This window comes from Pleionea sp. WD8-19 (assembly GCF_055326765.1).
Map to the genome: position 1 here is coordinate 288,358 of NZ_JBUZOU010000002.1, position 102,037 is coordinate 390,394.

83 protein-coding genes, 1 pseudogene and 1 riboswitch are annotated in these 102,037 nt (G+C 43.3%); of the genes and pseudogenes, 33 read left to right on the top strand and 51 right to left on the bottom strand.

The window, feature by feature from the left end; genetic code table 11:
- Positions 1–85: 85 nt before the first annotated feature.
- From pgi to gyrA, 12 genes are all read right to left on the bottom strand, one after another.
- Positions 86–1,612 (bottom strand): glucose-6-phosphate isomerase, encoded by a 1,527-nt coding sequence (gene pgi, locus ACTUJY_RS03840; protein ID WP_463614734.1) that lies wholly within the window; start codon positions 1,610–1,612, stop codon positions 86–88.
- 59 nt (positions 1,613–1,671) lie between these two features.
- Positions 1,672–2,790, bottom strand: a complete 1,119-nt coding sequence (gene wecB, locus ACTUJY_RS03845) for a non-hydrolyzing UDP-N-acetylglucosamine 2-epimerase (protein ID WP_463614735.1) — start codon at positions 2,788–2,790, stop codon at positions 1,672–1,674.
- 113 nt (positions 2,791–2,903) lie between these two features.
- Positions 2,904–4,376: a mannose-1-phosphate guanylyltransferase/mannose-6-phosphate isomerase gene (locus ACTUJY_RS03850; protein ID WP_463614736.1), complete on the bottom strand. Its 1,473-nt coding sequence runs from the start codon at positions 4,374–4,376 to the stop codon at positions 2,904–2,906.
- A gap of 147 nt (positions 4,377–4,523) precedes the next feature.
- Positions 4,524–4,829 (bottom strand): ComEA family DNA-binding protein, encoded by a 306-nt coding sequence (locus tag ACTUJY_RS03855; RefSeq protein WP_463614737.1) that lies wholly within the window; start codon positions 4,827–4,829, stop codon positions 4,524–4,526.
- A gap of 90 nt (positions 4,830–4,919) precedes the next feature.
- Positions 4,920–5,639, bottom strand: a complete 720-nt coding sequence (pyrF, locus tag ACTUJY_RS03860) for an orotidine-5'-phosphate decarboxylase (protein ID WP_463614738.1) — start codon at positions 5,637–5,639, stop codon at positions 4,920–4,922.
- A gap of 12 nt (positions 5,640–5,651) precedes the next feature.
- Positions 5,652–6,830, bottom strand: coding sequence for a lipopolysaccharide assembly protein LapB (lapB, locus tag ACTUJY_RS03865; RefSeq protein WP_463614739.1), 1,179 nt, complete (start codon positions 6,828–6,830; stop codon positions 5,652–5,654).
- Entirely contained in the window at positions 6,830–7,123 is a 294-nt protein-coding gene (locus tag ACTUJY_RS03870) for a LapA family protein (protein ID WP_463614740.1), read from the bottom strand. Before ACTUJY_RS03870 ends, lapB begins: the two co-directional genes overlap by 1 nt.
- Before the next feature lie 90 nt (positions 7,124–7,213).
- Positions 7,214–7,510: an integration host factor subunit beta gene (gene ihfB, locus ACTUJY_RS03875; RefSeq protein ID WP_463614741.1), complete on the bottom strand. Its 297-nt coding sequence runs from the start codon at positions 7,508–7,510 to the stop codon at positions 7,214–7,216.
- A 130-nt stretch (positions 7,511–7,640) separates the two neighbouring features.
- Complete coding sequence (gene rpsA / locus ACTUJY_RS03880) at positions 7,641–9,323, bottom strand: 30S ribosomal protein S1 (protein WP_463614742.1); 1,683 nt, start codon at positions 9,321–9,323, stop codon at positions 7,641–7,643.
- A 171-nt stretch (positions 9,324–9,494) separates the two neighbouring features.
- Positions 9,495–10,190 carry a (d)CMP kinase gene (gene cmk, locus ACTUJY_RS03885; RefSeq protein WP_463614743.1) on the bottom strand — a complete coding sequence of 232 codons (696 nt, stop codon included), beginning with the start codon at positions 10,188–10,190 and terminating at the stop codon, positions 9,495–9,497.
- A 206-nt stretch (positions 10,191–10,396) separates the two neighbouring features.
- Entirely contained in the window at positions 10,397–11,482 is a 1,086-nt protein-coding gene (gene serC / locus ACTUJY_RS03890) for a 3-phosphoserine/phosphohydroxythreonine transaminase (RefSeq protein ID WP_463614744.1), read from the bottom strand.
- Between the two features lie 175 nt (positions 11,483–11,657).
- Positions 11,658–14,303 (bottom strand): DNA gyrase subunit A, encoded by a 2,646-nt coding sequence (gene gyrA, locus ACTUJY_RS03895; protein ID WP_463614745.1) that lies wholly within the window; start codon positions 14,301–14,303, stop codon positions 11,658–11,660.
- Positions 14,304–14,653: 350 nt separating this feature from the next.
- On the opposite strand from gyrA, the gene ACTUJY_RS03900 reads away from it, so the two are divergent.
- The 3 genes from ACTUJY_RS03900 (at position 14,654) to gph (ending at position 17,439) form a co-directional block, all read left to right on the top strand.
- Positions 14,654–15,985, top strand: a complete 1,332-nt coding sequence (locus ACTUJY_RS03900; protein WP_463614746.1) for a TRZ/ATZ family hydrolase — start codon at positions 14,654–14,656, stop codon at positions 15,983–15,985.
- Positions 15,986–16,052: 67 nt separating this feature from the next.
- The gene (gene ubiG, locus ACTUJY_RS03905; protein WP_463614747.1) at positions 16,053–16,757 is read left to right on the top strand and encodes a bifunctional 2-polyprenyl-6-hydroxyphenol methylase/3-demethylubiquinol 3-O-methyltransferase UbiG; all 705 of its coding nucleotides are present in this window, start codon (positions 16,053–16,055) and stop codon (positions 16,755–16,757) included.
- Positions 16,723–17,439: a phosphoglycolate phosphatase gene (gph, locus tag ACTUJY_RS03910; protein WP_463614748.1), complete on the top strand. Its 717-nt coding sequence runs from the start codon at positions 16,723–16,725 to the stop codon at positions 17,437–17,439. Before ubiG ends, gph begins: the two co-directional genes overlap by 35 nt.
- Before the next feature lie 115 nt (positions 17,440–17,554).
- Here the strand turns inward: gph and ACTUJY_RS03915 are convergent, their stop codons facing one another.
- The 3 genes from ACTUJY_RS03915 to pdsR form a co-directional block, all read right to left on the bottom strand.
- Positions 17,555–18,748, bottom strand: coding sequence for an amino acid aminotransferase (locus ACTUJY_RS03915; protein ID WP_463614749.1), 1,194 nt, complete (start codon positions 18,746–18,748; stop codon positions 17,555–17,557).
- A 135-nt stretch (positions 18,749–18,883) separates the two neighbouring features.
- Positions 18,884–20,857 carry an ATP-binding protein gene (locus ACTUJY_RS03920; protein WP_463614750.1) on the bottom strand — a complete coding sequence of 658 codons (1,974 nt, stop codon included), beginning with the start codon at positions 20,855–20,857 and terminating at the stop codon, positions 18,884–18,886.
- A gap of 50 nt (positions 20,858–20,907) precedes the next feature.
- On the bottom strand, positions 20,908–21,594 hold the full coding sequence (pdsR, locus tag ACTUJY_RS03925) for a proteobacterial dedicated sortase system response regulator (protein WP_463614751.1): 687 nt from the start codon (positions 21,592–21,594) through the stop codon (positions 20,908–20,910).
- 269 nt (positions 21,595–21,863) lie between these two features.
- Here pdsR and ACTUJY_RS03930 point away from each other — a divergent pair, with 269 nt between their 5' ends.
- From ACTUJY_RS03930 to ACTUJY_RS03955, 6 genes are all read left to right on the top strand, one after another.
- Positions 21,864–22,568, top strand: a complete 705-nt coding sequence (locus ACTUJY_RS03930; RefSeq protein ID WP_463614752.1) for an OmpA family protein — start codon at positions 21,864–21,866, stop codon at positions 22,566–22,568.
- 248 nt (positions 22,569–22,816) lie between these two features.
- Positions 22,817–23,476 (top strand): hypothetical protein, encoded by a 660-nt coding sequence (locus ACTUJY_RS03935; protein WP_463614753.1) that lies wholly within the window; start codon positions 22,817–22,819, stop codon positions 23,474–23,476.
- Positions 23,477–23,543: 67 nt separating this feature from the next.
- The gene (locus ACTUJY_RS03940; protein WP_463614754.1) at positions 23,544–24,278 is read left to right on the top strand and encodes a YciK family oxidoreductase; all 735 of its coding nucleotides are present in this window, start codon (positions 23,544–23,546) and stop codon (positions 24,276–24,278) included.
- 225 nt (positions 24,279–24,503) lie between these two features.
- Positions 24,504–25,412, top strand: a complete 909-nt coding sequence (locus ACTUJY_RS03945) for a GGDEF domain-containing protein (protein WP_463614755.1) — start codon at positions 24,504–24,506, stop codon at positions 25,410–25,412.
- Between the two features lie 251 nt (positions 25,413–25,663).
- A complete protein-coding gene (locus ACTUJY_RS03950) occupies positions 25,664–27,538 on the top strand; it encodes a hypothetical protein (RefSeq protein WP_463614756.1) in 1,875 nt (624 codons plus the stop codon).
- Positions 27,539–27,734: 196 nt separating this feature from the next.
- On the top strand, positions 27,735–30,272 hold the full coding sequence (locus tag ACTUJY_RS03955) for an efflux RND transporter permease subunit (RefSeq protein WP_463614757.1): 2,538 nt from the start codon (positions 27,735–27,737) through the stop codon (positions 30,270–30,272).
- A 188-nt stretch (positions 30,273–30,460) separates the two neighbouring features.
- Here the strand turns inward: ACTUJY_RS03955 and ACTUJY_RS03960 are convergent, their stop codons facing one another.
- Positions 30,461–31,012 carry a hypothetical protein gene (locus ACTUJY_RS03960; RefSeq protein WP_463614758.1) on the bottom strand — a complete coding sequence of 184 codons (552 nt, stop codon included), beginning with the start codon at positions 31,010–31,012 and terminating at the stop codon, positions 30,461–30,463.
- Positions 31,013–31,136: 124 nt separating this feature from the next.
- Positions 31,137–32,540 (bottom strand): hypothetical protein, encoded by a 1,404-nt coding sequence (locus tag ACTUJY_RS03965; RefSeq protein WP_463614759.1) that lies wholly within the window; start codon positions 32,538–32,540, stop codon positions 31,137–31,139.
- Between the two features lie 220 nt (positions 32,541–32,760).
- Positions 32,761–32,901: riboswitch (TPP riboswitch) on the top strand.
- A 50-nt stretch (positions 32,902–32,951) separates the two neighbouring features.
- Between ACTUJY_RS03965 and thiC the strand changes: the two genes are divergently transcribed.
- Genes thiC through moeB form a run of 6 tightly spaced genes read left to right on the top strand, consistent with a single transcriptional unit; the run spans position 32,952 to position 39,608 of the window.
- Complete coding sequence (gene thiC / locus ACTUJY_RS03970; RefSeq protein WP_463614760.1) at positions 32,952–34,820, top strand: phosphomethylpyrimidine synthase ThiC; 1,869 nt, start codon at positions 32,952–32,954, stop codon at positions 34,818–34,820.
- An 11-nt stretch (positions 34,821–34,831) separates the two neighbouring features.
- Positions 34,832–35,941 (top strand): glycine oxidase ThiO, encoded by a 1,110-nt coding sequence (gene thiO, locus ACTUJY_RS03975; protein ID WP_463614761.1) that lies wholly within the window; start codon positions 34,832–34,834, stop codon positions 35,939–35,941.
- 2 nt (positions 35,942–35,943) lie between these two features.
- Positions 35,944–36,144 carry a sulfur carrier protein ThiS gene (gene thiS / locus ACTUJY_RS03980; RefSeq protein ID WP_463614762.1) on the top strand — a complete coding sequence of 67 codons (201 nt, stop codon included), beginning with the start codon at positions 35,944–35,946 and terminating at the stop codon, positions 36,142–36,144.
- Positions 36,145–36,196: 52 nt separating this feature from the next.
- The gene (locus tag ACTUJY_RS03985; RefSeq protein WP_463614763.1) at positions 36,197–36,976 is read left to right on the top strand and encodes a thiazole synthase; all 780 of its coding nucleotides are present in this window, start codon (positions 36,197–36,199) and stop codon (positions 36,974–36,976) included.
- A 6-nt stretch (positions 36,977–36,982) separates the two neighbouring features.
- The gene (gene thiE / locus ACTUJY_RS03990) at positions 36,983–38,458 is read left to right on the top strand and encodes a thiamine phosphate synthase (protein ID WP_463614764.1); all 1,476 of its coding nucleotides are present in this window, start codon (positions 36,983–36,985) and stop codon (positions 38,456–38,458) included.
- Positions 38,459–38,486: 28 nt separating this feature from the next.
- Positions 38,487–39,608, top strand: a complete 1,122-nt coding sequence (gene moeB, locus ACTUJY_RS03995) for a molybdopterin-synthase adenylyltransferase MoeB (protein WP_463614765.1) — start codon at positions 38,487–38,489, stop codon at positions 39,606–39,608.
- A gap of 50 nt (positions 39,609–39,658) precedes the next feature.
- Here the strand turns inward: moeB and ACTUJY_RS04000 are convergent, their stop codons facing one another.
- On the bottom strand, positions 39,659–41,422 hold the full coding sequence (locus ACTUJY_RS04000; protein WP_463614766.1) for a monovalent cation:proton antiporter-2 (CPA2) family protein: 1,764 nt from the start codon (positions 41,420–41,422) through the stop codon (positions 39,659–39,661).
- 294 nt (positions 41,423–41,716) lie between these two features.
- Here ACTUJY_RS04000 and ACTUJY_RS04005 point away from each other — a divergent pair, with 294 nt between their 5' ends.
- Positions 41,717–42,424: a DUF2306 domain-containing protein gene (locus ACTUJY_RS04005; RefSeq protein ID WP_463614767.1), complete on the top strand. Its 708-nt coding sequence runs from the start codon at positions 41,717–41,719 to the stop codon at positions 42,422–42,424.
- A 291-nt stretch (positions 42,425–42,715) separates the two neighbouring features.
- On the opposite strand, the gene ACTUJY_RS04010 is transcribed toward ACTUJY_RS04005, so the two are convergent.
- From ACTUJY_RS04010 to ACTUJY_RS04030, 5 genes are all read right to left on the bottom strand, one after another.
- A complete protein-coding gene (locus ACTUJY_RS04010; protein WP_463614768.1) occupies positions 42,716–44,749 on the bottom strand; it encodes a TonB-dependent receptor plug domain-containing protein in 2,034 nt (677 codons plus the stop codon).
- Between the two features lie 239 nt (positions 44,750–44,988).
- Positions 44,989–46,080 (bottom strand): efflux RND transporter periplasmic adaptor subunit, encoded by a 1,092-nt coding sequence (locus ACTUJY_RS04015; protein ID WP_463614769.1) that lies wholly within the window; start codon positions 46,078–46,080, stop codon positions 44,989–44,991.
- A gap of 17 nt (positions 46,081–46,097) precedes the next feature.
- Entirely contained in the window at positions 46,098–49,202 is a 3,105-nt protein-coding gene (locus ACTUJY_RS04020) for an efflux RND transporter permease subunit (protein ID WP_463614770.1), read from the bottom strand.
- A 338-nt stretch (positions 49,203–49,540) separates the two neighbouring features.
- Positions 49,541–50,338 carry a LytR/AlgR family response regulator transcription factor gene (locus ACTUJY_RS04025; RefSeq protein ID WP_463614771.1) on the bottom strand — a complete coding sequence of 266 codons (798 nt, stop codon included), beginning with the start codon at positions 50,336–50,338 and terminating at the stop codon, positions 49,541–49,543.
- Positions 50,339–50,354: 16 nt separating this feature from the next.
- On the bottom strand, positions 50,355–51,422 hold the full coding sequence (locus ACTUJY_RS04030; RefSeq protein WP_463614772.1) for a sensor histidine kinase: 1,068 nt from the start codon (positions 51,420–51,422) through the stop codon (positions 50,355–50,357).
- A 206-nt stretch (positions 51,423–51,628) separates the two neighbouring features.
- Here ACTUJY_RS04030 and msrA point away from each other — a divergent pair, with 206 nt between their 5' ends.
- Both msrA and ACTUJY_RS04040 read left to right on the top strand, forming a co-directional pair.
- Positions 51,629–52,993: a peptide-methionine (S)-S-oxide reductase MsrA gene (gene msrA / locus ACTUJY_RS04035; RefSeq protein WP_463614773.1), complete on the top strand. Its 1,365-nt coding sequence runs from the start codon at positions 51,629–51,631 to the stop codon at positions 52,991–52,993.
- 134 nt (positions 52,994–53,127) lie between these two features.
- Positions 53,128–54,177 carry a helix-turn-helix transcriptional regulator gene (locus ACTUJY_RS04040; protein WP_463614774.1) on the top strand — a complete coding sequence of 350 codons (1,050 nt, stop codon included), beginning with the start codon at positions 53,128–53,130 and terminating at the stop codon, positions 54,175–54,177.
- A gap of 64 nt (positions 54,178–54,241) precedes the next feature.
- Here ACTUJY_RS04040 and ACTUJY_RS04045 read toward each other — a convergent pair whose 3' ends face one another.
- A complete protein-coding gene (locus ACTUJY_RS04045; RefSeq protein WP_463614775.1) occupies positions 54,242–55,033 on the bottom strand; it encodes a VOC family protein in 792 nt (263 codons plus the stop codon).
- 158 nt (positions 55,034–55,191) lie between these two features.
- On the opposite strand from ACTUJY_RS04045, the gene ACTUJY_RS04050 reads away from it, so the two are divergent.
- The 3 genes from ACTUJY_RS04050 to ACTUJY_RS04060 all read left to right on the top strand — a co-directional run bounded on the left by ACTUJY_RS04050 (position 55,192) and on the right by ACTUJY_RS04060 (position 58,174).
- Positions 55,192–55,962: a 3-deoxy-D-manno-octulosonic acid kinase gene (locus ACTUJY_RS04050; RefSeq protein WP_463614776.1), complete on the top strand. Its 771-nt coding sequence runs from the start codon at positions 55,192–55,194 to the stop codon at positions 55,960–55,962.
- Between the two features lie 5 nt (positions 55,963–55,967).
- Positions 55,968–56,879, top strand: a complete 912-nt coding sequence (locus ACTUJY_RS04055; RefSeq protein ID WP_463614777.1) for a type II secretion system F family protein — start codon at positions 55,968–55,970, stop codon at positions 56,877–56,879.
- 455 nt (positions 56,880–57,334) lie between these two features.
- Positions 57,335–58,174 (top strand): phage integrase N-terminal SAM-like domain-containing protein, encoded by an 840-nt coding sequence (locus ACTUJY_RS04060; RefSeq protein WP_463614778.1) that lies wholly within the window; start codon positions 57,335–57,337, stop codon positions 58,172–58,174.
- Positions 58,175–58,307: 133 nt separating this feature from the next.
- Here ACTUJY_RS04060 and rluB read toward each other — a convergent pair whose 3' ends face one another.
- The 6 genes from rluB to ACTUJY_RS04090 form a co-directional block, all read right to left on the bottom strand.
- Positions 58,308–59,147, bottom strand: a complete 840-nt coding sequence (gene rluB / locus ACTUJY_RS04065) for a 23S rRNA pseudouridine(2605) synthase RluB (protein WP_463614779.1) — start codon at positions 59,145–59,147, stop codon at positions 58,308–58,310.
- 21 nt (positions 59,148–59,168) lie between these two features.
- The gene (gene scpB, locus ACTUJY_RS04070; RefSeq protein WP_463614780.1) at positions 59,169–60,218 is read right to left on the bottom strand and encodes an SMC-Scp complex subunit ScpB; all 1,050 of its coding nucleotides are present in this window, start codon (positions 60,216–60,218) and stop codon (positions 59,169–59,171) included.
- On the bottom strand, positions 60,215–61,009 hold the full coding sequence (locus ACTUJY_RS04075; RefSeq protein ID WP_463614816.1) for a segregation and condensation protein A: 795 nt from the start codon (positions 61,007–61,009) through the stop codon (positions 60,215–60,217). The genes scpB and ACTUJY_RS04075 overlap by 4 nt, the downstream gene beginning before the upstream one ends.
- Positions 61,010–61,257: 248 nt before the next feature.
- Positions 61,258–62,475, bottom strand: coding sequence for a tryptophan--tRNA ligase (locus tag ACTUJY_RS04080; RefSeq protein WP_463614781.1), 1,218 nt, complete (start codon positions 62,473–62,475; stop codon positions 61,258–61,260).
- Positions 62,476–62,617: 142 nt separating this feature from the next.
- Positions 62,618–63,244, bottom strand: coding sequence for an L-threonylcarbamoyladenylate synthase (locus ACTUJY_RS04085; protein WP_463614782.1), 627 nt, complete (start codon positions 63,242–63,244; stop codon positions 62,618–62,620).
- Positions 63,245–63,309: 65 nt separating this feature from the next.
- Positions 63,310–64,167, bottom strand: a complete 858-nt coding sequence (locus ACTUJY_RS04090) for a PHP domain-containing protein (protein WP_463614783.1) — start codon at positions 64,165–64,167, stop codon at positions 63,310–63,312.
- 87 nt (positions 64,168–64,254) lie between these two features.
- Here ACTUJY_RS04090 and ACTUJY_RS04095 point away from each other — a divergent pair, with 87 nt between their 5' ends.
- Genes ACTUJY_RS04095 through ACTUJY_RS04105 form a run of 3 tightly spaced genes read left to right on the top strand, consistent with a single transcriptional unit; the run spans position 64,255 to position 65,415 of the window.
- Positions 64,255–64,839 (top strand): inner membrane-spanning protein YciB, encoded by a 585-nt coding sequence (locus tag ACTUJY_RS04095; protein WP_463614784.1) that lies wholly within the window; start codon positions 64,255–64,257, stop codon positions 64,837–64,839.
- A gap of 16 nt (positions 64,840–64,855) precedes the next feature.
- Positions 64,856–65,155, top strand: coding sequence for a YciI family protein (locus ACTUJY_RS04100; protein ID WP_463614785.1), 300 nt, complete (start codon positions 64,856–64,858; stop codon positions 65,153–65,155).
- The gene (locus ACTUJY_RS04105) at positions 65,155–65,415 is read left to right on the top strand and encodes a BolA family protein (RefSeq protein ID WP_463614786.1); all 261 of its coding nucleotides are present in this window, start codon (positions 65,155–65,157) and stop codon (positions 65,413–65,415) included. Before ACTUJY_RS04100 ends, ACTUJY_RS04105 begins: the two co-directional genes overlap by 1 nt.
- A gap of 93 nt (positions 65,416–65,508) precedes the next feature.
- Here ACTUJY_RS04105 and ACTUJY_RS04110 read toward each other — a convergent pair whose 3' ends face one another.
- The 3 genes from ACTUJY_RS04110 to ACTUJY_RS04120 form a co-directional block, all read right to left on the bottom strand.
- A complete protein-coding gene (locus tag ACTUJY_RS04110) occupies positions 65,509–66,639 on the bottom strand; it encodes a peptidase C39 family protein (RefSeq protein WP_463614787.1) in 1,131 nt (376 codons plus the stop codon).
- 151 nt (positions 66,640–66,790) lie between these two features.
- Positions 66,791–67,903 (bottom strand): DUF2817 domain-containing protein, encoded by a 1,113-nt coding sequence (locus tag ACTUJY_RS04115; RefSeq protein ID WP_463614788.1) that lies wholly within the window; start codon positions 67,901–67,903, stop codon positions 66,791–66,793.
- Positions 67,904–67,907: 4 nt separating this feature from the next.
- Positions 67,908–69,353, bottom strand: a complete 1,446-nt coding sequence (locus ACTUJY_RS04120; RefSeq protein WP_463614789.1) for a RimK family protein — start codon at positions 69,351–69,353, stop codon at positions 67,908–67,910.
- 762 nt (positions 69,354–70,115) lie between these two features.
- Between ACTUJY_RS04120 and ACTUJY_RS04125 the strand changes: the two genes are divergently transcribed.
- From ACTUJY_RS04125 to ACTUJY_RS04150, 6 genes are all read left to right on the top strand, one after another.
- Positions 70,116–70,301 (top strand): hypothetical protein, encoded by a 186-nt coding sequence (locus tag ACTUJY_RS04125; protein ID WP_463614790.1) that lies wholly within the window; start codon positions 70,116–70,118, stop codon positions 70,299–70,301.
- 46 nt (positions 70,302–70,347) lie between these two features.
- The gene (locus ACTUJY_RS04130; RefSeq protein ID WP_463614791.1) at positions 70,348–73,539 is read left to right on the top strand and encodes a G8 domain-containing protein; all 3,192 of its coding nucleotides are present in this window, start codon (positions 70,348–70,350) and stop codon (positions 73,537–73,539) included.
- 341 nt (positions 73,540–73,880) lie between these two features.
- Entirely contained in the window at positions 73,881–75,977 is a 2,097-nt protein-coding gene (locus tag ACTUJY_RS04135; RefSeq protein WP_463614792.1) for a hypothetical protein, read from the top strand.
- A gap of 268 nt (positions 75,978–76,245) precedes the next feature.
- Entirely contained in the window at positions 76,246–77,391 is a 1,146-nt protein-coding gene (locus tag ACTUJY_RS04140; RefSeq protein WP_463614793.1) for a LamG-like jellyroll fold domain-containing protein, read from the top strand.
- A 320-nt stretch (positions 77,392–77,711) separates the two neighbouring features.
- Positions 77,712–78,950 (top strand): ABC transporter substrate-binding protein, encoded by a 1,239-nt coding sequence (locus ACTUJY_RS04145; protein ID WP_463614794.1) that lies wholly within the window; start codon positions 77,712–77,714, stop codon positions 78,948–78,950.
- A gap of 179 nt (positions 78,951–79,129) precedes the next feature.
- Positions 79,130–80,503, top strand: coding sequence for a serine hydrolase domain-containing protein (locus tag ACTUJY_RS04150; RefSeq protein WP_463614795.1), 1,374 nt, complete (start codon positions 79,130–79,132; stop codon positions 80,501–80,503).
- Positions 80,504–80,605: 102 nt separating this feature from the next.
- Here the strand turns inward: ACTUJY_RS04150 and ACTUJY_RS04155 are convergent, their stop codons facing one another.
- The 15 genes and pseudogenes from ACTUJY_RS04155 to ACTUJY_RS04225 form a co-directional block, all read right to left on the bottom strand.
- The gene (locus ACTUJY_RS04155) at positions 80,606–81,832 is read right to left on the bottom strand and encodes a hypothetical protein (protein ID WP_463614796.1); all 1,227 of its coding nucleotides are present in this window, start codon (positions 81,830–81,832) and stop codon (positions 80,606–80,608) included.
- A 68-nt stretch (positions 81,833–81,900) separates the two neighbouring features.
- Complete coding sequence (locus ACTUJY_RS04160) at positions 81,901–82,761, bottom strand: FAD:protein FMN transferase (protein ID WP_463614797.1); 861 nt, start codon at positions 82,759–82,761, stop codon at positions 81,901–81,903.
- Positions 82,761–83,936, bottom strand: coding sequence for a DUF3570 domain-containing protein (locus ACTUJY_RS04165; protein ID WP_463614798.1), 1,176 nt, complete (start codon positions 83,934–83,936; stop codon positions 82,761–82,763). Before ACTUJY_RS04165 ends, ACTUJY_RS04160 begins: the two co-directional genes overlap by 1 nt.
- 13 nt (positions 83,937–83,949) lie before the next feature.
- Positions 83,950–84,249: a DUF4266 domain-containing protein gene (locus ACTUJY_RS04170; RefSeq protein WP_463614799.1), complete on the bottom strand. Its 300-nt coding sequence runs from the start codon at positions 84,247–84,249 to the stop codon at positions 83,950–83,952.
- Between the two features lie 8 nt (positions 84,250–84,257).
- On the bottom strand, positions 84,258–84,704 hold the full coding sequence (locus ACTUJY_RS04175) for a hypothetical protein (RefSeq protein WP_463614800.1): 447 nt from the start codon (positions 84,702–84,704) through the stop codon (positions 84,258–84,260).
- A gap of 96 nt (positions 84,705–84,800) precedes the next feature.
- Positions 84,801–85,508 (bottom strand): leucine-rich repeat domain-containing protein, encoded by a 708-nt coding sequence (locus ACTUJY_RS04180; RefSeq protein WP_463614801.1) that lies wholly within the window; start codon positions 85,506–85,508, stop codon positions 84,801–84,803.
- On the bottom strand, positions 85,453–86,142 hold the full coding sequence (locus ACTUJY_RS04185; RefSeq protein WP_463614802.1) for an anti-sigma factor: 690 nt from the start codon (positions 86,140–86,142) through the stop codon (positions 85,453–85,455). The genes ACTUJY_RS04180 and ACTUJY_RS04185 overlap by 56 nt, the downstream gene beginning before the upstream one ends.
- Positions 86,142–86,699, bottom strand: coding sequence for an RNA polymerase sigma factor (locus ACTUJY_RS04190; protein ID WP_463614803.1), 558 nt, complete (start codon positions 86,697–86,699; stop codon positions 86,142–86,144). The genes ACTUJY_RS04185 and ACTUJY_RS04190 overlap by 1 nt, the downstream gene beginning before the upstream one ends.
- 96 nt (positions 86,700–86,795) lie before the next feature.
- Positions 86,796–87,212 carry a hypothetical protein gene (locus tag ACTUJY_RS04195; RefSeq protein WP_463614804.1) on the bottom strand — a complete coding sequence of 139 codons (417 nt, stop codon included), beginning with the start codon at positions 87,210–87,212 and terminating at the stop codon, positions 86,796–86,798.
- 31 nt (positions 87,213–87,243) lie between these two features.
- Entirely contained in the window at positions 87,244–88,998 is a 1,755-nt protein-coding gene (gene tfpB / locus ACTUJY_RS04200; protein WP_463614805.1) for a type IV pilus assembly ATPase TfpB, read from the bottom strand.
- Positions 88,999–89,247: 249 nt separating this feature from the next.
- Positions 89,248–90,045: a TatD family hydrolase gene (locus tag ACTUJY_RS04205; protein ID WP_463614806.1), complete on the bottom strand. Its 798-nt coding sequence runs from the start codon at positions 90,043–90,045 to the stop codon at positions 89,248–89,250.
- Complete coding sequence (prfC, locus tag ACTUJY_RS04210; protein WP_463614807.1) at positions 90,035–91,615, bottom strand: peptide chain release factor 3; 1,581 nt, start codon at positions 91,613–91,615, stop codon at positions 90,035–90,037. Before prfC ends, ACTUJY_RS04205 begins: the two co-directional genes overlap by 11 nt.
- A gap of 178 nt (positions 91,616–91,793) precedes the next feature.
- Positions 91,794–92,264, bottom strand: a complete 471-nt coding sequence (rimI, locus tag ACTUJY_RS04215) for a ribosomal protein S18-alanine N-acetyltransferase (RefSeq protein WP_463614808.1) — start codon at positions 92,262–92,264, stop codon at positions 91,794–91,796.
- Positions 92,257–93,099, bottom strand: coding sequence for a uracil-DNA glycosylase family protein (locus tag ACTUJY_RS04220; RefSeq protein WP_463614809.1), 843 nt, complete (start codon positions 93,097–93,099; stop codon positions 92,257–92,259). The genes rimI and ACTUJY_RS04220 overlap by 8 nt, the downstream gene beginning before the upstream one ends.
- Before the next feature lie 100 nt (positions 93,100–93,199).
- Positions 93,200–94,354 (bottom strand): annotated as a pseudogene (locus ACTUJY_RS04225) (2-isopropylmalate synthase); the annotation flags it as partial.
- A 332-nt stretch (positions 94,355–94,686) separates the two neighbouring features.
- Between ACTUJY_RS04225 and ACTUJY_RS04230 the strand changes: the two are divergent.
- Positions 94,687–94,875: a hypothetical protein gene (locus ACTUJY_RS04230; protein ID WP_463614810.1), complete on the top strand. Its 189-nt coding sequence runs from the start codon at positions 94,687–94,689 to the stop codon at positions 94,873–94,875.
- A 61-nt stretch (positions 94,876–94,936) separates the two neighbouring features.
- On the opposite strand, the gene ACTUJY_RS04235 is transcribed toward ACTUJY_RS04230, so the two are convergent.
- Positions 94,937–95,590, bottom strand: coding sequence for an OmpA family protein (locus ACTUJY_RS04235; RefSeq protein ID WP_463614811.1), 654 nt, complete (start codon positions 95,588–95,590; stop codon positions 94,937–94,939).
- Positions 95,591–95,994: 404 nt separating this feature from the next.
- Here ACTUJY_RS04235 and ACTUJY_RS04240 point away from each other — a divergent pair, with 404 nt between their 5' ends.
- Complete coding sequence (locus ACTUJY_RS04240; protein ID WP_463614812.1) at positions 95,995–98,511, top strand: two-component system response regulator; 2,517 nt, start codon at positions 95,995–95,997, stop codon at positions 98,509–98,511.
- Positions 98,512–98,579: 68 nt separating this feature from the next.
- Here ACTUJY_RS04240 and ACTUJY_RS04245 read toward each other — a convergent pair whose 3' ends face one another.
- The gene (locus ACTUJY_RS04245) at positions 98,580–101,039 is read right to left on the bottom strand and encodes an acyl-CoA dehydrogenase (RefSeq protein ID WP_463614813.1); all 2,460 of its coding nucleotides are present in this window, start codon (positions 101,037–101,039) and stop codon (positions 98,580–98,582) included.
- 40 nt (positions 101,040–101,079) lie between these two features.
- A complete protein-coding gene (locus ACTUJY_RS04250; RefSeq protein WP_463614814.1) occupies positions 101,080–101,706 on the bottom strand; it encodes a TetR/AcrR family transcriptional regulator in 627 nt (208 codons plus the stop codon).
- Positions 101,707–101,919: 213 nt separating this feature from the next.
- Here ACTUJY_RS04250 and tnpA point away from each other — a divergent pair.
- Positions 101,920–102,037: IS66 family insertion sequence element accessory protein TnpA (gene tnpA, locus ACTUJY_RS04255; RefSeq protein WP_463614817.1), on the top strand; the 118-nt coding region annotated here is incomplete at its 3' end.

Genomic DNA, 102,037 nt, shown 5'->3' on the forward strand with positions numbered 1-102,037 from the left:
GAGGTTCGAGGTTCGAGGTTCGAGGTTCGAGGTTCGAGGTTCGAGGTTCGATAAAATTTCACCTCGTTCCCCGTACCGCGTCACTTTATTTCCCAAATCGCCGAATCAATTCTCGCGTCGACTCATCCACAAGCGGATCGGAAGCTGCCGACTTATCCAATTGAACAGCAATTTTTTTACCCAACTCAACACCAAACTGATCGAAGGCATTAATCTCCCAAATAACGCTTTGCACAAATACTTTGTGTTCATATAAAGCGATGAGCGATCCCAAAACTCGAGGAGACATCTCATCGAGTATCAAAGTTGTGGACGGTCGATCACCTGGACAGACTTTTGCTTCGTTCACTTCATTTTCCGTTCCCAGCATTAACGCTCGCGATTGCGCCAAAAAACTACGGAACGCAACATCTTCTTCAAATGGAGTGTCTTGCTCGGGTACGGCAATAAACTCCAAATAAGTGTTGTGCTGACTTTGATGAACCAATTGCATAAACGCATGTTGCGCATTGAGGCCGAGTTGGCCAAAGATATACGGACAGGTTGAGTGAGACAAAGGACGGCCCTTTTTATCAACTCGTTTTCCATTACTTTCCATTTCCAATTGTTGTTGATAGTCTGGAAAAAGCTTCAGCCCATGTCGATAGGGTAAAGTTATAAATACCGAATGATTAAGAAAGTTAATGTTCCAAATTTGGATTAACGCTAACAGCACCGGTAGGTTTTGTTGGAAAGGTGTCGATTGAAAATGTTGATCCATTGCTTCGGCACCGGCTAGAAGCTCTTCAAAACATTCATTACCTAAAGCGATTCGCGCGACCAAACCAATCGACGACCATACCGAGTATCGACCACCGACCCAATCCCAAATTAAAAACTGATGTTCCGGTGGGATACCAAAGTCGTTCATTGCGGCTTGATTGACCGCGACACCTGCAAAATGCGTTGCCCAACGCGCTTCACCCAGTTTTTGCTTTAATACGTTGATCACAATTGACGCATTGGTTTGCGTTTCCCAGGTGGTAAACGATTTGGAACAAAGAATAAATAAGGTGCGCTCAACATCGATGGAACCAAGTAGTTGCTCAATACGGTTGTGATCCACATCGCTTAAAAAGTGAATCGTCAGTTGCTCAGGTATTTTTTCCTGAAACGCATCGACCAATAATTGCGGCCCTAAATCCGAGCCACCAATTCCAATATTAACGATGGTATTAATCGCTTTTCCGGTTGCTCCGATCAGCTCTTCCTGGCGAACTTTTCGTGCAAAGTCGCTCGCTTTTTTCTTTTGTTCGACAACTTCGTGCCATTGTGGAAGCTTCGAATCACTCGCTCGAAGCAAAGTATGCAACACACATCGCTGTTCAGTGTTATTGATCGGCTGTCCAGAAAACATCGCTTCAATCGCAATGCCTAGCTGTTTTTGTTCAGCCAATTTAAACAGTTGATCAAGAGACTGCTTATCCACTTTATTTTTGGAAAAGTCGATATTGATACCTAACGCCGAATAGAAAAAGGCATCAAATCGTTGCTCGGAAAACAAGTCGATGATTCTTTTTTCATCCAATGCTTTGGCTTTTTGAGTGAGTTCTCGCCACGTATTTTCGCTCATTGTAAACTCTCTAAAATCAATTAAATTTCATTTTATTTGTACTTTGTGGCGTTTTATTTTTATTGCTTTAAAACTCTAATTATTTTTTCCACGGCTTTTCCATCGCCGTATGGATTATGGGCTTTCGACATGGTTTCAAAAGCCGCACTATCGTCGAGCAAAATGTTGGCTTCTCGCACGATATTTTCCGCATCGGCGCCCACCAGTTTCACGGTTCCTGCATCGACAGCTTCTGGACGCTCGGTTGTATTGCGCATGACCAACACCGGTTTACCTAATGATGGCGCCTCTTCTTGAATACCACCACTGTCGGTAATTATGAAATGACTTTGAGTCATAAGGTAGACGAAGGGTAAATAATCTTGTGGCTCGATAAGAAAAATATTGGGATTTTCGCCCAGAATATCATTCACCGGTTTTTGCACATTAGGGTTCAGGTGAACAGGATAAACGACCTGAACATCCTCTCGATGCGCCAGTTGATTAAGTCCTTTGCAAATCTGTAAAATGCCTTCGCCAAAGTTTTCTCGTCGATGCCCAGTTACCAGAACCATCTTTTTATTGGGGTCAAGAAATGAAAACTGTTGATGAAATTGCTTGCCCAACGATTGATCGTTGGATAACTTGGCAGACACCCAAAGCAACGCATCGATCACCGTATTCCCCGTCACCCAGATGTTTGCTGGATTTTTATTTTCACTTAACAGATTTTGCTTCGAAGACTCGGTGGGTGCAAAGTGATACTGCGTCAATACACCGGTTAATTGTCGATTCGCTTCTTCAGGCCAAGGTGAATAGAGGTTACCGGTTCGCAAACCCGCTTCAACATGCCCAACTTTTACCTGGTGATAAAATGCAGCCAGCGAAGCCGCAAATGTGGTGGTCGTATCGCCATGCACTAAAACGACATCCGGTTGCCATTGTTCAATCACTTCGCCGACACCATGAATGACGCGGCTGGTAATATCGGTGAGTGTTTGGCCGGCTTTCATTAAGTTGAGATCAAAGTCGGGAGTGAGCTCGAACAAGCTCAGCACCTGATCCAGCATTTCACGATGTTGGGCCGTAACACAAATTTTCGCTTCCAATTGACGGTCTGCAATTAAAGCTTTTGCTAAGGGTGCCATTTTAATTGCTTCAGGACGCGTGCCGAAAACGACGAGTACTTTTTTAATCATTTAATACCATTTAATTAGGTTCGAGGTTCGAGGTTCGAGGTTCGAGGTTCGAGGTTCGAGGTTCGAGGTTCGACAATACGATACCTCGCTCCTCGTTCCAGCAATATTGTCAGTTAGCCTATTACCTTCTCGTTTTCCCGACCATAAACATCATCGAAGCGAACAATGTCATCTTCACCCAGATAACTGCCTGATTGCACTTCAATCAACTCCAACGGGAACTTTCCCGGATTAACCAAGCGATGCGTTGAGCCAATAGGAATATAAGTGGATTGATTTTCCGACAGTAAAAACGTTTTATCGTCACAAGTGACTTCTGCCGTACCGTGTACCACGATCCAATGTTCGGCACGATGATGATGCATTTGCAAGGAGAGCGATGCGCCAGGGTTAACCACAATGCGTTTTACCTGGTAACGATCACCATAATCGACCGTTTCATAGTTACCCCAAGGGCGATACACTCGACGATGAACTAGGTGCTCGCCACGACCATTCATTTTTAGTTTTGTCACAATGTTTTTAACATCTTGAGCTTTCGATTTATCAGCAACTAAAATCGCATCTGGCGTTTCGACAATGACCAGATCGTCGACACCAACAGTTGCAACCAAACGCTCTTGAGCCATGACAAATGTGTTGGATGTTTGATCGTGGATGACATCACCTACTGAAACATTGCCTTGCTCATCCGCCGTTAAGTAATCCGCAACACTGGGCCACGCGCCAAGGTCAGTCCAATTACAAGATAATGGCATCATATCAACAACAATTCCCAGCTTTCGTAATCGCTGAACATTTTCAATCACTGCATAATCGATGGAGTCGCTGGGTGACGCTTCAAAGGAACTTTGTTCGACGCGCAGAAAGTCCAAATCTTTGGTGGCATTTTTAACCGCGAGCTGGCACGCCGAGGCCATTGCTGGGTTTAATGAGTCGAGGGCTTTTATCCAGGTTTTGGCAGAGGTCACAAACATACCGCTGTTCCAGTAATAATTCCCTGCGGCCAGGTAGGTTTCTGCGACAGACAACTCGGGCTTTTCTTTAAACGAGGTGACTTGGTTAATGTTATGATCTTTCGATTCACCCACTTCTATGTAACCAAAACCCGTATGCGCATATTCCGGTTTAATACCAAATACACCGATCGACTGTGTTCCGGCCAACGATTCACATAATTGGCATGCGGCCTTAGCGAACTCAACGGGTTGCTCAATGGCATGATCAGCAGCCAAAACCAACATCAATCCATCTTCACTGTTTTGTGCAATGAATTCCGCAGCCAAAGTGAGCGCCGGTGCGGTATTGCGTGCACTGGGCTCTAAAATAATGGTCGTGAGTGATTGTGTGACTTCTTGTGCTTGCTGAGCAATTAAAAATCGGTGTTGTTCGTTACACACCACGATAGGGGCTTGAACTTCCAGCTTTTTGGTTATACTCGGCAACATTGCGCAGCGTTGCAGAGTTTGTTGAAACAAACTGGTTTCACCGGTTAATTGAACCAGTTGTTTTGGATAAAGTTCGCGCGAAACCGGCCACAAACGAGTACCAGATCCACCTGACAATATAACCGGGAATAATTTCATTGTGACTTCCTTGAATTGTTCTGTTGTTATGAAGTTTAGAACGTGTAGTAAGAATTATTCTACACCAAGTTTCCATCTTATAAAAACGACGAAAGGGCGAGATTCGCCCTTTCCGGTTGATTCACTTTCAATGTGATTAAACTTCAATCATATCTGAATCACTTTTCGATTTTTCTCAAGCGTTGCTTCTCCGATGCCCTTAACATCCAAAAGTTGGTCAACTTTTTTAAAGCCACCAAGCTTTGTACGTAAAGCAACAATGGCTTTTGCCTTTTTAATGCCAACGCCCTTCAAAGCTTTGGCAATGTCTTCGGCAGTAGCCTTATTGATATTAATGTGGGTAATAGCAACTTCAGAAGTGGCTTTCTTTTTCGGCAAGTCCTTTGCCATACCATCGGTAACCATTCCGAAAGAAAGTAAAGAAGCCAATACCAGCATTACAAAGTGTTTCATAACAAATCTCCATGATTCCATGTTGTGAGTTAGTGTTTCAATTCCTGTTTGTTACATTCCTGTAACAAACGCAGCCATTGTAGGTAGCCTCTACGGGGCTGACAATAGCGAATATATAGAATCAGAGATATCGCACAAACTTTTCAGTGGATTTCCTGAGCGCGTGATCGGTCGCCCAATAACCAGATAGTCGGAGCCGTTTTTGATGGCCTGTTCGGGTGTCACAACTCGAGTTTGATCGTCCTGCGCCGCATTTGCGGGTCTGATCCCCGGAGTGACTAACTGAAAAGATGGGCCAAATTCGGCTTTCAGTTCACCCGCTTCTTGCGCAGAACAAACAACACCGTCCAGACCACAGTTTTGCGTCAAACCCGCCAGTTGTTTTACCTGATTCGATAACGAACCGGCCACACCGACCTGATGAAGTTCGCTCTCTGACATACTGGTCAACACGGTTACCGCAATCAATAAGGGGGCTTCGTTACCTAATTCGTCAAGCGCTTCTCGAGCTTTTGTCATCATCGCGGCACCGCCGCTCGCATGGACATTCACCATCCAGACACCTAACTCGGCAGCAGCTCGACACGCTTTCGCCACCGTATTGGGGATATCGTGAAATTTAAGATCGAGAAAAACATCGAAGTCTCGTTGCACCAGTTGTTTGACAAACTCAGGCCCAAAGTGAGTAAACATTTCTTTACCGACTTTCAGACGACACCGAGCAGGGTCCAATTGTTCAACCAATTGCAACGCTGAGTTTTTGTCATCAAAATCCAGTGCAACAATAATTCTACTGCTTGTTTTCGACACGTTGACTAACCTCTATTCGCCTTCCAACCCTAAAATGGGTTTGACCGATCCCCAATGTTTGCAGCTGGGGCATTGCCAAAACAACGTTTTACTTCCAAAGCCGCAATGATCACATCGATACACAGGTTTCGACTCAAAAGAACGCGATACAATTTGATAAAGAATTTCTAGGCTCGGCCGAGCACTGGTTTGAGCATGTTTAATATGCAACTCAATCAACCTTAATAGCCCTTTCAGCGATGGCTTTTCATGCAAATGACGAGCAATAAACTCGGCCGCTTCGCGATCGCCTTGATCACGTTGAATTACATCAGCATACGCCAATGCAACCGAAATGCCACCACCTTGAGTTAAACTCAGTTCCAGAAAATTACGATAGCCTTTTTCATCCTTCAGCTGCTTAAAGCAATCCGCTAAAGGCTCAAGCACTTCCGAAACAAATGCCGAGTTTTGCCGAGCTAATTCACGATAAAACTTTAACGCTAACTTCGGCTGGTTTTGTCGAAGCGCTAACTCGCTGCGTAAAATATTCGCCCTGACACATTGAGGATCGATTTGAACGGCACGTTTAAGTGAAACATGCGCAGCCTTGAACTGCATTTTATCGGCCTGTTGTTCCGCCAGCTCGCAATAAAAGTTGGCAATTTCTGCGGCATGATTTTCGTTGTCAGTGGTTTGCAATTGCTCAGCGACTTTAACGGCTTGTTCCCAGTCTTTGGTTTGCTGATAAATTAACATCAATTGCCGTAAGCTGGTGGCCTTATGCTGAGACTCCAGCAATAACTCTTTAAAAATACTTTCAGCACGGTCAAACAAGCCCGCTGCCATGTAGTCGAGCCCAAGCTCTAACAAGGATAACTTTCGTGCTTCTGGCGGTAGAGATGGTCGAGCAATCAGGTTTTGGTGCAGCCGAATAGCGCGATCCACTTCCCCCCTTTTTCGGTAGAGGTTAGCAAGTGCAAGTTGAATCTCGATGGTTTCGGAGTCGACCTCAAACATTTTGACAAACGCGTCAATCGCCTTGTCTTCTTCCTGATTTAATAAATACTTCAGACCATCAAAATATCGACTGGAGAGGCTGCCATGCTTTTGATTATCTCGGCGAAGCTGAGTTCGGCGCCCTAGCCGATAACCTGAATACGCAGCGACAGGTAACAGCCCCACCAGGAGATAAAACAAAAATTCCGTCATTAATAGTCATCCCGAATGGGCATTGTGCGTAAATTTTCCAGCTCTTTGGTTTTCTGCATTAAGCGCTTTTCGGTACTGCGCAGTTGCCACCGTTGCTTAAACAAAGTACTGCTTAAGCTCACTACGCCAAAAAGGTAACCAAACACCAAAAATCCCACCATAACGAAGACCAAAGGAACATCAGCTTGGCCTATAAAGAAACTTAAAACCACTTTCTGGTCATTTTGCGCGAAAAAAAGAACCGACAGTGTGCATATCAGCAAGAACAATAAAAACCGGATTAAAAATCGCACACTTAACTCCAACTAATTTTTGACGCTCAATTTTCAGGCATAAAAAAAGGCAGGTCAATGACATGCCTCGATTCTTAATAAAATCTTTGTCTAATCTTGTTCTTCAATACTGGCATTCACACGATCACGCAATTCTTTGCCGGGCTTAAAATGAGGGACATATTTGCCCGCTAAAGTGACCGCATCACCTGTTTTGGGATTGCGACCGGTTCTGGGTGCTCTGAAATGCAGTGAAAAGCTACCGAAGCCACGGATTTCAATTCGCTCTCCACGGGCCAAAGCCTGAGCCATATGCTCTAACAGGCTTTTAACCACCAGCTCAACATCTTTAGCAGACAACTGCGTCTGATGCGATGCCAAACGTTCAATCAATTCTGACTTGGTCATAGGAAACCCGTTTTCCTTGTTATTCAAAAGGTTATGTCCCTTTAAAATAGTACAAAACGGGGGCAGAGATCAAAAAAAAATGCACTTAATCAAAGGATTAAGTGCATTTAATCTCTTTATGAGTTTCTTGTTAGGCGTCTTCTTTATTCATCTGCTCTTTCAACAGATCACCTAAAGTTGCTGGAGCTGCATCATCCGCTTGCTCTTTACTAAACTCTTTGATGGCTTTTTGCTCTTCCGCGTGATCTTTTGCCTTGATAGACAGGTTAATCACTCGGTTTTTACGATCGACACCAATGAATTTCGCTTCAACTTCATCACCAACATTGAGGTGTTTAGACGCATCTTCAACACGCTCAGCACTGATCTCAGAAGCACGTAAGTAGCCTTCTACGTTATCTGACAGCTCAATTTTCGCGCCTTTGGAATCAACTTCAGTCACTTTACCAGTCACAATAGCGCCTTTGGAATGAGACGACATGTAGCTTGAGAAAGGATCTTCGTCGACTTGCTTGATACCCAAAGAAATACGCTCTCGCTCAGCGTCAACCGCCAAAACAACCGCTTCTACTTCGTCACCTTTCTTGTAGTCACGAACGGCTTCTTCGCCAGGAAGGCTCCAGGAAATGTCGGACAGGTGAACCAAACCATCGATGCCACCATCCAGACCAATGAAGATACCGAAATCGGTAATCGACTTGATCTTACCTGATACGCGGTCGCCTTTGTCTTGCTTAGACGCAAACTCGTTCCAAGGATTAACTTTACACTGTTTAACACCCAGAGAAATACGACGGCGCTCTTCATCAATATCAAGAACCATCACTTCCACTTCGTCACCCAAGCTAACCACTTTGCTAGGATGAATGTTTTTGTTGGTCCAATCCATTTCAGATACGTGAACGAGACCTTCAACACCTTCTTCGATCTCTACAAAGCAGCCGTAATCCGTCAAGTTAGTAACACGACCGAAAATACGCGCACCTTCAGGGTAACGACGAGCGATATCCACCCAAGGATCTTCACCCAATTGTTTCAGTCCAAGAGAAACTCGTTGCTTTTCTTTGTCGAACTTTAAGACTTTAACTTTGATTTCGTCCCCAACTTGAACGATTTCAGAAGGATGTTTAACACGTTTCCAACTCATGTCGGTAATGTGCAATAGACCATCTACACCACCCAAATCGACGAAAGCACCGTAATCGGTCAAGTTTTTGATGATACCGGTCGCCTCTGCACCTTCCTGTAATTTGCTCAGCAGTTCTTCACGCTCTGCACTGCTTTCGTCTTCGATAACGCTACGACGAGAAACCACAACATTGTTGCGCTTTTGGTCTAATTTAATAACTTTAAATTCAAGCTCTTTATTTTCAAGATGCGTTGTGTCACGTAAAGGACGAACATCAACTAGAGAACCAGGTAAGAAGGCGCGAATTTTATTGATTTCAACGGTGAAACCACCTTTCACTTTACCAGTGATAACACCAATAACTTTATCACCCGCTTCATGCGCTTTCTCTAACTCTTTCCAAGTTTCGAAACGCTTCGCACGCTCGCGAGATAAACGAGTTTCACCGAATCCATCTTCGATGGCATCCAAAGCAACTTCTACTTCATCACCAACTTGAACTTCCAACTCACCACTGGAGTTGATAAATTGCTCACGTGGAATAACACCTTCGGATTTAAGACCCGCATTAACAGTGACCATTTCACTATCAATCGCTACAACAGTACCTTTGATGATGGCACCGGGGCGCATTTCTACTTCTTGAAGACTTTGTTCAAACAGTTCTGCGAAATTTTCGCTCATTACCTGATTCCTAGATAGTTTAGCCAAAAAGTTTGGCCATATGTCGTCCAGTTAATCGAATCCTGAAAAACCGGGGCAATTAAAAAACTCACTATCGTCCTTGCAGTAAGCACCAAAAAATTTGTTTCAAACCCGTATTGATATCGTGCAACGAGTTGGTTATATTCAAATTCACGTTGATGATGTGGCTTTTAGCTTTTTCATCGAAAATTCAAATACTTGCGAAAACACCTCATCGATAGTCAAACTTGAGCTATCGATAACAAAAGCACCCGCCGCTGGTACCAATGGTGCCACGGTGCGAGTCCGATCACGCTCATCGCGCGCTTTGATGCTCTCTAAAAGGGCGCTAAGACTAGCACTAATCCCCTTTTCTTTCAACTGTTTAAGGCGCCGTTCAGCGCGGGTTTCAGCACTTGCCGTTAAGAATATTTTAGCTGTTGCGTCAGGAAAAACCACTGTCCCCATATCGCGTCCGTCAGCGATCAATCCAGGTGGCTGCTGGAAGTCTCGTTGCCGTTGAAGTAAAGCTTCGCGCACTTGGGGTATGGAAGCAACCCGACTTGCTGCCTGGCCTGCCTCATCGGTACGAATTAAGTCGCCGACCGACTCTTTATCCAGGTATGCCTCAACTTCGCCCGTTTTACCATTCGCCTTAAAAGTGAGCGGTAACTGACGCGCCAACGATGCCAGTTGCTCCACTTGCTCCGGTGTAATTCTGTTCCGACTCGCCGCCAATCCCAGTACTCGATATATTGCACCACTGTCGAGAATAGGCCAATTCAACGCTTGAGACATTTTAAATGCGATAGTGCCTTTGCCAGCACCGGAGGGTCCATCAATGGTAACAACAGGAGAATTCAACATGAGTAGGCCGTCTGTTTAAAGGTGGCGCTATTTTAGACAAGTGTATAAAACATTCAAGTTTTAGTTGCGAGTTGCGAGTTGCGAGTTGCGAGTTGCGAAAGATTTTGAGTTTCCACTTAATCCGGTCAAGTCGGGCCGGGGCTCAAATCCTCCCCTACAACGTTTTTTTAACTCGAAGCTCGTAACTCGTTACTCGAATCTGTGCGCTAGACGCACTTTTCAAATTCCCGCATAAACTCAATCAACGCATGTACTCCCGACATTGGCATGGCATTGTATAAACTGGCACGCATACCTCCTACGCTACGATGTCCCTTAAGCGCAACCAAGCCGCACTCCTCAGCTTTCGCCAAAAACGTTTCATTTAAAGACTCATCCGCCAGAATGAAGGGAATATTCATGCGCGAACGGGCCGAAGGATGAATAGGGTTGGAATAAAAATCACTCTGATCAATAAAATGATAAAGCAAGGAAGAACGCTCATTCGCTCGCTTTTCCATTTCATTGACGCCACCTTGACGCAATAGCCAGTCAAAAACCAGCCCAGCCAAATACCAACTGTAGGTAGGTGGTGTATTGTACATACTGTTGTTTTCCGCCAGCACTGAGTATTGCATTAAGCTAGGTAACCGAGCGTTGCTGTGTTTAAGTAAGTCTTCTTGCACAATGACCAGAGTTAAGCCCGCCGGACCGATATTTTTTTGAGCGCCGGCATAAATCAGCGCGTAATCTTCAACATTGATCGGCCTTGATAATATATTGGACGACATATCAGCAACCAACTTACCAGGTGCACAAGTGGGTGCTGCAGCAAACTCGACACCACCAATGGTTTCATTGGGAGCAAAGTGCAGATAATCGAACGATTCCGGAAACACCCAACTCGACTCTGGTTTAATTGATGTCAATCCATCATCTTTCATTAACGCATCAATAACAGTAACGTCACCAAATTTTTGCGCTTCTTGCAGTGCCTTTTTGCTCCAAATTCCGCTATCGACATAAACAGCCCGAGTTTTAAGCAAGTTCATCGCCAGCATGGAAAACTGTAAACTTGCGCCGCCGGCGGAAAAAATGACTCGATAATTTGAAGGGATCTTCAATAGTTGTCGAAGGTCCTGCTCCGCTTTTTCAGCAATCGACGTAAACGCTTTACCGCGATGACTGAAATCAAGTACGGATAACCCGGTTCCACGCCAGTCCATAAATTCAGCCTGCGCGGTTTCCATCACCTCACGAGGTAATAAAGCAGGGCCGGCACTGAAGTTAAAGGGAGGCCAATGTTTTTGCATCGTTTGCAATTCCTCTTCACCAGGATCAAAAAGAGCCGTCAGTACGGCCCCTTTTTTACTTTCAATACTCGCTTAATCGATTCCGCCAAACGACTCCCAACTTTGGATAAGCTTTCTATGTGCGGTATAACTTATCTCAAGTTCAGGCAAAGTGGCTGAACTATAGTCAAAATAATTATTCAACGTCACCATCATCTGAAGAGTCATCCTCTTGATGAGGATTATCGGAATCGTTTTCGCTATCAGAGCTGACCGCAACGTCTTCACCTTCACTGCCAACTTCAATGTCATCTTCAAGCTCTTCAATTCGTTCAAGGCCAACCAAAGAGTCGCCTTCATCCAGACGAATCAAACGCACACCTTGAGTGTTTCGCCCCATCACCCGCATTTCATCAACTCGAGTTCTAACCAGTGTTCCGTTACTGGTGATCAGCATAATCTCGTTGCCATCACAACAATGCACGGCACTGATCACTTTCCCGTTTCGATCCGAGGCGATGATGGATATCACCCCCTGACCTCCGCGACCACGTACCGGATGATCTTCCATTGACGTTCGTTTGCCGTAGCCGTTTTCGGTTGCCGTTAAGACTTCACCTTCATCGGCAGCCAAAACCAAAGAAACGACTCTTTGTCCGTCTTGCAAGCGCATACCCCGTACACCGCGAGCGGTTCGCCCCATAGCTCGTACATCTTGCTCACTAAAACGAATAACCTTACCAGCGTCGCTAAACAGCATTAATTGATCATCGCCTGTGGTGATCACAGTACCAATCAGCGCATCATCGTCGTTCAAGTCGACGGCAATGATCCCACCTTTACGCGGGCGGGAGAATTGTTCCAATGATGTTTTCTTGACCGTTCCCGAAGCCATCGCCATAAACACGAATTTATTCTCGTCGTAATCTTCAACAGGCAAAATACTGGAAATGCGTTCGTCGGCTTCCAATGGCAATATATTGACGATGGGCTTTCCACGAGAGCCGCGCCCCGCTTGCGGTAACTCAAACGTACGCAGCCAATAAACTTTACCCTTGCTGGAGAAACACAGAATAGTGTCGTGAGTATTACACACCACCAATTTTTCAATGAAATCTTCATCTTTCATTTTAGTCGCGGATTTTCCACGACCACCGCGACGCTGCGCTTCGTAGTCAGCCAGCGGTTGATACTTCACATAACCGTGATGCGAAAGAGTAACCACAACGTCTTCTTCGGTAATTAAATCTTCCAATAATAAGTCGGCACTGCTGTTGGTAATCTCGGTACGGCGATCATCCCCAAATTCATCGCGCACCTGTTCCAGCTCTTCACGGATAACTTCCATCAACCGTTCATTGCTTGAAAGAATGGCCAACAGTTCAGCAATGGTCGCCAACAATTCTTGATAGTCGGCAATCAGTTTTTCGTGCTCAAGGCCGGTCAGTTTGTGCAGTCTCAAATCAAGGATGGCTTGCGCCTGCTCTGGCGATAAATGATATTTACCGTCAATAAAACCGTAAGCATCATCCAGCCCTTCCGGACGACAAGCATCGGTGCCAGCACGAGCCAGCATTTCGCTCACCTGACCAGGAGCCCAGCCACGAGCCATTAATTGTTGCTTTGCTTCAGCAGGATTGGATGACTTTTTGATCAGCTCTATCACTTCATCAATATTGGCTAATGCGATCGCCAACCCTTCCAGAACATGCGCTTTTTCTCGAGCTTTACGCAACTCATAAATCGTTCGGCGGGTAACAACTTCACGACGATGATTCACAAACGCATCGAGCATTTCTTTCAAGTTAAAAATTCGCGGCTGGTTATTGTCCAGCGCAACCATATTTATCCCGAAAACTGTCTGCATTTGTGTTTGAGCGTATAGATTATTGAGCACCACTTCCGGCACTTCACCTTTACGTAGCTCGACAACCATGCGCATACCGTCTTTATCCGATTCGTCGCGTAAGCCGGTTATGCCTTCAATTTTTTTGTCTTTGACCAACTCGGCGATTTTTTCGATCAACCGCGCTTTATTTACCTGATAAGGCAGCTCAGTAACAATGATGCTATCTTTATTCGATTTTTCGTCGGTTTCGATATGATGACGAGCACGGATATAAATACGTCCACGACCGGTACGGTAAGCTTCGAGAATGCCGGCACGGCCATTGATGATTCCGGCGGTCGGGAAATCCGGCCCAGGAATATGTTCCATCAGCTCGCTCAATTCGATGTCTGGATTATCGATCATTGCCAAACAGCCATTGATCACTTCCGTCAGGTTATGAGGTGCGATGTTCGTCGCCATGCCTACGGCAATACCGGAAGAACCATTGACTAACAAATTAGGGATGCGCGTCGGTAAAACGGTGGGTTCACTTTCGCTGCCGTCGTAGTTTTCTTCGAAGTCGACGGTTTCTTTATCAAGATCAGCCAGCAGTCGATGAGCCATTTTGGCCATACGCACTTCGGTATATCGCATTGCAGCCGGTGAATCACCGTCTACCGAACCAAAGTTGCCTTGACCATCCACCAACATGTAACGCAACGAAAAAGGTTGCGCCATTCGAACGATGGTATCGTAAACCGCAGTATCACCATGCGGATGGTATTTACCGATAACGTCCCCAACAACACGCGCTGACTTTTTATAGGGCTTGTTAAAGTCATTACCTAATTCATTCATCGCATAGAGCACACGACGATGCACCGGCTTTAAACCATCCCGAACATCGGGTAACGCTCGACCGACGATAACGCTCATGGCGTAATCCAAATAGGAATTCTTTAACTCGTCTTCGATGTTAATCGGCAGGACTTCTTTAGCAAACTCACCCATAAAAACAAAAAAACCTTCAGTTTTCGAGTATTACCTAATCACCTTTAATTGCTCCGCAGAGCTCGATATAAGCGGCGTTTGGTACTCGTTATTGTTGATATTTTGATCCTCGCACAAGCCGGCGATTGTACCATAGGCCGCCGCTCACGGCGAACAACTAAATGATAAAAATCGAGGTAAATCAGCGAGTCAAAAAAAATGGAATAAATTGACTAAAAATGCATCAAAAATCGAACAGAAAGTACTCAGAGTGTCAATAAAAATCAATGGCTTAGGCAGGTTAAACAATTACTTTAACGGACGACAAATGCTATACTCCCGCAATTCTCAAAATTTTCTAAGGTGATGGTGTGACACGAAACGTAGATAGTTTAATTTTTGCCCGCTGGTTAGCCCCGATAGATTCCGAACATTCCATTCTCGAAGATCACGGTGTTGCGATTAAAAACGAAAAAATAGTCGCCATCGACAGCAACAAAAATCTCAAACAAAACTATCAAGCCTCTCAAACCTTTGACTTACACAATCACTTATTAATCCCTGGATTTATCAACGCACATACTCACGCCGCGATGAACCTATTGAAAGGTTACGCCGACGACTTACCTTTAATGACCTGGCTACAAGATCACATTTGGCCCGCCGAAGGAAAGATGATGAGTGATGAGTTTGTTTACCATGGCACCAAACTCGCCATCGCAGAAATGTTAAAAAGCGGTACCACTACGTTTAACGATATGTATTTTATGCCCGATATGGCCGCTAAAGTCGCGCTTGAAACCGGTATGCGAGCCAATATCAGTTTTACAATACTCGACTTTCCTACCGCCTGGGCCAAAGACGCTGACGAATACATCAACAAGGGTCTGGCCGTTTACAACCAGTTTAAAGCTGAACGTGACCTGACATTCAGCCTGGCACCACACGCACCTTATACCGTATCCGATGAGCCATTGCGCAACATTGCAAACCTCTCCGACGAATTAGGATTAACCATTCATATGCACGTGCACGAAACAGCATTTGAAGTAGAGCAGTCCGTGAAAGATAAAGGAGTGCGGCCATTGGCGCGTTTACAAAAATTGGGATTGCTTTCTCCTAAATTTCAAGCGGTACATATGACACAAATCAATGACGAAGATTTACAGCTTGTCAAAGATAATGGCGTTCACATCATGCACTGCCCAGAATCGAATATGAAGCTCGCCAGCGGCATATGCCCTATCCCCAAGTTACAACAAGCCGGGGTGAACTTTGCGCTTGGCACCGATGGCAGTGCCAGTAATAATGATCTCGATATGATTGGTGAAATGCGTTCGGCTGCTTTGCTAGCGAAAGTTGGTTCCGGCGATGCCAGCGCCCTCAGTGCCAAAGAAACACTTTACGCAGCAACGCTAGGTGGCGCAAAAGCGCTGGGGTTAGATAACCGATGCGGTTCCATTGAGTTAGAAAAGCTGGCCGATTTATGCGCTATCTGTTTTGACGATATTGCTACCCAACCTGTGTTTGATCCAGTATCGCAGCTGGTGTATTCCGCAACTCGCAATCAGGTCAGCCATGTGTGGAGTAACGGCACATTACAGGTTAAAAATGGTCAGCTGACTCGCTTGGATGAAAATGAGTGTTATGAAATTGCTCACTTCTGGAAACAGAAACTAAAAGCCGTTTCGAGTGACGAGTAACGAGTTTCGAGTTCAATACCATTGAGTTACCGCATACTTAGCTCTTATAACATAGAACGTTGAAAAAATGACACAAAACGTAGACTTCGGTGAAATCCGTAAATTTGAAGCGCTTGCCGAACGCTGGTGGGATAAAAACAGCGAGTTTAAACCACTGCATGACATTAATCCGTTACGCGTTGACTTTATTGATCAACACGCTAATGGGCTACGCGGTAAACGTATTCTCGATGTTGGCTGCGGGGGTGGTATTCTTGCTGATGCGTTAAGTGCCAAAGGTGCTGAAGTGACCGGTATTGATATGGGCGAAGCGCCGCTTTCGGTTGCTCGACTGCATCAACTGGAATCGGGCCAACAAGTAGAGTACAAGCTAATCACTGCAGAAGAATTGGCTGAACAAGAGCCGAATGGCTTCGATATTGTGACGTGCCTCGAAATGTTAGAGCACGTACCGGATCCCGGCTCAGTGATCAAAGCTTGCCACACTATGGTGAAACCAAACGGTGATGTGTTTTTCTCGACCATTAACCGCAATCCAAAAAGCTTTTTGATGGCTATTGTAGGCGCCGAATACATTTTAAAAATGCTTCCCAAAGGCACACACGAATACGCCAAATTTATTCGACCATCAGAACTTGATCGTTGGTCTCGAGACGCCCACCTTGAATTACAAACCATGACCGGCATGCATTACAACCCACTCACTAAACGCTACTGGTTGTCGGACAGTAATGTCGATGTCAATTATCTGTGTCATTACCGAAAACGCTAACCCAGAAAAAAACATTATGAAAGCTGTTCTGTTTGATCTTGATGGCACCTTTGCCGATACCGCGCCGGATCTTGCTTTTGCATTAAACGAAGTTCTGGTTTCGCAAGGTAAATCGCCTCTTCCCTATGAGGAAATTCGCCCCATGGTTTCCAAAGGCGCACCGGGGCTGATCAAACTCGGCTTTCAATTAACGGTAAAAGATCGCGACTACGCACCTTTGCGCGAACGATTACTTACCATCTACCAGCGCCGCATTTGTCATGACACCTGTCTGTTTCCGGGTATTGAAAGCTTTATTGATCAACTCGAGCAGCAATCCATTCCCTGGGGTATTGTGACTAATAAACCGAAGTTTCTTACCACACCGTTAATGCAGAAGTTAAATATGCACAGTCGCAGTGCGATTACTTTTAGTGGTGATAGCTTTGATGAAAAAAAGCCACACCCTCTGCCTCTTTTAGAAGCATGTAAAGTGATGGAAGTTGATCCTACGCAGTGCGTTTATATTGGTGATGATGAACGAGATATGGTTGCAGCTCGTGCCGCAGGTATGAAGGCGGTTGCTGCGCTTTGGGGGTATATTCCTGGAATAGAGAATCCCCGGTTGTGGGATGCGGATTTGTGGTTGGAGTCTGCGGAGCAGTTGTTTGAGCTTTTTAAAAGTCAGGAATTCAATTTTTAAATCGATTGGTTTCGCACCGCTTACGCTGTGTGCGAAATAAATTTCAAAAACTTTAAATCAAAAACAAAAAAGCGCGAAAGAATTTCGCGCCTTTTCAAAATAAAAGAAAAAAGTATTAACCACAAACCTTCTTCAAAGCATCCGCCACATAATCCAAACAATGCGTATTCAACCCCGCAATATTCACCCGACTCGAATCCGCCATATAAATACTAAACTCCTTCCGCATCTGAAGAACCTGTTCTTTGGAAATTCCTAAGTAAGAAAACATGCCCTTCTGTTGAGTAATAAAACTAAAGTCTTGTGAAATATTTCGTTGTTGAATTTTCTCTAACAACCCTGAACGTAACGATTTAACTCGCTCAGCCATCGCATTTAATTCCGACTCCCATTCTTTTCGCAAATCCGCTTGATGAAGCACTAAATCCACCAAATAACCACCGTAGGCCGGTGACATCGAATAGTTGGCACGGGCAACGTCCTGAATTTGCGTCTGGATTGCAGTAGCATGATCTTTCGATGCCGTTTGAATCATCAAGCAACCCGTACGTTCGCGATATAATCCGAAGTTCTTGGAACAAGACGTTGCGATCACCATTTCTTCCACGTTTTCCGAAAGATGACGCAAACCACGCGCATCTTCATTCAACCCATCGCCTAAACCTTGATAAGCCAAATCGACGTAGGGAATAAACCCTTGCTTTTGCGCACGGTCTGCAATGGCCTGCCAATGTTCAAACGATAAATCAGCTCCGGTTGGGTTATGACAACAACCGTGCAATAACACCACATCGTTTTTACCGAGGTTGGCCAATTGAGCATCCATCGCTTCGAAGTTCACTGCACCCGTTGCAGAATCAAAATAAGGATAAACATCTATCGCCAATCCGGCAGAGCGAATTAATGGCATATGATTGGCCCAAGTTGGATCGCTCATCCAAACTTTCAAATCATCACCTAATCGCTTTAATAACTCAGAGCCAACACGTAAAGCACCACAACCACCCGGCGTCTGGATCGCAGCAATACGTTCATTGGCAACCGCCAACGAATTTTCACCCAGAACCAGTTCTTGAATCCCTGACACAAACCCCGGTACGCCCACCGGCCCAATATACGTTTTGGAGTCTTCTTGTTGTAAATGTTGTTCAGCTGCTTTTTTAACCGCGAACATGAGTGGCGTGTGCCCGCTTTCATCGCGATATACCCCAACCCCCAAGTCAACTTTATTGGGATTGGTATCATCACGAAACAATCCTATCAATCCCAGTAGTGAATCAGCGGGTAATGCGTGTAAACGATCAAACATGACAAGACTCCATTTTAGGTTCGTACAAAAAAGATGACATTGTACTCCGCTGCCAACACAGCGGCTAGTTTCAAATATCGGTGTTGATATATCGTTTCGTCCTGACGCTCTCTTAAAGAACAAATATCGTTCTGACTAACTCGAAAAGCGACGAGGTAACTCGATACCAATCATCACGCCTGAAGGTTGCTCAATGTTTCGAGCGAAACAACGCCCATGATGATATTCAGCAATTAATCGTACTAAGTATAGCCCTAATCCCAAATTGGCTTGTTGTTCCGTACGATATTGTTCGCTTCGTTGAGAAGTCATGGAGTGAAAAAGCAAATCAGGATCATCACAAGAAAGTGCCGGCCCTTCATTAACAACGGCAACAGTCAAATACTCGGTACTAAACTGAAGCAGTATTTCAATATTCGTACTTGGCACAGCAAAATCTTTTGCATTAGAAAGCACTTTATCTAAAAACTGAGCGATCACTTCTTCATTACTCATTAAGCTCCAAGGTTTACCTTCGCAGCGTAAGCTCAAGGTGTGCTCAGGATACAAAGAGATGCAAGCGTCGATATATTGCGTCACAAAGTCAACAACATCAACCGAGCGCTTTTCGAGTGTCAGAATGCTTTGTTCAAGGCGCGCGGCTTCACGCATTCGAGTGATCATATTACTGAGTCGAAGCAATCCTTTTTGCGCATTTTCAATTGCAGGTTTTATCTCTGGATCCGTCGACAACGCAATATTATCAATGGATGAACGCACCATAGCAATGGGCGTGCGTAGTTCATGGGTCAGTCGAGATGCCAATTTTTCCATGTACTCGTTGTACTCTTTTAGCCGTTCACTCATTAACGCAAAATTGCGAGACAGTTGGCCTATCTCATCGCCCGTTTTTTCCGCAGGAATGGTTTGTACAACTCGACCATAGGCATCGACCGCCTCAGAGGTACTTTGGTTTAGCCGCATAATACGACCAGTAATTCGCGTCGCCACCACAATTAAGGTCAGAATTACCAGCATTAAAATAACCAAAGTGGTATTAACAAACACATTCATCGCCTGACGCTGAATCATTTGAATGGCAGCAACCGTTTCTTCGACCACTACAACCCCAGTCACTTGCCGCTCTTTAAAAATAGGCACCGCAACTAACGCAATGGCGGTTTCTGTTCCAGCGATAGACTCCAGTGTCACGCCGATATTTCCCTCTAAAGCCTGCTTTACGGCGGGAAGATCCAACTCGATTGCTCGAGCACGTGGATCATCAAATCCGCTCATCGGCGGTGCCAATAAAAAATGGATCACCGGATTGACGGCGTCCAAGGTTAAATCGGGAAAAAGATCTCCCGTTCGCGCTTTAACTTGTCCTTGGGGATCCAATACCCACACGCGTTTACCATCAGCAACGGAAAGTCGGTTCAGTTTTTGTTCTAGCTCAGGTACTGGCCATTGCAATCGATTGAGTTGTTGATCGAAACTGGACAGTTGAGTAAATTGATGACTCGTCGCCTGATAATTTTTTACGGTCACTCCCATTGCTTGCCAGTTGTGTCGCAATGGAAGCTGAACTTCCAAAACGTAACCGCTATCACTTTCTTGCCAATGCGCTTGCGACACCCAAAAGTCAGAAAGTTCATTTTTGAGTACAAAGGGGCGAACCACTCCCACAGCTGCCGGTGCAAATAATAAATGCACAAACCTACCGTCTTCATCCTGCAACCGAACGTCTATTTGATCACTGACAGCAAAACGGTCATTCACTTCGCGATAACTGATTGCATCATCGATAACCGTAACGAGAATGAACAACTGATTGTCACTTCGCGCTAGATTAACGCGAAACTCGATATTATCGTTGTGAAAACGATTGCTAAATCCTGCAACAGAGATCCAATCATCTACAAAACCATCAATGACAGGCATACGTTTTAATGTTGGAATATAAAGTCGATTCAATGCAGTATCGGATCGTTCGGAAAATGTTATGTCGGTGTTTTCTTGCAATGTAAAAACAATGGATTGAGCAAACTGAGATAAATTTTGCAGCAGGTTTTCGACCAGCATATCTTCGACTTGCTTTAAAAAGCCGACACCCAAAAATGGGATCGACATTAATACTGCTGAAAAAATTAACAGTTTCTTTTTGAGCGTCCAAAAAACCTTCACTGCCAGCGATAACCCATGCCATAAACCGTATCGATACAATCAAAGGCATCATCAATTGCGATAAACTTTTTACGAATGCGCTTTATATGCGAAGTAATAGTGGAATCGTCGACCACAACATTAGCGATTTCCATTAATTGATCACGCGACTTTACATGCCCAGGATTTTTCGCCAGTGCATGCACCATCCAGAACTCGGTCAGCGTTAAATCGACTGGTTGCGTCTGCCAAAACACTTTGATTCTATCAAGATCGAGTAGCAAATCGCCGACCTCCAGTTGTTCACTTTTATCACTAGCCTGCTCCATTGCACTCACACGACGAAACAATGCTGCGACACGTGCCATAAAATGCGGCAAACTGATGTCTTTGGTGATGTAATCGTCTGCACCGAGTCGTAAGCCCGATATCACATCAAAATCGGAATCGAGTGCGGTTAAAAACAGTATCGGTAAACCAGCCGATTTTTGTCGCAGTAATTGACATAGTTTAAAACCGCCTTCCGGTTCGTCTCCGAGATTAATATCGAGTATTGCCATATCCGGTAATCGCCCGTTAAACCCTTGCTCCGCTTGTTGCAAAGAACTATAAATGGTCACTTCATAACCATACTTGGTTAACGCGTTCTGATAATTTTCGCGAATGGCGGGTTCGTCTTCGACTAAAGCGATACGTTTTGCCACTTCTTGTCTCCCTATTTTTTTGAATAGCGTTTTTTCAATTGAAACAATTCACACATCATTTTTTTGCCACATTTCGCCAATGCTTTGCCCTCTTTCGACCATTAAATAGTCTGCCAGGTTCGTTTTAATAGACACGTGCCCGACAGAAAGGCACCGATGACCAACCCGAAGCGAGGAAGCAACACAAAAGTTGTGTGCTTAGCCAGGGAAGGCCCCTTTAACCGACTAACACGAATTTTGTATTAAACCGATCGAAAGAGGAAAAGACAATGAAAAAAGCAATCGCAATCAGCACACTTATTATGAGCGCAATCGGCTACACTGCCAACTCTGAAGCCCGCGAAGCCACCAAAGAAGAAAATGTGGGTGTCGCCAGCGGTGCACTTGTTGGGGCAGCCGCCGGTGGACCGGTAGGTTTTATTATTGGCGCTGCTTTAGGCGGTTTACTGGGTGGCGAAGTTCACAAAGCCAACCAAGTGGATGGTATGCAGTCGCAATTAGAACAAGCGAACTTTTACCAGGCCGAACTGCAACAGCAAGTAGCACGACTCAAAGAAGAAGCAGAACATAAATCCACTCAAAACGGTTTAGCCGGTGCGGAAATGCTGCAACTGGATCTGCTATTTCATACCAACGTCAGCGCACTGGATGATGCCGACCGAAATCGTGTCGAACAATTAGCCAGTTTTCTGAAGCGCTACCCAGATTTGGCCATTAAACTCGATGGATTCGCTGATCCGCGTGGAAGCCAACAACAAAATCAGCAATTGTCCGAAGCTCGTATTGAATCCGTAAAACAACTGCTGGTATCTCACGGAATCGATGAAACACGCATTTTCTCATCGGCGCATGGTGAAGCAAACTCAATTGCTCCAAAAGGTGATATTGATGCTTACGCATTAGAGCGCCGAGTCAGCATCCGTTTTTTCCCTGAACAAGATCAACAGGAACCCAGCTTCGCGAGCAACGAATAAACGCATGATTACAAACATCAGGCTGCCATTAGGTAGCCGTATCAACTTAAAGTAGTCGACAACAACTTATCAGTAACAAGGAGGAAAATATCGAAAGTTAACGACAACCTCTCCAACCCCCTTGAGCACTCGGTACAGAGATTGAAAATTCCGTCCTTGTGCTCTTTTTTGAACTCATCAATCGTAGCTGGTGTTTTTCATCCGGTTTCCTCATAATAATTTCCCTCAATTTCAACCGTTGATTATAAATGGATATTGAAAGCTGGTGCTTGCAAGAGCAAATCCCGATTGGTGACGATTTGTATTACAGTTTGCTCTCTTCGCGCAAAAAACAGCCTCTGTTACTGATTAAAACTTCGGCCGTAGTTGTATTACTCAAAACATTGCATAACCTTCATGAACCCACTTTGCTATCGGCACAACTCAATTGGTGGCAAACAGAAATCACTGGGGATAGCGAACATCCTTTACTTCATTTTCTGCAACAGCAAAACGAAAAAAACTGGCTATTGCAAACACTTTCGCCACTGATTCACTCTTTTCTAAGGCTCGCGCACGATATGAATCAATTTTCAACCGTAAAAATTGATAGAATGATAGGTTGTACATTGTTATCCGCATTTCATGAGCCATCACCCAGTGAAGAATTGCATGCGTATATAGGTAGCTACTGGTTATTGAAACATTATTTAATACATATGCATGCTCGGAATCATCCATGGATACAACAACGATGGCAACAACTGCAATCACCGAATCAACAGAAACCTATTTCGACAGTAACTCGTAATTATTTGGCGTTGATTAAGCTTTGGCTCCATTCCAATAAAAATTTTGTGTCAACAGAAGAAGTTTTTGAACCCAGTGCCATACGAAAATTAATCACCGTTTGGTTGAGAAACTTTTGAAAGCCATGTTCACACATTGAGTAGAATGCTAGAATAAATCGACATAACACAACAAGAGATTCAACCCTTGGAAAATTTTGTTGCCAAAGAAAACTGCTTAAAAGATAAAGTCATTATGGTCACCGGTGCTGGTGACGGTATTGGAAAAGTTGCAGCAAAAGAATACGCTCGGTTAGGTGCAACCGTCATTTTGCTGGGTCGAACCACCGAAAAGTTGGAACACGTTTACGACGAAATTGAAGCCAGCGGCGGACCACAACCGGCGATTATTCCCATCAATTTACTGCACATGTCTCCAGAACAGGCACAGCAAATCGGAGAAACCGTACATCGTGAATTCGGCCGACTCGACGGTCTGTTACACAATGCCAGCCAACTCGGTGATTTATCACCCATCGAAGGATACGATATCGAAACCTGGCACAATGTAATGCAAGTTAATGTTAACGCGACATTTTTACTGACTCGGTTTTTGCTGCCTTGTTTACGCGAAGCGCCCAGCGCCTCTCTGGTTTTTACCAGTTCGGGTGTCGGTAATCGAGGTCGCGCATTCTGGGGTGCCTATTCGGTATCCAAATTTGCAACAGAAGGATTAGCGCAAGTACTGGCAGACGAATTGGAAAACACATCGATTCGGGTCAATATCATTAACCCGGGCGCAACCCGAACAAGCATGCGCGCCAAGGCTTACCCGGCAGAAAATCCGCAACAACTTAAACTCCCCGAAAAATTGATGCCGCTCTACACCTATTTAATGGCGGACGAGAGTAAAGCCATTAAAGGTCAACGGTTTAACGGTTAAACACTTGAAAAACGCCGGCAATCTACTGCCGGTGTACCTCCAATTAAATCTCAACTCTAAGCATTCACTTTACTCAAAACAGTCAATTTTTTGACTTTACATCTACTTCGAAATTACCATAGATACTTATATTGTTGATATTTAATACCTTTTCAGGTATTTATGGGAGCTGGCACACTTTTCGCTATTCTCAATTTCAGTTCATGACTTTGAAACAGACAACCTATGAATCTCGCACACAATAAGACTATTGGCACTGAAACAGCCACACTGGAATACATAGCTCCGCATTTGGACAACACCAACGAGCCTTTGCTTTTGGCTGGCCAAAAACTGGCGTTGGCGTTACAGCGAACTCTGGATGTCGAAGTTTTGCTGTCGATTTTTTGCCAGCGCGCTGCAGATATTATTCCTTGTGAAAGCGTCGCTTATCGCAATGATGAGCTTCAATTGTTTATTTACCATGGTGAAAAACATCAATCGATTTGCCAGTACAACCTTGAAATTGAAGAGCAATCCTTGGGTTATATTGAATGCAGTTCCAGCCGACCGTTTACCGAAAAAGAACTGCAGCGACTGGAGCACCTACTGAATATTTTGCTTTTTCCGCTCCGCAATACGTTACTTTATCGAGCGGCCATTCAATCAGCACATCGCGATCCTTTAACGCAATTAGCGAATCGCAGCGGTTTTGATCAGGCTGTAGATACGGAAATCAGCCGAGCCGAACGCCATGGCGGCAAACTTTGTATGCTGGTAGTCGACATCGATCACTTTAAGTCCATTAACGATCGATTCGGGCATTTAGCCGGTGATCAGGTCTTAAAACAGGTCGCGACCAAGCTCGAAGGAGCCGTACGCAAAGAAGACTATGTTTTTCGATATGGCGGCGAAGAATTTGTAATTTTGTTGAGCGCTACCAACTTACCGAACGCTCGATTGACCGCAGAACGCATTCGCATGACACTTGCTGAAACGCCCATAAAGGCGTTGGAGTTGAACATTTCAATTACGGCAAGTATTGGTGTGTCTGAATGGCAAAACGGAGAAAACGGAAACACGTTGTTTCATCGAGCTGATCAGGCGCTTTATTCTGCCAAAGAAAATGGTCGCGATCAGGTCAAAGTCGCTTAACCTTTCTTCGTTTAACTTGTGCAATCCAATTTCTCTTTGCTTTTATAAAATTAAAAACGACTCCTACATGGTACTGTTTGGGTTGTTTTTAAATGTTAATCGCACTTTTTCATTTTACTCCTAACACTTTAAAACTGATTAGTTAGCGCTTCTATTGTGTGATGTCCGTCACGATACGGATAAAGGTTCTGTCAACCGCTTCTGATTAAACACGTTAATTCGAGAAACGGCTAACGAACCAGGAGTTAATCATGAACCCATTCACCCTCTCTCTAAAAATGTTTCTCGCTTTACTGTTAAGTATTTCGTTACTGGCCTGTAGCTCCAGTAACAACGACGTCCTAACGGATGCCGAAGAAAAGCAATGCATGACTCAAGACGACAAAAACGAAAACGAAAATTGCGGCACACTTTTACTCGGTTTAACCGATGCCGATGGCGACTTCCTCAGTTATTCCGTGGATGTTCAATCCATCAGCCTGACCCGACGCGATGGCACACAAGTCGAGTTATTGCCCGCCTCACAAACCGTCGACTTTGCCCAATACGTTGAGTTAACCGAACTGGTCACCGCAGCAACCGTTCCGGCCGGTGTTTATACATCAGGATCAATCACTCTCGATTACAGCAGTGCCAGCATTCTGGTAGAAAAAGACGGTGAAGCCGTTGCTGCAACCATGATGGATGCCGAAGGTAATCCAGCTGGTGTCATGACGCTCGAAATGCGATTGGATAATCGAAACCAATTGCGAATTGCACGCGGCATTCCCGCACTGTTGGAACTGGACTTTAATTTAACCGCATCACACAACGTCGATCTGGAGGCGGATCCAATTACGGTGACCACTGAACCTTTCATTAGCGCCGAAGTGGAACCGGTTATGGAAAAAGAGTTTCGTTTACGAGGTCCACTGATCAGCGTTGATTTGGAAAATGATCGTTACCGTATCGCGGTACGTCCTTTTTATAATCGCGATCGCCGACACGGTGGAGTTGACATTCATGTGGATGACGAAACACACTTTGAAATTAACGGCGAAGAAATTGAAAACTCACTGGGCTTAAACACTTTGGCGGAGCTGGAACAAGGTACAGTAACCGTGGCCTTTGGTACTTTTAACCGCGAATTAAAGCGCTTTACTGCAGCACAAGTGCTCGCTGGAAGCAGCGTCCCCGGCTTTGATCTCGACGCGGCAAAAGGCGTGATCATCGCTCGCAATGACAATCTGCTGACTCTCAAAGGTGCGGTGTTAATTCGCGAACAAGGCAGTGTTAACTTCCGCGATACCATTACTGTTTTGGTCAGTGAAAATACCGAAGTGGTCAAAGCGCGTCGGTTCGATGCACCGGTTTCCATCGATAGTCTGTCACCCGGTCAAGCCATTACGGTTGCCGGAGTTTACACGCCTGCCGACAATGGAGATACCCTCGATCAAATCGATGCCAGTGAAGGTTACGTGCGCATGCGTCTGACACACATTGCCGGTCACCTGGTAAGTAAAAGCGATGCTGAAATTGCGCTGGATCTGCAATCCATACAAGGACGCCCCGATGATTTGTTCAACTTTTCCGGTACAGGCGTTGATCCCAGTTTCGATGCGGATCCGACAAACTATCAGGTTAACTTTGACGTATTGTCTACTGAACATATGGAAGTGAACGATCCGGTGCGAGTGATCGGTTTCGTACAAGAATACGGTCAGGCTCCGGAAGACTTTGATGCTTGGTCCATTGTTGATTACGCCGATGCACACAGTCATCTTGCCGTAAGCTGGCTAGACCATGGAGCCCATGAACCATTTAGCTCAATCAGCGATAGTCGCTTGACTTTAAACTTGGCGAGTGACGAATTGGGTCGTTATCATCACGTTGGCCAGGGCGGATTACGCATCGATTTAACCGAACTCGACACCGCAACAACCATAAATGCTCGATTCGAACGCGGTATCTATGGCATTAAAGACCGAGACAGTGTCACGCTGTTCACCAACTTCGCAGACTTCAGTGTCGAACTGCAATCTCGCATAAATGCTGGTGAACATGTGAAAATGATTCACGCTCAAGGAGGATTTAATCACGACACCGCGCAATTTGCAGCTTATAAGGTGTCCATCATTATGGATTAGCTTGAGTTTTCTATTGAAAATTTCTGCAAGCGGCTTCGGTCGCTTGTTTTTTATTCAACCTTCAAACGAAGAGCGCTCCCGGTGATACGATTCAGCCTTTGTTCAGTATAAATTTACAAAAATCACGTCTAGCGCTTAGAATAGACACTAACGAATTCAGCTACTTAATAAAACCTTCCGAAACCGGGGACTCTTGATGGAATTTCGTTCAAAAATTGGTCATTGGATTGCCAATTTCGCACTTCAAAAAACCACGCTTACTTTTATCCTGTTATCGCTTTGCGTCGTGGGCCTATCGCTTAAATTGAATAACTTTAGACTGGATGCGTCCGCCGACTCTTTGCTACTGGAAAACGATCCCTCGCTAACCGCGTATCGCAATACCTATTTGCAATATGGCAGCGATGATTATCTATTTTTACTGTTTGATCCTGAAGATGAGCTGTTTACTCAACGTAACCTTGATCTTCTGGCGAAATTACAAGATCGAATAGTCAAGATCGAAGCGGTCGAATCGGTTACCTCAATTCTGGATATCCCGTTATTTGATCCAGAAGAAACCGATATATTTACGGTGGAAGGCAAGTCCACAACGTTGCGTCAAGGTCAGTTTGATTTAGAGAAAGCCAAACAAATTTTGATTAAAAATCCCATCTATAAAGATTTGATCATATCAAGTGATGGCCATTTAACAGCGTTACAAATCAACCTGAATATTCCAGAAACGCTCAAACAAAGCATTCGGGCACTTACCGAATTTCAGGTTACTCATGGCAACAAAACATTAACCGAACCCGAGCAACTCAAAAAAGAAACACTCAAACAAAAAGTACGAGAGCAAAACCTTGCTTACAGTCAAGTAACGAAGCAAACCATCGTTGAATTACGAGCCATTATAAAAGAGCAACCCAGTCACTTAAGGCTGTTTCTTGGTGGCGTTCCCATGATCGCTAACGACCTGATGGACTATGTTCAAAGTGATCTGGTTATTTTCGGTTCTCTTATTTTCGTAATATTAATTTTAATTCTGACATTGATTTTCCGTCAGCTTCATTGGATTTTGTTACCGCTTGGAATTTGTTCATTAGCCGTAATCTCAATGATCGGCTTACTGGGCTGGCTTGATTGGCCAGCAACCGTGATCTCATCCAATTTTATCGCCCTGTTATTGATCATGACCATGTCGTTAACCATTCATTTAATCGTCCGTTTTCGCGAGCTCACTTTTGAATACCGCGACTTGTCAGTGACTGAAAAACTAAAAACCACATTAAGTACCATGTTTGTTCCCTGTCTGTTTACCGCATTAACCACCATGGTCGCATTCGGCTCATTGGTTGTGAGTGATATTCGTCCAGTAAAAGATTTTGGTATTATGATGTCGATGGGGTTGGCGTTAGCGTTTGTGATAGCCTTTTTTGCATTTCCGCTATTTGTAAAAGTCACTTATAAAAAGAATAAAGAAAAACAATTGAAATCGGTACTCACCGAATTTACATCGGCTTTAGGTCGTTGGACACTTCGTAACAATACCACCATTATGGTTACCGCTATATTGGTTGCAGGCTTTGCCATTAGTGGGTTATTTCGACTCTCGGTTGATAACCGGTTTATCGATTATTTTAGAAGTCATACTGAAATTCATCAGGGTATGAAAACCATTGATCAACATTTAGGAGGCACCACCCCACTCGATGTCATCATAAAAACAAAAGCTTTAATCCAGAATGACTTTGAACAAGAAGAAGACTTCGGTGAAGGCTTTGATGACTTTGAAAATGAAGAAGCCGAAAAAGTTTCTCCCGTATTTACTCAAATGGGTGCCCAAACCTTATCTCAAGTACACAGCTTTTTAGAGCAACACGCGGTAACGGGCAAAGTGCTATCCCTTACTTCAAGCTTTCGATTATTAAACGATTTGAACGGTGGCAAACCGCTCGATGACTTTCTGTTGGGGTTGTTTTATAAGCGCATGTCGACGGACATTCGCCGTCAATTAGTCGATCCTTATCATAATGACGACGGTACCGAAGTTCACTTGTCCGTACGAATGATCGACTCGCACCCAGACTTAAAACGCAGCCAGTTTTTGACCATGCTCGACAATTACTTCCAGAATGATCTGGGACTAAAACCAAACGACTACGCTATTACTGGAATGTTCGTGCTTTATAATAATATGCTGGACAGCTTGTTTGATTCACAAATTAAAACCATTGCCACGGTATTTCTTGCTATTCTGCTCATGTTTATTCCGATATTTCGTTCGGTCCAGCTCGCCATTATAGGGTTAGTTCCTAACGCATTAGCAGCAGCAATGGTTTTAGGTGCCATGGGCTGGTTTGGAATTCCATTGGATATGATGACCATAATGATCGCAGCCATTGCGATTGGCATTGGTGTGGATAACACGATTCACTATATTTTCCGGTTCCGTAAGGAGTTTTCGAATCGTGAAGATTACGAAGCTTGTGTACAAGCCTGCCACAACTCAATTGGTAAAGCGTTGTATTACACTTCTCTTACAGTAATTGCCGGCTTTTCGGTGTTGATATTCTCTAACTTTATTCCGACAATTTATTTTGGTGTTTTGACCAGTATAGCAATGGCCACCGCTTTACTTGCCAACCTAACGTTATTGCCACGCTTGATTTTATTATTTAAACCTAAAATTCCGGCGTTAAATAATAACCGTAAAGCGAAATTGGAGCGTTGTTCGGAAGCGGCTTCTTAGTTGCGAGTTGCGAGTTGCGAGTTGCGAGTTGCGAGTTGCGAGTTGCGAGTTGCGAGTTGCGAGTTGCGAGTAATATTAGCTTTTGTAGGATGGGTGTAAACCCATCTTTTAATATTTTTTAGAAAGATTTACACCAATCCTAAAAAAGGCGAACATTATGTTCGCCTTTTTTTTATCGAATAGGTTCGTTATTTCCCCGATGTAAACCGCACACCAAAAAATAACATATTTTCTTCGCGCCACTTATGTTTCTCGGCAGTCAGCGCAAAGTTAGGACTGAAATAAAAATGTAAAGCTGTTTTATACCCTTCCTTATCCAGTTCCGACTCAGAAAACTCTGTTTGGTTATACTCGAGGTTTAATTCAACTGAATGGCTAAAACGTCCTCGCCATCCTAATGAATATTGATTCAAACTTTCTTTTGCCTCAACGCCAGGATCAAAGTCGACCTTGCTGTAACCCAAGTACATGCTCGAAGTTGCCGTTGCTGTCCAAAAAAATCCACCACCCAACTCTTTTATTTTTCGCTTGCTCGTTTCGCCATTGGCATCAAAGTTGGTTTTTCCGGCTACCAAATACATCCCCTGTTTTACAGGCAGCTGCAACCTTAAAGATTGGCCATCGGTATTGGCGTCTTCAGCATCAACGTAATTAACATCAAGTACGGCTTGATGAGGTTGTGTCGCATTTGCCCAACCGGCCAGCAACGCCAATCCTAAAGTGAATGTGGTTTTCTTCATAGTTGTCTCTTTCTGTTTAAAGTATTCACTACCAAGTAGCAGCGGCTAACTTTGGCACAAAGTATACGGCTGGTAAAGCAACTTTTGCACCCATTCAAGCTGAAAGTGATAGGTTAGGTACAACCTATCGAATGTTTATCAATGCCTGCTTCAAAGGCTCGGGTATTCGCTCTGCCCAATCCAGCTCTTGCATTTCATCTCTGATTTGTTGCCGAAAGACACTCATTATCGACTCGATATTATCAAAAAACTTTTTAAAAAAGGTTTTGTACCCATCGTCTTCAAACAACATGGCACTTCGGTATAAGTTCTGCATTTCCGGGCTCATTTGATCAAGCGCATTTTTAATTGAACCACTTTGCTCTATATGTTGTGCAACCACTTGATGCAAAGTTTTTTCATTTTCAAGATCAACAAAAGGAACCAGCCTTAAAGCAGGGTAAACCTTTGACTTCGACTGCGCGCCTTGTTCGATTACATCAAATATTTGTTTTAAGGAAATACCAATCGCCTCTACCGGTAATTGTGCTCTCGGCTGTTTTCCGGGTTGTCCAGCCATTTGAATATCATTATTAACGGCAAACAGCTGCTTATCGCCACGTAATTCGAAGCGATCACCACGAGCGTTACGTACTTTAACGCCGACTCGGTCACCATCCAGGTTATGTAAATATTGGGTTAGCGCACCAGATATAACACTGCCCTCTTCTCGACGCGTTATTTCGTTTAAAGATTTTAAGTTATCACTGGCCTCAACAAACGCATCAATTTGCGAACGTGGAATACGTAAATGGCCGGCGGAAAAAGCATCGCTAAGAAAATGATCGGCATAAGCATTAGCGAACAGAGCCAAATGAATCATTTTTTGTTTTGGTAATTCAATCAGATATTTCTTGGTTAATTTACGTCGCGCTAACAATTTTTTCAGATACTTATATTTTTTGGATAAACGCGCTTTGTAGTGTGATTGATTGACCAGTTCTACTAATTGATGGTGTTTTTTATCGCACTCGACTTTGTTTTCTTGCCAAGACTCTTCACTACATTTTAAATAAGCTAACTGCGCAAACCATAATGCTTGCTCGTGGTATTGAATATAATACTTGATGTTATGCCACGCAAAATGAGAAAAGTTGTCGTGCGCTAAGGTCAGGTATCGAAACTTTCGCTTCACCAAATTTGTTTCACTGCATTTCTCATACTGTTCTTTTTCGCGAATGGACCGAACTTCCTTATCAATGCACTCTTTCAATTTACGTCGATTGTGCAAGTAATAATCTTTCAGGTGTTTGGGTTCATCCAGTGCCATTTCTTCCACACTCTTGTACATATCGGCTGCCATTGCAACCAACTGCCCGTAACGAAAGTCAATATCGGCTTCGAGGTTAACGATACGATTATCGAACTCAGGAAAATATTGCTTCATTGCCAAGTCACCCAGCAAGGCATGTTCTCCCGCATCAAAGGCATACGATTTAGGAATGAAAAACGAGGCCATCAAGGTTAAGAAAAAAAGAGAGTGCTTCATCCGTTCTTAAAGATTGCTTAAAAAAACGACGCATTATATCAAACGAGCGATAATCTCGCGTGGTGTTATTCACACTATAAAGGAATGAGGAAATGTTGATTTATCATTATCGGCTGTCAATTGAAGCCTGATGATATTTTGCTCAACACAAGACATTCAGAAATTTAAATGGAAATAAGGCATTACTTTCTAATATTCCGACTTTCTCCTATAATTGCCACATCTGCTCTCGGGGTGCCAGAGCCAATTACTTTGGTTCGCAGTTGCTGAGATGCCAAACACCGTTGAATAAGCGGTCGTCGGCAAACCCGTAGAACCTGATCCGGTTAGTATCGGCGTAGGGATGAGCGACATCAATCGGCTTATAACCTCTCTACTACGCCTCGCTAACGCCAACAGTGAGGACAAAAAATGAACAGCAAAGCGCCCATCGGCGAAAAGAATTCTAAGATAATTACTCGTGATCCCCTTCCGGCGAGCAAAAAAGTTTATGTCGCTTCGGAATCGATGCCCGATGTGAAAGTGCCAATGCGACAAATCGATTTGACCGATGGCAGCCATGTAACCGTTTACGATACTTCCGGCCCTTATACTGATTTATCCGTCGATATCGATGTGCACAAGGGATTACCAGACATTCGATCACAATGGATTGAAGCGCGAGGTGATAGTGAATTTTACGAAGGACGTGAAATTAAACCCATCGATAATGGAATGACTGACAAAGAAAAAGCCTTTCAATATTTTAACCCCAACTTACAACGAAAACCGCGCCGTGCAAAAACAGGACAAAATGTGTCGCAAATGCATTACGCACGCCGCGGCATTATTACACCAGAAATGGAATACATTGCCATTCGCGAAAACCAGGCACGCGAAGCGTTGCGCAATGAGTTTACCACTGAAGAACGCAACAAACGCTTAGCCGGAAATTCAATGGGTGCAAATCTGCAACCCATTACAGCGGAGTTCGTTCGTAAAGAAGTCGCGGAAGGTCGCGCCATCATTCCGGCGAATATTAATCACACCGAACTGGAGCCCATGATCATTGGTCGCAATTTTCTAGTAAAAATTAACGCCAATATTGGAAACTCTGCACTCACTTCCAGTATCGAAGAAGAAGTGGAAAAGCTGGTTTGGTCTATCCGCTGGGGCGGCGATACGGTAATGGATCTTTCTACCGGTAAACACATTCATGCCACGCGAGATTACATTGTTCGTAACTCTCCGGTACCAATTGGTACGGTTCCTATTTATCAGGCATTAGAAAAAGTAAACGGTGTTGCCGAAGATCTTACTTGGGAAGTTTTTCGAGATACGTTAATTGAACAGGCCGAGCAAGGCGTGGATTATTTTACCATTCATGCCGGTGTATTATTGCGATACGTTCCGCTGACGGCCGATCGCGTGACAGGCATTGTTTCACGCGGCGGTTCCATTATGGCGAAATGGTGTATCGCTCATCACAAAGAAAACTTCCTTTACACGCACTTCGAAGAAATTTGCGAAATTATGAAAGCGTACGATGTCAGCTTTTCTTTAGGTGATGGATTACGCCCGGGCTCTTTGGCAGACGCTAACGATGCAGCACAGTTTGGCGAGCTGGAAACACTCGGTGAACTCACCAAAATTGCCTGGAAGCACGACGTGCAGGTCATGATTGAAGGTCCGGGTCATGTGCCCATGCATATGATCAAAGAAAATATGGACAAGCAATTAGAGCATTGTCACGAAGCCCCCTTCTATACACTGGGTCCTCTAACCACAGATATAGCTCCTGGTTACGACCATTTTACCAGCGGCATCGGTGCCGCCATGATCGGCTGGTTCGGTTGTGCGATGTTGTGTTACGTCACGCCAAAAGAACATCTTGGTCTTCCGAATCGTGACGATGTAAAAGAAGGCATCATCACTTACAAAATTGCAGCTCATGCGGCGGATGTCGCTAAAGGTCATCCGGGTGCACGCTATCGTGATGATATGCTCTCAAAAGCGCGTTTCGAATTTCGATGGGAAGATCAATTTAATCTGGGACTCGATCCCGATCGTGCACGTGAATTCCACGATGAAACATTACCCAAAGACTCCGCCAAAGTCGCTCACTTCTGCTCCATGTGCGGCCCCAAATTTTGTTCCATGAAAATCAGTCAGGAGGTGCGCGATTACTCTGACCAACAAAAACTATCGGAACAGCAAAAAATTGCGGAAGAAGGTATGAAGCAAAAGTCGGCGGAGTTTAAAGCGCAAGGGGGAGAAATTTATGTTGAACAACAAAGTTAAACGATAAAATTTTGAACGCCAAACATCTTGATATAGGCATTGCCGGAGCCGGCATTATGGGTCGGTTACTGGCATGGCAACTGGTAAACGCCGGACATAAAGTAACTTTGTTCGATAAAGATCCCATCGAACATGGAACGGCAGCAGCCTATACGGCTGCGGGAATGCTCACGCCTTATTGTGAAGTAGAGTCAGCCGAGCTAACCATATACCAAATGGGTATGCGTTCGCTGCAACTTTGGCCTCAAATTGCCCAACAACTCGGTAACGGCATCGGTTTTTACGCACGTGGTTCCTTGGTGGTTGCGCATGGCAATGATCGCACTGACTTACTACGTTTTAATCAGCACGTCTTGCATAAACTTGATGCCAACGCCGAACAATTTCAACAACTGGACCAACAGGCATTAGCAAACCTTGAACCAGAGCTGGCAGAAAAATTCAACCAAGCCACTTACTTACCGCAAGAAGCTTGGTTAAACAGTTTATGTGTTATGGATTCGCTGGCAAAAAGCCTTTTAGAAAAAAAGGTAACCTGGCATTCATCCACATTCATCGATAACATTTCGCCGAATCTCGTCGTCACTAAAAACAAAAAACACAACTTTGATTTAGTGGTTGATACGCGTGGACTCGGCGCTAAACCCCAATGGTCAGAGCTACGCGGTGTACGCGGCGAACTCATCTGGTTGCAAGCCCCCGAAGTCAATATTACTCGCTTGGTGCGTTTAATGCATCCACGTTATCGGCTTTATTTAGTGCCTCAAATGAACAAGGATCATTACATTATTGGAGCGACTCAAATTGAAAGCGATGACATAGGCCCCATCACGGTACATTCCACATTGGAGCTTTTATCGGCGGCCTACAGTTTGCACTCAGGGTTTGCAGAAGCACGAATCATCGATACTAAAGTTAACTGTCGACCGGCTTTAAAAAATAATTTGCCGAAAATAAGCTATAGCGATGGTTTAGTACGTATTAATGGCCTCTATCGCCATGGATTTTTATTAGCGCCAACTCTGGCAGAAGAGGTTGTGCGATGGTTGTCTTATCAATTGCAATCCAACGAAGGAAAGTATCAATCTCCATTCGAAAACTTAATTCAACAGGTAGCTTAACAGTGATCCAGATCGTACTAAACGGCAAAAGCCAACAAGTCGAACATAACAATCTTCAAGCACTGCTTAATGACGTAGTTAGTGGACAGAGCGATTTCGCAATTGCAATAAATGAAAGCTTTATTCCCAAAAGCCATTATGACTCAATCAATTTAAAAGACGGTGATCGACTGGAAATATTAACACCGATGCAAGGTGGGTAATCCTTAGCAAGTTTTGGCTGTAGGCCGTGAATAACAAAACAGGTATCATGATATGTGGCAACTCGCCGACAAACAACTATCCAACCGACTTTTGATCGGTACAGCTTTATACCCGTCGCCACAAATTATGCAAGACGCAATTAAAGCATCAGGCTCAGAAGTGGTTACGGTTTCGCTGCGTCGTCAAAACCCGACCAAAAATTGCGGTCTTGACTTCTGGAACCTCCTCAAAGAACTGAATTTAAATTTGCTACCCAACACCGCGGGTTGCCATTCAGTAAAGGAGGCAATTACAACGGCACAAATGGCACGTGAACTTTTCAACACTCACTGGATTAAATTAGAAGTGATCGGTGACGAGTACAATTTACAACCCGACCCTTTTGCGCTGCTGGAAGCAACCAAAGAACTTATCGATCAAGGTTTTGAAGTGTTTCCGTATTGCACCGACGACTTGGTATTGTGTGAAAAATTGGTAGAAGCGGGTTGCCGTATTTTAATGCCATGGGGAGCACCCATTGGCACTGGAAAAGGATTAATGAACCCTTATGCGTTACGAACCTTGCGTCATCGGTTACCGAATATTACGCTGATAGTTGACGCCGGCATTGGCGCACCCTCTCATGCGGTACAGGCGATGGAACTCGGATACGACGGCATTTTATTAAACACCGCTGTGGCGCAAGCCAATGACCCGGTAACCATGGCAACCGCTTTTAAACACGCACTACTGGCCGGTCGATACGCTTACGAAGCGGGTATTATACCCGAACGTGATTTGGCACAACCAAGCACTCCAACGATCGGCACTCCTTTTTGGCAACAAAATTAAAATACGATGAAAATTAAAACAAAAATGCCCATCCGCCCAAGCGTGTTAACCATCGCCGGAAATGATTCGGCCGGAATGGCCGGGATGACAATGGATATTCGCACACAAGCCGCGTTTGGTATTCATAGCGCGAGCGTTATTACGGCCAATACCGCGCAAAACAATCATCAGGTGTTTGCGGTCAATCCCGTCGAATTTAATGTTTTGCAATCACAGCTCGACGCTGCTTTTAGCTTACCCATTGATGTCGTCAAAGTCGGACTAATTGCCAACGCACAACAGGTTCCATTGATCAAACACCGCGTTGAAACATCAAGCATTCCTTTAGTCATCGATCCGGTGCTTAAAGCCAGCAGCGGTGGTGATTTTTCCGAAGAAGAATTGCTTAATGCGCTCTCGGATCAACTCATTCCTTTATCCACGGTTGTGACACCCAACCTTTACGAAGCGGAACAACTTTCCGGAGTGCCCATTCATACAGTTGAAGATATAAAAGCGGCTGCAGATACCCTACTGTCACGTGGAGCAAAAGCCGTCGTTATAAAAGGTGGTCACCGAGCCGGTCAGTGGTGTCAGGATTATTTTCAAGATCATGAACGCAGTTTTTGGCTTTCAAGCAAACGAATAGATTCGGTCAACACACGCGGTACAGGTTGTGCTTTTGCTTCAGCCTTAGCATCGAGCCTTGCACTGGGATATTCACTGTATGATTCCGTCGTGATTGCTAAAATGGCCGTCAATCAGGGTTTACGGTTAGGCTACAGTATTGAAACCGATCACGGGCCGGTTTCCATTCAAGCCTTTCCCGATAAGCAAATGGATCTCCCTTGCTTGACCCGTGAAGCCGATTTTGCATTTGAAGATTATCATTTTGCTGAGTGCAATGAGCCTAAGATGGGCTTGTATCCGGTTGTTGATCGAGCAGACTGGATCAAACGATTAGCACCTCAGGGTGTTACTACTATTCAGCTTAGAGTGAAAGATCTACAAAGTGATGAACTTGAAAATGAAATACGAAAAGCGGTAACTCTAGCGAACAAATACAAATGCCGATTGTTTATCAATGACTACTGGCAATTGGCCATAAAATACAACGCATACGGCGTTCACTTAGGACAGGAAGATCTCGACGATGCCGATGTAAAAGCTATTGCTAATGCCGGTTTGCGATTGGGCACCAGCACCCATTGTCATTACGAAGTCGCTCGTGCACACAGCTACCACCCCTCTTACATCGCATGCGGTCCTGTATACCATACCAATACCAAGCCAATGCCCTGGATACCTCATGGCCTAGACGGTTTAAGTTATTGGCGAAACGTATTACAGTATCCATTAGTCGCTATTGGTGGTATTAATCGAGAGCGAATTCCTCAAGTAGCGCAAACTGGTGTGGATTCTATCGCCATGATCACCGCTATAACGTTAGCGGAAAACCCGGAACACACCGCACGAGAGTTTATTAAACTCATAAATCACTAAATCAACCATCAATAAGTTATCGGTTATTATGAAAGAACCTAGCACAACGTTTTCGGCGGCCGAATGGTTACGCTACACCCGCCATATTCAATTGCCTCAAGTCGGTGTGACAGGTCAAACCAAACTTAAGCAATCGAACGTATTGATTGTTGGTGCCGGAGGTCTTGGATCGCCGGTTTCTCTTTATCTCGCGGCAGCGGGCGTTGGTGAAATCACACTGGTTGATGGTGATGTGGTGGACACCACTAACCTGCAACGACAAATTCTTTTCAGCTGCGATCACGTTGGAAAGTCTAAAGCCGAATGCGGTAAAGAACGGCTGCTTGCGTTAAACCCTGAAATTAAAGTAAGTGCCATTCCTGAACATTTCACTTTAAACAATGCAAGAACATTAGTCGAAGCGGCCGATTTGGTTTTGGATTGCACCGATAATTTTGCTACCCGTTATTTAATCAATGATGTGTGCGCGCAGCTAAAAAAACCTTGGGTATTCGCCAGTGTTTTCCATTTTTCCGGCCAATGTGCCTTATTTGTTCCCGGCGACAACAATGCTTGTTTTCGTTGCTTATTCCCTGATACCCCCACCGAAGTTCCTGACTGCAATGCTGCCGGTGTTCTTGGTGTGTTACCCGGAATGCTTGGTCTATTCCAAGCGAATGAAGCGATTAAATTTTTAGTCGGCTTACCTACCCCGTTAAAAAATACGCTCATGCTTATTGAAGCGGTTGATTTAACTTTTCGAAAAATTAAGTTAACGCAAAACAGCGAATGTGTGATTTGTCAGGAACATCAAACACCCGAGCAACTTACTGAGTTTTATCAGCTTGTCTGCACATCAGATGAACCAAGTCCATTAGAAATCAGTTGTCAGCAATTCGAAGCATTAAAAACATCAGATGACAATTTCGTGTTGGATGTTCGTACCGATGCGGAACGCAGTGCTTTTCATATTGGCGGTGAACATATTCCGCTGTCAGAACTCGAAAAAGAACATTCCTTGTTAAATCAAGAAAAAGTCATTCTATGTTATTGCCAATCGGGTGTCCGCAGTTTGAAGGCGGCGAAGCTACTGTCGGAATTAGGTTACAAAACCAAAAGTATGCAGAGTGGTTTAGCGGGCTGGTTAAAAGCGATCTCACAAGAATCGTAAGCCTGTATTGAAGGCTAAATGCTTAAAGTACCTCGCCAACGAAGCAGTACTTATTGGGCACTCTGATCTTGATTAAATAACCGCTCCAAATCCGATCGGCCTTTGCGCCCCATTTCGATCAGCTTATCAATATCTCCTCGATGCTCTAAAGTCTCTTCAATCATTGCCGTATCATGATCTCTGAAGTCTTCAACAACCCGACTTGCTTCGCTGCTTGAATAACCAACGGCACCAAGCGTTAAACTCGCCGCCTCCAAACTTCCGGAAAATATTTCTCGAACGACATGGTCTGCTTCGGCCGCCCGTAATGCCCAATAAGCCGAGCGATTGCGAGCTCTTGAAATAATCGTAACTTCAGAAAAGTGATGACGAATTAACTTAACGATCAACTCGCATTGAACGGGGTCATCGATGGCGACTAATACAACTTTTGTATGCGATATTCCAGCAGCTTGTAACACATCCAAACGTGTCGCATCACCGAAGTGTACTTTATTACCAAATCGCTTCACAAAATCGATATGCTCTGCATCTTTATCAATAGCAACAAAAGGAATTCGGTTCGCGGCTAAAATACGTCCTGTCGCTTGACCGAAACGTCCAAAGCCAAGTATTAATACTTCAGGATTGTCTGAATAACTAGGCCCCTCTCGATCTGGTTGAATAACAACTTGATCGCCAACTAACTTATCCAGCAATATCACCAAGGGCGATGTAAGTGCCATGGATAACCCAACAATTAAATTAACCTGATCGGAAACAGAAGGATCGAGTACGCCACCTTGACTGGCTTGAGACATAACCACAAATGCAAACTCGCCTCCTTGACTTAGCATAAGAGCCACTTTTAACCCTTGTTTCCAATCCACTTTCGAAATATGCATCAGTACCGCAATGACCAAGGTTTTAATTGCCATAAGACCGAATGCTAAAAGTAAGAGTATCATCGGGCTTTTTAAAAACAACTGCACATCCAGCGTCATACCAATTGCTATAAAGAATAATCCTAATGTGAGGCCTTTAAACGGTTCAATGTCACTTTCTAATTGATGTCGAAAACTTGAGTTGGCTAACATGATCCCAGCAATAAAGGCCCCCATTCCCATCGAAAGCCCTGCTTCATACATCAATACCGCCGCTCCAACCACAATCAACAAGCTTGTCGCTGTCATACTTTCTCGGTTTCCATACTGAGAAACCATTTTTAATATTGGGTTTAACGCATACCGACCGATTAACAGTAAAACAACAACCGCCGTGACACTCCAATACCATGCCGTCGCTTGTGTGGATTGCTCTGCTGACAGTGTGCTTACGAGAAAGAGAATGGGTATTACGGCTAAATCTTGTAAAAGTAAAATAGCAAAACCTCTCCGGCCAGCTGGTGATGCAATCACACCTTTTTCTGTCATAAGTTGAACCGCAAAGGCCGTCGAGGACAAAGCTAACACTAACCCAATCACTAAAGCGCCTTGTAGAGAGTCAATAATTAACACAGACAACCCCATAATAATCATGCCACTCACGACAAGTTGCCCAGCGCCCATTCCACTAATATGATGCCGCATAGACCATATTTTCTCTGGCTCTAACTCTAAGCCTACGACGAAAAGCAACAGTACAACGCCTATTTCTGAAAAGTGTAAAATATTCTGTGGATCCGACACCAAATTGAGCCCAAATGGACCAAGCAATACACCAGCGACCAGGTAACCAAGAATGGCTCCTAACTTGAGGCGACGAAAAAGTGGAACGGCAATGACCGCTGCAGTAAGAAAAAATAAAACCGATACTAAAGGGTTATGTAGATCCATATTAAAGCCTGCTTTCGTTGAATTTTTGAGATGGCTTATTGTCACTTGACTTATTCTTAGCCAAGTATAACGAATTTTCGGACTTAGACTGACTTTTTATGTTGATTGACCAATCTTATTCAATTCGAAGTCACTGTCCTATTCGTCAACAAGTTAGTTCGTTAAACACAGTGACGTATGCTCTACCAGATTCCAAACGAAAAGAAAGGTTACATTTTAGGAACACAATGCTAGAACTTGAATGGCTTTGCTCAAGTAACATACAAAAGACAAGATTTTAAACAGGATAGTCAAATGGAATCATCGCCACTCATGCTCTTACACGTTTTAACTGGGGGAGTATCTGTAATAGCAGGTATGCTCGCATTATTGAGTAAAAAGGGGACTACTTTACATCGTAAGGCAGGCAATACATTTTTCTGTTTCATGATGGTAATGGCGACAACAGGCTCAGTTATAGCGTATCAATTATCAATGACACTTGTATTACTGGCCGGTATTTTTACGGGTTATTTAGTGGTCACTTCTTGGGTGACAATAAAAAGGAAGAACAATAAGGCAGGCATGATTGATTATTTTGCCTTTATCACTGTCGTGGGATTAAGCTTAACATGTTTTTACTTAGGGCATACGGCATTGAACAATGAACCTAAACAGTTCGCTGGATACCCACCTGAACCTTACTTTTTTTTCGGCGTACTCGCCTTAATTGCCGGTTTACTAGACCTAAACTTTATTCTTATAAAAGTACTCAATGGACCTCACCGTATCGCAAGGCATTTATGGCGCATGAGCTTTGCCCTCTATATCGCATCAGGTTCACTTTTTACCGGCCCTGGTGCCAGCGTTTTCCCTGAGCGATTGCAGGGTACCGTTTTTCTCTCTATGCCGGAAATGATTGTAATATTGCTCATGCTCTATGGGTTAGTCAGAGTTTTGTTACTTAAAAAGCTAAAAGCCTTGTATTACCGAATATTAAACTCGAGTAAGGAAATGACTTAACTGAAAAACCCAATTTAACGTAAAGCGCTATTGTTTAATTTATTGAGTAAAAACGCTCTATAACTTTAAAAGTTAATTAACACACCGTTGTAGTTAATTTTAGAACGCACTGTTTTAACTGTACGTTCTCATGTATGTATTTTTAGAGCGAGTTCAGAATCTCCAAATGTTTTTTAAGAACTCAAATTGAAAACTTAAGATTAATTATCGACAAAAACATACACCAAATCGCTAGAAAATTAACAATAAAATATAATATGCGCTGTTTAATAAGGATAATTCAGCGCTTATTCAAAATGAATAAGCAACCTCAACACTGGTTGATCTTCCAGGCCATTCCAAATCATAACCATCGGGTTTATCCGCAGGCGGCGAATAAAACTGACTGTCCGCTAAGTTTCTTATTTTAAGCGAAAAAGTAAAACTATTTAAAGGGGTCCAGTGAGCAACAAAGTCAAATCGATGAAACGCATCGTTATTTTTTCGGTCTTGAAAGATAGGATCCACATCATCTTGGTAAATTTCACTGACTTTTCGTTCACTCATATAAAGCCAGTTAATACCCATTTTCCAATTATCACTTGCCTCATAACCAAGTGTTGCATTAAGCGTATTGTCAGCCAGATATCTTAAATCCTCTTTATTGGGATTAAACAATTGAGGATCATCCAGAGTTATACTCGAGTCAATAGCACCAATTTTTTGAGTTGCATCAAATAGATGTGAAAATCCCGCTGATATTTGAATTCTTTCGGTTGGGAAAAAGCGCCAAACTAACTCAATACCGGTCACAACAACTTCATCAGCATTAATGGCATACTCGTCATCGATACTTCTATCGCCATTTGGCGTTGAAATAGTAGCTACATTCAGCTCTTTAATAAAATCTTCATATTGGTTCCTAAATAGCGTTATGTTTGTATCACTTCTCGCTCCTTTATATCCCAATTGAAATTCAAGTGTTTGTAAATGTTCGGGTTCTAATTCAGAATTAAAGGCAGTGATATCAATGTACTCGCGATATGTCGGTACACGGTACGCGGTACCTATTAGTGCTTTGGCATAATATCGTTCACTAACATAAGTTAAACCCAATCGATAATTTAACTCATCGTCGAAGTCCGACTGTACATCGTAACGTATTCCCGACGTGAATGTCATTTTATCGCTGAGTGACCACATATCTTGTGCAAACAAGCCAAAAGTATTCCGTGAAATTCCTGATTCGCTCAAGTTAATACTTTGTTCAAATGCTGGAAATAAATCGAAAGCAGATATTCCATCTTCCTCATCTTGTTGAAAGGAAACGCCTGCAACCAACACATGTTCATCAAACGTTTGCGAGTAATCTAAATCCACTCCCATTAGTACAGTATCTAAAACTTCTAGCTCAATTGAATCAAGAGCACCACCATCGGTAAATTCAGACTCTTGTTTGCTATATTCATACTTTTCATAATAGGCAAGTACATTTAAGTTTGCCCCGTTTTCAAAAGTATCTTGATACCTCCCAGAAACATAAAACGGCTTTCTATGATGTGTGCGATATCGTCCCGCTTTTCGGAACGTATCCGCATGTTCATAATCGGTAAAGCTAATACTTCCCGATAGCTTTTCTCCTTTTAAAGAAAGGTAAGCTGTTTTTCTTTTTGCGTCATGCGGGTGAGCATAGGGTTCGCCAGTTACCTTAAGTTCAGGTTTGAAACCATCGGTCTCATAATAATCGGCATAGCCATACCCCCATTCTCCATCAAACTGAGCGCCTGCTTTGTATGTTTTGTAAGTTCCAGAACTCGCACGTACTGCTCGCCCAGAGCTTTTTGTTGTTATACTAACTACTCCAGCAAATGCATTTGCACCATATAACACACTCCCCGGTCCATTAATAACCTCTACTCGTTCAATGTACTCGAGTGGAAACATGTCATCTATTGCGCTGTGTCCATAATAACTGTCTCGCATTGGAACACCATCAATGAGCCATAAGACTTTACTGTTATAACGTGATTGAACACCTCGAATCCAGGCCAACTGGTGTCCAGCTCGATATTGCTGTACTTGAATTCCAGGAACCTGATTTAACAATTCTAATAAAGTAGAAAATCCTTGCTGTTCAATGACATCTCTCGTAAATACCCTAACAACGCTGGGAGCCTTTTGAATTGAAACTCCAGCGGTTTTAGTCGCTGATGAAACCTCTATGTTTAAGAGATCTTCAAGAGATATACTTGAAAAAGTGTCGTCTTCCTGTGCGACTGAAAATGTTGAAAATACCAGGGTAGCGTACAACAGTATCGCTCTTTTAGACGTTTTTGAGATGTGCATGATAGAAGTCCTTAATATGCCGCTGAAATGCCCACAAACTCCTTCGAGTTTAGAACATATGACGAGAACTTCCATTGCTTAGCGTTTGTTTACCGCGCACTTCTGAAGATCTTCACGCTTCATTTAAATGAATTATTTTCTCAATGAGTGATGTGAATATCTGTCATTTTTGTACTAGATCGATGAGATAATATAAAAATTATAAAATAAATAAAAAACTAGAATTCTATACTTGCGCATTAATGCCCCTGCAGAACATGATTAACCACTTCTAATTTAAGCTGCGGCTCATTTAACAACCTGACTTTTTGACCTTCTTTTAAACTTTCCGCTCCGCGAACAATCACCATTTCACCGTCACTCAACTGGCCTTCAACTGAGATCCTCTCACCAACACCGCTACCTGTTTTAACCGGTACTTTACGTGTGGTTAATTCCTTTTCATCCACAACCAATACAAACTGCTCTCGGTCGCGAAGTATTAATGCATCTCTGGAAATGGTTGTAGTAATATCCGGTGACTGCCGAGGGAGGTTGACTTTAACAGGCATTCCCGAAAGTAAATTCAATTGATCCGCATTAATTCTTAACTCATAAGTACGTGACGATAAATCGCCCGCGGGGCTCCAGGTACGAACCGGTAACATGACTGGCTTTTCGTTTATACTGACTTCAAGTTCCAAATCTTTTTCGATATAAGATACCGTAGTAAGCGGTGCGCGAACAACAATGTCTAAACGGTGTGTATCAACAATTTGTACTACGGACTCACCTTGTCGAATATATTCCCCCGATTGAACAAATCGCTGAGTCACTTTTCCCGCAAATGGCGCCACTACCGATGCTTTCTCCAGTTGTAATTCGGTTTGTTTGATTTGCCAGTTAAGCGCGGCAATTTCTTCTTTGGCTACATTGAGGTCTCTTACTGTCCTTTCGTATTCATTTTTTGCGGCCGTTTGTTGCAATACCAATTTTTCCATGCGCAATTTTTGTTTTTCCAGATAGTCTAAATTGGCAGAAAGCTGTCGATAACGCGCTTTTTGTTCGGCCAGTACCAACTTGTTCATATCGGCATTTATCTCGGCCAGTACTTGCCCTTCAGTTACGACTTCGCCTATATCAACCACCCACTTCAATCGACCACTTTGCTCCGATGCAATATCGGATACATTGCGATTCATTACATTACCGGGAACGGTTACTATAGGAGATACGTATTCTAAAGAAACCTTATTGACATCCACTAAGGGCTCGGATGAGCCATTTTCTGCCGCGCTTAACCAATTTGCAAAAAGCAGTAACCCCATGGTTTTAACGGTTCGAATTTTCATTGATAAATCTCCTTAACCTATGCGACTTGTTCTAATGTCGTATCTTTCGGATTGGAATGACGTTGAGTCGATAGTACTTTCATTCCTGCTTCACCAAATCGAAGTAAACAAGGCAAAAGCACTATGGTGAATAATGTACTGATAGAAAGCCCGCCGACAATAACAGCAGCCATTCCCCGATAGATCACACTACCGTCACCAGGCATCAATAACAGGGGTAACATTCCAAATAAGCTTGTGAGTGAACTCATAAAAATGGGGCGAAGGCGAACTCGTAATGCCTGCTCTACGGCGTGATGACGACTGATGCCTTCACGCTCAGCTTGTCGCGTTTGATGCACCAATAGAATCGCATTGTTCACAACCAAACCCAGTAGTATAACGAAACCAATCATGGTGAGTAGGTCCAGCGGCTGAAAGGTAATCAGATTTAAAATACGCAACGACAATACACCACCTACCGTTGCTAACGGAATGGCTAACAACACTAATCCGGAATCCTTGATTGATTTGAATAACGCTGACATCAATAAAAATAGAATCACAAAAGCCAGTATAAAATTTTGCCCCATAGTAGTGATGGCTTTTTCCAATTGATCAGCGCTTCCGCCGTAAAGTAAGTTCGAATCTTCCGGTAAAAGGTTGTGTAACTTGGGTTCCACTTCCGTTTTTAAGGAACGAATTGTTTCTTCCAGCGACCATCCATCTGGCGGATTCACATTTAATGTTATGGTTCTATGGCCATCAATACGGCGTACACGCGTTGGTCCCACTGAACGAAATATTTCCGTCAACTTACCCAATGAAACGATATTTCCTGTTGGTGTTACTAAAGGCACTCCAGATAAAACTTCAGGACTGTCCCAACTTTGACTGCGGAAAATCATATCGAGACGTTGTTCACCGTCAAAATACTCACCAACAAAAAGACCATCACCTAATGCTCGTACAATGGTACCCAATTCCCGTCGCGTCCACCCTTGCTCTAAAATAGCGTCATCTTTAGGTGTTAATAACAGCTCCGGTTCGGCTAATTGCAAGCCAGGATTCGCGCGCACATTGGCATCAGGAATGGCTTCTTTTATCCAGTCCATCGCCTGTTCCGCGGCCGCCATTATTTTGGGTGTGTCCTTACCTTGCAAATAGATAGCAACCGAACGTCCACCACCAAACCCTCCGAATAAATTGCCTTGATTCGCAAAGGATTGTGTATCGATTAAATCCACCAAAATTTCATTGCGTACTATGCCGAGCAACTCATTTACTTTAGATTGGTCTTTGGCTCTTACGCCGATAGTGCCACCCCAGCTACCAATTAAAATGTAATAGTTTTTAAGCGCCGGTTGCTTTTCTCCTGCCATATAGGGAGCTAAGCGCTCAACAATGGGTTCCACAACGTCGTTTTCAATGGTTGCCAAATTAACACCCGGAGCAAATTGAAAAAAAGCATCCACCGCGTCACGTTTTACCGGTGGCAAATAGTCCAGTTTTGGAAGCGCAAGCCAGGTAACCACTAAGGGAACTGAAATCATAGAGGTTGCTAATATCCAACGCTTTTTAGAAGTGCTAGTCAAGCACATCACCCAGTGGGTTATGGCATTCCATACTTTAACATGAGGATCTTTTAATGCGCTTTCTTTTAACCAAAACTTTGAAAGCACAGGCAGCAAAGTGACCGCAACGATCAACGAAATGGAAACAGCAATGGCAATGGTTAGCGCCAAATCACCAAACAGTTGACCTTCTATATCCTTTAGAAAAAAAACCGGTAGAAATATAGCAACTGTGGTCGCGGTAGAAGCTAATAGAGCTCCCCAAACTTGAGTGGCTCCTTGCTCCGCACTTTCAGATTTTTTCTTTCCCTGTTCACGCAATCGAATAATATTTTCTAAAACAACAATAGCGGCATCAAGCACCATTCCGGTAGCAAAAGCCAAACCCGCCATCGAAATAACATTTAGTGAACGCCCTGTGATTTCTAATACTATAAACGTTGCTAAGAGCGATGCCGGTATGGCAACGGCAACAATGAGTGTTGCGCGAAATCGTCGAATAAACAACCATAAAACACCAATCGCGAGCATCATACCGATTAAAAGGTTGCTGGAAACCAAATTGATGGCTCGATAAATAAATATCGAAGCATCAAAAGATTGCACCATCACCAGGTTTCGTTGCGCCAGCAAATCGTCATTGATTCTTTCAATTTCCGCTTTTACATTGTTCAAGGTGTCTAATACGTTGGCACCGGATTCTTTATTGATTCGAATGGAGAATGCCGGATTGCCATTTTGCACCGATAAATCAGTACGATCACTTCGAGCAACAGTCACTTCGGCAACATCCTTCAGTTTTACCGGCGTTCCGTTTCGCCATTCTAGAACAAGGTCACCCAATTGTTCCGGATCGTACTTACCGTTAAATCGCAGCGTATATTGACGGCGGCCAATATCGATAAAACCACCCGACACATCGTTCGAGCCCGAAACACGATGGATAATGGCAGGAATTTGCAACCCGTATTCAGCGACTTTATAAGGTTCAAACCGAATTTGGAGTTGCTCCTGGCTCGAAACCGAACCAATTTCAACACCGGCGACACCTTCTATGGATTCTATTCGTGGGCGAATAACATTCATAACCATCGACGTATGATTTTCAATATCATCAGTATTTCCCGGAAGCGCTTGCAAAAAGAAATACGTGAGCGCTTCACTTCCACCTCCAAATCCACCTAACATAATACGAGGAGGCAGCGCATCACGCGGCAAGTTTTGCAACCGCGTCATTCGACTTATGACTTCCATCAAGGTCTTGTTCATATCGGTGTCAATATCGAACTGCAAATTGATCCACGACACGCCTCGATTGGCATTAGCCTCCAAACTCGTTAATCCGGGAATGCCTCTTAAAATTTCTTCCTGCGGCTCTATAATTTCTGACTCGACTTCTTTAGGAGACGCGGCGCGCCATAAAGTTTGAATGGAAATTTGCGGACGTTCGATATCGGGGAAAAGTTGTATGGGTAATTGGTTTAAACTGATTATTCCGAAAAGCAAAAGTAGACAAACGATCACGGCCAAACCGGCGGGATTCTTTAGTGCTTTTTCAGTGAGTCTCATCACCCATCGTCCTATTAGTCATTCTCAACGAATAGGTTAGCAATTCCTGATTATCGCCCCTATCAATTTGAGTTTAGTTGAGGTGATAATTCGACGAGTTGACGAGTCACGCTGTTCTAGAAACATTCCGACATATTTTGAAAAGAATAATTTACAATTTGGTCGAAAATAATTTCAAAATCCTTTGAACTGACATCCTATTTATAGAAGGCATCGAAATTTTTACCTACATAAAGGTACATAAATAAAATGACACCTTAAGCTCCTTGAGCTTGAGATTGGAATCACTAGGTAAGTATAACAAAAAACGAATAGCATTAACTAACGAGCGCTACCCACTATAAAAAGTGCTTTATCTTATCTCTATAGCTTCGGCTCATCTTAAGTTTCACACCACCTTTTAATACAAGAAAATACTCGCTATTAATATGCGAGCACACTTTCTCAACAAGGCTCAAGTTTACAATAGTCGAACGATGTATGCGTTGAAAAATGTCAGGATCCAGTTGTGCTTCCAATTGTTTTAAAGTACTGCGCAGGACATGCACATTATCATTCGCATGAATGCACATATAGTCACCTGCCGCTTCAATCCATTGAATTTCGTCTGTTTTTACAAAGTTAATTTCGCCGCGATCTTTAATGGTGATTTTTTCCGGAAACGATTTTGCTCCTTTTTCAGATTCATTATTCAATCGAACCGGCTCTTCCCCGGTAATGTGAGTGATCAAATCCATCAACCTGTTTTTCTCGTTCACTGCGCCTTCGCGCTCAAGGTAATGCTGCGCCCTTGTTACCGCTCGAGCCAATCGTTCGTCATCCACAGGCTTTAATACATAATCCACCGCATGCACTTCAAAGGCATCCACCGCATACTGATCAAATGCAGTAACAAATACAACCAAGGGCATATCATCTCCCTGCATGGCTTTAACCACGTCAAAACCATTCAAACCGGGCATTTGTATATCCAGAAACATCAAATCCGGTTGGTGTTCTGCGATTGAGGCTAATGCTTCTTTGCCATTTCGGCATTCCGCAATTATGTCGATATTCGGGTATTCTTTTAATCGCAAAGTTAATCCGCGACGTGCCAGCGATTCATCATCAACGATTATGGCTTTTATATTGGACATAAATACAAGTTCTTAGCTATTTTGTTTCGTATGGAATGCGAATGTTCACCTGCAATCCGCAAGGTTCGCGATTTACCAGCTCAAAGGCATGCTTATCGCCGTAAAGTTCTGCTAACCGCTCTTGTGTATTACGAACGCCTACTCCACGTCCATTAGGAATTTGCCCATTCACCAGCTTGACACCTGGACCATCATCACTGATCTCCATCAGCAGTTCATTGGCAAACACTTTTGCACGAATGGAAATCGTCCCTCCGGTTTCTGACTCGGCAATCGCGTATTTAATTGAGTTTTCAACCATAGGTTGGAGCAATAAACTGGGAATAAGTGCAATATTAGCTTTTTCATCAATATCAAACTCCAAAACTAATCGCTCTTCGAACCGAACTTTCTCAATATCGAGATAGAGCCGTAACGCACTCACCTCCTGAGCCAATGTCACTTTAAGCATAGGATCATTGTCCAATGAATACCGCAAAAAGTTTGACAATCGTGTCACCATATCATTAGCCTGTGTGCTATTTTTTTCCAAAATAAGCGTTGAAATGGCATTCAAAGTGTTGAATAAGAAGTGTGGGTTCAGCTGGTACCGCAACATTTTTAACTGAGCCTGATGCGCTAACGATTTTGCTTTTAGCGCTTTTTGCGTGGCCTCCTGTAATCCCTGATAAAATTTAAAGCCAAAATAAAGCGCACTCCAACTGATAAACACATAAAAAATATGCGTAATCCCCTTAAAGTACTTCATGAAATAAGGTGGGGTATATCCATTTTCGTAAACTTGCCATAAAAACACATTACTGATTGTAACCAGAATAGCCGCGCACAAATAGGAGCCTGCCAATACAGCAATTAATCGTATCACTGCGTGTTGATGCCAAACCTTTTGGTACAGTCGACGCAACATCAAACAGATTAAAAAACCACACGTTGCTGCAAACACACGATAACCAAAGAGCCCCCATTGTTCACCCCAATAACGACCCGCCAGATAGGAGGTGAGCGCCCACCCTAACCAACCGGTCGAATTAAGGAACCAAAACAACGCGTTTTTATTGTCAAAGAGTTGATTTAACTTTTTCATCGTCGACTTATCTTCATCATAGCTCTGACAGTATATCGAATATCAAGCAGGCTCCCAAAGTCATTGGTCTTATATATGTTTCGTTTCAACGTGTTATTGAAAGGTTTATACGGTGGTTCTTAAAATATTGTGCAATCTCACTGAAACAATCGCCTGTTATCGGACTCTTATTGATATAAACCCTTTTAGCTACGAGACGTATCTCTATGAAATTAAAGCCGTATTTATTGTTTTTACTGGTGTTATTGTCGGTTATTTACTTGTCGGCAAATTTTAATTTTGCCGAGTCGTCGAAGCCTGAACAATTTCAAAAAGCACTCAGCCAAGAATTGAATGTTACGGAAGGGGATAATAACTCAAAGTTCAATCGAGGCATTCCCGCAACCAGCCATCTGGATTTCATCGTACTGGGTGCGGGTTGTTTTTGGGGCGCAGAAAAGCGTTACCAAGCGATTCCCGGAGTGGTAAGTGCTATATCCGGTTATGCAGGCGGAAAAAATATAGCGCCAACGTACCGAGAGATTACGAAACGTCACAATCGTATGAACCCAGACAATCACGCTGAGGTAGTGAAAGTGAACTATAACACTTCCGTTGTAAGCCTCGAGCAAATTTTAAAAGTGTATTTCGAAGCACATGATCCGACACAAGTTAATCGACAAGGCAATGACATTGGTACTCAGTACCGGTCGATCATATTAACCCGCGACGAAAAGCAGGAAGTTATCGCTCGCAAAATTATGAATGAATACCAAAACTTGCTACGCGCAGAAAATTACGGTGATATTGCCACAACAATTGAACCTCTGGTCGAGTTTTTTCCGGCAGAAGAATACCATCAGGATTACCTTATAAAAAATCCAAACGGTTATTGTCCGGATCATTCCACTGGCGTCACGTTTGCCTCTACCCGCTCTCATAAAAATGCTATCGATAATTCAACATTAATGACGGGAAAACAAATTGTAGTGATCGAATCTGAAAATTACTGTCCCTATTGCGAAAAATTCAAAGAAACCGTTGCTAAAAATTATCAAGGAAACATTCCCCTGAATTTTCGTCTAGCCAATCAGCTCAACGAACTTACCATAAAAACTGAAACCTGGGCCACGCCAACGGTTATATTTCTGGAAGAAGGCAAAGAAGTGTATGCATTTCGTGGTTACATGCCACCAGAGAGTTTTTACAAAGCACTAGGACTTTTTAAATTGGGTATTAGCGAAGCTTTTAATGTTGCTTTTAACGAAGGTACCGATAGGCCCTTTTGCAAACAGTATGATATTTTTAAAAACACACCTGATGGCGTTTTCGTTGATAAACTAAGTGGGGCTCCCTTGTTTGACACGCGTGATCGGTTTAACTCTGGCACAGGTTGGTTGTCATTTACCAAGCCTATTGAAGGTTCAGTATATGAAAAGGAAGACAATCGCTATGGTCTCAACCGTATTGAAATTCGAGCAACGACATCTGACATTCATCTTGGCCATGTGTTTCACGACGGTCCCAATGGTATGCCACGTTATTGTATTAATGCTACCGTTTTGGAATTCGTACCAAGGCATGAGACTTAAAGAACGGCTAGCCGAAGCATTGCTCATTTAATCTCACAAGCTTATATAACGACGTATCACATTGTGTGAATATTACACAACCTATATACTGAGATACCAGCTACACTTATTGCAAGCCTATAAAAAGAAAGATTATGACGCTTGTAACAGCACCCCAAACAATAAAGAGCAAATACGGTATCACCTTTGTGGATGCCATGCTCAATAGTCTACCTATTGCATCGCATCAACTTTTTGAGCATACATCGCTGACCCCACAAAAATTGCAATCGCCTCATTCCGTTTTCAGTATTGAAACCTTACTGCAAATGGGTCGCAATATCATACGTTATGTAAAGCGACCCAATCCCGGATTGTATGTGGGTCATCACCTCGATATCTCCATGTTGCAAGAACTAGCACTGGTGTTAATCAGCAGTCAGGATATCTGGCAGTCATTTCAATTTGTAGCAGAAAAAATTAACAAAAAATTCTGTCCGCTACAGCTTAATCTCAGTGAGCATCAGGAATACGGTAAAATAGAATTACAACTCGATAACGAACCAGAAAGATTGCATCAGTTTTTTGTTGAAATGAGCTTTTCTTACATAAATAACCTGATTCTATTTTTAAAGTTGCCCAAAGCTTACTTGGTGGAATTTCACTTTAAACATTCGATCGATTTAACCGCATTACAACAGTGTCACATTCAAACGGTACTGAGTTCAAACTCGAATAAAATCTTGATCCCACCACAATTATTACATTTATCGTCGCCACTCGCCGATCGCCATACTTGGAGCTCAGCACAACAACTTTGCAATCCAAAGCACTCATCCACAAAAGCCGAAGAATATTTTCAGGATAAAATTAAATTGCTTTTGAAAGGCTGTGAACAACAGTTACCAACGCTAGACATTGTAGCGGAACAGTTATTTACCACACCATGGACCATCAGTCGCAAGCTCAAAAAAGAAGGCACGTCGTTTCAACTATTGGTCGATGAAATTCGAATTCAGCGGTCATCGCATTTATTGCTCAATTCTGAACTGAAAATTTGTGATATCGCACGACAATTAGGTTACAGCGACGTATCCAGCTTTCGACGCGCATTTAAGCGATGGTTTGGCCAATCACCACGACTGTTTCGCGATCAATATTTTGATAGAAAAGGCGCTCGCCAAAATCTAACTCTACCGACGTAACTTCAGTAGCAAATTACGCGGATTAGGCTCACAAGCTTTAGAAATAAAAACACCCGTATTTACATTACGGATCCGGCGAGTTTAAATCAATAATCGAAAATACTGCACCTTGAGGATCATTTACGACGGCAAAACGGCCGACTTCCGGAATATCCGTCGCTTCAACACACACACTTCCACCCAGCAGCTTCACTTTTTCGCAATGTGCATCGGTATTTTTCACACTGAAATAATTCATCCAATGAGGTGGTACATCCCCCCATTCTTCTGTCATTTGCATCAAGCCGCCGGCCATCGCATCACCATTGAACAACATGGTGTAGTTACCCATCGACATGTTTTCCGCTTTCGCCGTCCAGCCGAACAACTCACAATAAAACTTCTCAGCGGCTTTAGCATCCGATGTCGCCAGTTCGTTCCAACACAACGTACCTGGCTCATTCACCAATTGAGCTCCCTTGTGCTGAAGGCCTTGCCACAAAGCAACTTTGGCACCTTGCGGATCTTGAATTAATGCCATTCGCCCTGCGCCTTCGATGTCGTGTGGCCCCATCAATACTTCCCCACCCAAAACGTTCACTTTTTCCAATATCGGTTCGAGCTGATCAACCGCAACATAGCTTAACCAGTTGGGTGGAATACCTTCTTTTGCTTGCTCTTCCATTAATTGATACATTGCACCAATATCCTTTCCATTGAGCTGCCACATCGTATAAGTGCCGCTAGCTCCCATAGGCATATCATTTGCACTCCACCCCATCAACTCGCCATAAAACGCTTTAGCACCTTGTGTATCACTCGTAGCAAGCTCTGGCCAGCAAAAGGTACCCTGTCGGTATTCGTTACGTTCGCCCACCGTTGTCTCCTTATTCCAACACGTAGAAAACTAAAGTATGGAATAGTCTTGCGGAAATTCAATGACAAAAAGCAACAACTTCGGAGCTTTGCAACAATAGAACAAGTTATCAAATTAAGATAATATGCCGATTAACAACAAGGAATCGAGTCGTACCATTGATTGAAATAAAAGCAAATAACAACAACCAGTACTTACTCATCTGCAGTCACTCAGCGGCGGAAGTTAAAGGCCAGTGGTTTAACCCCAGTTTTTGGAAAGAGCGGTCTGCCATTACAGGCGAATCCAAAGGAAGACACACCACAATCTTTTTTCAAAACAACACGAAAGAATACGTGTTAAGGCATTATTATCGCGGCGGGTTGTATGGAAAAATAAATAAAGACAGCTACTGGTTTTCATCCGTCGAAAACACCCGAGCATTCCGTGAACTTTTGTTGTTACAAAAATTACAAGAGCTGAAGTTGCCAGCACCGATACCAATTGCAGGACGTATTACCCGGTACGGTTTTTTTTATCGCGCTGATTTGATAATCGAAAAAATTCCTCACGCGCAAGATGCCTTCCACCGATTACTGGATGATGCCATGTCAGCCGATCAGTGGTATCACATTGGGCAAACCATTCGCAGCTTTCACGATCATAATATTTACCATTCTGATCTTAATATCCACAATATCATGATCAATAAAACAAAGACCGATAAAACAGAAAACAACAATAATATACTCGACCATGGGCACAAAACTTGGCTTATCGATTTTGATAAATGCGAATTACGAGTAAGCGGTAACGAAAGCTGGAAGACCGCCAACTTGAAACGATTACTGCGCTCTTTACATAAAGAAAAAACAAAACACTCAGCATTCCATTGGCAGGTCGATGATTGGGAACACGTGTTAGAAGGGTATCATCAACCAGCAAGATAACTCTATTGGAGTTCGCTATAAAACACAAACAATACAATACACTGTTTCGAGAACTGGCAACTTTAATAGAGGCAGGCATTACCCCATTAGCTGCCAGTAAAAAGCTGTCTGTGAAAGGAAAAAGCTGGCACCATTTGCAAAAACATCTTAGTTCCGGATCAACACTCAGCGAAGCACTTTGGCAAAGCCAGCTGATCAATCGATTTGAAAGAGAAATATTGAATGTTGCCGAGAGCTCGGGCCGATTGCCGCACGGATTACTCAAAATTGCAGACGCGGTAGATCGTAGGCAAGTACGTACATCGCGATTGAAAACCAAATTATTATTTCCATTTGCAGTACTTACTGTTGCTATCATTGTTCGCACAATTTTCACCGTCTTCCAACAAAAATCTTCTCTTTTTTGGGCGGTTACGGAATCCATGTTTTTATTTTTAATAGCGTTATTCCTTACACGACTACTACTTTGGTTACTACGACAAGATACCCGTTTTTTCTTACAGTTCGCTGGCTTTATTAAACACAGTGATTTTTATCGACGCTTATCGCAACAGGTTATTTTTGAAACGCTGGTTTGGCAGGTGAAATCCGGTATTGATTTTAAAAATGCGTTTCTTCGAATCTCTCGTTTACTCAACCATTCATCAATTAAACGAAAATTAACGAATATTGCTCACAAGTGCGGAACTGGCGCATCGGTAACGCAAAGTATCATTAATGCCGATTTAGCAATTACCAATGATTTTCGCAATATTCTACTAACCGCTGAGCAAAGTGGTCGTTTTTCCGAATCGATAGAGCACTATTTGAAACAGCAGTCGGACCAATTAGAAATAAGCATCAATTCGTGGTTTGATTGGCTGCCACGCATCTATTATGGAATGGTGGTCGTGGTGGCGATTTCCGTGATCTTATAAAAATCGGGCAGCCTGAGCTGCCCACTAACACACCCTCTCACGCTTTTGTCAGGAGGACAAATAAGGGTCAAAACACAAAGTACAAGACCAGTCATCGCACAAACTTTGACTACCAGAAGTCTGTGCAACAACAGCAATGTAGTTATATTACATCTAAGGCCAATAAATCAAGCTTAAATGAGTTAATAATGTAATTATATTACAACACCTCTTGTATTATTAACTATTTTACGGTGCCAAGCCTTGCGCTCTGGTGGATTATCGGTAATGCTTATCTACAACACCTTAAAATATCTCGTTTTTGAATATTTTAATTTTTGCTTTAACTTTCTGATTTTTATCCGATTAATGATCAGGTAATGGACGATCTCTTACAAAAGATGAAGCATATCTCTTATTGTGAAGCTGCGCGCAGTCAACAATAATCAAACAACCATTCTTAGGAGTAGTCATTCATGGACGACAGAAAACAGCTTTTCCAGAAAGTCATTGATGCCTTTAAACGCCATAAATTCAACAAACAAGATGCGCAAGAGTATCTCGACTGGATCAAACTGTTCCTAAGTTATAACCAACTCAAAAACCCAGTTGATCTCGACAATCAGTCGGTGAAAGAGTTTCTCCGTTATTTAAGTGAAGAAAAAGACTTGATGCCCACTCGCCAAAAGCAAGCTTACCTTGCACTCAACTTCTTTTACAACCAGGTGCTTCGACGATCACTGTGGTCATCCATGAGTCTTGGCGATGAAATAGAAACTTCGAACGAACTGGCCTCATTTACCGATCCCCAGCCCATTGATAATGATACCTCTCCGAACTGGATCCAGTATTTACAAGAGCCTTATCATTTAATTGCACAAATAATGTTTCAGTGCGGCTTAAAGCTAGAAGAGGCTTTAAACCTTCGCATGGAAGATATCGAGCTCGCCAAGCGTCAAATTCGAATTCGTGATGCCTTTGGAGATTTTAGCGAGCTACACCTTACCGATAAACTGTACCAACCCTTGGCATTACAGGTAAAAAAATCACTGAACGCTTATCAGCAGGATTTACGTTTGGGCAATGTGGTATACGAAAACCCGAATGCATTTCAACGTAAGCAAGTTACCGACAACCCTCGCTGGTACTTTTTATTTCCTGGAACGCTTCAATTCAATTTGAACACTCAAAAGCGTGTTCGCCGCGCTTTAGAAGCTACCGCAGTCGAACAGGCATTTAGCCAAGCGCGTCAACAAAATACTGAAAAAGTAGCCGATTTAACCGAGCGATTTAAGCGTAATATTGCTTCGTTTTAAAAAATGAGTTGCGGGTTGCGGGTTGCGGGTTGCGGGAAATAATTGAATTTCATTTCATCCAGTCAAGTAGGACGAGTTTTAACCCCGTCCCTAAATCGATTTTCACTCAAAGCTCGTAACTCGACACTGTTTTCTATTTCCTCTTCCGAAATGCCTTTTTACTTTTATATTTATACTGCTTTTTTCGCTGCTTATTTTCAATGGTTCGCTTAAAGTTGCGGGCCGAAGGCGTTAACCCGACCGACTTTTCAATTTCTCTTACTTGTTTCGCTTCCAGCTCCAGCCAGTTACCTCGCCGCAATCCCCGCTCCAAAGGAACTTGCCCATAACGCACGCGGATTAATCGAGAAACCTGACAACCCACGGCTTCCCATAGCCGGCGGACCTCACGATTCCGACCTTCCTTCAATGTGACATGGTACCACTGATTAAAGCCTTCGCCGCCAGAAAAACGAATGCGATCAAAGTTGGCCATACCATCTTCTAAAGCAATGCCGGCTTTTAGCTTTTCGAGGGTGTCTTTCGAGACTTCACCGTTTACGCGCACAGCGTATTCACGCTCAAGTTCGTACCTGGGGTGCATTAATCGATTGGCAAGTTCGCCATCATTGGTAAATAGCAGCAATCCAGCGGTGTTCAGATCAAGTCGTCCGATTGCAATCCAGCGGCCTTTTCCTGGCGAAGGTAACGCATCAAAAACGGTCGAGCGTCCTTCCGGATCTTTACGGGTACACACTTCGCCTTCCGGCTTGTTGTAGGCAATGATTCGACGAACCAATAGTTCCTGTTTTGGAATCGCAATCACGCGACCATCAACACGAATTTTATCGCTTTCTGTTGCACGAGCACCTAACTCTACAATCGAACCATTCACCGATACACGCCCTTCTGCAATCATGGATTCCATTTCGCGACGTGAACCCAGACCAGCGCGGGCCAACAACTTTTGAACTTTTTCAGTAGATTCTGACAATTGACTAACCTTTCAAACTTTTCAGGCTTTATGACCGGCGACTTCATGATCGGAGTCATCGTTTTCCGAAGCTGTACCAGAACTTTCACTGTCGACAATTTCGTTATCTTCAATGTCAGTTACTTGAGCTTCTAACGTAGAGGACTCTTCATGAGCGGTATTTTCTTCATCATAGGAAACAACCTCATCAACAAGAATAGTATCATCGTCATCGGGTTGATAAGCATCATTAAAGACAGTATCGTCAATGACTTCGCCCTCATCTTTACTCAACTCAACGGCTTCGATGAGCTCCTCATCGGTAACAGACTCTTCCGCCAAAGCTTGTTCAAGCGTGAGCTCTTCAGTTTCATCGGTTTTGTTACTCTCTTCAACTTCGGTTGAATCGCTTTGTTCGTCATCAACCTCTGAAATGATGTCTGACTCAGCAGCAAAGTCCCCTGAAGATTGTACTTCAGTTTCTGTTACAGAGGTTTCACTCGAGGAGCTTACTTCCGAAGTGTTGTCTTCCAATTCCAATTCGGCATTGATTTTATCAAGATCTCGAATTTCAGAAAGTGTTGGTAACTCTTCGAGACTTTTTAAATTAAAGTAGTCGAGGAAATCCCGCGTCGTTGCATATAGCGCCGGACGCCCAGGTACATCACGATGGCCCACAACACGAATCCATTCACGCTCAAGCAGCGTTTTAATAATGTGCGAACTCACCGCAACGCCGCGCACTTCTTCAATCTCGGAACGAGTGATGGGTTGCCGGTAAGCAATCAAAGCGAGAGTTTCAAGTAAAGCCCGTGAATAACGTGGTGCTTTTTCTTCCCAGAGACGCGATACCCACTCGGCATAATCCTGCCTGGCTTGATATCGAAAGCCACTGGCCACTTCTTTTAATTCGATCCCTCGACCTTCACAGGCCAACTGCAAGGCTTCGATTGCCTCGCGAAACTCGGCATTCGTCGGCCGTTTATCTTCTTCAAATAACAGCCCCATGCGATCGATGGACATCGGTTTACCGTAAGCCAACATTGCCGCTTCCAGTAAACATTGAAGTTTTTCAGAAGTCATACTGCTCATGCTAAAAGCTCGTCTGTTTCAATTTGTGCGCGAGCGCGAACATGGATGGGTCCATAAGGCTCAGTCTGCACCAGTTCAATCAATTTTTCTTTCGATAATTCCATAATCGATAAAAAGGTGACCACTACCCCCATTCGACCTTCTTCAACCGTAAATAACGTAACAAAGTCAGTAAAGGAATCCGATGACAAAATCGCCAATACGTTGGTCATTTTTTCGCGCACTGATAAAATTTCGCGTTCTATATGGTGGTGTGTGAACATATCCGCTCGCTTTAATACATCGCGGAAAGCCAGCAAAATTTCTTTCAAATCGACTTCGGGCTGTGGTCTCACCAGGTTAAGTTCTGGGGGTTCTGCCGATACCGGGAAAATTTCTCGAGCAATACGAGGCATCTCGTCGATATCTTCAGCTGCTTTTTTGAAGCGTTCATATTCCTGCAAACGACGGATCAGATCCATGCGTGGATCTTCTTCATCTTCTTCTTCCGATTTCGGGCGAGGTAATAAAACGCGACTTTTTATTTCACAAAGTACAGAAGCCATCACCAGGTACTCTGCAGCCAACTCCAAGTTGAGGTTCTTCATCAACTCAACGTATTCCATATACTGCTCGGTAATATCAGCAATCGGAATGTTGGTAATATCGAGATTTTGTCGACGGATCAAATACAACAATAGATCGAGCGGGCCTTCGAAGGCTTCTAAAAAAACCTCCAACGCATCCGGTGGTATATACAGATCTTTCGGCATTTCCTTGACCGGTTCACCATTAACCAAAGCAAATGACATCTCTTCCTGAACCGGTTGTTGAGCAGGATCCAATACAGATTGACCTTTCTGTTCTTCAGAAAGGTTTTCTGGATTCGCCTGACCTGTTGTCTCAGAGTTCTCCGTAGCTTTAGAGCTCTCCGCAACTTCATTGGTATCTGAAGCTTCAGAGTTCTCGGACTCTAGACTCTCGTGCTCGCTCATTTAAAGTTACTACCTGCTGTCGCTTCTCAACGAGTTGTTCCAATTTTAAGTTCAACCCAAAGTAATTAACGATAATTCAATCCCATCGCCTGACGCACATCGTCCATGGTTTCACGCGCAACCGTACGGGCACGCTCACTGCCTTCATTCACAATGTTTTTTACGAGCTCAGGGTTTTCAACATACTCTTGCGCATTATCACGAAACACTTGTTGCTCTTTAAGTACGCAATCAATGACCGGTTGTTTACACTCAATACAACCGATACCGGCCGTTGTACAGCCTTTTTTCACCCACTGTTGCACTTCATCGTTACTGTAAACTTTGTGGAATTCCCACACCGGGCATTTTTCCGGATCACCGGGGTCGTTTCGTCTTACACGGGCTGGGTCGGTCGGCATGGTACGAATTTTCTTTTCCACCGACTCGGGCTCTTCACGCAATGTGATGGTGTTATTGTAAGACTTGGACATTTTTTGCCCGTCCAAACCCGGCATTTTCGAGACAGGTGTTAACATCGCTTGCGGTTCGGGTAATATGACTTTTCCACCACCTTCAAGGTAACCATAGAGACGTTCTTTATCACCAATACTGATAGACGCATGTCCTTCGAGCAGCGCCCGTGCTGTTGCAAGTGCTTCGTCATCACCTTCTTCCTGAAAGCGTTTGCGTAAACTGTTGTACAGCTTAGCGTTCTTTTTACCTAACTTTTTAATGGCAACTTCGGCTTTATCTTCAAAGCCCGGCTCGCGCCCGTATATATGGTTAAAACGACGCGCAATTTCTCGCGCCAGTTCAATATGGGGCACCTGATCAGCGCCTACCGGCACCAAGCCCGACTTGTAAACCAAAATATCGGCAGTTTGCAGCAACGGATAGCCCAAAAAGCCATAAGTGGACAAATCTTTCTCTTTCAGTTTTTCTTGCTGCTCTTTATAGGTTGGTTGACGTTCCAACCAGCCCATGGGCGTGATCATCGATAACAATAGGTGCAACTCTGCGTGCTCGGGTACTTTAGACTGTATAAAGATCGTAGAAGAGCCGGGATTAATGCCCGCTGCCAGCCAATCGATCACCATGTCCCAGACACTGGGCTCAATAATGGAAGGATCATCATAATGAGTAGTCAGTGCGTGCCAATCAACGGCACAGAAAAAACATTCGTATTCGTGCTGCAACTGGATCCAGTTTTTTAAGACTCCATGGTAATGACCTAAATGCAATTTTCCTGACGGCCGCATCCCAGAAAGGATACGCTTATGCTGTAAAGCCACCGAACTCAAAATGTTTCCCCTTAAACCTTAAATTAGTCGTTCTGTCTATTTCTAATCGAACCGAGCATTATACAGACAGTGGTGGTATTTGGTAACAGATTAATGGCAGCGTTAGTGTACAAAAAACATGCGCTCGTTAGGTCTATACGCACTATTCAACGGCAAAAAGTTCGGGCTGACCGGCACCTTCTCGCAGGATAACCGGTGTACCCTCGGTCAAGTCGACGACGGTCGTTGCCTGATCACCGCAATAACCACCATTAATAACCAAGTCCAATTGACTGCCATAGGTTTCATTAATGTAATACGGATCGAATGGCTGCTCTTCCGCACCAGGAAAAATCAAACTGGAAGACATAATAGGCTCACTCAGTGCGTCGAGAAGCGCCAAAGCAATGGGGTTGTTAGGCACTCGAATACCGATGGTTTTTCGTTTAGGATGCATCAGACGTTTCGGCACTTCTCCAGTAGCTCTTAAAATGAAGGTGTAAGGGCCGGGCGTAAAATTTTTCAGTAATCGAAAGGTAGCATTATCGACCCGAGCATAGGTTGCCAGTTCCGATAAGTCCCGACACACCAAAGTAAAATTGTGGTTTTTATCCAACTGCCGTAATCGACGAATGCGATCCAAAGCCGCTTTATCACCAATTTGACACCCTAACGCATACCCGGAATCGGTGGGATAAACCATTAAGCCGCCTTTTTGCACTAAAGCAACCGCCTGGTTGATCAAACGAGGTTGCGGATTGTCGGGATGAATTTCTAGGTATTGCGCCATGATCCTCTCTCTTTTTATATTTATGCGCTGCTTTTAGCCGTTATTGTGCTTTTAAACTCCAACTTTTATCCCGATTTAGCCTCTTGCCAAAGCTCCCAAACCGGAGTGATGGCTTTAGGCAGTGGTGGAAAATACCCTGGTTTTACCCAACGCCATTCCGGATTATGAAAATCGGAACCTTGCGATGCCAGCAATTTTAATGATAGCGCCTTATCCAATAGCCAACGAGTTAATTGCGTATCGCAGTTGGGGTAAGACAATTCTATCGCCTGTCCGCCTATCTGAGAAAAATCCTCCAATAAAGCAGACAGTTGCTTACGAGATAATTGATAACGGCCTGGATGTGCAATAACCGCTACCCCTCCCGCTGCAAGAATAACCGCTACTGCCTCTTCTATGGATGGCCATTGCATGGGAATATAAGCACGTGATTTTCGGCCGATGTAGCGTTTAAAAGCACGATTGGCATCGGGAACGTGACCTAACGCCACTAAGATTTGCGATAAGTGAGTGCGTGTTACGGCTTCAGCGCTAAGCTGTTCGACTTTTTGTAATACGCCCGCCAACCCTAATGACTCCAGCTTTGCCCCATATTCCCGTAATCGCTCTTGTCGCCTTTGCTGTTGACGCTCAACAAATTGATTCAGTTGCAAATTCTCAATATTCAGATTTAATCCAACAATGTGAATTTCACGATTGATGTAACTGCAGGAAATCTCAATGCCGGGTATCACGCGACATGGCAATGCATTTTCCGTCGACTCTATCTGGTGATGAATACCAATAGAATCGTGATCGGTAATCGCCAGCGTTTCCACGCCATGCGCGGTAACATGCTGCAATAACTCAGGCAACGCCAAGCTACCATCAGAAAAACTCGAATGGCAATGGAGATCAATGGCGTGCTTAATGGCTGTGTGCATCAGATAATGGGTCTAGCTTTCAACGAGCGTGCAAAGTATCATTATCGACTGTTTTGATTCAAGGCAGAAGCCTATTTAGCCAAAATTATGAAATTACTCTTCGACTTTCTTCCACTGCTTGGATTTTTTATTGGTTACTATGTGTTCGACATTTATGTCGCAACCGGTATTTTAATGGCCGCCTCATTCCTCCAGACATTCGGTCATTGGATGATGAAAAAGTCCTTTGAAAAAATGCACCTGTTTACCTTTGGGCTCGCATTGGTCTTCGGTAGCCTTACTCTGTTTTTACGTGATGACAGTTTTATTAAAATTAAAGTCACCATTTTTATGTGGTTGCTCACTGCGGTATTCCTGTTTCGGCAATGGGTGCAAAAACGCATCACCTTAAAAGATTTACTCGAAGGTGTTTCAGGCGAATCGTTTGGTGTTACAGACACACTCTGGAAAAAACTCAACATGGCATGGGCAACAACGGCTTTCCTGGTAGGGTTGTTAAATCTGTGGGTCGCCTTTAACTTTTCTCAAGAATTTTGGGTCAACTTTAAAGTATGGGGCATTACCGTTATTCAATTAACGTTGATGATCATCACGTTTGTGTTTCTATTCAAGTTTATGCCCGAAGACAAAAAGAAAGCCTGGAGCGAGTCACAACCTGAAGAAAATGATTAGAGGACAACACATAACCATGTGGTACGCCATTATCTCTCAAGACATCGAAAACAGTTTGCCAAAACGCAAACTAGCACGCGCCGATCACTTGGCGCGATTGCAGCAGCTGAAAGATCAAGGGCGACTGTTTGTGGCCGGTCCCCACCCAGCAGTCGACAACGAAGACCCTGCCGAAGCTGGCTTTACCGGAAGCCTAGTGATTGCCGAATTCGGATCGTTAGCCGAAGCACAACAATGGGCCGATGCCGATCCTTACGTTTCTGCCGGTGTTTATCAAAACGTCGTCGTTAAACCCTTTAAAAAGGTATTACCTTAATGGATAACGCACACCGTATTATTGAAATGAAACAGCGCTTGCAAGCCGAATTAAACCCAACGCGTTTGGAAGTAATCGACGACAGCCACCTTCATGCTGGTCATGCCGGAGCAAAAAGCGGCAAAGGCCATTTTACAGTCATCATTCAAAGCGAAGCGTTTAATGACAAACGTCCCATTCAATGTCATCAGTTAGTCTACAGAGCGCTCGGAGATATGATGGAAACCGATATCCACGCTTTAAGTATTAAGATCCCTTAATTGCGGTTATCCAAGGCTTCACTTTCGTAAAGTGGGTTAACTACAACGTAACCCACCTCCACCTCTTTCTCCATCCTAGACAAATTTTTTATACTAACGCATTCGAATAGCAACAGCAGCGCGCAATCGCTGCGATCCAAATTGCGACATTTTCGCAAAGTCATCGCGAGCAATCGGGATGTGTTGGCAATCAATGGGTAATTGACTTTTTTCATCACGATCGGGATCGTGAACATACAAACATTGTTGATCGATTCCAGTCACCACAACCCAGTGCGGCGCTTTTTTTCCATCAAGTCGATAAGTGCTAATTAAAATCAAAACTCGATAATTTTGTTGCAACCAAAATTCAACATGTTGTTGCGTTACCTCCTGGTATTGCACTTCTATACCATACTCCGCACAATCATGCACAAACTGCTCATGCACTCGGATCATGATCTGCTTTTTTACTTCGGTTCGAACACCCTCAATAAATAAAGGTCGTTCGGTATTTATTTGAACCACAGCTTCAAAATTTCTCCGCTGTGCGGCAAGCGCAAGACCAAGAGGATGACAACCTCCTAGCCCAGTCGTCATAAAAATAGTCGTGGCTTCACGCCAAATATTCAATTCCAGAATTTGAGTGCATTGGATGGATTCATCAAGACTGGCCATGGCCATCAATAAAGAAGCCGGTCCACAGGTAAATTCTGTACTTTGTTGAAACCAAGGGACCGCTAACGCAAGTCCATCGGCGTGACGGTGACGTATTTTTTTTTGCATTCGCAACGCTTCGCTGTGATCTTCGTAGTAGTCACTGTACGCACCAAATACCCGATAACCTTGCGATTGATATAACGCGATGGCCGCTTGATTATTGCGACTGACTTCCAGCCGCATATAAAGACGTAAAGCTTTTTCTGCTACATTTTCCAGTTCATTTAACAAAGCAACGGCTACACCGCGCCCACGAGCTTCAGAGATTACTGCCAGTGAATAAAGACGCGCTAAACGAGTACCTCGATGCAACCAAATAAGACCATAACCCAAAATTCGAAACTCGGCATCTTCGTCTTCACACTCAGCAACCCATAAAGCACTGTGTTCCGATTGGATGTAATTCCGAAGGCTGCGTTTATTTAGCCGGTCAATATCAAAACAGCGTAGCTCGATTTTATACAGCTCTTTAAGATCGGATAAGACTGCTTTTCTTAATCGATAACCGACAAGGTGATCGTTCATATTAATCTAGCCACTGAACATGAGTACTGAAAGTAACTTAGGAAAGCGATTCAAAAAGTGTAAATGGCCCGGACGCCAGTTCCAAGTCTCAAAGGATGGATTAAGGGCGACTTTTTGCATCACTTTCATGAGTTTCAAACCTAAAATTTAATCAAGAATTTTTGGTGAAATATTGCGTCACTCTAGAAACGCATTGCCAGGTTTTAAAGAGTACCGATTGTTGCCATATCACATCTTCCGGGCAAAAATGCCGTAACAAGCTCTCTCGATGTATTTGATAGTTACGGTCATCAAACTTTGGCGTTTTATTTTTCCAAAACAGATGATCCTGCAATATCACGTCAAATAAATTCGATGTACCCAAAGTACCAAACTCAAGCGTGATAAAACAACCACGCTCTTCCATGAGTGAATGCCATCGATAATCCAAAAGCCCTGCTTTGCTTACGGAGAAAGACAGTCCCAGTTCGGTTTCTGCGACCGCACTTCCAAATAACTTGCGTGAGTAATGTGAGGCAGCTGAACTCCCCAGGTGATCCGAAATCAATTCACCAAACGCGAAAGGGCCTAATCCGGTGTGAATATCCAACACCACGAGTTCACGCTCATTTAACTGCCATTGAGCAATGATTTTATCGAGCACACGACTGGCAAAGGATGGCCGACGACCACCATAAAAAGGCGCCCAGTTGTGATCGTATTGTCCACCACTATAGAGTCGATCGAACTCAGACTGCCCCAATTTATTGGCCAACTCTAATAATTGTCGATTACGCTCTTTAAAACTTGTTTGCTGCAATATAGTAAGAAGTTCAGGGTAGTGCTTGTTTGGTAAAGGTAGCTGATTGAAGTCGATAAAATTTCTGTTCAAATCAATACCTTCCTGATCACAACGGCGCGCCCACTTCATTCCCCAAGGATTCAGCGCATGGATCATTAACATCGCACTACCGTCAGGTAGAAACCAGTCGCCTGACATTAGCGTTTGCAAAATAAAACTTTGTGCAGCACTACCCGCATATCCTTCAACACCGTGTGTACCGCTAATGATCACCAACACTTTTTCGGATTGATGATCACCAAACCAATGCGCATCAATATAACAATCCGGTTGTTCCGGTAGCGAACAACTGAAATTACGTTTTTGCAATTGGTTTATCGCTTCACTTTGGTTAAGAAATAATTCTCGACTGTCATTGTAAGAGTGGGAAAACCAATCACCACAGAAAGCGGCATCCAGTCGGAGTTGTTTGAATAAACTCATCGTATTATCGCCCACGTGCTTCCAGGCGACGCAAAAACTCGCCCATCACCTGCATATAGAGCTCATCACCGAGATAAACATCTTCGACACCGTGATCAATGCTTGGGTTATCATTCACTTCCAGCACATAAGCTCGCCCATCGACTTCTTTAATATCGATACCGTATAATCCTTCACCCACTACCGCAGCGGCTTTGAGAGCAGCTTTAAGTACCGCTTTAGGTAACTCAAAGGTCGGAAATGTATCGAAGTCGCCAGAGAAGTTTCGTTTTGACTCGTGGTTATAGATCTGCCAGTGATTGCGTGCCATGTAATAACGACACGCGTAGAGTGCACGACCATTAAGCACACCGACTCGCCAGTCGTAATTGGTAAACATATACTCTTGCGCCAAAACCAACGCCGACTCATTTAATAATCGAGTCAGTGTAGTTTTTAGCGAAACTCTATCACTTACTTTGTAAACGCCCCGCGAAAACGATCCTTCCGGCATTTTAAGTACCAGCGGATAACCAAGCGTACTTTCTAAATGCTCCAGTGTTTGCAAATGGTCATCACTGATAAATTCAGTGGTTAAGCTGGGCACATTTTGATAATTAAAAGCATCGTGTAAAAATACTTTATTACAGCACCGTAAAATGGAATTAGGATCATCCATTACCATCAACCCTTGCTGTTCAGCGCTGCGCGCCAAATGAAAGGTATGATGATCAATGGCCGTGGTTTCACGAATAAATAAGCCATCAAACTGATTTAAAGTGTGCAACTCAGAAGCCATTACTCGAGTCACACGCAAGCCAAGCTTTTCACCGGCTTTCACAAATCGAGACAGCGCACTTCGATTACTCGGTGGCACTTTTTCTTCTGGATTAACCAACATGGCAATATCCCAACGATATTGCTTATTCGCTCCGCTTTTTCGCCAGCGAATACTGGAGTGTTCTTTTAATATTGACTGGCAAAAGTCCTGCTCACTCGCGCTGAGATCCGCCAAACGGCAAAGAGTTACAGCAAGTCGCGCACCTCCGGAGTCCGTTACCGCAGTGACTCGCAGCAAAGGTGCCGGAAAAGTCGCAAATACTTTAGTTGCCAGCTTTTTAAAACGCTCTTCCGCTATTTCTCCCATACAAATAAATTGCGTTCCAAAATCGGCTTCGGAACTTTGGTATTTTTCCAACTCATTGCCATCTACCCACAGACTACCACCACTTTCACGCAATGCGTTAATTTCTCGCACACTTGGCAAGACTTGATGGCGACGTGCTTCAGCTAACAGTGAACAATAATAGCCCTCACTCAGGTAACGCCCAGTATCGCATAAATTAATAATGCGCATTTTGGATTCACCCAGCTTTGGATAGTCGTGTAAGTACGTTTTAAAACTGATGCTATTAGGAGGCATTTGAACTAACAATGCATCGTCATCCACCACAAACAAAGTCGTCAACATAGTGAGTAACCTTGGTTGCCAAAACTGGAGGCGTGCAGACTATCGAACATGGAAAAAATCCTGAGTAAAAAGTGAGATCTATTTCTTAGGTTGCCTTATACCGATTTAGTATGCGCTCGGCTAATCATATTTTTTACTGCTTACGAGTATTTATTTAGGTTTATTTGGGATGCGTTTATGCCCTTTGTATGAGGGTAGACCATAGGAACCTAACGTCAACGATATCGTTTTTCTTATTTTGGTAATTCACTGTGCCTTTAGCGCACTATCCCCTTCGAAGTATCAGTGTTGTTTGAGTATGGTGAAAGCTAGCAATCAGCTTGTATAAGAGAGTTGCCCGCCCCTAATACTTAGGGCAAACCGCTTTAGGGTAAACGCCTTTAGAATTAAATGGCTAACAAGCTGACCTTTCAAAACAAACGACCACAAAAGCCGTTAATCGAATTAAGCGTATATCAATACATTTCGACAGGTAACTTGTTCAAAAATAAAGCACTCTAACCTTTCTTAAGGAAAACTTAACGATATCTTAAGCTCAAAATTAAGATTCAATCACTCTAATTCGCTACCCTAGTGTCAGCAGCCATTGCGACTCTTATATTTTTTGCTGCATTTTCAGCCAATTAAATGAACACCCTAGATGGGCCTTGTTTTCAGGAGTCAGACTTAATGAAGACTTGTATGATAGAACAGACACTCGAGTTATTCTTTCTTTGTTTTGTTTTCCAGTTTTTTTAACGCAGACTCCGTAACGAAATCGTAGTGACTTATCACGCACAGGCAAAGTGTCTTATCGCCATGTTGAGATATCCAAAAACTCAAACTCGGGATTTTTCAGGCCAAACCTATGAAGCGATGTCGATCAGTGATTTTGCTGCTCCAAAACACATCAATCAAATACAAAGTGCTTACTCCGATATTCAACGCAAGTCATTGAATGCGAGATAACCACACTCGAAACACCTTTTAAATATTTAAACCGGGGAGATTCTTTATGAAATATATTATAAAGGCGGGACTTATCCTGCTCACTTTTTTCAGTTATGCGCACGCATCACAAGTAATGGGGCATATCGCAACACCCGCTTCAACTTTTTCCAATAACTACGTCATTAAAGGTTGGGCATGTCAAAGAGGATACAGTCATTCCATCGATGTTCATGTTTATGTCGGAGGCGACTCCGTCCGAGGACAATTCTTCAAAGCGACCACAGCCAATCTGGCGTCGGAACCTGCGGTAGCAGAAGTATGTGAGTCGACCGGCAGAACGTATCGATATTCTATTCCAGTAAGCTATTCAGACGCGAATAAACATAAAGGAAAAAAGATTTACATACACGGTATTTCAAAAACGGGCACCAGTAATTTATTGCTTAATCATTCTGGAAAGTTTGTCATTCCGACACCACCGACTTCTAAAGTGATTGGGCACATTGACCACATTAAACTTGAGAATGGTGTTTACAAAATTAAAGGATGGAGTTGCCAGATCGGTAACGAAAACTCCAACAGTGTCCACGTATACGTTGGTGGACAAGCGGGTGTTGGTGAGTTCTTTCGATCACATTCAGCGAATATACATGCGGAACAAGCCGTAGCCAACGTTTGCTATACTCAAAGTCGAAATCATCGGTTTGTCATTCCTATTGCAGCAAAAGACATCATCGAGCATGCAGGAAAAAAAATCTATATCCACGGCATTTCACTCAATAATACATCCAACTTGCTGATCGGCAATTCTGGTAAATTTAATTTTCCCAACCAAGCAAAGCTGAGTGACTTTCTAAGTTACCGAGGTCTTGGCGATCTTAATATTCCAAAAAACTTGTCTATCACAATAAACCAATCGGCTTCTTTTGGTAAACTTCACCTCGAAGGTGAACTGCACTGCCCAACCAGGGGAAATTATGAGCTAAAAACGGATGGCATTTTAATTCATGGGCCTGATGCAAAGCTGAGTTGTGGTACACCAACTCAACCTGTGACTGGAAAAATTATTTTTACACTTAAAAGAAACCGCCCATTTAGCACTATGGGTTCGAAAGGAATTATTGCATGGGATGGCGGAGTGCTATCACTTTTTGGAAAAGGAGGAAAAAATGGGTATGTCAAGTTAAGTCAAACCGCATTAGCTGGCCAGAATAAAATTAATTTATCCAAAGCAGTTGGATGGAGTGTAGGAGATAACATCGTTATCGCTTCAAGTGATTTCAACCCTCATCATGCAGAAAAACGCACAATAAAATCGATTTCATCCGACAAAAAATCCATCGTTCTTAATCAACCATTAGATTATCGTCATTGGGGTAATACAGAAACTTTTTCAAATGGCCAAGGCCTTACATGGACATTGGACGAACGCGCTGAAGTGGTTAATTTGACAAGGCATATTAAGATTCAGTCCGCTAATGATGAGTACACTCAACGAACAAACCCTATGGGTGCGCATGTTATGTTAGCCGGGAGCCGCAATAGTAAGGCATACATTGATAACGTAGAGTTCTATCGCGTAGGCCAAATGGAAAAAATGGGCCGTTATCCATTTCATTGGCATAAACAAGGAAGCGCACTAGGTCAGTACATTAAAAACTCAAGTATTCACGATTCCTACAATCGATGCATTACCGTACACAGTACAAACGGTGTACGGATAGAAAACAATACGTGTTACAACCATTATGGGCACGGTTACTTTTTCGAAGAAGGCAACGAAACGGGCAACCGTTTGTTCGGAAATATCGGAATTCTTTCGAAAAAAGTGCCTACAAATAGCCAGATCTTAGTGAGTGACAGTGTCGGCGACGTTTTTCGTTACGACGCACCGGCAACCTATTGGATTTCACACCCCAGCAATTATATCGAAGGTAATATTGCAGCGGGCTCAGAAGGAACCGGATTCTGGATGTCGTTTCGAAAAAATGTTGGTAGCGAAACGCCACTGACCGCGAAAACATTCGCGTTTAATGATAATGTTGCTCACTCGAGTGTTGTTGGAATCACGCACGATGGAGCAGCCGATGGCAAGCTGATGAATAACCCTCTCAATGGGTCCGACCGTGAGCTGGTCAGTGCTCACTACGATCCGTCTACCGCACCAATATTTAATAACTTAGTTGCTTACAAAAATACAAACTCGGGGATTTACTATCGCGGCTCAAGGGCTACTTACATTAATACCATTTTAGCCGACAATGGTGCATCGGCTTTTTTTGCTTTCGATCAGGAGTTGATCGACTCGTTAATTGTCGGGTTAAGCAGCAACCAGCAACAAGATGAAATTGATTACTACGAAAGAAAATCTAATTGGCACGGCCGACAGTCTGGTGTTCGTGTGTATGATGGTCCGTTTTACTTAGACAACGTACATTTTGCAAACTTTCCCACCCGTTCGGTTTTAACGACAAACGGAAAAAACATTACACCCACAGCGATCATACTCATGGGCGGTGCGGGACGCTACGTAAACGTTAGCCAAAACTTAAGCTTTTCTCCTTCGGCTCCAAAATATAAATTAGACTTAGCTTATGGGCCAAACAGTCAATTTAGTAAAAATTGGATTGACGATTATGCTGCAGCAATTTTAGATAAAGATGGAAGTTTAACCGGACGAGCCAATTGGCTTGCCAGACCCACTCATCAAATGAACGAAGAAAGTAATTGTGTACCTGGTCGACAAGATCGAGGTGAGCATTCAATCACTTTATGTCCTCACTCAATCAGTCATCTTAGACTTTTTGACAAAGGAACGCCTGAAGGTAATGCCATACCATTCAACGTACGTCGAGAATATGTGGGAAATAATGGTGAATCCAATGCTTATAGCTTCGGAAGTCATGCGAACAATGAGCGACCGGATTATAACAATAAATTCTCAATGATCATGAATGGAAATTACGAGTATTATGTCACCGACTTAAAGCCGAACAACCTCTATGAATTAAACTTTTCGTCTGACAACGTTAACGACTTGTCTCCAATCATCATTTTTGAAAGTGTCGGCTCAAGGTGTAAAGTAGCCGGAGCTACTCGTGCATTTTCTTTTGACCACCTGAAGATAAGCAATAACGCAAGTTTCTTTAATTTTGCTGGTGACTTGCATGTAAAACTCAAAGCAACCCAAGAGATGACTAAAATGCGACACGATGTACCACGAGGACGCGGCCGATTTTTTATAACTTGTCATTAACGATTTAGAGTTCTAATTTTCAAATTAAAATCAATAAACTCAATTAAACACTTCAAGGCGTCAAAGCACATTGCGCCTTGAGGTTTTTGGCAATTTAAATTGCCCATCGATTTATCGGATTCTAATCTTCGATTTCTTAATTAACTCTTAATCTGCATACTTTTTACTCGAAACTGATAAACCTTAATCTTCAGAAGTTTTTCTTAAGAAAATCTTAATTCGAATTTCATTTTTTATTTCTCATTTCAATAAACAATGCCTAAGCTCGTTAAAAATTTAATTCAACGACGAGTGTAACAATCAAAACATGAATAACGAATTCTCTTAAGGAGATAATCATTATGTTTAATCAATCAAGTCCGCAAAAGAGGTTGCTCATTACAGGGTTTGTCAGCACTCTCTTACTTCTTGCAAATCAAAGTATTGCCAAAAATAGTAACTCTAGCACGAGCGAACTTAAGTCACCTGGAATATCAACGGTTGAAGCCGAACCTTGCCCTATCATGCAGTCGCCAAAGCAAAATAGAAACAACACTAAAATCATTGGTCCGATTGACGACTGTGGTGGCGGTGGCGGCCCAACCAGCAAGCCATCACGACCCGCGTCTATTGATTATATTCCTTATACGAACGGAACCAGTGTTAAAGTATCTTGGGGTGCTAGTAACGGTTATGGTTATCCTGTTGAATACCGCCTCTATCGCAAAAGAAATAATGGTTCATGGAGTCAAATTTATCGTGGGTACAGTCTCAGCAGAACGATTACTGAAAATGAGAAAAACTTACTTACTTTTTATGTCGTTGGGTGCAACTCTTTAGGCTGTAGTAGCGGCCGTTACGGTCCCAAGATGGCGGTAAATCCGAAACCTAGTGTAAACTTGTACACTCAATATCCATTTTTACACGATATTGATAGCAAAAACGCGACTCACCAATCCACTGCAAAAAGTTTCAAAACTTTAATGCAAAGGGAAGCTGTACCTGGAAAAATCACTACCCGAACTGTAGGACAAGCGGAGGAAAACCGATTTTATTTAGGAGATGGATACGATTTAATACGAGGAAGTATTAAACAGCTGTGTTTAAATGTTAATCATCCAGACTTTAAGATCACCAAATCAACTCCTTTTCAACCATCCGAGTTTGATATCGATTATGTAGCTGATAATCGCCATTTAGCTGAACTCTTAGATATCACTGCAGCTGGGAAAATCGGATTTGATATTGATGACTTAAACCTTGGTATTTCAGGAGAAAAAAGCCGCTATGTAAAATCAATAACTGACGAGACTCATGTTCGAATCGCTGTAAAGTGGGTTAAGCGTAAAGAGCATTGGAAACTAAATACGCCAATCGATCCTCTTTATCCTGAAATTTCCTCACAAATTCTGTCGCCAAATGATTTCAGTGCAAAAGTCGACTTTCGTGATCGATGTGGTGACAACTACATTAATAGTGCAAACTTGGGTGCCGCGTTGTATTTAGTATTTTCTTTTGATGCAAAAAAGTATGAGTTCTATGAGCGTGACTCGAAACAAACTCAGCTAGAGTCAGCATTAAAGAATGTGTTCCATGCATCTGGTGCCCGAAACGTTGACTCCACAACAAGACAATTAATCGAACAACTCAATGTTAAAATACATGCGGATCAAATTGGTGGGCCTGACAGCCTAGCTTCAAATATAACACCCGCTAACTTTGATGCAAAAGTCAACGAGTTTTTACAAGGCATCAACTCGAGTAACTGGGCAGCGGTTGAATTTTCTACAAATGAGTACCAGCGTCCCTTGATCTACCGAGACTATACACATGCTCAAATTTTCGCTGACTACTCGACACCTTTTGCTTTCGCCAGACGCTGGCTCGATTTAACGGTTCAGCATCGAGAACGGTGCGGCGTTTGGAGTGAATATGGCAAGCCAACACCAGCTGTTTGCGGTACTTCAGAAGCCGAGCTAGGTATAATTTTAGACTACTGCAGAAGAACGCTCGACTGGGAACATTGTAAACACCCTTCTTCATTTGTTACTTTCGACGATAAATCGCCTACAGGAAAAGGAACGAATGTTTATGGGTGGCTCTCTAGTAATGTTAAAAAATTACAAGAAGACAATGTTAGTCAATATTATCCCCACCATATACATGACGGTACGTTAGCTGTACTCGATGATACCTGCCTAAGTCATAACCAGTGCTTTATCAACAAATTTAAAGGGGCTGGCATAGGTATAGGAAAAGGGTTTACAGTTAAAGTGCTCGAATACGACAACCCTAGAGGTAACGATCCTGTATATAACTTACTAAATGGCTATTGTGCGCGAACCGAGGCGACTTTAAAAACGGCAGGCTGGCTAGGCGATACTACTGCAGACTTTAAGTACACCATGAAAGTAGAAGGACTCTGCCCAGAATCTGAAGACTTTGTGGTTATCCCTTAAACGATAACAAGCGGGTTGCTATACAACCCGCCGATCTATCTAATTTTTCGATACAAGTATCAGCAGGTCTCTCCTTGATTCCCGTTCGTTTTACTTCACCCAAATAATTGACCTTAAACAATCACTGGTCAACAAATCTCACATTTGAGTTTCCCCATCAAACTTCCGTTGCCTTTCATTGAACTGTAAAGTATTACCATTGGCAGAGCCGTTAAAATAAATATACTAATGCAATCGAGTATTCCAACAACCACAATGATAAGCAGGTATGACTCAATTTAAAATTTCAAATGTCTTGATAGACCCTCAATTTGGTACGTTAAAAAGAGGAGATAAAATAGCGACTCTTGAGCCCAGAGTCTTAGCTGTGCTGCTTATATTAATTGATAGAGCGGGACAGTTGGTTACTCGTGATGAAATATTCAAAGAAGTCTGGAATGATCGGGCAGTAAGCGACAGTTCGTTAAATCGCAATATTGCAATTTTAAGGAAAAACTTTGAAAGCTTTGGCATTAAAAACTGTATTAGAACAATTCCCAAAAAAGGGTATATATTAAAAGAGTTACCAAATACAATTGTTGAAACGACCACTAATTCACCAAAAAGTGAATCCAATAAAGGTGTTGCGGTTATATCCAATAAAGCATTACCCGCTGCATTACTTTCAATATTTACTTGTGGTTTAGCTTACTTTTTTGCAAGTTTTCACACCACAACCAGCACAACGAACAACTTAAAAACTTACCAAAATATTCCTATCGATAAAAACAAACTCATTTTAAACCAGCAAATTGTGCTTTCTCCTCCAGAACAATTAAAAGCTTTTTGTCTGGATGGCCAAGATGACTTCATTGAAGTTCAACCAACACCGATCTTAGATATTGGAACTGGTGATTTTACTATCAGTGCATGGTTGAAAACGCGCTCGCTTGATACTGTTGTACTTTTAGACAAACGAGAAGAACACCGAGCCGGTAATGTACGAGGATATAACATTCACCTCCATAAAGGCTTTATTGGATTTCAACTCGCTGACGGCAAAGGCAGTTGGCATTGTTCGGTTGATGACTCTAAGTCATCTTGTACCAACTATATTAGTCATGCATTTGTAGCTGATGGACAATGGCATTTCATCAATATAGTAGTCGATAGAGACGATCGCTTTGGTATTAACTTGTATGTAGATGGAGAATTCAAAGAAAGTTTGAGCCCGAACATTCGAACCGGTTCGTTAGCAAATAATGCACCATTTCGAATTGGAAGCCGCTCTTCTTCTATATCAGGCTTATTTCCAGGCGATATCGGTGAAATAATCATTCACCATCATCAAATCAGCGAGCAAGAGGTGCAATACTGGTTTAATCGAGGTGTGAAAAGAAACTGCGATAAACCACAGTTTTTAGTTGAAAATTAATTGCGTGCTAAAAAAGCAATGCAGTCAAATGAACCTATTAGTATGTGCTTTGCACTTAAACTATAAAGCGTCAGTTCTTATTTAAGCCAGTAATTACGCTCCCTATACACTCATTTCAAATACAAAAAAAAGTGCCATAATAAGGTAACTGCCAAAGAGATGAGGCCTCAATGAATTCAGCCTTATAAATGCCAGACATACAACTCAAATCTAAACCAATGCACTTTTTAAAATCATGGTTTCTATTGGGAAGCCTAGCTATTTTCACCGTTGTAAGTACTAGCCAAGATCAGCTAAATGAACCTGGCAATGATGAGCTAATGTCGTTAAGCATTAAAGAGCTTCAACACATTCCAATAGGTAAGCCTTTGAAAGGCGGTAGTATTTTTCAATCAAAATCAAATAAAACGTCTAAAAATTCAATTAACATTGGTATTATCATTCCCGCAAGTGTTATGCCTGAATACGCCGCAGAGCTTTCAGCTGCCGCCGATTTTGCTGCGGATAAAATTAACAAATCAGGCGGTATAAATGGTCGTCCATTAGCAATATTGCGAGCCGATGATGCCCATATTCCGGAACAAGCAACTCGGCTCGCAAAAACACTGATTCATCAATATGGTGTTAAAGTGCTCATTGGTCCAGGCTCTTCGGCTAGCGTTCTACCCGTTTTAAAAAGTGTTGCTTCACCTTACAGTATTCCTTTATTTGCGTACGCTGCTTCAGCCAATGAACTAACAGGTTACAATGAAAGCCGAGTTTTTTGGCGTCTGATCGCCAGCAATCAACGTCAAATAGATACGATTTTACACCGTTTAACGTCATCCAATAGGCACACTAAAGTCGCATTAATTAGCGGTAGAGACCTCTATAGCCAAGAACTCTCTACAGGGATAAAGCAGCAATTAACCGAGTTGAAATTCCCTCCCGTTTACGAACTAAAGCTCAGTGAGTTAACCAATTTGAATCATATGGATTTACGCTTCGAGTTTAAGAGCATTCAAAGTAAAAAGCCTTCTGCTTTGATCGTTACGGTACATCCAAACAATTTAAAATCATTATTTGAAAAGTTAGAGCAGCAGTGGAATATTCAGATGCCATTAATCATTGCTGGTGACAACATGAAGAAAAACCACATTGCTAAGATCAACGCCCCAAACGTATTAAGGTGTCTGGAAAATATCAACTCACGCTTGTCAGGTGCTCAACAGTCAATAATGGACCAAAACTTACAACAATTATTGGGACGCCCTTTTTCTTCAGGAGTCAACGCTGCTTATGTCTACGATTCGATTATATTATCGGCAATGGTACTCAGCACTACAGACAACTACCCAAAGGATTTTTCGAATACATTATACCGACTAACTTCAACTGGCTTTACGATTACACCAGATGACCTATTGCAAATAAAATCGCTTTTAAATAACCACATAACATTAAGCTATCAAGGTGTGAGTGGTCGAATACAGTTTGATCAACAAGGTAACAATACAACTGCTGATTTATCGCTTACTCCTTTTTATGAAACTAACGATATAGCAAAGTGCCGACAATAAAACTCTCTTAGCAAAATATATTGCGCAGCCTCTCGCTCTCACCTTCCCATAATTTTTGCCCCAAAAGAAAAAAATTTGTTGCTCCAATAACTAAAAATTGAGAAATAAAACTTAAATTCAAACTTTTTTACGCTGTCAGTCGTCTCTTGTCGAAACAATCCCAATAAAACGGAATCCATATGTTAATTTCTCGCAGTCTATTATTGGTCATTCTTATTGTTTGTATAAACTCCACAGCTGAACCTCTGTTCAAGCTGACCAACGAGTTAGAGGGTATCGCTAGTGAGTTTTATCCCGCAACCGGCGCAGGTGCCGTGGTATTAATAGAAAAAGGAGACCAAACCTTGTTAAAAGCGCCGTTTGGTCAATCCATTATTGAATACCAGGTTCCAGCAACCATCGACATGAAGTTTCGAATCGCCTCGCTAACCAAGCAGTTTACTTCGGTCGCGGTATTAATGTTGATGGAACAAGGCAAATTAAACCTGGATGACTCAATCAAAACCTATGTTCCCGAATACCCACCAGCACAACAGCAAACCATTACCGTTCGACAACTGCTGACTCATACGGCAGGCATCCCAAACTACGGTGACCATGGCCGTTACGATCATCACGGAACCGAACGAGAAACCATGGACAGTATTCTGAAAGTCGTTTCCGATCTTCCGTTAGACTTTAAACCCGGTACTGACGTTAATTATTCAAATACTGGCTATATTCTATTGGGCAAGATCATCGAAAACGTATCAGGAAAATCATACTCCGCTTTCATTCAGCAACATATTTTCGATGAGTTGGGTATGACAAACTCAAGTTTTTATGATTTTTACCCAGTTGTTCCAGGGCTTTCGAAAGGCTATGAGTTTTCGGAAACCACACCCAAAACCCTCATTCATGCGAAGCCTGTTAAACCTGGTTCAATGGCCGATGGCAGTATCGTTTCTACTATTGATGATATGTCAAAGTGGTTTCGCGCTATTCGCACTCATCAATTAATTTCACAATCGAGTACAAAACTCGCTTTTACCTCTTACCAATTAGAAGACGGTCGCGATACCAAGCAAGCATTGGGTTGGCGCGCCGCATCGCTAGGAAAGTTTTCAACCATCGAACATGGTGGAAATAATCACGGTACCGAATGCTATGCACTCTATATTCCCGAAGTTGATTTAACGGTTGTGGTTTTGACCAACCTCAACCGCAGCTCTCCACAGCAACTCGCGGAAAAATTAGCTCTCCATGTGCTAAACATCCCTAAAAAGCAACATAAAAAAATGGCACTATCCGAAAAACAGTTACAAATGTATACCGGAAAGTATCGCTACACCGATGGTGATATTCGAAATATCGAAGTCATTAACGGACACTTGTATTCACGAAATGGCAAAAACACACCGTATAAGCTCATTCCATTTGACCGTAATCAATTCTATTTCGAACGACAACCTGCTTACTGGCTTTCTTTCGAGCTAGACGACAACAATCAAGTTATTGGCTTGAAGTCAGAAAACCGAACATCGATGGCAATTAACGGCGTCAAAATTGAATAATAAAAAATAGGGTTCTGTTTATTGAGTGCAACCTTGCCCAATAGCCCCTTAAAAAGGGGCCAAGTTTCAAGTATGAAAATGTTTATAAAAAGCAATATTGCATTACATATTATAAGAATAAGTTAGCCAAACCTTATCTAAGTCATCATTCAAGTATGGATTACCTGTAGAGTCATCAAACCAGGCGCCCTTTATTTCGAATTGATGTTTACGACTAGGACGATAGGCTGCACTGAATAACCATTGCTTACCTAATTTGCTATTGTTTTGATCGTTATTCAATAAATGACGCGATATTTGAAACTTCACAGGTCTTACGCGCCACTCAAAACCCAATTGTCGATTGATTAACCCGCGGTTACCGCCATTATACTGCCAGTAAGGTCCGTAATAGTTTTCCGAATAAGCAAAGGGTGTACGAAACCAGGCACTTTGTGTCGAACCATACTTTTGATATCGAACCGAAACTTCCAAACTACGATACTGTACGCCCGACTCAAAATCCAAATATCGAACCAGTGCATTACTATAAGGGTTATCGGGCCTTTGCCAAGCGACTTCCAAATTCAGCTGATACCGAAGCGAACCAGGTTTATACTGAAACTCCCAACGGCTGCCCAGAGTTTTATTGCTGCTTACGTCTTCGTCCAGGTTGTCGAGGTGAATGGCATAGATGGAGTATTTGATCAAATCCCATTCGTTGTAATCAAAGTGCACGATGTGTAAGTCAATATCCTGATTTCCTAATTCAGATACCGGACGATTACCATTTAAGTCGGAGTATCGTCGATCATTTACTGAAAGCACTCGACCAGAACGACTGCCATAAATGCGATTCACTTGAGTCGCGTAAAAATAATTCATTTCGGACTGAACACCAAAGCGCCACTGTACATTAACGCCGTCAAACGATTGTTCTACTGGCCAAAAATCAAAATCATTGACCATAATGCCATTATCTAACTCGACTTTAAAACGCCCTACTTTGCCTAACCAATCGTCATTTTCCCATTCCGCAAACAGTTGGCTCCAACGCGAACTTTCAGGAGCAATAATGGCTATTTCACCATTATCGGTGACGCCATCAAAATAGTCATTTTCGTTAAAAGCAGTGATATGATCGTATTCCGCGAATACATTCCAACCCTTCTCAAACCGAAATTGCGCGACACCGCGTAACTTTGTGGTTAAAGCATTTGCTGAACGCCAATCCTCTTCAAACTTTGCGTATTGAATTTGTATCGCATAGTCGAAGTGGGTTTCCAGTGCATTAGTTAACGGAACATATCCTGCTGCAATTGCACAAACACAAGTTATTCTGATTATCACAAGAGTCCCCGAAAAAAGCGCTTCGAAATATTAAAAACAAATACAGTGAGAGAGTCAATCGATTACCGTTACTGTATCCAATAGTTAACCTGCGCCTGCTTTAAAAAGGCTTCACCCTCATTTTGTTTGAGCAACGCGACAGTTGCATAAAAACCGGAGAGTAAACAGCTACTATCAGCAACAGAAACACTTTTTATGTTATTTTCTACTGGAAAGCCCGTTTTCGGTGATAACAAATGACTGTAATGTCGCCCTTGATATTTAAAGCAACGCTTACAGGTTCCACTGGTAGCCAACGCACCAGACTTTAACCGAATCACAGAATCCGCTCGGTCACTTTCGCCCGCATCCGATATTGCAAATAACCAACCTTTTTGCTCGGCAGGAGTTCCTATCACCGCTATGTCGCCACCTAAGTTGACAAATCCTTCATCAATACCGGCCTCGCGACAAACATGAACAACGCGATCAGCGATATATTCTTTAACAAAGCCACCAAAGTCGAGACAAAACCCTTTCGGCAACCAGATTTTTTTCGATGCTCGATCCCAACGTATGTTCGACCAGCCTGTGACGGCTAATGCCGAAATGACTTGCTTACGACTGGGCACCAACCCTTTTTTAAAATTCCAAATACGATTTAGTGGATTAATGGTCGGATCAAAGTAACCCTCACTGGCCTCAAAAGCCGTATCAACAAATTGCAGCAAATCGCAGGTTTCATTATCGATTGGAAAGCCTTGCAAATCGCCCGCTGCTCGGTTTATCGATGACAGTAAGCTGTCTTCTCGAAAGCGGGAGTATTTTCTTACGTAGGTATCAATAACGTTTTCTATTTTTTGAATCAGTCTAAAATCAAAACGGGGTAACAGCACTTCACAAGGACAGGTCATTGCGATAAATTGATGTTTATAAAATTCAGTGCTCATTAAAACCGATATTCCAGTTCGACCCCAACCAGTGAAAAATTCACCAACGATGGACTGTCCGTTTGTGTCGAGCTAATGCCCCAAGAAGCCGTTGATGTATATTCTTCTAAATTGAAAACAATTCGAAATTGAGGCGTCAATCGCCAAAGGGTTTCGACGCCAACAGTATAAGCACCATACGCCGAAAGCCGATAATCCGAACTGAAGTAAGTTGTCGCTGGATCACTGACGACGGTTTGGTAAAACTCAGCCTCACTTTGCGCATACGCGCGAAGTGATACACTAACCAGCCAACGTTCAGTAAAAGATTTGGAAAAAACACTGCTTAGCGTATGTGATTTTACTTGCCAATCATCCTGATAATATCGATAGCGAAAATGCCCGGAGACTTCACTACCAGTCCAGTGCGTACTGTAACCACTTTCAAAGCCGTATTGATGTCGTTTATTCGGTCGAGCATCGAGCGGAGTATTCACATCGAATTGTTTATAGGGATCGGTTAAAAAACCCGAATGTTGTGTGTAGAAAAAGCCAATATCAAACACTTCGGTTTTGCTTAATAGTTGCGACCAAGCAGTCGACACCCCCCATGTTTTTTTATCCGCTTGCTCAATGCGTTGAGCAAAAGGGTTTTGCGTGGGTGTTAACTTGTCATCGGAAAAGTGCAAACGATAATCTACCGAATTATTTTTCCTATTGTAATCGAAACGTTGCCCCCAACTGAGATAATTAGCACGGTAATCGTCTTCCGACGAGTGCCCCAGCAAAAACCGATTGCTGTAACCTTGTTTATGCCATTGTGCTTGAAGCTGTGTATCATTACGCTTTTCAAAAATCGTTGCGCCACTCATAGCGACGACCACATCACCACTTGTATCGATTTGATTGTACCAAGGTGATGCTCCCGACATGGACTCCGTCAAGTGATTAAGCGTCAACCACAATTCACCATCTACTGGAACAAATACATTCAGTTGTGTGACATTAATGTCATAACGTTGAGAGCTACCCGATTGTAACTTGCTATCGTCAAGATTGTCTTCGGAATACCGCGAATGTTTCAAGGAAACTTCCTTTTGCCCATCCGAATTTTCAGCTTGCATTGCCTGACTGGCTAACAAAGTACTGACGCAGGCAGATAATTTTACAAAACGTTGTTCTCGCTGATTGGTCATCTCGTTCCCCATTTCAGTTACACCCGCAACCACCCGCACTGGCTTTACTACTGCCAGCGCTGCCTTCTTTACTGAAATAAATGTGCGCATGGAGCTGATCGGACAACTCAGAAATAGGGCGCACCATACTTTCTTTGCTTAAATGATGTCGCTCCCATACAGCGACTGATTGCGTTTGACAGCCTATTAGAAAAAACACCAAACCTATTACTGAGCCGTTCAATAATAATTTGCTTTTGGGCTTCATTTTTTTGCTTAGCATGAATGTTTTATTTAACAAACGCCGCTGAATCACGATTTGACACACAGTCATTATTGTATTCATGGGTTACAAAAGTCATCGATACCGGCAAACTGCACATACTGCGCATAAATTTCAAAGTCGGTTGAGTTACTCGACAGTTGCACACCCCCGCCATGATTACGCTGACCTGTAGGTTTATCCAATACGTATTGAAACCCTTCTAACGCAATCACGTTATCGATATCGGCTTGTGTAGCCGTAGCAGAAGCATGAACCACCCAACGCGCACCACCAGAAGGCGCTTGGCCACCATTAACGTGACAGGTCATACAAACGGTTTGTAATATGGGAAAAACTTCTTCGGCAAAATAAACATTAGCATCCATTTCGCAAATATCAGGAATATCAGGTGGATCAGGAGGCGGAGTTGTATTTCCACCGCTGCTACTTCCGCTGCTCCCACCGCCACAGGCACTCAATACTCCAAACAGAAAAACAATGAGCAGGTATTTTTTAGGCAACATGTTTCAATCTCCTTAACAGTGTTTAATTAACAATACGAACGGAGAAATGAAAAGTTGCGAAAAATTAGAGCGATTTTAGATGCTGCCTCAAAAAATTTACCAGTCGTCTGCATTTCCGTCATGCAGCACGGTAACGCCCTGCATTTGGTCTAGCTCGTCATAAAACGCATCGGGCATGGGATTATGACGCACATCCATATACTTAATATGAATCAATGGTTTCAAGGGCATTGCTTCCAATTGATTATCAAACAGATAAATTTTTTCCAGTATATCCAACGCGGCAAACTCGACATGAGTTAATTGGTTATTGTTGGCTTTAAACTCCCTTAACCTAGGTAAGTTTTTTAACGCCATTCGTTGAAGCTTATTTTTAAAAAGGTACAGTTTTTGTAAATTAGGTAGGTCTTTAATCGATACCGAGTGCAACTGGTTTACCGCCAAGTTCAGTATTTTTAGCTGAGATGGCAGCGTATTCGGCAATTGCTCAATTTGGTTGTCATATAAAGATAGCTCTAACAATGCAGTAAAGGTTTCAATGCCATCTAAGCTGCGAATGGACTGGCCATGACATTTCACGTGGGTAACATCGTTAACTTTTTGCCAATTATTTTTTTGCATCAACTGTTCGATACACGCTTGCAAAGCTGGGTCAGTTAATGAAGGCTTTGCCATGACCAAGAAAGGTGTAAACCAGCAACTTGCCAGAATTAATATAGCCCCCAAACGCAACATAGACAGTCCTGTTTTAACTTGAAACTCGAACACACACACCCGAGGCCAACCGTTGCTCTGATGGCTCATCGATAGCCGATCCTCCGGGTTCTTCAACCGTCAAAATTAAGGAATGTGCATCTTTTATAAGTCGCCAATTCGCTTCTGATAATTCCAGCTTTAAAGTTGTTGGATCATCAATGACAGCAATGGATCGAATTTGTTGATCACTGCGAGATAACGCCCAAATTTGAAGGTCCTGATGTTGACTGATTTGAAGTGGCTCCCATTTGAGTTTTAATACCTTTGCATCTCCAGATGTCATTGCCGTAAGCTGTGCTTCACCTTGTGAGTTCAACAGTACGGCTACATAGTCTAAATCCGGTGTTGTGGTTCGAAACGCTAAAAAACCACTCATTACTACCAACAATAACATAAGCGATGGCAACAAAGCATTTTGTGATAACCAGTGCCACCAACGGGAATCGTCGTTAACTTTACGTGAAGAATCGTTCAACTGCCGATTAATGTTTTGCCAAAGCTGATCAGGCACCGGACGATGCTCCGATAAATCCTGGAACGACAGTAATCGCTGTTCCCAATCGATGACCAGTGCTTCAAACTCGGACTCTTGCTGAATCCGTTGTGCAACCGCATTGCGCTCGCTGTTTCGTAATGTGCCCAGCACATATTCAAAAGCTAATAAGTCATCGTGTTCAGTCATCAGCTCATTTCCTTGCTCAAAATACAGTGCTTCAGTGCTTCCATACTTCGCTTCAGCCAAGATTTCACGGTATTTACTTTGGTTTGATACATTTGTGCAAGCATTTCACGGCTATAACCTTGTAAATAAGCGAGTCGAATGCATTGTTTGCCGGTGTCGTCCAAAGTATCCAAACACTCCTGAAACACCTTTTGTTTTTCAACATGCAATGAATGTTGTTCCGGGGAGTCATCAGCAGCGGTCAATTGTTCAAATTGAGTGTCTGAAAGTGGATGAGAATGTTTTTCTTTATCCAGTCGATCGAATGCGCGATAACGAGCAATTGAAATCAACCAACCCAGCGCGTGCCCTTTTTGTACTGTAAATTGATCCGCATTACGCCATACCTGCAGGTATGCATCTTGTAAAACATCATGGCTCAATGATTCGTCTTTCATAATTTTATACACAACACCGTTTAACAGCGGTGCTGTCAGCTCATACAGTCGCTGAAATGCTCGCTTCTCCCTCAATGCACAACGTGCGATTAAGTCGGTGAGCTCATCAAATTTGTTCATATTATTAAGTTTATGAGTCATCGCTTTTAATAGATACGCGGCAACCGCAATTAAGTTGCAGTTTCAGAGCAAAGGTAAAGTCGACTTCATTCGTTATTAACGGGCGTCGTGATGAGGTGAACATTGACGATTCACACACCCAAACAAAGGTTTTGGGGCAACAACACAAATTCCCATGCGTCGATTGGTTAAATTATCATGCTTGGCCAGTTCGTTATATCGCGAAACCAGCGATTTAAGTTGTTGCTGATATTCGCCTTGAGTGGAATAAACCAAATAGCGATCCGGTCCACCACAAGGCCTGGCTCCTAAACCGATAATGTCGCACTGCTGATCCGAGTGACATTGATTATGCTCTTCGATCAACTGTTGAATTTGTTGATAAAGTTCGCCTTGCTCCCTTTTATCAGGCTGATGGACTGCCGACTCCACAGAGTCGTTGGCCATAGTACAGGCCGAGAGAAAAGAAAAACTTACAATAAGATAATGAATAACGGTCAATCGATTTAACATACTTATCTCCCAAAAGAACACGCTGAAAGACTCAAGACTCCATTTCCGGCGATGCAACACGCAATACTTCTTCAATCGTGGTTACGCCTTGAGCCACTTTTTTGGCACCGCTGATGCGCAACAAGCACATGCCATCTTTTAACGCTTGTTCACGAATAGGCCCTACATCACAATGTGCATGCACCAGCTTTTTGATTTTGCTATTTACGGACAACATTTCGTAAATACCTTGGCGACCTAAATACCCTGTTTTTCGGCACTCACGACAACCCACCGGCTGAAAAACTTTTTTGGGCGCTTTTAATGGGAATGGGTCTACTAAATGTTTCCAAGCTTTCTCATCTACATCGACCGCTTCCTTACACTTTGGGCACAATGTGCGCACCAGTCGCTGCGCCACAATTCCCAAAATCGAGGCATTAACCAAAAAGGGCTCAACACCCAAATCGATCAACCGAGTGATCGCCGACGAAGCATCGTTCGTGTGCAACGTTGAAATAACCAAATGTCCCGTAAGCGATGCTTGAACTGCCATATCGGCCGTTTCCTTATCACGTATTTCTCCAATCATTATGATGTCGGGATCTTGCCTGAGTAACGCACGTACGCCTTGAGCAAAATCAACATTAATATCGTGGTGCACCTGCATCTGATTGAGGTTGGGATCCACCATCTCAATGGGGTCTTCAATGGTACACACATTCACTTCGGGTCGTGCCAACAGTTTTAAAGTGGTGTAAAGCGTTGTGGTTTTACCGCTCCCGGTTGGACCGGTCACCAGCACAATACCGTTGGGTTGACGCACCATATTCAACCACTTTTGCTCGATGTTTTTGTCCAGTCCAAGCGCCGAAAAGTCACGTTCTAATACACCCGGGTCAAAAATACGTGCAACCAGTTTTTCACCGAATGCTGTGGGTAATGTCGATAAACGCAATTCAACTTCCTGTCCATCGGGTGTTTTGGTCTTGATTCGCCCGTCGAGGGGCTTGCGTCGCTCAGCAACATCCATGCGGCCCAGAATTTTAAATCGCGCTAAAACGGCATTGGTAACCGCCGCTGGAAATTCATACACCTTATGCAAAATACCATCGATACGAAAACGAACATTACCTTTATCACGGCGTGGCTCGATATGAATATCACTGGCGCGTTGCGAATAAGCGTACTGTAATAACCAGTCAACAATTTGTACGATATGATGATCATTGGCATCCACTTCACCAGTTTTACCGAGCTCAATCAACGCTTCCAGGTTACCGGTTCCCAACTCTTGATATTTTTCTCCCTTGGCACCTTTAATGGAGTGCGATAAGGCGTAAAACTCGTTTTGGAATTTTTCAATAGCAACCGGACTGGCAAATACGCGTTTTACTTCTTTCCGTAAAATATGCTCCAGGCCTGCAACCCAAGACGTAACAAATGGCTCAGATGTGGCAACAGTGACACTATTGGCATTAACCGAGTAAGCCAAAATTTTGTGGCGTTGAGCAAAAGCGTGGGACATGACATCCGTAATGCTGTCTACATCGAGTTTTAACGGATCCAATTCGACACATTCCATTCCACATCGCGTCGCGTACCACTCAGCGAGGTATTGATCGTTTAATTCGATTTTAGGGTCTTTTGCGTGCGTCAGTTTCAATGCGGTCAAACCAATAATGGGGTGACGGGAAAAACTGCGTAATTTAACTCTGACCTTGTTGAAGGTTTCTTTATTGATCAGTCCATCATCAAGCATTTGCTCAAGAAACTGAACTGTGATGATCGGTTTGTCTTGTGACATAAAGATACCCATATTGCCCTTCTTAAAGGATATACCCGAAGTGTTTGAGTTTTAAACCTGTTGAATTCGCACACTTTCACCACAGAATACGTTACCCGTGGTGCAGCTACATTACGCTTTCAGGAACGAGTAATTTTCGCCGTCATCTAAAACTCAAACGCTATGGATAGGGTTAAAGTTACAGCAAAGTAGCGGGCGATTCGATCTTTTGAAACGATAAACACAGTTTCTAATGTAGCATCTTATGCGCTATTCAGTAAGCTTGAAAACCTCGCACGCATTGGCCGTGGTTTGCCGGGCAATGGTTGCTGGAGATTCGGAACGAATACTGCACAATGCGCGAAAGTTATCGAATATATGTACGGGTGTGTTACGACCGACTTTACAGGTTGCCGGAGGCATATCGGGCGCATCGGTTTCCATAACTATTTGCTCAAGCGGTAAATCCGAAACCAGTGCACGCACTTTCACTGCTCGTTGAAAAGTGATAGTGCCACCAATGCCAAGCTTAAGTCCGTGATCGGCGTAGCGTTTCGCCTGATTTAAGTCACCAGAATAGGCGTGCACCACACCACCGTTATGAAAATTCAACATTCTGAGTTGTTTCAATACATCTTCGTGAGCTTTACGAACATGCAAAATAACCGGTAGTTTGGCATCTTTTGCCATATGGAGTTGATGATGAAAAAACTTTTCTTGCACACTTTGATCGGCACGTCCTTCCTGAAAGTCCAGCCCTATCGCACCGACGGCAACAATGGGACCAACCGATAACGCCAGTTCCAAATCGTGCAGGTGAGCTTCTTGATGTTGATCCATATACATGGGATGCAACCCGAGCGCGCTGTGCACCCCTTCCATTAATGCCGACAGCTGACGGATCAAACGCCATCCATCGCGCTTAACGCCCGGAATAATCATGGCTTTTAACCCATGATCACAAGCAATCTGATAAAGTTTTTTACGATCTTTATCAAATTCTGGAAAATCCAGATGACAGTGAGTATCAATCAATTCAAATTGTTTTTGTTGTTTTTTAGTGCTCACGTGTTTCAAAAAACTCCACTTCAGGGAAACGTTCTTTGGTCAGATTGAGATTTACCATTGTCGGAGCAAGATAAGTCAGGTTGTCGCCACCGTCCAGAGCCAGGTTTTCACCCGCTTTGTTTTGCAACTTTTCCAGCACCTTTTCGTCTCTGCAAGACACCCATCTTGCGGTCGCTACCGAGACCGGTTCGTAGATACACTCGACCTTGTATTCCGTTTTCAATCGGTGCGCTACTACATCAAACTGTAGCACACCGACAGCACCAAGGATAAGATCATTAGAGTGCAGAGGACGAAATACCTGGGTGGCACCTTCTTCCGACAGCTGAATAAGCCCTTTTTGCAACGCCTTGTTTTTCAAAGGATCTTTCAGTCGTACCTTTCGAAATAACTCAGGGGCAAAGTTAGGAATACCAGTAAACTTAAGCAGTTCCCCTTGAGTAAAGGTATCACCGATTTGCAAGTTACCGTGGTTATGCAAACCGATAATATCACCGGCGTAGGCTACTTCAAGGCTCGCGCGATCACCGGCAATAAACGTCACTGCGTTGGAGATTTGCTGGTCACGCTTTAATCGTACGTGATGCATTTTCATGCCTTTTTCGTACTTACCGGAGCAAATACGCATAAACGCAATTCGATCGCGATGCTGTGGATCCATATTGGCTTGAATTTTAAACACGAATCCGGAGAACTTTTCTTCGTCGGCATCAACGTCACGAGTGTGTGTTGCTCTCGGTAACGGTGCCGGAGCCCACTCTACGAAGCAATCGAGCATTTGCGATACACCAAAGTTACCCAGTGCCGTTCCGAAAAATACTGGCGTTAATCGTCCAGCAAGAAACTCTTTCAGATCAAATTCGTGACTGGCTCCTAAAACCAGCTCCAACTCATCACGCAGATCCTGCAAGTGACTGCCTAGCCGTTGTTCTGCTTCCGGATTATCCAGTCCTACGATCACCTGCTCTTCCTGAATGATATGACCTTTTCCAGTTTGATACAGATAGATTTTGTCTTGCAACAGGTGGTAAATACCTTTGAATTCCTTACCCATTCCGATTGGCCAGGTCACCGGTGCACAATTAATTTTAAGCACGTCTTCGACTTCATCAAGCAGCTCAATCGGATCGCGAATGTCACGGTCGAGTTTGTTCATAAAAGTTACGATAGGTGTATCTCGCAATCGACAGACTTCCATTAATTTAATGGTACGATCCTCAACCCCTTTACTGGAGTCAATGACCATTAGCGCAGAATCCACAGCGGTCAATGTACGGTAGGTGTCTTCCGAAAAGTCTTCATGGCCTGGGGTATCCAACAAATTTACGACGCGTTCGTTGTAAGGAAACTGCATCACCGAGGTGGTCACTGATATTCCACGCTGCTTTTCGAGCTCCATCCAATCGGATGTAGCATGTTTTGAGGCTTTGCGTCCCTTTACTGTACCGGCTTCTTGAATCAGCTTTCCATGTAATAGCAGTTTTTCGGTAATGGTGGTTTTACCGGCATCCGGGTGAGAAATGATTGCGAAAGTTCGGCGTTTTCCGACTTCTTTAGCCAGTGAAGACATAGAATTCCTGAATTGCGTGAAACAAAGCGGCGTATTATATACCCAATCAATCTGGAAATGGTGATTTCAGTGGGAATTCAAAACGCTTTAGACCAAGCACTGATTGAAGCGAAAGGCCGAAATCAACAACGTGGTATCAAGCGCATTGAAACCCACCAAAGCTAAGAAAAGTCAATCGTTATAGAGAGTAAACTTTGTCCGCTGCATCTCTTCCCATCAACACTCCATCCTCTCGTTGACCACCGATTAATGGGTAATAAGCTTTACGCACACCCAACACACGAAATCCGTTGCGTTTATACATTTGCAGCGCTTTTTCATTGGACTGACGCACTTCCAGAAATAAATGTTTCATTTGCAAGTTTTGGCATATTTCCAGCCAGAAAGAAAAAGTCGCTTGTCCCCAACCTTTACCCTGGTGACGCGGATGAATACAAATATTAAGCAGATGGCACTCATCCAATACCGATTGAAAAATCAGATGACCAATAACGTACTTTTCAGCAATGACCAGGTAAAAATTGTATTGCTCTTGCAAACTGTCGATAAACGCCTGCTTACCCCATGGAACAGGATAAGCAGCCACTTCATTGGCCAGTACTTGAGCAATATCACTGCGTGTTGCTCGACGATAAACTAACTCAGTCATGAACTAAAAATTTACCCAACTGAATTAAATCTTTCATGACCTGCTGTTTTAATATAGGCGAGGTAAAGATTTCATAAGGGTGATAGGTCACCACGACCGGGGTTCCCTCAACGGTTTGCCAGTTTTTCACTTGCCACTCACCGATGCTGCGATTTTCTCCAAGTAATAAGTTGGCCGTTTCCGCGCCCATGGCCAACAACACCTTAGGCGGTTGCTCGCTGAGCAGTTGCTTTAATGGGATGGCATCATCACTTAATGCCGTGGAAGCCAACTGTGCAAAATTACAACTTCGGAGCAAGTCCACTCCTGGCTCCTGCTGTGTCAAACATTGTAAGGCTATCAATAGATTGGCTATGGTTTTCGATGGCTGTCCCTGTCGTATAAACGATGCTGACGGCTGGCCATTTTGGTGCCGACACAAAAGAGTAAGACTTCCAGCTCGCCACGATTGACCTTTCGGAAGCACCACAAAACCACGCACATTATCGGTTGTTCGACGCTGGGCTGACTCTGAAGGCGTCGAATCCGTCTTTGCGCATGCTTCAGCCGCAGTCATCTGCCCCAGGGCTTCCCCTGAGCTTACTTTAGAAGTCGATACTCCTATCTCTTCAGCCGATGACGATTCAAGTGGAGGTAAAATAGAGTGCTGCGATAAAGACTCACTTTCAAGAGAAGTGGAATCCGACGGCATATTGTCGGGTGACACGCTGTTCGAAAGCGTTTCCGATGCGAGAGGTGCATCCATAACGTTTTCAGGCGAACGACTCGGCTCCGGTGAGCAATACACCCACTGGGTAATGCCCATGGCGGCCAAGTAAGCACTGGTATCGGTCATTAATATTTCGGGTTAGGAGTTGGCTGTCGGAATGCGCCACATCTTAACCCGAATTTTCAATATCGCAAACCTAACAAGGTTAGCCGACCGTCGAAACACTGGTATTGTCAGCCAACATCCGCAGCTGCTGGTCACTGATCCGCTGGCCTTGATCCGCCATGCGTTTAAACTGCTCAAACGCCTGTTCCAATTTTTCGTTACAGTCGAAGTGGATACCCAGTGATGTCAGTCGGTTAAAAAACGCATTACGCCCCGAGTGTTTGCCAAGTACGATTTGTTCACCACTCCAACCGACATCTTCAGCACGCATGATTTCGTAGGTTTCACGATTTTTCAAAATACCGTCTTGATGGATGCCTGCTTCGTGTGCAAATGCATTTTTTCCGACAATGGCTTTGTTGGGTTGCACCGCAAAACCTGTAATTTCAGAGACCCGCTGAGAAAGTGGTACCAGCTGAGGGGTGTTGATTGATGTGGACAAAGGGAACTGATCTCGTCGGGTGGCAACAGCCATAACGATTTCTTCCAGTGCGGCATTACCTGCACGCTCTCCCAGTCCGTTGATGGTGCACTCGACCTGACGTGCTCCTTGTTCAATAGCCGCCAAGGAATTGGCCGTAGCCAAACCTAAATCGTTATGACAATGAATGGAAAAAATGGCTTTATCCGCATTGGGCACTTTCACCATCAGTTGGCCAATAAACTCACCGAACTGATGTGGTAGACAATACCCCACCGTGTCAGGAATATTAATCGTTGATGCTCCTGCTTCAATCACTTGCTCGACAACCTGCGCCAAAAAATCGATATCGGTCCGTCCGCCATCTTCTGCTGAAAACTCAACATCATCAACAAAGCGTCGTGCATATCGCACCGCTTTAACAGCACTTTCAACAACCTGCTCGCGTGTCATGTTCAATTTGTGCTGCATATGCAATTCGGAAGTCGCGATAAATGTGTGAATGCGTTTTAACGGGGCATCGGCCAAAGAGTCAACGGCCAGATCGATGTCTTGGGTTCTAGCCCGAGCCAAACTGCAAATTCGTGTATCACGCACCGCTTTCGCAACCGCTTTAACGGCTTCAAAGTCGCCCGGACTGGCAATGGCAAATCCAGCTTCAATGACATCCACACCTAAGTTCTGGAGCAAGAGAGCGAGTTCGACTTTATCGGTTACCGACATGGTTGCACCAGGACTTTGCTCTCCATCGCGCAAAGTCGTATCGAAGATCACTAACTTATCTCGTTCAGACATGGTTGGATTTCCTTGTTACTTTGAGTTTTTATGAGAGCGTGTTTATCAATAACCGATAAAGCCCTCTCTTCATGCTAACTTCTCAACTCAGATCAACAAATCATGTTTGGATATAAGACGTGCGACGAGGTGCGTAAAAGAACTCGATGGAATAAGCTAATCGGCACTAATGGCAGGAAAGACTAAAAATGCAAAACACCCATTTATCTCAGTCTGTAATGGTTAATATCTGACACGCAAATGCGTTTTCTCTTATCGCGATATTTCAAGCTAGAGCCAATAATTGTTCACAACTTAAACAAATAGTACCGCAATACCATAAGGAGCGCGCTATGAGTGTTGAATGCAAGGATACCTTAATCCAAGCTTTAAAAATCGCTAAAGAGCAACATGAGTCTTTAGAAAAACGTTTGAATACCTGTGGGCTGATTTTAAACTCAAATGAATTACAACAAATCGCCTCATCATTAAATTCCAGGTTGTTGGAGTTACATAATCGCTATCAGCAGACTCATATGTAATTCACCCAAAAAAAAGCCACCAATAACTGGTGGCTTTTTTAGGTTTGGAGTAGTGAACGGATCAATTGGCCGCTTTAGGCTCAATTAACAATTCAACTCTTCGATTTTCAGCCCGACCGGCTGCCGTATCATTTGACGCAATCGGTCTTGATTCACCAAACCCTCGAACTTTCAAACGGTCACCACTGACTTGCTGTCGTTCTAAATAATTTGAAACACTGCTGGCTCTTTTTACCGAAAGCTCTTGGTTATAACTGTCGCTGCCTGAAGAGTCAGTATGTCCGGCTACGAGCAGAACCGACTCATCAAATTCATTCAGCACTTTGGCAACCGAGTCAAGCGTAGGATAAAAAGAACTTTGCACTTCAGAACGGTCAACCCCGAAAGTAATGTTATTTGGCATGATTAATCGAATATTGTCACCTTCACGAGCAACTTGAACGCCAGAGCCGGCCAATTCATCTCGCAACTTTTTTTCCTGCTCATCCATATAGGCCCCTATTCCCATGCCTATCAGCCCACATCCAACGGCCGCATTACGCGCTCGCTTACTGCTTTTACGCGAGCCAATCGCTCCACATACTACAGCACTAATCGCCCCAATTGTGGTCGCATTGCTGACCTTCTTTTCTCCTGTATACGGGTCGTAGGTTTGGCATGCCGATAGCATTAAAACCGCTGCTGATGCGGAAAGTACAGAATAAAAGCGTTTCATAACTACTCCAAGGTCTTTTGTTTCAAATAACATGAAAGCCGGATTGTTGACAATCAATACTCAAATGTCCAGCTCAATTCCTAATAATGCCAAAGAGTTAACAGCTTACAACTCGAAGATGAACAACCGATTAACGGCATCGAATCTCAGATTTAATTCAATGTCAGGGTCTCTATGAGCTGCTATTATAAATCTATTCAATCCGCTCTCGGAATAAACACCGAAAGGCAAGCAAAACCGAAGATGGTTTTACTTTTGACTCAATCAGAAGACCTTATGAACGACCGTGCTCAGCAGTGCTTCGATGGGTAAAATGAAAACGATTATCGACTTTAAACGCCAAACAACCTTATTCTGAGCTCGCTGGTCAATAACTTTTAGAGAGACGACGGGACATCTAACCTTTGAAGTTAATTACATTAATCGAGCCGTCCCCCACTTTGAGGTTCGGACTGAATCGATTATTACAAAAACAAGAATATAAAGTTCACAGCTTTCCCGACTACAGCACTTTTAGTCAATACGTGGAGAGCGCGCCAGACTTTGTTTCCGACTTATTAGTGGTGGGCTGGCCAAGTCGGTCACGCCAAGAACAAACCAAAGTCGCAACGATGCTGACGACAGCACCGCTCGTCAACACGCCAGCACTTGTTTTTGCTCGCCATATGCAGGAACCCAACATTGAAAGACTGTCTGACCGCCCGCATACTTTAATTCAACTTTGGAATAATTATCGCGACTGTGGCGAAATCATTAAGCAACTCGTACAACATTCCAGTCGACAACAAATAAAAATCAGTAAGGCTGCACCTGATAATGAAATACATGTATTACTGGTTGATGATTCTCGTAGTGTAAGAACCATTTACGGAAAACAATTGGAAAGGCTGGGGCTCAAAGTCAGTACAGCGGTCGATGCGGAAGACGGTTGGGAAAAACTACAACAACAACATTTTGACTTGGCCATCATCGATTACTTCATGCCAGGTGCCAATGGTGCCATGTTGTGCCAGCGAATGACCGACTCTGAAACCTATGGCGATATTATCAAAGCAGTTCTCACCGGGACCTACAAAGAAGAAATTATCGAAGAATGCATTCATTCCGGCGCACGAGAGTGCATGTTCAAAGATGAATCAATGCAATTGTTCACCGCGCGAATTCATGCCATGACGCAGCAAGTGATGGCGAATCGTACGTTGGATCAACAAAAAAACCATCTTGCTAGCATTTTAACCTCGGTCGGTGAGGGTATTTATGGAGTCAGCGATCAAGGTCAGCTCACCTTTGTAAACCCTGCTGGACTAAAAATTCTTAACTACGATTCCGAAAAAGAGTTAGTTGGACAATTTGCACACCAGATTTTTCACCACTCCGATGAGTATGGCCGACAAATTTCCAATGAAACCAATTACCTCTACCAGGCTTACCTGCTCAAAGATTCATTGAAAGACTGGGAAACCGTATTCTGGACCGCCGATAACCAACCCATTCACGTAGAATGCACCATTCACCCTTTGACTCAAGGCGATGAAGCGCAAGGCTCTGTTGTGGTGTTTAGAAACATTTCCGAACGTAAACTCATAGAAGATGAGCTCAACTGGCAACTCAACCACGATCACCTAACGCAACTGCTCAATCGAACCTATTTTGATCAACTGTTACAGCAAGAAATCCAAAGCATTAAATTTTCACAACAACAAAGTGCCTTGCTTTACATTGATCTTGATAACTTTAAATTAATCAATGACGAAGCCGGGCACGCGGCCGGCGACCAATTATTAATTACCATAGGTGAGAAAATTCGTTCTCGACTGCGCCACCGAGATCTCGCGGCTCGTTTGTCGGGTGATGAGTTCGCAGTACTGTTACACGACACACCTGCACATACCTTGGAGAGTTTGGCCAATAACTTTCGAAGTGTATTAGAAAATATAAACTTTACTGCAAAAGATAAAGAGTTTCCTGTTTCTGGCAGTATTGGCGTAACGCTTATTAATGCCGACTGCGTCGATCAAAAGAAACTCATGGCTCAAGCCGATCTCGCATGTCAAAAAGCGAAACAGAAAGGAAAAAACCAGGTTTATGTTTACGACGCAAAAAAAGATGGCAAAGACGACCATACTCCGGCATCCGGATGGCGCAGTCGAATTGAACAAGGGCTAAAATACGATTATTTTAAATTATTATTTCAACCCATATTTGAACTTAGTCAAATATCAATTGAAGCGCTTAAAAAACTCGACGAAAGTGCCGTTCAAAAGCATTTGCAAGAAAATGTAATTCCAACTCAGTATGAAGCCTTTATTCGGCTCGAACAAGAAATTGGGGAAACTTACTTGCCACGTGCATTTTTAAGTGATGCCGAACGCTTTGACCTGATTTCTCGAATAGATTACTGGACGTTGGAAAAAATAATCGATCTACTCAACACGAATTTACAACCATCTTTAATCAATATTAACCTCTCCGCACACACTCTGCTTGATCCAGAAATCAATGAAAAGCTTCTGGAACTAATGAACCAAAACGCCAATGCGATGAAGTATTTGCAAATAGAACTTAAAGAGCACCACCTATTGCATTACCGCGAACAGCTGGTTCCCATTCTTGATGCCATGAGCGAATGTGGGTGCAAATTTCAAGTGGATGATTTTGGTCGCAACTTCAGCTTATTTTCACGTATTCGTGAATTACCCATCAACGGAATCAAGATTGATGGACTCTTTACTCAAAACATTGCTTGGGATCCGGTCGATAAGAAACTAATGCACTCCATGGCAGAAGTTGCTCGTTCCGGGGGTGTTTCTACCACAGTAAAATCAATTGAAACATTGGACGCATTAATGAGTATCGAGCAAGGTGGCATTGACTTTGTTCAAGGGTACTTACTGGCAATGCCAGAAGAAAAAATGTGGTAATAATGTCTGTAATTAAAAAAGCCACGGATGCCGTGGCTTTTTTTTAATCTTACAACTTACGCCAATGATCAGGCAGCCGCTTGCTTTGTCGCTTTTTGCTCAGTAACGCCGTGTAAAATGTAATCTTTCGTATAATCGTCAACTTGAATAGCATCTGAGCGCGCTGCTTCTGCATCCAGATACAAATCGGATTCTTCCTGAGTAATTACCCCTGCCGCAACGGCAGTGGCAACCGTTTCATCCAGTGTACGTGACGATGCCAACTTGCCTTCTTTAATGGCTTTACGGAGTTTTTTGTCGACAGGTGCAGCCGCCAGCACTTTTTTAAAGGCATTTTCAATGCGACCCGCGGGATCCTGATCGGACTCACCAATGTAACTGTCTTTTGTCAATCGGTCACGAAGCTCATTGTCAGACAACATCGGTTTAACAATTTTGTGTTCCAACTTATCTGACGGCATTTTAAAGCGCGTACCGTAAGGGAACACAATCCACTTCAGCGCAGCGCCCAAACCACGCATTGGCAAGTTTTCAAAAAACTGAGTGAACGCCTTTTGAATTTCATAAAGGCTTTTTTGCAAACACCATTCGACATACGGCAAATCGGATAACGGGCGACCATTGTCCTCGTAATATTTGAGTACGGTAGATGCCAAGTACAAATGGCTTAATACATCACCTAACCGAGCTGAAAGTCGCTCCAATCGCTTCAAATCGCCACCAAATATCATCATGGATAGATCCGATACCATCGCCAAAGCAGAGCTCATTCGAGTGAGCTGTTGATAGTAACGACCGGTTTTGCCAGCGACCGGCTTTTTCACTATTCGACCCGCAGTCAAAGCCAGCGAAACCGTACGAATAAAGTTACTGACACCGTAACCAACATGACGGAAGAACAAACTGTCAAATTGATCCAAACCTTCTTTATCGTCTGGATTATTGGCGGCTTGCATTTCACGGAATACAAAAGGATGACAGCGGACCGCACCCTGACCAAAAATCATCAGGTTTCGAGTCAAAATGTTCGCACCTTCTACGGTAATGGAAATCGGCATCGACATGTAACCGCTAGCAAGATAATTTCGATCTCCCATAATGACTCCACGACCGCCATGAACATCCATTGCATCTTGGATCACAGAGCGCGCTAATTCGGTCATGTGGTATTTGGCAATAGCGGTTACAACCGAAGGTTTACAAGATAGATCAACCGCTCCTGCGGTCATAATACGCATGGCTTCCAGTTGATAGGTATTACCGGCAATTCGAGCCAGCGCTTCTTCAACCCCCTGAAAGTGGCCAATAGACGTTTTAAATTGCTTACGTAATAAAGAGTAAGCCCCTGTTAAGCGATAGCTGAGTTTTCCTGTTGCCGTGGCTGAAGAAGGTAATGAAATTCCACGACCGGCAGACAAACATTCAACCAGCATCCGCCAACCTTTACCTGCGTATTCTTTACCACCAATGATCCATTCAATTGGAATAAAGACATCATTTCCGCGAGTTGGACCATTCATAAAAGCTTGGCCCATGGGGTAGTGACGATTTCCAACTTCAACCCCTTCGTGATCGGTGGGTATCAACGCACAGGTAATGCCCAAGTCTTCGGTATCACCGAGCAATCCTTCCGGATCATAAAGTTTAAACGCAAGACCTAACACCGTCGCGATCGGTGCCAATGTGATATAACGTTTGTTCCAGCTTAATCGAATACCCAGCACTTCTTCACCGTTGTGCTCACCTTTACAAACGTAACCGGTATCGGGTATTGCACCAGCGTCTGAGCCAGCCTCTGGTGCCGTTAAGGCAAAACAAGGTACTTCTTCCCCTTTCGCTAACCTTGGCAAGTAATAATTTTTTTGCTCTTCTGTACCGTAGTGCAGTAATAACTCAGCAGGTCCTAAAGAGTTGGGTACCATCACTGATACAGACAAAGAACCACTACGTGTGGCTAATTTAGAAACAACGGTGGAATGCGCCAGTGCAGAAAAACCTTTTCCGCCATACTCTTTCGGAATGATCATGCCAAGGAAGCCTTCTTTCTTCATGTATTCCCAGGCTTCGGGCGGTAAATCTTTATCTTCGTGAATTACTTTCCAGTCGTTTACCAATTCACACAGTTTTTCGGTTTGATTATCAACAAAATCACGTTCTTCCTTCGATAACTCTGGCTTCGGATAACTGAGCATTTTATTCCAGTCTGGATTCCCTTTAAAAAGCTCGCCATCCCACCAGACATCGCCCGCTTCCAATGCGTCTTTTTCTGTTTGGTTCATCGGTGGCAATACCGATTTAAAGAGTTTAAAGATGGGCAGTGTGATTTTGTCTTTGCGCAAGTCTTCTAAAAAGTAAAGTGCAGCAAACACACCAAGTAAAATCCAGGGAATAATGGCAACTTCCCAAATCACACTCATAGCAGCAAGAACCACCGCCGCCACCACCAGCGCCGTACCAGTGCGCATGCGCTGATAGGCACTAATCCAAAGCACGATTAATAGTGCTAATATTTGTCCCAAGGTAATCATGACGTTTCTCCAAACAGCGTATTGATTAAAATTTCAAAAGTTAAGCTTTAAATCCTGCCGCAAGAAATGGCAGCAACCGCTCTAAGGTCTGCTCCAGATCCACATTTTCTTTAAAGTCCGCTTGCGCGATTTCTCTTAAGGCATCGCTTCCTGCCAATGTAAAAATCACCGTACCTAACATAAAGTGTAGACGCCAAAACATTTCGTTGGCAGCTAATTCCGGTGCGGCTCGATGCAGTTGACGGGTAAAGCGAGATAAATACTGTGCGTAATGCGTTTGAATAAAGCGCCGCATATGGCCCTGGCTTTCAGCATAGGCACGGCCAAGCAATTTCATAAAGTTAGAAGTTCCCTTTTCTCGCAACGTATTAACCGACATTAAGGGCGTCACCAGTGTGTGGAGCACCTGTTCCACACTAGGAGAGTCTGCCTGTTGCTCAAGGGGCAGCAACTCAAGATCCAGCGCTTTAACAAACTTTTGTAAAAAACGGTCGAACACCGCCTGAATCAAAGACTTTTTAGAACCAAAGTGATAATTCACCGACGCCAAATTGACATCGGCTCGGTTAGTAATGGTACGCAAACTGGTTTCCGCAAAGCCGCGATCGGCAAACAAACTTTCTGCAGCATCCAGTATTCGGTCTTTGGTGGACTGTCGGTTATTCATAACTTAGTCGTTCTGTTTGCGTCTCAGACCAACCAAAGCTCTGGTAATCCAAGAATAATGTAAACACTTGTTTGAAACATACGTTCAATTCATAATCTTGTCAAGCCAACGAAAGCGACTAGCTGCATTTATCGGTAAGCGTCCAGCAAAACACACCTATCCATAAGTAAGATTAATTCTTACTCTCCTGAACTTTTAGCCAGGAGACATTTCATGATTAAGCGAACCCAAGAAGAATGGTTGCAATTGTTTGCCGAACATGAAGCCAGCGGATTGAGTGCCAATGCCTTTTGCCGCGAAAGAGCTTTGTGCAGTAAACATTTCTCCAAAC

What these genes read in the sequence shown, in the direction of transcription:
- ACTUJY_RS03985 (WP_463614763.1), top strand. Translation starts at nt 36,197, where the DNA reads ATGTGGCAACTCGCCGACAAACAACTATCCAACCGACTTTTGATCGGT.
- ACTUJY_RS04115 (WP_463614788.1), bottom strand. Translation starts at nt 67,903, where the DNA reads ATGAGTTTATTCAAACAACTCCGACTGGATGCCGCTTTCTGTGGTGAT.
- ACTUJY_RS04095 (WP_463614784.1), top strand. Translation starts at nt 64,255, where the DNA reads ATGAAATTACTCTTCGACTTTCTTCCACTGCTTGGATTTTTTATTGGT.
- ACTUJY_RS04180 (WP_463614801.1), bottom strand. Translation starts at nt 85,508, where the DNA reads ATGAGCCATCAGAGCAACGGTTGGCCTCGGGTGTGTGTGTTCGAGTTT.
- ACTUJY_RS04100 (WP_463614785.1), top strand. Translation starts at nt 64,856, where the DNA reads ATGTGGTACGCCATTATCTCTCAAGACATCGAAAACAGTTTGCCAAAA.
- ACTUJY_RS04245 (WP_463614813.1), bottom strand. Translation starts at nt 101,039, where the DNA reads ATGATTACCTTGGGACAAATATTAGCACTATTAATCGTGCTTTGGATT.
- ACTUJY_RS04220 (WP_463614809.1), bottom strand. Translation starts at nt 93,099, where the DNA reads ATGACCGATACCAGTGCTTACTTGGCCGCCATGGGCATTACCCAGTGG.
- serC (WP_463614744.1), bottom strand. Translation starts at nt 11,482, where the DNA reads ATGCAAAAACATTGGCCTCCCTTTAACTTCAGTGCCGGCCCTGCTTTA.
- ACTUJY_RS04060 (WP_463614778.1), top strand. Translation starts at nt 57,335, where the DNA reads ATGGACGACAGAAAACAGCTTTTCCAGAAAGTCATTGATGCCTTTAAA.
- ACTUJY_RS04025 (WP_463614771.1), bottom strand. Translation starts at nt 50,338, where the DNA reads ATGTCCAATATAAAAGCCATAATCGTTGATGATGAATCGCTGGCACGT.
- ACTUJY_RS04040 (WP_463614774.1), top strand. Translation starts at nt 53,128, where the DNA reads ATGACGCTTGTAACAGCACCCCAAACAATAAAGAGCAAATACGGTATC.
- gyrA (WP_463614745.1), bottom strand. Translation starts at nt 14,303, where the DNA reads ATGGGTGAGTTTGCTAAAGAAGTCCTGCCGATTAACATCGAAGACGAG.
- thiC (WP_463614760.1), top strand. Translation starts at nt 32,952, where the DNA reads ATGAACAGCAAAGCGCCCATCGGCGAAAAGAATTCTAAGATAATTACT.
- ACTUJY_RS04110 (WP_463614787.1), bottom strand. Translation starts at nt 66,639, where the DNA reads ATGAACGATCACCTTGTCGGTTATCGATTAAGAAAAGCAGTCTTATCC.
- ACTUJY_RS04170 (WP_463614799.1), bottom strand. Translation starts at nt 84,249, where the DNA reads ATGACTGTGTGTCAAATCGTGATTCAGCGGCGTTTGTTAAATAAAACA.
- rpsA (WP_463614742.1), bottom strand. Translation starts at nt 9,323, where the DNA reads ATGAGCGAAAATTTCGCAGAACTGTTTGAACAAAGTCTTCAAGAAGTA.
- ACTUJY_RS03955 (WP_463614757.1), top strand. Translation starts at nt 27,735, where the DNA reads ATGGAATTTCGTTCAAAAATTGGTCATTGGATTGCCAATTTCGCACTT.
- ACTUJY_RS04075 (WP_463614816.1), bottom strand. Translation starts at nt 61,009, where the DNA reads ATGTCATTTGCTTTGGTTAATGGTGAACCGGTCAAGGAAATGCCGAAA.
- ACTUJY_RS04135 (WP_463614792.1), top strand. Translation starts at nt 73,881, where the DNA reads ATGTTTAATCAATCAAGTCCGCAAAAGAGGTTGCTCATTACAGGGTTT.
- ACTUJY_RS04195 (WP_463614804.1), bottom strand. Translation starts at nt 87,212, where the DNA reads ATGTTAAATCGATTGACCGTTATTCATTATCTTATTGTAAGTTTTTCT.
- ACTUJY_RS04120 (WP_463614789.1), bottom strand. Translation starts at nt 69,353, where the DNA reads ATGTTGACGACTTTGTTTGTGGTGGATGACGATGCATTGTTAGTTCAA.
- ACTUJY_RS04020 (WP_463614770.1), bottom strand. Translation starts at nt 49,202, where the DNA reads ATGAGACTCACTGAAAAAGCACTAAAGAATCCCGCCGGTTTGGCCGTG.
- ACTUJY_RS04005 (WP_463614767.1), top strand. Translation starts at nt 41,717, where the DNA reads ATGGAATCATCGCCACTCATGCTCTTACACGTTTTAACTGGGGGAGTA.
- ACTUJY_RS03935 (WP_463614753.1), top strand. Translation starts at nt 22,817, where the DNA reads ATGGATATTGAAAGCTGGTGCTTGCAAGAGCAAATCCCGATTGGTGAC.
- ACTUJY_RS04140 (WP_463614793.1), top strand. Translation starts at nt 76,246, where the DNA reads ATGACTCAATTTAAAATTTCAAATGTCTTGATAGACCCTCAATTTGGT.
- ACTUJY_RS04090 (WP_463614783.1), bottom strand. Translation starts at nt 64,167, where the DNA reads ATGCACACAGCCATTAAGCACGCCATTGATCTCCATTGCCATTCGAGT.
- ACTUJY_RS03850 (WP_463614736.1), bottom strand. Translation starts at nt 4,376, where the DNA reads ATGAAATTATTCCCGGTTATATTGTCAGGTGGATCTGGTACTCGTTTG.
- wecB (WP_463614735.1), bottom strand. Translation starts at nt 2,790, where the DNA reads ATGATTAAAAAAGTACTCGTCGTTTTCGGCACGCGTCCTGAAGCAATT.
- ACTUJY_RS04130 (WP_463614791.1), top strand. Translation starts at nt 70,348, where the DNA reads ATGAAATATATTATAAAGGCGGGACTTATCCTGCTCACTTTTTTCAGT.
- ACTUJY_RS04160 (WP_463614797.1), bottom strand. Translation starts at nt 82,761, where the DNA reads ATGAGCACTGAATTTTATAAACATCAATTTATCGCAATGACCTGTCCT.
- scpB (WP_463614780.1), bottom strand. Translation starts at nt 60,218, where the DNA reads ATGAGCAGTATGACTTCTGAAAAACTTCAATGTTTACTGGAAGCGGCA.
- ACTUJY_RS04235 (WP_463614811.1), bottom strand. Translation starts at nt 95,590, where the DNA reads ATGAAACGCTTTTATTCTGTACTTTCCGCATCAGCAGCGGTTTTAATG.
- gph (WP_463614748.1), top strand. Translation starts at nt 16,723, where the DNA reads ATGTCAATTATCTGTGTCATTACCGAAAACGCTAACCCAGAAAAAAAC.
- ACTUJY_RS03950 (WP_463614756.1), top strand. Translation starts at nt 25,664, where the DNA reads ATGAACCCATTCACCCTCTCTCTAAAAATGTTTCTCGCTTTACTGTTA.
- ACTUJY_RS04150 (WP_463614795.1), top strand. Translation starts at nt 79,130, where the DNA reads ATGTTAATTTCTCGCAGTCTATTATTGGTCATTCTTATTGTTTGTATA.
- ACTUJY_RS03945 (WP_463614755.1), top strand. Translation starts at nt 24,504, where the DNA reads ATGAATCTCGCACACAATAAGACTATTGGCACTGAAACAGCCACACTG.
- ubiG (WP_463614747.1), top strand. Translation starts at nt 16,053, where the DNA reads ATGACACAAAACGTAGACTTCGGTGAAATCCGTAAATTTGAAGCGCTT.
- cmk (WP_463614743.1), bottom strand. Translation starts at nt 10,190, where the DNA reads ATGTTGAATTCTCCTGTTGTTACCATTGATGGACCCTCCGGTGCTGGC.
- ACTUJY_RS04015 (WP_463614769.1), bottom strand. Translation starts at nt 46,080, where the DNA reads ATGAAAATTCGAACCGTTAAAACCATGGGGTTACTGCTTTTTGCAAAT.
- ACTUJY_RS04030 (WP_463614772.1), bottom strand. Translation starts at nt 51,422, where the DNA reads ATGAAAAAGTTAAATCAACTCTTTGACAATAAAAACGCGTTGTTTTGG.
- ACTUJY_RS04085 (WP_463614782.1), bottom strand. Translation starts at nt 63,244, where the DNA reads ATGGCGCAATACCTAGAAATTCATCCCGACAATCCGCAACCTCGTTTG.
- ACTUJY_RS03855 (WP_463614737.1), bottom strand. Translation starts at nt 4,829, where the DNA reads ATGAAACACTTTGTAATGCTGGTATTGGCTTCTTTACTTTCTTTCGGA.
- ACTUJY_RS04000 (WP_463614766.1), bottom strand. Translation starts at nt 41,422, where the DNA reads ATGGATCTACATAACCCTTTAGTATCGGTTTTATTTTTTCTTACTGCA.
- pgi (WP_463614734.1), bottom strand. Translation starts at nt 1,612, where the DNA reads ATGAGCGAAAATACGTGGCGAGAACTCACTCAAAAAGCCAAAGCATTG.
- ihfB (WP_463614741.1), bottom strand. Translation starts at nt 7,510, where the DNA reads ATGACCAAGTCAGAATTGATTGAACGTTTGGCATCGCATCAGACGCAG.
- ACTUJY_RS03915 (WP_463614749.1), bottom strand. Translation starts at nt 18,748, where the DNA reads ATGTTTGATCGTTTACACGCATTACCCGCTGATTCACTACTGGGATTG.
- msrA (WP_463614773.1), top strand. Translation starts at nt 51,629, where the DNA reads ATGAAATTAAAGCCGTATTTATTGTTTTTACTGGTGTTATTGTCGGTT.
- ACTUJY_RS04190 (WP_463614803.1), bottom strand. Translation starts at nt 86,699, where the DNA reads ATGAACAAATTTGATGAGCTCACCGACTTAATCGCACGTTGTGCATTG.
- ACTUJY_RS04185 (WP_463614802.1), bottom strand. Translation starts at nt 86,142, where the DNA reads ATGACTGAACACGATGACTTATTAGCTTTTGAATATGTGCTGGGCACA.
- ACTUJY_RS03965 (WP_463614759.1), bottom strand. Translation starts at nt 32,540, where the DNA reads ATGAAGCACTCTCTTTTTTTCTTAACCTTGATGGCCTCGTTTTTCATT.
- ACTUJY_RS04165 (WP_463614798.1), bottom strand. Translation starts at nt 83,936, where the DNA reads ATGACCAATCAGCGAGAACAACGTTTTGTAAAATTATCTGCCTGCGTC.
- prfC (WP_463614807.1), bottom strand. Translation starts at nt 91,615, where the DNA reads ATGTCTTCACTGGCTAAAGAAGTCGGAAAACGCCGAACTTTCGCAATC.
- ACTUJY_RS04250 (WP_463614814.1), bottom strand. Translation starts at nt 101,706, where the DNA reads ATGAATAACCGACAGTCCACCAAAGACCGAATACTGGATGCTGCAGAA.
- ACTUJY_RS03920 (WP_463614750.1), bottom strand. Translation starts at nt 20,857, where the DNA reads ATGTCGATCCCATTTTTGGGTGTCGGCTTTTTAAAGCAAGTCGAAGAT.
- thiE (WP_463614764.1), top strand. Translation starts at nt 36,983, where the DNA reads ATGAAAATTAAAACAAAAATGCCCATCCGCCCAAGCGTGTTAACCATC.
- rimI (WP_463614808.1), bottom strand. Translation starts at nt 92,264, where the DNA reads ATGACTGAGTTAGTTTATCGTCGAGCAACACGCAGTGATATTGCTCAA.
- ACTUJY_RS03930 (WP_463614752.1), top strand. Translation starts at nt 21,864, where the DNA reads ATGAAAAAAGCAATCGCAATCAGCACACTTATTATGAGCGCAATCGGC.
- lapB (WP_463614739.1), bottom strand. Translation starts at nt 6,830, where the DNA reads ATGACGGAATTTTTGTTTTATCTCCTGGTGGGGCTGTTACCTGTCGCT.
- ACTUJY_RS04010 (WP_463614768.1), bottom strand. Translation starts at nt 44,749, where the DNA reads ATGCACATCTCAAAAACGTCTAAAAGAGCGATACTGTTGTACGCTACC.
- ACTUJY_RS04230 (WP_463614810.1), top strand. Translation starts at nt 94,687, where the DNA reads ATGAGTGTTGAATGCAAGGATACCTTAATCCAAGCTTTAAAAATCGCT.
- ACTUJY_RS04105 (WP_463614786.1), top strand. Translation starts at nt 65,155, where the DNA reads ATGGATAACGCACACCGTATTATTGAAATGAAACAGCGCTTGCAAGCC.
- ACTUJY_RS04175 (WP_463614800.1), bottom strand. Translation starts at nt 84,704, where the DNA reads ATGTTGCCTAAAAAATACCTGCTCATTGTTTTTCTGTTTGGAGTATTG.
- tfpB (WP_463614805.1), bottom strand. Translation starts at nt 88,998, where the DNA reads ATGTCACAAGACAAACCGATCATCACAGTTCAGTTTCTTGAGCAAATG.
- moeB (WP_463614765.1), top strand. Translation starts at nt 38,487, where the DNA reads ATGAAAGAACCTAGCACAACGTTTTCGGCGGCCGAATGGTTACGCTAC.
- ACTUJY_RS04145 (WP_463614794.1), top strand. Translation starts at nt 77,712, where the DNA reads ATGTCGTTAAGCATTAAAGAGCTTCAACACATTCCAATAGGTAAGCCT.
- ACTUJY_RS03960 (WP_463614758.1), bottom strand. Translation starts at nt 31,012, where the DNA reads ATGAAGAAAACCACATTCACTTTAGGATTGGCGTTGCTGGCCGGTTGG.